A 115,343-nucleotide genomic window follows, 5' to 3' on the forward strand; every position below is an offset into this window, starting at 1 on the left:
GCCTCCAGCAGACTGGCCTGCGCCTGGGTGCGGTGGGTCTCCAGTTGTCGCTGCTGATCTTGCAGCGAAGCCTGCTGTTGCTGATGCTGAAGAATCTGTTCCGCCAGCGGGTTGAGCTGGGCGTTCAACGTGACCCGACGCGCGAAACGGTGGCGTTGCGGGCCCAGGCGTTCCAGTTGCCCAAGGGTCTGACGTGCACCGCTCTGGTCGTCCCAGGCCTGTTGAGCACGGGTGATCGCCTCCTGCGCGGCAAGCTGTTCATCGCGCAGGCGGTGTAGCTCGATCAGCCACTGCTGTTTGATTTCCAGTTGCCTTTGCTGTGCCTGGTGCGCCTTGAGCTGCTGCTGTGCGTCGTTGAGGCGTTGCTCCAGTTCGGCCAGCAGCTCCGGAGCCAGCGGGACGATGTTGCTGGCTTGAGCAGTGAGGGTTTTAAGCGCTTCCTCGGCCTCTTTGCTCTTGCTGTAGGCGCGCCGCCCGAGCTGGCTGTAGATGGCGGTATTGGTCAGCTTCTCCAGCAGTTCGCTGCGTTCCTTGTCGTCGGCCTTGAGGAAGGCACTGAACTCGCTCTGAGCGAGCATCACGGCGCGGGTAAATTGTTCGAAATTCAGCCCCAGACGCTGCTCGATCAGTTGCTCGAATTCACGCTTGCTCTGGTTGCTGAGCACCTGTTCGCTGTCCAGGTCGGTCAGGATCTGGCGACTGGCCTGCAGCTTTTTGGTCGCGTTGTCGCGTGCGCGGTTGGTTTCCCAGCGGGCGCGATAACGGCGCTGATCGATGCCGATAAAGTCCACTTCTGCGTAACCGCTGCCCGTGCCACGCCGCAGCAGGGTGCGCGGGTCGCTGGTGGTGATGTCGCCGTCGATGTCCGGGACCTTGGACTGCCCGATATTACTCAGCCGCGGAATCGCTCCAAACAGCGCCAGGCACAAGGCGTCGAGCAGGGTGCTTTTACCTGCGCCGGTCGGGCCGGTAATGGCGAACAGACCGGCGCTGGCCAGCGGCTCGGCAGTGAAATCGATTTCAAACGGCCCGGCCAGCGAGGCAAGGTTTTTCAGGCGAATGGCAAGGATTTTCATGGCTGTTCGCTCTCCTGCTGGACTTCACGCAGCAGCGTGGCGAAATCGGTCAGGGTCTGTTCGTCGACCTCGCTGCCGAAGTTGTCCTGCCAGGCACGGCTGAACAATTCCTGAGGCGTGAGCTGGTCCAGCTCGATCAGGGCGGCTTCACCCTCGTTGCCGTCAGCACTGCCTTTACCGGCGTATTCAGCACCGATGCGCACCAACCGCACGGCTTTGCCTTGCAGCGCGGTTTCGATCTGGTTGCGCAGGTCCGGTTGCGGTTCATCAAGACGCACGCGCACTTCCAGCCACGGCTGGCGGTCCGGGTCGGCGAGCAGATCGATGTCCGGCAGCGCCTTGAGCTGTACCAGCAAATCGGCCAAGGGCGCAGGCCCCAGGCGTTGCAGGTTGACGGCGCGAGGGATGAGCAACGGCTCGACACTGGTCAGCGTCTCACCGTCGCAATTGATCTCAAGAATCTGGTGCTGATAGCTGATTTCCGAAAAGGACAGCGGGATCGGCGAGCCGCTGTAGCGAATGCGCTCTTCGCCGTTGACCCGCTGCGGTTTGTGCAGGTGGCCCAGCGCAACATAGGTGATGCTCGGTCCGAACAGACTGGCGGGCAGGGCTTCGGCGTTGCCGATGATCAGGCTGCGCTCGGAATCTTCCGAGACCGAACCGCCTGCCATGTGCGCGTGGCTGATGGCGATCAGTGCCTGACCTGGCTGGCGCTTGAGGTTGGCTGCTTCGATCAGCAACTCATGAACCCGACCGATACCGCGCAGGTAGTCGTCACCCAGCGTCGGGCCGGTGACCTCGGCAGGACGCAGGAAGGGCAGCGCCAGGCACCAGGCTTTGACGTTGCCTTCGGCGTCCGGCAACGGTAGCAGCAGGCGTTCGGCGTCCAACACACCGTCGTCCAGCCACATCACCCTGCCCAGTGCGTGTGTGCGCAAACGGCGCATCAGGGGTGCAGGGAGTTCGATACGCGAGCCGGAGTCATGGTTGCCTGCGATCATCACGATGGTCAGCAGCGGCTGCCGTTCATGAGCGTTGACGATGAAGTCATACAGGCGTTCCTGCGCTTTGACCGGCGGGTTGACAGTGTCGAAGATGTCGCCCGCGATCAACAGTACATCAGGTTTTCGTTCGGCCAGACGGGCCAGCAGCCAGGTCAGAAAGCAGGCGTGTTCGAAATCCCGCTCCTGACCGTGCAGGTTCTGACCCAGATGCCAGTCAGAGGTGTGAAACAGACGCATTGGTTTACCTTGTCGTGTAGAGGTGTTGCCTGAGCTGCATCCTCACTTGGGATACAGCGGTGGCAACCCGGCATCGCCTGCCGGGTCCTTGATATGTTCGGCGGCAGGCAGCTTGCGCACGGCGCGCCAGAGGTCTTCACCCAGCCACAGCTTGCCGGTTTCGCTATAAAGCGCGCCGTTCAGACCGTCCAGTGCATCGGACAGCGGCACGAAACGCGCGGCCATTTCGGCCAGGGTTTCCGGCTGCTGGCGTGCCCACGCGTCGAGTGCCTGACGGGTGCCTTGAGGGTCGTTGGCCAGGCAGGCGCGTTTGAGGTCATCCAGGACGGTACGCGGGCTGGGCCCGGTCTGCACGGCCCGGGCGATTGCCGGCTGCCCGCGGGCCCGCCACCACAGGGCGAAACCGTAAAAGGTGGTGCAGGCCAGCAATAGCGTGCTCAGTTGCCACGGCCAGACCGGCGGGCCGATCACCGTCACGCCGCTCATGTCGTTGTTCACCGGCGTGTCCACTGCCAGGCCGGGGTTGCTGCTGATCTGCAGGGTACGTGCGGCCAGGCTGGTGTGTTCCAGGTGATCTTCACGGGTATTCCACCAGGTCACTTCAACCGCAGGCAGGTCAATTGCCCCGGCCCGGCCGGGCACCAGTGCCTCGCGTTCTTCGCGGGTGCCGATCAGGCCACGTTCACTGGGCAGGTTGCGCAGCTGTGGCTGATCCGGATAACGCCGCAGGCCGGGCACTTCGGTGGGCGGCAAGGGTGGCAGTTGCGCACCGGCCAGGCCTTCGGCCTTGAGTATGAGGGTGCGGGTCAGTGAATCGCCGACCTGAGTGGTGCCGGGCTCCGGGCTCCAGTTTTCTTCAAGGCTGATACTGCGCGCCGGCAACCAGGCGACATCAGCCGGGTAGTCGGCGGGTTTGGGTTTGACGGTCAACGGCACTTCGGCGGACTTGACCCGTACCGATCGGCCTGGCTGCGGGCCGAACGGGTTGGCCTCCTGGCCTTGCGAGCCTTCGGCAGGCGTCTGCACCAGCGTAGCGCTGAACACTTGTGCCGGTATCTTCAGCACGCCGCTTTGCTGCGGATAGATCGCGTAGCGTGTTTCGATCACGCCATGACGCACACCATTGATCAGCTTTTCGTAGGTGCGCGAATCACCCAGTTTTTCAACCCGAGCGTCCGGTACTTGCAAAGGGCTCAGGCTGCTGTCATCGAACAGCGACACCGAGTGGTAGACGCGCAGGGTCAGCACGGCCTGGGCCTGAACATACACGCTGTCCTGATCGAGGCTCGCTTCGATGAAGATCGACGCCAGATGGCTGCCTGGGTCCTGGGGCTCGCTTTGCAGAACCTGTAGCGTCAGTGGCTGGCTTTTCAGCTCACCCAGTTGCAACGACGGGATCAACACGCTGCCGGTCTCGCGAGGCAGCAGGGTAACAATCCAGCGAGTGGTGGCCTGACTGCTGCCGTCCAGGGTTTTCAGGCTGTTGAGCTGACGCGTATCGCGCACCTCGAAGCTGCTCTCCAAAGCGCTCATGTCCGGCTTGCCAAACTGGGTGACATCGTCGGTTTCCAGCGTCAACTCGACAGTTTCCCCGGCGTTCAGGCGCGTGCGGTCGACGCTGGCGGTCAGTTGCGCAGCCTGCAATGACAAGCTGATCAGGCTCAGCAGCAGGCCGATCAATAAGGTGTACACGCGACTCATCGGGTCTTTTCCTGATGTTGCTGTTCGTAGCGAAATTTGCGCCGCAGCAGTTCGCCCGGATCATCCGGAATCTGCCTCAGCCACTGTTCCAGTTCCTGACGCCGCTCGCCGGTAATAGGGGTGTCTGCGGCCTGGAGCGGTGGGCGGGTAGTTTGCTCGTCGTCCGCCGATTCGCCTGAGGTGGCCTGACCGCTGACGTCTGGCGGCAGGCTCTCGCTGGCACCGGGCTGATCCGAGCGGGACGGGTTCTGATCGGCTGGCGATGCACTGCTGTTGGGGTCCTGTGACGCTTGCTGGCCTTCTTCGCCCTGATCGGCCTTGTTCTGTTCATCCTCGGCAGGCTTCTGGACATCGGCCTTGTCCAGCAGGCTTTGTACCAGCGCCCGGTTGGTTTGTGCAGCGGGAAATTCCGGCTGGCGGTCCAGGGCCTGTTCGTAGGCATCCAGTGCTGCCGCCAGTTCGCCGCTGCGCGCCAGGGCATTGCCGCGATTGTAATGGTCGGCGGCGCTGTTGCCTTCGGCAAACTGCTGGGCGGCGCTGACGTAGTCTTCCGCCTGGTAAAAGGCCACGCCCTTCCAGCGTGAGTCCTCGAAGCGTTGTGCGGCCTCGGCTGGCCGATGCTGTTCCAGTAGCCGCTGGCCCTGTTGATCGGGACGCAGCCACAGGTCCTGAAACTCGAACGCCTGGCTGTTTTGCGGAAACATGAACAGTAGCGGCAGACAGAACAGCCAGCCGCGCCGACCAGCCAGGGCTGCGATCAACAATAGCGGGAGCAGGAACCAGTGGCCCTGATCGGCCCAGGTATCGAGTTGCACGACCTGCCCGTCGCTGCTCATGTGCTGGGGGCTGGCCAGCAGGCCAAGGCTGCGCAAATCTTCTTCATCGCCTCGTGCCTGACGATAGCTGCCGCCGACCTGATCGGCGAATTCGTTGAGACTGTTGCTGTCCAGGCGCGACACCAGAATGGCGCCCTGGTCGTCCTTGAGCAGGCTGCCGTTTTCCTGCATGACCGGCGCGCCGTCAGCCGTACCGATGCCAAGGATCAGCAACGGCGGCGATTGCCCGCGCAACGCCGCACGGATGCCCTGACGTTCCTGTTCGCTCAGTGACGAGGTGATCAGCAGAATTCGCCCTTGGCCCAGTGCGCCCTGTTTCAGCAGGTGCAGGGCTTTCTGGACCGCCAGATCGGCACGCTGGCCGGTCATGGGCATGATCGACGGCCTGATGGCTTCCAGCAGGTTATGGCTGGTGACCAGGTCATCGGAAAGCGGCACCAGCGTGTGCGCGCTGCCCGCATAGACGACGATGGCGGTCTGCGCATCGCTGCGCTTTTGCAACAGGTCCAGCAGTTTGCGTTTCGCCTGTTCCAGGCGAGTGGGCGCAGTGTCGGTGGCGAGCATCTGCGGGGTGAGTTCAAGTATCACCACCAGCGGATCGACCGGTTTCTGGCTGATCTGTTCGACGCGTTGCCAGCTGGGGCCCAGCAACGCGAAAAGCGCCAGCAGCCATGCCAGCCCGAGTGCGACCCACGGCAGTTTGCTGTTGCTGCCGCGCCCACCGTTGAGCAGGACGGCATGAAAATGGGTCGGCAGAAGCATTTGCCAGCGTCCGGCGCGTTTCTGCCGATGCCAGAGCCGCCAGATCAACAGCGCCAGCAACGGCAGGATCAGCAGCCACTCGGGGCGAAACCAGTGCGGCCACAGAGAGGCGATCATCGCGACCTCCAGAGGCTTTTGACGCGCTCACGCCAGTTGACGGAACGCACGACAGCCAGCAGGCGTTGCAGCGCATTGTTTGGCCACAGTTCACGCAGCACCAGCAGCACGCTCAACAGCAGGGCTGTTGCCAACGGCCATTGATAAAGCGTCTGCGCCGGACGTGCCTGGGTGGGCTGCTGGGCAACCGGTTCCAGGCTGTCCAGGGTGGCGCGAATCTTTTCCAATTGGTCGCCGTCGCGAGCACGGAAATACTGGCCGCCGCTGAGACTGGCGATTTCCTTGAGCGTCGGCTCGTCCAGATCAAGGCTCGGATTGAGGCCGAGGACGCTTTGCAGCGCGTCCTTGTCGGGGTCCGCGCCAATACCGATGGGGTAGATTTTTACGCCTTCTTCGGCAGCCAGCCGCGCGGCAGTGATCGGATCGATCTGACCGGCGTTATTGGCACCGTCGGTGACCAGCACCAGCACGCGGCTGGTGGCCGGGCGCAGGCGCAGGCGTTTCAGGCCCAGACCGATAGCATCGCCAAGCGCAGTGTTCTTGCCTGCAATACCGATTTTTGCCTCGTCAAGCCAGACCCTTACAGTGCGCCGGTCATAGGTGAGCGGTGCCTGGACAAAAGCCTGAGTGCCAAACAGGATCAAACCAACCCGGTCGCCCTTGCGGCCCTCGAGAAAGTCACCGAGCAACTGTTGCACCAGCACCAGTCGGCTGACTTCATCGCTTTTCCACTGCATGTCCGGGTAGTCCATGGAACCGGACACGTCGACCGCCACCAGCAGGTCGCGCCCGCTGGCAGCCACTGGCAGTGGCTCGCCCAGCCATTGCGGTCGCGCGGTGGCAATCAACAGCAACAGCCAGATGAGCAGAAAGGGCGCACGCTGTCTCCAGACCGGCAGATTGGCCTTGGCGCGGCGTCCACTCAGCCCTTCGAGTTCACTGAGAAAACTGACCTTTAGCGCCGGCTCGCCGCTGTCGGCCATGGGCAGCAGGGCACGCATCAGCCACGGCAGCGGCAGCAGGGCGAAAACCCAGGGCCAGACGAACTCAAACATGTTTGCGGATCCAGGTATCGACCGCCTGAGTCAGCCCGGTGATCGCCTTGTCGTCCAGCTTGCACTCGGGCTTGTAGGCACCTTCGACCAGAATCATCCAGCGCGTCAGGCCTGCCGCCGGGCAGCGATTGTCGAGGAATGCCAGCCATTTCCGGCCGTTCAGCGTGTGGCTCTGGCTATGCGGATAATGGTTGCGGCACAGGCGTTTGAGCAAGCCGTTGATCTGCTGCAGCCAGGCACCTGCCGGGGCGCCATCGTAGGGCTTGGGCAAGCTGGCGAGTTCCGCCAGGGCGGCGAGGCGAACCGGGTCCAGCGGTTGTTCGCTGCGAACCTTGCGCGCCTTGACTGGCAGCAGTACACGTAAACGCCACAGGCCCCAGCCTGCTGCCGGGATCAGCAACAGCAGCAGCCACCACCCTGGGGCAAGCGGCCAAAAGCCGACGGCCTCGGGAGCAATCAGCGGCTCGAGCTGATCAAGCGGATTCATTTGCGCTTCACCGGACGCTTTGCGTTGAGGTATTCGCGCAATTGTTCAACGAGTTCCGCCTGGGTGCTCAAGGGCATGAGCAATACCCGCAGTTTCTGCGCGAGCAATTCCCAGCGCGCAGAGCGGTCTTCGCCCTGCTGCCGGTAGGCGCGGCGCAGTTCGGGGTTGAGGGTATCGAGTTCCAGCTGCGCGCCGCGTTCGGCAAAGCGCAGCAGGCCCGCAGCGGGCAGCGCGCGGTCCAGTGGGTCGGACAATGGCAGCAACAGCAGGTCGCTGTGGCGTGACAGCAGGCTCAACTGTTGTTCGGCAGCATCGGAAAGGGCGCGTTCGTCGCACAAAACGATGACCAGGCTGCCAGGGCGCAGCACTTCCCGGGCGCGACGCAGCGCAGTGCCGAAGGCATCGCGGTCTGCCGGGATCTCGGTGTGCAGTGACTGATTGACCCGCACCAGTCGGTTGAGCAACTGCAACAGGCTTTGTTTGCTGCGTCGGGGCTTGATCTCGTAGTGCTCGTTATCGCCGAACACCAGCCCGCCGACCCTGTCGTTGTGTTCCAGCGCTGCCCAGCCGATCAGCGCGGCAGCCTGGGCCGCGAGTACCGACTTGAACATCAGGCCGGAGCCGAAGAACAGTCGACGACTTTGCTCCACCAGAATGAAAATCGGCCGCTCGCGTTCTTCGTGGAACAGCTTGGTGTGCGGCTCCTGAGTGCGTGCGGTCACGCGCCAGTCAATGCTGCGCACGTCGTCACCAGCCTGATAGACCCGCACCTGATCGAAATCCACGCCGCGCCCGCGCAGTTTGGAGTGGTGCAGGCCGATCAACGGGCTGCGTTGGCTGGGCGTAGAGAACAGCTGCACTTCCCGCACCCGATGACGCATTTCGATCAGCTCGCTGAGGCTGACGCGGATGCCCGGCTGGGGGATCAGGTAGGGTTGCATGGGCTCAGGCGACGGCCACGACGTCGAGGATGCGCTGAATCACGCGATCCTGATCGATACCGGCAGCTTCGGCTTCGAACGACAGGATGATCCGGTGGCGCAATACATCGAACAGCACTGCCTGAATGTCTTCGGGGCTGACGAAGTCACGTCCGGCCAGCCAGGCATGTGCGCGGGCGCAGCGGTCCAGCGAAATGGAACCACGCGGGCTGGCACCGTAGGCAATCCACTCGGCCAGCTCCGGGTCGAACTTGGCCGGGGTCCGGGTGGCCATGACCAGTTGCACCAGGTACTCCTCGACCGCATCGGCCATGTACAGGCCGAGAATTTCCTTGCGTGCGGCAAAGATCGCCTGCTGGCTGACACGGCGTTCCGGCTTGGTTTCGCCATTCAGGGCTTCGCCACGCGCCTGTTGCAGGATCTTGCGTTCGACGGCGGCATCCGGGAAACCGATCTTGACGTGCATCAGAAAGCGATCGAGCTGGGCTTCGGGCAACGGGTAGGTGCCTTCCTGCTCAATGGGGTTCTGGGTGGCCATGACCAGAAACAGCGGTGACAGGTCGTAGGTGCTGCGGCCCACGCTCACCTGGCGTTCGGCCATGGCTTCGAGCAACGCTGACTGAACCTTGGCCGGCGCACGGTTGATTTCGTCGGCCAGTACCAGGTTGTGGAAGATCGGCCCTTGCTGGAATACGAAACTGCCGGTTTCCGGGCGATAGATTTCCGTACCGGTGATGTCGGCAGGCAGCAGGTCGGGGGTGAACTGAATGCGGTGGAACTGTGCTTCGATGCCTTCTGCCAGTTCCTTGATGGCCTTGGTCTTGGCCAGGCCGGGTGCGCCTTCGACCAGCATGTGACCGTCGGCAAGCAGGGCGATGAGCAGGCGTTCGATCAGCTTTTCCTGGCCAAGGATCTGCGTTGAAAGAAAGGTTCGCAGCGCAATCAGCGCTTCACGATGTTCCATCGGTGACGGTTCCTGGCAGGGTAATCAGCTGTGTCTGGTGACTGCTGAGCTGGGGGCGATACTTTAATCCATCCAGGCAGGTATCGACTAACGACTACCGCGTTTTTTATTGTATTTAGAGACGCATACGTCATTTAACTGGGAATTGCCCTACATGTTCTGTGTGTTGGCGTGTAGGACGACAGGGTCAGGCCGTCGAATGCGGAAGGGTTAGAGCCGATAGAATTCAGCTGCGTTATCCCACAACGCCTGACGGGCGCCGCCTTCACCCAATGCGTCGATCAGCAATTCGATATCGTCAGGCTGGAAAGGGCGGGGCGCTCGCGTGGAGGGCAGGTCGGTGCCGAACATCAACGCATTCGGATTGGCGGCATGGATATCCCTGAGTGCTTCGCGCACCGGGAAGTCAACGCGTCCAAAACCACAGGCCTTGACCCGCACACCGCGCTCGGCAAGTCGCAGCACCACGGGCAATCCTTCGGCGCTCAATCCCAGGTGATCGATGCTGATCGCTGGCAATTTCAGCAGACGGGTTTCTATTTCTGCCAGTTCTCGGGAGTCGATGTACAGCTCCGAATGCCAGCCTGCGCGTTCATGCACTCGCACGGCCAGCGCTTCCAGCTGGTCGAGCTGCTCCGAGCCGCCACGCTTGAGGTTGAAACGCAGGGCGCGCACGCCTGCAGCATTGAGGGTGTCCAGTTCAGTATCGGTGACACTGGCGGGCAGTTGAGTGACACCGACGAAGCCCGGCCCCAGCACGCGCAGCGCCTGAAGTAAATAACCCTGATCAAAGCCCTGAAAGGACCCGGACACCACCGCGCCGCCCTGAACGCCCAGCGGCTGGACCGTCGCAAGGTAGTCTCCGACGCCGAACGGGTCCGGCAGGTAGCCGTTATTGGCGATCAGCGGGAAGTACGGGTCGATGATATGGCAGTGGGCGTCGAAAATGCGGTTCATGACGGGCTCCTGTACGGCGAAGTACTCACTCTAGCGGTTTTGCCCGTTAACTGATCGTGCTGGTGTACTCGCCCACGTTTTCAAGAATGATCTGTAGCGTGTGGTGAACATCCTGCAGCTCGGCTGCGTCGGTGCTGTGGAGAATTTCATACTGGTGGTGGCCATCGAGCTGCTTCGCGTCCTCCGAGGTGATTTCCACCAACAGGCGCTCGGCACTGAAGCTGACTTTCAGGCTGGACACATTAAGTGACTTTTCATCGCTGACAGTGATTTCCACTTCGTTCTCGTCCGGGAAGCGGGTCAGGGAAAACAGCACGCCGTTCTCTGCGTGGCAGCAAAGCAGCGCCATGTCGTCGTATTCGTCGTCGCACGGGTTGGCGATGAGGCTGGCGGTCTTGATTTGCATGGTGGGGCTCCGGGTCTTGGCAACTGAGGCGTGAGGGGGATTTTGCCAGTCCCGAGTAAATTTTGTCGGGGATGTTTGGCACCATCGTGCGGATTTTAACGCGACCTGATGACCGAATATGTCGCAGCCTCGTAAGCAGCACGCCGTCAGCTCTCGTTAAGCTGCATGGCAGACGAGTGGTGTACGGTGTCGGATGCGCGCAGCTTTTTTTATTCCCGCATTCAAATGTGACTACCCTGACACAGCGCGCGTTAGTACTTTAGCTTTACACTCGATCAGGTTATGCCCACGCAAGTGAATGTAAGGGCACACCGGTCGCAACACCTTCTTCAAGCCTCCCCAATAAAAGCCAAAGCGGAGTACCACAGATGGCGTTCTTCACCGCAGCCAGCAAGGCCGACTTCCAGCATCAACTGCAAGCGGCACTGGCTCAGCACATCAGCGAACAGGCACTGCCACAAGTGGCGCTGTTTGCCGAGCAATTCTTCGGCATCATTTCCCTCGACGAACTCACCCAGCGGCGTCTGTCCGACCTGGCAGGCTGCACCTTGTCCGCATGGCGCCTGCTGGAGCGTTTCGAACACGCTCACCCGCAGGTCCGGGTCTACAACCCTGATTACGAGCGCCACGGCTGGCAGTCGACTCATACTGCCGTTGAAGTGCTGCATCACGACCTGCCGTTTCTGGTCGACTCCGTGCGTACCGAGCTGAACCGTCGCGGTTACAGCATCCACACCCTGCAGACCACCGTACTGAGCGTGCGTCGCGGCGCTGCTGGCGAACTGTTGGAGCTGCTGCCCAAGGGCACAACCGGCGAGGACGTGCTGCAGGAATCGCTGATGTACCTGGAGATCGACCGCTGCGCCAACGTCAGCGAGTTGAATGTGCTGGCTCGCGAGCTGGAGCAGGTGCTGGGCGAGGTGCGTGCTGCCGTCGAAGACTTCGGGCCGATGAAAGCGCGTCTGCATGAGCTGCTGGCCAGTATCGATGCCAACGAATCCAATACCGACGTCGAAGAGAAGGCCGAGATCAAGGTCTTCCTGCAATGGCTGGTGGATAACCACTTCACCTTTCTGGGTTATGAAGAGTTTGAAGTACGCAACGACGCCGAAGGCGGCCAGTTGGTGTATGACGAGTCGTCTTTCCTGGGGCTGACCCGACTGTTACGCCCCGGTCTGACCCGCGAAGAGCTGCACATCGAAGACTACGCAGTGAAATACCTGCAAGAGCCGGTGCTGCTGTCGTTTGCCAAGGCGGCGCATCCAAGCCGCGTACACCGTCCGGCCTATCCGGATTACGTGTCGATCCGGCAGATAGACGCCTCGGGCAAGGTCATCAAGGAATGTCGCTTCATGGGCCTGTACACCTCGTCGGTGTATGGCGAGAGCGTACGGCAGATCCCGTACATCCGTCGCAAGGTCGCAGAAGTCGAGCGCCGTTCCGGTTTCGACGCCAAGGCGCACCTGGGCAAGGAGTTGGCGCAGGTCGTCGAAGTGCTGCCCCGCGACGACTTGTTCCAGACGCCGGTGGACGAGTTGTTCACTACGGTCATGTCCATCGTGCAGATTCAGGAGCGCAATAAGATTCGCGTGTTCCTGCGCAAGGACCCATACGGCCGTTTCTGCTACTGCCTGGCTTATGTGCCGCGCGACGTGTACTCCACCGAAGTGCGTCAGAAGATCCAGCAGGTATTGATGGATCGCCTGAAAGCCAGCGATTGCGAGTTCTGGACGTTCTTCTCTGAATCCGTGCTGGCGCGTGTGCAGTTGATCCTGCGGGTCGATCCGAAGGTCAATCTGGACATCGACGTTGCCCAGCTGGAAAACGAAGTCATTCAGGCCTGCCGCTCGTGGAAAGACGACTACGCCAGTCTGGTGGTCGAGAGCTTTGGCGAGGCCCACGGCACCAACGTGCTGGCCGATTTCCCGAAAGGTTTCCCGGCCGGCTACCGCGAGCGCTTTGCTGCGCATTCAGCGGTGGTCGACATGCAGCACGTGCTGAGCCTGAGCGAAACCAATCCGCTGGTGATGAGCTTCTATCAGCCACTGGCTGGTGGCCGCCAGCAATTGCATTGCAAGCTGTATCACGCCGACACGCCGCTGGCACTTTCCGATGTGTTGCCGATTCTTGAAAACCTCGGTCTGCGTGTACTGGGCGAGTTCCCGTATCGCCTGCACCACGCCAATGGTCGCGAATTCTGGATTCATGACTTCGCCTTCACCTATGGCGAAGGTCTGAACCTCGATATTCAGCAGCTCAATGACACCTTGCAGGATGCGTTCGTGCATATCGTGCGCGGCGACGCCGAAAACGATGCGTTCAACCGTCTGGTGCTGACTGCCGGTCTGCCTTGGCGCGACGTGGCGCTGCTGCGTGCCTATGCGCGCTATCTGAAGCAGATTCGTCTGGGCTTCGATCTGGGCTACATCGCCAGCACGCTGAACAACCACACCGACATTGCCCGCGAGCTGACGCGTCTGTTCAAGACCCGTTTCTACCTGGCGCGCAAGCTGGGTTCCGACGATCTGGATGACAAGCAGCTGCGTCTGGAACAGGCGATTCTGACTGCCCTGGACGACGTTCAGGTGCTCAACGAAGACCGCATCCTGCGTCGTTATCTGGACCTGATCAAGGCGACCCTGCGGACCAACTTCTATCAGGCTGATGCCAACGGGCAGAGCAAGGGCTATTTCAGCTTCAAGTTCAACCCGCGTCTGATCCCCGAATTGCCAAAGCCGGTGCCCAAGTTTGAAATCTTCGTCTACTCGCCGCGTGTCGAAGGCGTGCACCTGCGCTTCGGTAACGTGGCGCGTGGCGGCCTGCGCTGGTCTGATCGCGAAGAAGACTTCCGTACCGAAGTGCTGGGCCTGGTAAAAGCCCAGCAGGTGAAGAACTCGGTCATCGTGCCGGTCGGCGCGAAGGGCGGTTTTGTGCCGCGTCGTCTGCCGACCACTGGCAACCGTGATGAGGTGCAGGCTGAAGCGATTGCCTGCTACCGCATCTTCATCTCGGGGCTGCTGGACATCACCGACAACCTCAAGGAAGGCGTGCTGGTACCGCCGGTCAATGTGGTGCGTCATGACGATGATGACCCGTATCTGGTAGTCGCAGCCGACAAGGGCACCGCTACCTTTTCCGACATCGCCAACGGCATCGCCATCGACTACGGCTTCTGGCTGGGTGACGCGTTCGCGTCCGGTGGTTCGGCCGGTTATGACCACAAGAAGATGGGCATCACCGCCAAGGGCGCTTGGGTAGGCGTGCAGCGTCACTTCCGTGAGCGCGACATCAATGTCCAGCAGGACAGCATCAGTGTGATCGGGATCGGCGACATGGCCGGTGACGTGTTCGGCAACGGCTTGCTGATGTCCGACAAGCTGCAACTGGTTGCCGCATTCAACCACCTGCACATTTTCATCGATCCGAATCCGGACCCGGCCAGCAGCTTTGTCGAGCGCCAGCGCCTGTTCAATCTGCCGCGCTCGTCCTGGACCGACTACGACACCAGCATCATGTCCGCTGGCGGCGGGATCTTCCCGCGCAGCCTCAAGAGCATCGCCATTACCGAACAGATGAAGGCGCGCTTCGACATCAAGGCTGACAAGCTGACCCCGACCGAATTGCTCCACGCGCTGCTCAAGGCTCCGGTCGACCTGTTGTGGAACGGTGGTATTGGCACCTACGTCAAGTCCAGCGAAGAGTCGCACGCCGACGTGGGCGACAAGGCCAACGATGCGCTGCGCGTCGATGGCAACGAGCTGCGCTGCAAGGTGGTGGGCGAGGGTGGCAACCTGGGCATGACCCAGCTGGGCCGTGTCGAGTTCGGCCTCAATGGCGGCGCGACCAACACCGACTTCATCGACAACGCCGGTGGTGTGGACTGCTCCGACCACGAAGTGAACATCAAGATCCTGCTCAACGAGGTGGTGCAGGCCGGTGACATGACCGAGAAGCAGCGCAACCAGCTGCTCGAAAGCATGACCGACGAAGTGGGCCACCTGGTGCTGGGTAACAACTACAAGCAGACTCAGGCGCTGTCGCTGGCAGCACGCCGTGCTTACGAGCGGATTGCTGAATACAAGCGTCTGATGAATGACCTGGAGGCCCGTGGCAAGCTCGACCGCGCCATTGAGTTCCTGCCTGCTGAAGAGCAGATCGCCGAGCGGGTGGCGGCCAAACAGGGCTTGAGCCGTGCCGAACTGTCGGTATTGATCTCCTACAGCAAGATCGACCTCAAGGAAGCGTTGCTGGAATCCCGCGTGCCGGATGACGATTATCTGGCGCGCGATATGGAAACTGCATTCCCGCCGTCGCTGGGTGCCAGATTTTCAACGGCCATGCGCAGTCATCGTCTGAAGCGCGAAATCGTCAGCACCCAGATTGCCAACGATCTGGTCAACCACATGGGCATCACTTTCGTGCAGCGGCTCAAGGAGTCGACCGGCATGAGTGCTGCGGCTGTGGCTGGTGCTTACGTGATTGTGCGCGACATCTTCCACCTGCCGCACTGGTTCCGTCAGATCGAAGCGCTGGACTACAAGGTTTCCGCCGAGATCCAGCTGGCGCTGATGGATGAACTGATGCGTCTGGGGCGTCGTGCGACGCGCTGGTTCCTGCGCAGCCGTCGCAACGAGCTGGATGCCGGTCGTGACGTGGCGCACTTCGGTCCGCACCTTGCTGCACTGGGCCTCAAGCTTGACGAGTTGCTGGAAGACGGCCCTACCCGCGAGATCTGGCAGACGCGTTATCAGGCTTATGTCGAAGCCGGCGTGCCGGAACTGTTGGCGCGTATGGTGGCGGGTACGACGCATCTGTACACGCTGCTGCCGATCATCGAAGCCTCCGACGTTACCGGGCAGAACGCTGCCGACGTGGCCAAGGCGTACTTTGCCGTGGGCAGCGCGCTGGACATCACCTGGTACTTGCAACAGATCAGCAGCCTGCCGGTGGAAAACAACTGGCAGGCCCTGGCGCGTGAAGCGTTCCGTGACGATGTCGACTGGCAGCAACGGGCGATCACCGTGTCGGTCCTGCAAATGGCTGACGGCCCTTCGGAAATCGATGCGCGTCTGGCCCTGTGGCTGGAACAGCACTCGCTGATGGTCGAGCGCTGGCGTGCCATGCTGGTCGAGCTTCGTGCGGCAAGCGGCACGGATTACGCCATGTACGCCGTTGCCAACCGTGAGCTGCTGGACCTGGCCATGAGCGGGCAGAGCCTCACGATCTGATCCGCTTGTAACCGGTAGAGCCATGAAAAAACCGCATCGAGAGATGCGGTTTTTTTTGTGGTGCGACAAGCATGGCGCGTTGCGCCTAAGCGCAACCAGCTTGGATGTGGTGTTCCGTAAGGAGGTCGTCTCGGTCTGCATGATGGCCGTGCTGATTGTCTTTTTTGTATTGCTGGCAGGGCTCTTTAGGGCAGAAAGGGGTCAGATTCACCCACACATTGTTTCAGCCGGGCAATAACCTTAGGAGATGTTTTTTCGATATCGACCCTACCAGCCTATCAAGGTAGATGTCTATCGTTGCCCAGCGCTTAGGTGTGATGTCGATGCATTTTCGTAAACCTCTGTCGGTCCACCAAAAGAACACCATGAAGAAGTTCTTATCAGGGAATACATGACCAAACTCCGATGTCGCCTCCCCCGGTAGCATTCGCTGTCGTGTAATCTGGTCGTGAGTGTTCCAAATTAAGCGCAGTTCGTCCGGGGTTTCTTTAGGGTAGTGGACAATTACGCCGGGAGCAGCAAAATACCAAGCCACCAGCGGAGCTATCAATAGGAAAAGGAACAAGTAACGGACCTTGATTTTTTTGCATTTGTGCTCAATAACACGTGTTCCCCATTCTTGGGCGGCTGGTTGGGCACCTTAAGGCCGGAAAGGATCAGCGTCACCCTCACATCTCTTCAAGCGAGCAATAACGTCAGGGCCAGTTTTAGCAGTTTCGATGCGGCCTCTGCCATCGAGGTAGATGTCGATCACGCCGCCCCATTTTGGCGTAATTGCTATACACCTCCGCAGACTCTTTTCATTCCACCAATCAAAGTTCATAAAGAATTTCTCATTGGGGAAAATATGCCCGGTATCGTATGTGCCCTGACCCGGTAGCATTCCTTCTTTATGGATGTTGTGCTGGGTGTTCCAAATCACACGAAGCTCGTCTGTAGCTTCTTTAGAATAATGGACACGAACGACTGGGGTCGCCACGTACCAGAACAGCGCTGGAATAACTATGAATGCCCCAATAAGATACCGGGCCTTAATATTTTTCACAGACATGGACACTGGCGCCATCTCCCCATTCTGACGGTGTGACAGCGAGTACTTTGTCCATGATCATTCTTGCCGTGACGCCTCCGTTTGGATTCTCATAGAAGAGTTTAACGCCAATGCTAATAGAAATCCGATCCGGGACGTCATCCCATGCGCGCATCCCTTCTACGCCCTCAGTGGCATGAGGTCCTTTGAGTCTCTGATCTTCTTTGGCTTCGAATATCTGCTCTCCCCACCGTCGTAATTGATCAGAAACAATCTGCTCGACACCCGCGCCGTCTAAAAGGACGCTCTCACTGAGTCCTCCGGCCATGCCCACATAGCCGTAATGAATGTTGGACCAAATATCGTAGTAGTAGTCGTACTTGCCTTGCCTATGGCGATACCTGCCAAACTTCGCGTGGATCTTTGGTTTGTGGTCCCAATCACGACCCTGGCCTACTCGCTCAGTCCAAAGGATCATGGCTGCCGCCACGTTTGAAGCGCCGATAGCTTGAGGGCTGGTGTTCCCTATTTGGGCGTACCAAGGCAGGTCCATTTTTTTACGAGTCTCTTCCGCAACGTCATAGTTGAGCAGCTTATTCATCTTCAAGACGGAGGAGTGGTGGATATTGTTGTTCATCTCGTCTGCGATGTAGGTCGCCAGCTTTTCCATCATGTTCGGATGCGTACAGCCTTCAGGTCCATCATTTGGTACAGCTTCCTCTTCAGGTTTCTCACGGGCCGCATTTGGATTTACCAAAGCGTTCGCCGCCAAGGCTTTCTCCGTGAGCTTCGGGTCAGCCAACAAGGTCGCCATCTTCTCGTCGTCCACGGAACCGTCTGGTCGTAAGGCCCCCAGCGCCATGAAGTTAATAATGGTCGCGCCACCCGCGTCACCCATGACGAAGCCGCCACCAACATTATTGGAGCCCGTGATGATTGTCCCGCCGTGACTGGTTGGGCTTCCCAGGTGCGCCATAGGACGGCCATTCACTTGAATAGAGGGGAAACCCGAAGTGATGACCGCCCCGCACCCACAGGTATCACCCACACGTGCCGCGCCCATGCCGTTGATGTTGACGTCACCGGATGCAGAAGTGATTGGCGTTGTACCGTGACCCGGCAATGGGCAGGCGTGCTTGTCACCCAATCGAGCTGAAAAAATCATTGCAGGCCGTCCTTATGTCTTTGATCCGTAAACAATAACCAGCGTTTAGTTGACGCATGGGAGGCTATCGGAAACGTGAAAGGTGGTCTGTAGGAGAAGTCTTAATTTTCGCGTAGTGCCTTGAGAATCTGATCGGGATGTCATCTATATTTCTGGCTGTGCTGGGTGACATCGTTGTAGTGGTAACAAATCTTAGTGCCTGAAAGGTTCTGGCTGGTCGGCGGGGGGGGGTGTGAGAGGACGGCGGGTGTGAACCCGCCTCCTACTCGATTCTGCATTTATAGGTCTCGGGCCCTCAATCAGGCCGCCGCAGACAAGTGCTCATAAAGAATCGTTGCGCCAACCACGATCAGCACGATGCCGCCAACGATTTCAGCGCGCTTGCCGACCATGGTGCCGAGCACGCGACCGAGCATCACGCCAATGGTAACCATCACGGTGGTGGCCAGGCCGATAGCCAGCGCTGCGGCCATGATATTGACGTCGACAAACGCCAGGCCTACGCCGACCGCCAGTGCATCGATGCTGGTGGCGAATGCGGTGACTGCCAGTATCCAGAAGGAGTGTGAGCCGGGTTTTTCCTGCTCTTCATCGTCATCGTGCTTGATGCCGTTGTAGATCATGTGCAGGCCCAGCACCAGCAACAAGGTGAAGGCGATCCAGTGGTCCCAGCTTTCAGCAAAGCGGGCAGCGACCTGGCCGATGCCCCAACCGATCACCGGAGTGATGGTCTCGATAGCGCCGAATATCAAACCGGTACGCAACGCTTCGATAAAGCGCGGTTTATGCAGGCTTGCCCCTTTACCAAGGGCCGCAGCAAAGGCGTCCGTGGACATGGCAAGCGCGAGAAAGAGGAGGGAAATCGGGTTCACGGTTATATCCAGTCGGGCTATGAGTCAACGACGCAACCACACGCCCGACTTTAGGCATGGATGCATCGTTGGTCTCGCCAACCAGAAGGTGTCCGCACCACGGCATGCAGCCGAGAATGTTGATGCGAACGCTCAGTGACCGGAGTCAAGAGCAGGCTACTCCCCAACAAGGGCCGCTACTATAGCCATCCGGATGTGAAAAATATATGTACGGGGATGATTCAAACCAAAAAAACCCCATCACAAGGATGGGGTTCTTTTAACGCCTGCTTTCGTGCTTACACTTGAACGGCCGGGATGTTGGCGTTCGCAGCGGCTTCACGGAACTCGGCGATCTGATCGAAGCTCAGGTAGCGGTACACGTCCGCTGCCATGGTGTCGATCTGGTTGGCATAGCCCATGTACTCTTCGACGGTCGGCAGGCGACCCAGAATCGAAGCAACGGACGCCAGCTCGGCGGAGGCCAGGTAGACGTTCGCGCCGTCACCCAGACGGTTCGGGAAGTTACGGGTCGACGTCGACACTACAGTCGAGTTCGGTTCCACGCGTGCCTGGTTACCCATGCACAGCGAGCAGCCCGGCATTTCCATACGCGCGCCAGCCTTACCGTAGATGCCGTAGTAGCCTTCTTCGGTCAGTTGGTGAGCGTCCATCTTGGTCGGCGGCGACAGCCACAGACGCGTTGGCAGCTGGCCCTTGACCTGATCCAGCAACTTGCCCGCAGCGCGGAAGTGGCCGATGTTGGTCATGCAGGAGCCGATGAACACTTCGTCGATCTTCTCGCCCTGTACCGAAGACAGCAGGCGGGCATCGTCCGGGTCGTTCGGCGCGCAGAGCACAGGCTCTTTGACGTCGGCCAGATCGATTTCGATGATTTCGGCGTACTCGGCGTCCTTGTCGGCTTCCAGCAGCTCCGGGTTGGCAACCCAGGCTTCCATCGCCTGAGCACGACGCTCCAGGGTGCGCGGATCACCGTAACCCTGTTCGATCATCCAGCGCAGCAGGGTGATGTTCGAATTCAGGTATTCAATGATCGGCTCTTTGGCCAGCTTGATGGTGCAACCGGCAGCCGAACGCTCGGCAGAGGCGTCGGACAGCTCGAAAGCCTGCTCGATGCTCAGGTTGTCGAGGCCTTCGATTTCCAGGATGCGGCCGGAGAATGCGTTCTTCTTGCCTTTCTTCTCTACGGTCAGCAGGCCAGCCTGAATGGCGTAGTAAGGAATGGCGTGAACCAGGTCGCGCAGGGTGATGCCGGGTTGCATCTTGCCCTTGAAGCGAACCAGGATCGACTCAGGCATGTCCAGCGGCATGACGCCGGTGGCAGCGGCAAACGCCACCAGACCGGAACCGGCCGGGAAGGAGATACCGATCGGGAAGCGGGTGTGCGAGTCGCCACCGGTGCCGACGGTGTCCGGCAGCAGCATGCGGTTCAGCCAGCTGTGGATGATGCCGTCGCCCGGACGCAGGGAAACGCCGCCGCGGGTCATGATGAAGTCAGGCAGCGTGTGGTGCGTCTTGACGTCGATAGGCTTTGGATAGGCTGCAGTGTGGCAGAACGACTGCATGACCAGGTCGGTCGAGAAGCCCAGGCATGCCAGGTCTTTCAGCTCGTCGCGGGTCATCGGGCCAGTGGTGTCCTGGGAACCGACGGTGGTCATCTTCGGCTCGCAGTAGGTGCCAGGACGAACGCCTGCAACGCCGCACGCCTTGCCGACCATCTTCTGCGCCAGGGTGTAACCCTTGGTGCTTTCGGCTGGCTGGTCAGGGGTCTTGAACAGGTCGAACTCAGGCAGGCCCAGTTCGGCGCGCGCCTTGCTGGTCAGGCCGCGACCGATGATCAGCGGAATACGGCCGCCTGCGCGAACTTCGTCGAGCAGCACCGGGGTCTTCATTTCGAAGGTGGTGATGACTTCGTCGCTGTCGTGCTTGCACACCTTGCCGGCGTACGGGTAGACGTCGATCACGTCACCCATGTTGATGTTCGAGACATCGAATTCGATTGGCAGGGCGCCAGCATCTTCCATGGTGTTGTAGAAGATCGGGGCAATCTTGCTGCCGAAGCAGAAACCACCGGCACGCTTGTTCGGCACGTAAGGAACGTCGTCGCCGAAGAACCACAGTACCGAGTTGGTTGCCGATTTACGCGAGGAACCGGTACCGACCACGTCGCCGACGTAGGCAATAGGGAAACCCTGACCGCGCATTTCTTCGATCTGTTTCATCGGGCCGATAGAGCCCTGAACGTCTGGAACGATGCCGTCACGGGCCATTTTCAGCATGGCAAGGGCGTGCAGCGGGATATCCGGACGGGACCAGGCATCAGGTGCCGGGGACAGGTCATCGGTGTTGGTTTCGCCGGTGACCTTGAAGACGCGCAGGCTGATCTTGTCGGCCAGCGTCGGACGCTTCTTGAACCACTCGCCGTCAGCCCAGGACTGCAGGACAGCCTTGGCGTGAACGTTGCCGTTTTTGGCTTTTTCGGCCACGTCGTGGAAGGCATCGAACATCAGCAGGGTGTGCTTGAGCTGTTCGGCGGCGACCGGCGCGAGGGTGGCGTCATCGAGCAGTTCAACCAGGGTGACGATGTTGTAGCCGCCCTGCATGGTGCCCAACAGTTCGGTTGCACGTTTTTTGTCGATCAGGGGAGAAGTGGCTTCGCCCTTGGCCAGGGCAGACAGGAAACCGGCCTTGACGTAAGCGGCTTCGTCAACGCCTGGCGGAACGCGGTTGGTGATCAGATCGACAAGGAAAGCTTCTTCGCCAGCCGGGGGATTCTTCAGCAGCTCGACCAGGCCTGCAGTTTGTTCGGCGTTAAGCGGCTGGGGCACGATGCCCTGGGCGGCACGCTCTTCGATGTGTTTACGGTAGGCTTCAAGCACAGTATTAACCCTCATCAGTGGTCCCAAATGGGTGTCCGGGACGCTCATCCAGAAATCGTCCGTACCCACGCAAGGCTTATTGAGCCTTGTTGGCAGGGTGTCGGCGATTCCTAACAGAAGCTGTTTTCAAAGTTTTACGCCTGCAGAACGGGGGGAGTGACGGTCGACACGGCCATTCTTGATGAGGGAATGGCCTGTCGACGCCGCAATGCGGGGTTAACCTGACTGTGCTCGTGACGCTTTGAAAACAGCTTCCAACGGACATTGGCGCCTTAAAAGGCTCGCTGATTCTACGCCAAAACTTCGCTAAAGGTAAGTTAGCCCCTACATCTTCGGGGGTGAACTTGCTTAGACAAAGGGCTAACATGAGCCCCTGTTTCGCCTTCCCCAGTCCTGCCTGACATGCCTGATTACATTATCAAAACCCCCTGCGTCGGCCTTTGCTCCACTGTTTACGGGGACCTGGTGTGCCGTGGCTGCAAGCGGTTCCACCACGAGGTCATCCACTGGAACGGCTATAACGAGGATGAAAAAAGAGCGGTATGGCTGCGTCTGGAACAATTGCTGGTCCAGGTGATGACTGCCAAGCTTGAAGTCTTCGATGCCGACAAGCTGCGCGCGCAGCTCACCCAGCGCAAGATCCGTTTCGTGCCGCACCAGTCCGAGTATTGCTGGGCCTACCAGTTGATCGCGCGCGGCGCACGGGTCATCAGTCAGGTTGAGGCCTACGGCTTTGTGCTGCTGCCGGAGTTTCGTGACTGGACGCTGCCGGAATTGCGCGATGCGATCGATCGCGAGTTTTTCCTGCTGTCCGAGGCGCATTATCAGCGTTACATCGCACCGGGCTTTCTGCGCGATGCGTTCGGGGCCTGATCAGGCAGCCGTCCTTCACTGCATGCATTTGTATCGCGAGGCATCGTCGCTCCTCGTATAATGCCGGGCTTTGTCTCTCTGTCATTCTGTGAGCTTATGTACCCGATCCCCGAAATCGAAGCCTTTCTGCTTTGCCGCACCCCCGACAGCTGGGTTCAGGCCGCGTTGCGCAACCTGGATATCTTGCTGATCGACCATGCGAACAATGAGAAGAAGGCGGCCGGGGCTGCGTTTCAGTTCATGTTTCAGTACAACGACAAGTTCGACCTGTTGAGCAAGATGTCGCGTCTGGCTCGGGAAGAGCTGCGCCATTTCGAGCAAGTGATCAGCATCATCAGAAAGCGCCAGATCCCTATGGCCAACATCAGCTCGGCGCGTTATGCCGGAGCGCTGCGCAAACTTGTGCGCAATCACAATCCTTACCGACTGACCGACGCGCTGATCGTCGGTGCCATTGTCGAGGCCCGTTCCTGTGAGCGCTTCGCTGCGCTGGTGCCTCACCTGGACGAAGAACTGGCCAAATTCTACGGCGGCCTGCTGAAATCCGAAGCGCGGCATTTTCAGGATTATCTCAAGCTGGCTTACAGCTACGGCGACAAGGCTGATGTCGATGCCAAGATCGAGGAAATCCGTCTGGCCGAGCGTGAGCTGATCGAAAGCCCTGACGAAGAGTTTCGCTTTCACAGTGGTGTGCCCGTCGCCGCCTGATTCCCCGCGCGCACCTTCAAAAACGACCGCCTTGCCAGCGGTCGTTTTTTTATGGGTATTTAGTAAGCAAGCTAATAAATGCTTTGACAACGGCTGCCTAGGCAGTAATATTTTGCAATCACTGCCTAGGCAGCTATCTGGATGACTTCTTGAAACATTTCAGCCCCGACAATTTCGATTCCAGCCTGATCGGGCTGCTGGTCGGTCGTACCAATGCGCTCAAAGACCGCATGCTCGACAAGTACCTGCTGCCTTATGACGTGACGTTCGCGCAGTTCAAGGTGCTGATCATCATTGCCCAGTTCTCGACCGACACCCCTGTGGAATTGTGTCGTCACCTGTCGCTGGACAGCGGTTCGATGACCCGCATGCTCGATCGTCTGGAGCAGAAAGGGCTGGTCGTGCGCCAGCGGTCAGCGACTGATCGTCGCCAGGTGCGCCTGGCGCTGACGGAGCAGGGGCAGGCGCTCTCGGACCTGCTGCCGCAGATTGGTGCGGACGCCATGAATGACACCTTTGCAGCGCTCGACAGTGATGAGGTCGAGACCCTGACAAGGATTCTCACCAAGGTACTGGTGGCCGCCGATGACCACATCACCCTGACTCGTCTGAGCTTCAACCCCAAAGCTAAAAGCTGAGCGGCAGACCTGTCGGCAGGCGTGCGCCTGCCGCTCGTTCCTGTCTCGCCGCTTCGCTGATAAAAAGGTAACTGCCATGGCCACTGCCGCCACTGAAAACACATCTGCCCCGTCCTCGCAGCAAACGCCGAAGCCCGGCAAGCGCAAGTTCCTGCTGATCGGGCTCGCCGTCATCGTCGTGATTCTTGGTTTGGCCATCTGGGCCTGGTACGAGTTTTACGGCCAATGGAGCGAAGAGACCGACGACGCCTACGTGAATGGCAATGTCGTCGAAATCACCCCGTTGGTTACCGGAACCGTTATCAGCATTGGTGCCGACGACGGCGATCTGGTGCACGAAGGGCAGGTGTTGCTCAAATTCGACCCGAGCGATGCCGAAGTTTCGCTGCAAAGCGCCGAGGCCAATCTGGGTAAGGTTGTGCGTCAGGTGCGTGGTTTGTACAGCAATGTCGATGGCATGAAGGCACAACTGGCTGCGCAGCGCACCGCCGTGCAGACCGCTCAGGAGAACTACAACCGTCGGCGCAGTCTGGCTGCGGGCGGGGCGATTTCCCAGGAAGAGCTGTCGCATTCCAGAGACAGCCTGACCAGCGCGCAAAGTGAGTTGAACAACATTCAGCAGCAGTTGAGCACCAGCGTGGCGCTGGTCGATGACACGGTTGTTTCTTCACATCCCGACGTCAAGGCTGCTGCCTCCCAGTTGCGTCAGGCCTTTCTGGCCAATGCACGCAGTACGCTGGTAGCGCCGGTCACCGGTTATGTGGCCAAGCGCAGCGTGCAACTGGGCCAGCGCATCCAGCCGGGCACCGCGACCATGGCTGTGATCCCGCTGGATCAGTTGTGGATCGATGCCAACTTCAAGGAAACCCAACTGGGCAAGATGCGCATCGGTCAACCAGTGGAGATCAGCTCCGACCTGTATGGCAGCGATGTGAAGTACAGCGGCACCATCGACAGCCTGGGCGCAGGCACCGGCAGTGCCTTTGCGCTGTTGCCGGCACAGAACGCGACGGGTAACTGGATCAAGATCGTCCAGCGTGTGCCGGTCCGTGTACATATCAACCCTGAAGAGCTGGCGAAGCATCCGTTGCGCATCGGTCTGTCGACCACCGTCGAGGTCAATCTGCATGACCAGAGCGGTCCGGTGCTGGCGCAACAGCCGCGCAAGCAGGCCGCTTTCAGCACTCAGGTTTACGCCGCGCAGCTGGCCGACGCTGATGCGTTGATCGCCCGTCTGATTCACGAGAACAGTGCTTCCAGTGGCAAGACTGCCGTTCAGCGCTGAACCGCCAATCCGTGAACCCCGGCCACTTGGCCGGGGTGTCGCACTCGTCTTCAGGGATTTGCGATGAGCAACAACGCCCCCGCTTCTTTTACCCCGCCAAGCCTGTTGCTGTGCACCATCGGTCTGTCGCTGGCGACCTTCATGCAGGTGCTCGATACCACGATTGCCAACGTGGCGTTGCCGACCATCGCCGGCAACCTGGGGGTCAGCTCCGAGCAGAGCACCTGGGTGATTACCTCGTTCGCAGTCAGCAACGCGATTGCCTTGCCGCTGACCGGCTGGCTCAGTCGTCGCTTTGGTGAGGTGAAGCTGTTTCTGTGGGCAACCATTCTGTTCGTGATGGCGTCGTTTTTGTGTGGCATTTCCCAATCCATGCCGGAACTGGTGGGGTTCCGGGCGTTGCAGGGCATGGTGGCCGGTCCTCTGTATCCGATGAGCCAGACATTGCTGATCGCCGTATATCCTCCGGCGAAAAGGGGCATGGCGCTGGCATTGCTGGCGATGGTGACGGTGGTTGCGCCTATCGCCGGGCCGATCCTCGGTGGCTGGATCACTGACAGTTACAGTTGGCCGTGGATTTTCTTTATCAACATCCCCATCGGCCTGTTTGCGGTGCTGGTGGTGCGTTCGCAGATGGCTAAAAGGCCGGTCAGCACTGCTCATCAACCGCTGGATTACATCGGCTTGCTGGCCCTGATTGTCGGTGTCGGCGCGCTGCAGATAGTGCTCGACAAGGGCAATGATCTGGACTGGTTCGAGTCGAACTTCATCATCTTCGGTTCGCTGATTTCGCTGGTCGCTCTGGTCTTCTTCGTGATCTGGGAAATGACCGACAAGCACCCGATCGTTAACCTGCGGCTGTTTGCCTACCGTAATTTCCGTATCGGTACGCTGGTCATGATCGGCGGCTATTCAGGCTTCTTCGGCATCAACCTGATTCTGCCGCAGTGGTTGCAGACCCAGATGGGCTACACCGCGACCTGGGCGGGGCTGGCCGTTGCGCCGATTGGCATCCTGCCGGTGCTGATGTCGCCCTTTGTCGGCAAGTACGCGCACAAGTTCGACTTGCGTCTGCTGGCAGGGCTGGCGTTTCTGGCGATGGGGCTGAGCTGTTTCATGCGTGCCGGCTTCAATACCGACGTGGACTTCGAGCACGTGGCGATGGTGCAGTTGTTCATGGGCATCGGTGTGGCGCTGTTCTTTATGCCCACCCTGAGCATTCTGTTGTCCGACCTGCCACCCAATCAGATCGCCGACGGCTCGGGGCTGGCGACCTTCCTGCGCACCCTGGGCGGCAGCTTTGCGGCGTCGCTGACCACCTGGATCTGGATCCGTCGCGCCAACCAGCATCATGCCTATCTGAGTGAAAACATCAGCACCTTCGACCCGACAACCCGGCATGCCCTCGACAGTCTGGGCGGCGCGAGCCCGCAGGCCTACGCCCAGCTGGAACGCACCCTCAACGCGCAGGCCTACATGATGTCCACGGTGGATTATTTCTACCTGCTGGGCTGGGTATTCGCGGGGCTGATACTGCTGGTCTGGCTGGCCAAACCGCCGTTTGGCGCCAAGGCGGGGCCAGCGGCGGGGGGCGGGCACTAGTTGCTATGCGCCTGGCTGAACCGAGCCTTGGCCAAACCTCCCCAGGGCGCTTTTCAACCGCGATGGCACTGACGACGCAGAGTGCGACTGCATTACCATGCGGAGCTTGGGAACGATAAATCAAATGCCGTCTTCGCGACTAAGCGAAGCGTCGCCCGGTCTGCTCCCGCGCCCAGCCAGACCTCAATGCCGCCAGAACGCCGGCACACACAGCACCAGCACGGTAATGATCTCCAGGCGGCCGAGCAGCATGCCGCCGGAGAGAATCCATTTGGCAGCATCGGGCAAGGTAGAGAAGTTGCCCGCAGGCCCAATCACCTCGCCCAACCCCGGCCCTACGCCGGATACGGTGCTGGCAGCCCCGGTCAGTGCGGTCATCCAGTCCAGCCCGAGCAGCGACAGCATCAATGCGATCAGGCAGATGGTGATGGTGAAGAAAAATGAAAAGGTCAGAATCGAGCGAACGATTTCGTCGTCCAGTCGATGGCCGTTGTATTTCTGCTTCATCACCGCGCGTGGGTGAATCAGTTGATTAAGGTTGGTCTTGAGCAGGATATAGGCGACCTGAAAGCGGAAGATCTTCACCCCGCCCGCCGTCGAGCCCGAGCAGCCGCCGATGAAACCCAGATAGAAGAACAGCATCAGCGAGAAGTTGCCCCACAGGCTGTAGTCGCCGAGTGCAAAACCGGTAGTCGTCACCACCGATGTCACGTTCAGGGCCACGTGACGCAGCGCCTCGGTCCACGGCAGGTCGGTGGTGTTGGCGTACCAGACAGTCATTACCAGCCAGGTGACCAACAGCAGCCCGATCAGCCCCTGCACCTGCTCATCCTTGATCAACGCCTTGCGATTACCGCGCAGGGTCGCGACATACAGGGTAAAGGGCAGGCTGCCGAGGATCATCACCACAATCGCGACCCAATGCACCGCAGGCTGCGGCCACTTGGCCAGCGACAGGTCGGAGGTGGAGAACCCGCCCGTGGAAATGGCCGACATCGCATGGTTGATCGCATCGAACAGGCTCATGCCCGCCGCCCAGAAGGCCAGGCTGCCCAGCGCGGTAAAACCGACGTAGGCCAGCACAATGAACTTGGCCACCATGTGCGAGCGGGGCATGACCTTTTCCGAGCGATCCGACGATTCGGTCTGGAACAGGCGCATGCCACCAATACGCAGCAACGGCAGAATCGCCACGGCCATACCGATAAAGCCGATACCGCCAAGCCAGTGCAGCATCGAACGCCAGATCAGAATACCCGGTGACATGCTGTCCAGATGGCTGAGCACGGTGGAGCCGGTGGCGGTGATGCCTGACATGCTTTCAAAGAACGAATCGGTGTAACTGATGTGCTGGGTCAGCAGAAAGGGCAGGGCGGCGAAAATGCACACCACGATCCAGCTGGAGACGGTCAGCATGTACATGTCCCGCGGGCGCAACTGGACGTTGTCGGGGCGTCCGGGCACCACCAGCGCCAGGCCGGCGATAAAGGTGATGGCGCTGGCCCACAGAAACTCGCGCAGGTCCTCGAAACGGTCGTAGATGACCAGCGTAGCCATAGGCACGATCATGGCGACAGCCAGGGTGATCAGGAAGATGCCGATAATGAAACCGATGATGCGAAAGGTCGGCAACGACATGACAGGCTCTGGCTGGTGTGAGGAAAGGCGCCATTCTACCTGCGCTTGAGGGCATGTAAACCGGCGCCGCCGAGGACCGGCTGCGAGCGCAGAGGTAACGAATTGTCCGTCGCACTCGTTATTGACGGTAAACAGGCTCTAGAATGCTCGATCACTTTTCAAGGAGACAGTCCATGCAGGCGCTCGACGTTTTGCTCAATCGCGTATCGGTTCCGCGACTGGTCGACCCGGCCCCGGATGCTGCGCAGCGGGAAATCATGTTCGGTGCGGCGCTGCGCTCACCGGATCATGGACAGCTCAAGCCTTATCGTTTCCTGACCGTCGAAGGCCCGGCCCGTGAGCGCATGGGCGAGCTGCTGGTGGAAGCGCTGCAGCAAAGTGGTGGTGAAGTTACTCCGCAGGCGCTGGAAAAGGCCCGTCTGGGACCGTTGCGCGCACCCTTGGTGGTGGTCGTGATCGCGCGCTTGCAAGACCATTTCAAGGTCCCACGTTCGGAACAACTGATCACCGCCGGGTGCGCCGCCCACGGCGTGTTGCTGGCGGCATATGCACTGGGTGTCGGCGCGGTCTGGAGGACGGGTGAGCTGTGCTATACGCCACACGTCGCCAAAGGGTTCGGGCTTGAGGCCGACGAAGAGGTGATTGGCTTTCTATACCTCGGCACCCCGCAGAACCCGCCGCGCGAAGCCCCGAAAGTCGACGTTGGCGGGTTTGTCAGCGAGTGGCAAGGCTAAACAGATGATGAGCTGAGCGGCTCTCTGGGCAGATCCAGCGTGGCAATGAAGCCGCCGTCCGGGTGATTGCCCAGTATCAGGCTGCCGCCATGCCGTTCCGCTGCACGTTTTGCAATCGCCAGGCCCAGACCGTGTCCCGGCGTCGTCTGGCCGGGCGCGCGATAAAACGGCTCGCCCAGTTGTGCCAGATGTTCGTCGGCAACCCCCGGGCCATGATCGCGGACGCTCAGACGGACGTAATCGCCGACCTGAGTTGCCTGCAGATCGATGCGCTGACCGGTGGAGTTGAAGCGCAGCGCGTTGCGCAGCAGGTTGTCCAGCGCACGTTCGATCATGTCCGGCCAGCCTTTGAACTGCAGGTTGTCCTGCACCTCGACGCGAATGTTCTGGTCGATACCGTCCAGTTGGGTGTCGTTCTTCAGGCGCTGCAGCAGTGCTTCGAGGTCGACAGGCTCAGGGCCGCGAAGCTCGGCGTCGAGGCGCGCCAGGGCCAGGATCTCGCTGATCAGCGCCTCCAGCCGGTCACACTCACGACCCAACCGTGGCCAGAGCTTTTCACGCTCGGCAGGCTCCGCACGTTCAGCCAGCGCCAGGGCGATGCGCAATCGGGCCAGCGGTGAGCGCAATTCATGAGACACATCGCGCAGCAACTGACGCTGACTGCCAATCAGGCTTTGCAGGCGCGCGCCCATGCGGTTGAAGTCCTTGGCCAGCACGCCGAACTCGTCACGCCGGTTGGCCAGTTGTCCGAGGCTATGCTGTTGATAGCTGGTTTGCCCCAGATCATGCACAGCGCCACGCAGACGGCTCAGCGGTCGGGTGATCGAGAGTGTCACGAACAGGCTGAAAAGGGTCAGCACCACCAGTGCAATGCCCAGCGCACTCAGCGGCCACATCAGGCTCTGGCGGTGCCACTCGTCGAGCTCCGGGTGTGGAACGCGGTAGATGAACAGGTACGTTTCACCGGTTTTCGGGCTGCTGTACTCGGTGGCCAGACGGCGCCAGGGCAGTTTGCGCCCCTGATCGTCGTCTTCCCGCTGCCGCGCTTCCAGAGCTGCGGCGCGCGGCGGGAAGGTGCCACGCACCATCGGCTCGCCGCTGTCGCTGAGCACTTGTGTGTCGATACGATTGCGACGTTTGATCTCCTGAAGAAATTCCTGAGCGTTATCCGCGCCCTTGTCCTCGAAGCGTTGCGTCCACTGCTCGGGCAACGAGTTGAGCACCGGGTGACGACTGAGGATCCACGCATCCTGATTGAGCATGTGCCCCATGAGCACCGACAGGCCGCCTACCAGAGCTATGGCCAGCCAGAAGCTGGCCAGGATTCGCCAGAACAATGAACGCACAGGATTCCCTCGATCTCAATAAAGAAGCCCGGCATGCGCGTGCATGCCGGGTTGTGTTCAGCTTATCGGGCCGCGAGGCCTGATGATTACAGCGTTTTTGCTGCTTTTGCCGCTTTCCAGGCCTTGAACTCGGCCCATTCGGCGCGACGCTCATCTTCTTTCTTCTTGATTTCGTCAAACAGCTTCTGCTGGTCAGGCCTCAGCAGTGCACGAACTTCGCTGTCGGTCTTGGAGCGTTTGGCTTCGATTTCGTCGTGCATTGCTTTCTGGTCGGCAGCAGGCATTTTTTCCAGGTAGCTTTGAGTGATTTCGCGGCGCTCGTGCCGTTGCTCGCGCATCAAGCGTTCGATCTGCTGACGCTGTTCACGTGTCAGGTCCAGCTCGGCCATCGGTCCCATCGGGCCAGGGCCGCGATCCATACGTGGGCCAGGGCCAGGGCCGCGGTCATCGCGATCCATGTGCATGGCAGGTGCGTCAGCATCCGGGCCACCGGCAGGTGGCGCTGGTGGCGCGGCCATGGCAATGGTCGGCAGGGCAGTGGCAAACATCAAAGCGATCAGGGTCTTGCGCATTGTGTATCTCCTTGTCTCTAGTGCGGCTCGATGCCGATGAGCCCAGTTTAGGGAGATCAAGGTCAAGCGCAGTCAGCGCTTGGTAAAGCTTGTGTAAGGGGGCAGTTGCTTACAAAGCATAATAATAGCCGCGGCTGCGCAGGGCGACGATGCGTGGACGACCGTCAGCGTGAGGGCCGATTTTCTTGCGCAGGTTGCTGACGTGCATGTCCAGGCTGCGGTCGTAGAGCGTCAGTTTGCGGCCCAGCGCCAGTTGCGCCAGCTCTTGCTTGTCCAGTGGTTCGCCGGGCTGGCGCATCAGTGCTTCAAGCAGACGGCTTTCGGAGACGGTGAGGGTCAGTTCCTTTTCGTCGACACTGACCACGCCACGCATCGGGCTGAAGGTCAGGTCACCCAGTTCCAGTTGCGTAGACGACGCCACCGGGTGACTGCGACGCAGCACGGCGCGCAGGCGGGCGGTGAGCTCACGCGGGTCGCAGGGTTTTGCCAGGTAGTCATCAGCGCCCAGTTCAAGGCCCAGAATGCGGTCCAGCGGTTCGCCGCGTGCCGAGAGCATGACCACCGGCAGGTCCGGGTGGTCATTGCGCAATTGCTTGAGCAGTTCCAGGCCGCTGCCGTCAGGCAGCATCACGTCCAGCACCACGGCCGCCGGAGCTGCATCGGCCAGAGCCTGACGCGCACTGGCCCCGTCGTGACAGGCGCGCACCTGAAAGCCTTCCTGGCTCAGCCAACTGCTCAGCAGTTCGCACAGCTCCTGATCATCATCAATTAGTAACAGCTCGCTCATGACTCACTCAATTTAGCCACTGCCGACGTTGCCTACGCCAACCGCTGACCAATATACCGCACAGAAGGGCGAACATCGCAACGCCACCGCCTGCGACGAACCATTGTTGTTGCTCGGTCAGCAAGCGAGGAGGCGCTGCCGACAGTGCTTCTTTGAGCTGCAACTTGAGCTTTTGGTTCTCCTGGTGCAAACGTGTCAACAAGGCGTTGTCGCGTTCCGGATCGACGTTTTGCAACTGCCGTGTCAGCTCGTCGCGCTGACGCTCGCTGTCCTTGAGCCGCAACTGAAGGTCGGCAATCTGATTGGCGGGGCTGGGCAGGTGCAAAGGCTGCACTGCGCCGCTCTCATTGACCGTCTCGGCGTTCACCTGAAACCCTGTCGCCATCAAAACTGCCAACAGACACCACGTACCTGAACGCATCTGAACTCCCTTTTACCGAGCCGTATAAATTCGCACATTGAGCAGGGTATCGGCAGGGTGTCAGGAAGGATGAGCAAGAGGCGGGGTTCAATACGGCTATGCCTCGGTTGAGGCAGAGCCGTAAGGGTGTCAGAGGAGGTGATCAGGGCAGGACGAGCTTGAATGGCTTGACCACGACATTGGCATAAACGCCTACCGCAACATATGGATCGGCTTCGGCCCACGCCTTTGCGGCGCTTTGCGATTCAAACTCGGCCACGATCAGGCTGCCGCTGAAACCGGCAGCACCCGGGTCGTTGCTGTCGACTGCCGGGTGTGGGCCGGCCAGCACCAGACGGCCTTCATCCTTGAGCGCGTTTAGGCGCTCAAGGTGTGCCGGGCGCACGCTGAGGCGTTTTTCCAGCGAGTTTTCGACGTCGGTGGCGATGATTGCGTAGAGCATGTCAGTCCTCGGATTTGGTCGTATTGGGTGCGGTGTCGTGCAGATGGCGTGACAGGTAGATCCCCTGGCCGACCAGGAAGATCAGGGTCATGCCCAGGCTGCCGAATACTTTGAAGTCGACCCAGAACTCCTGATAGGTGAAGGCCACGTACAGGTTGGCCGCGCCGCAGAACAGGAAGAATACGATCCAGGCGATGTTGAGCCGGGTCCAGATCGCCGCTGGCAGGGTCAATGCGTGGCCCATGATGCGCTGGATAAGCGGGCGGTCACCGATGAAATGACTGCCGGCGAAAGCCACGGCAAATAGCCAGTTGACCACCGGGGCTTTCCATTTCAGGAAGGTTTCGCTGTGGAAGGCCAGTGTCAGACTGCCAAACACCAGACAGGCGACCAGTGTGAGCCACTGGCTTTTTTCCAGCTTGCGCTGTTTGAGGTAAAGAATGCCGTAGACCACCACCGAACTGACGATCAGCATCGCCGTTGCGCTGAAAATGCCGCCTACCATATAGGTATTGCCGAGGATATCCACGGCACGCGGCTCGGTTTTGTAAACGATGAAAAACAGGAGCAGCGGGATGAAGTCGATGAATTGTTTCACAATGGCAGCCAGAAGCAGGATGTGGCGGCATAATAACAAACATCAATGAACACGAAAGCACCACTATGAATGTTGACCTGCACTGCCACAGCACCGCTTCCGACGGGGCGCTCTCGCCCACGGCACTGGTTGCCCGTGCTCATGAAAACGGCGTGCGCGTCCTGTCGCTGACCGACCACGATACCCTCGAAGGGCTTGAAGAGGCCCGCACGGCGGCGCATTCATTGGGCATGCAGCTGGTCAACGGGGTGGAGCTGTCCTGCACCTGGGGCGGTGCGACCATCCATATTCTGGGCTATGGATTCGATACCCAGGCCCCGGCGCTGACTGAAGCTATCAGCCGTTTGCATGAGGGACGCTGGCTGCGTGCTGAAGAAATCAGCCGCAAATTGGCGATCAAAGGTATGCCTGGCGCGCTGGAAGGCGCTCGCGCGATCCAGCAGGAGCTGGGTGACAGCGGTAATGCGCCTGCGCGTCCACACTTTGCTGACTTCATGGTGCGCGCAGGTTTCGTCAAGGACCGCGCCGAGGCGTTTCGCAAATGGCTGGGTGCTGGCAAACTGGGCGATGTGAAGCAGCACTGGCCAACGCTGGAAGAAACCGTCGCCACCTTGCGGGCATCGGGTGCATGGGTCAGCCTCGCGCATCCTTCACATTATGACTTTACTCGCAGTAAACGGCGTAAACTGGTCGGCGATTTCGTCCAGGCCGGTGGGCACGCCATAGAAGTGGTCAATGGCATGCAGCCTGCCGATCAGGTTGGGACCCTTGCCATCCTTGCACGCGAGTTCGGTCTGCTGGTTACTGCCGGCAGCGACTTCCACGGTCCTGGCAACTGGGGCGAGATCGGCACTTATCGTCCCGTGCCTGAAGATCTACCGCCTTTGTGGTGCAGATTCAAACATGAACAGCCTACTGCCGCCGTCTGAACAGGAAGTTACCGTGAGTCAATTTTTCCAGGTCCATCCGGAAAACCCGCAGCCGCGCCTGATCAAACAGGCCGCGGAAATCATAAAAGCCGGCGGGCTGGTGGTGTACCCGACAGATTCGTCCTATGCGCTGGGTTGCCAGATCGGTGACAAGAGCGCCATCGAGCGTATCCGCCGTCTGCGTCAGCTGGACGACAAGCACAACTTCACCCTGATGTGCTGCGACCTGTCGCAACTGGGGCTTTTTGCCAAGGTCGACACCGGCGCTTTCCGCGCACTCAAGGCGCACACGCCGGGGCCGTACACCTTTATTCTCAACGCCACTCGCGAGGTGCCGCGCCTGGTGCTGCACCCCAAGCGCCGCACCATCGGCCTGCGCGTGCCGAGCCACCCCATTGCCCAGGCCTTGCTCGAGCAATTGGGCGAGCCGCTGATGAGCGTCAGCCTGATCATGCCGGGCGACAGCGTGCCGCTCAGCGATCCCTACGAGATGCGCCAGATTCTCGAGCATCAGGTGGACCTGATCATTGATGGCGGGATCGGCGGTATTTCGGCGTCCACAGTCATCAACCTGGCTGGCGGAGAGCCAGAAGTGGTTCGGGTTGGCTGCGGTGATCCAACGCCGTTCGGTGAACGCGCTTAATGACCGTCGTCGAGTCCGTCGACAGTCAGGCAGATGCCCAGCAGGAGCTGCCGTTCGCGCTGGTCTACGGGCGTGCGGTCACGCAGATGCCGCTGGACCTGTACATCCCGCCCGATGCGCTTGAGGTCTTTCTTGAAGCGTTCGAGGGGCCGCTCGACCTGCTGCTGTACCTGATCCGCAAACAGAACATCGATATCCTCGATATTCCCGTGGCCGAGATCACCAAGCAGTACATGGGGTACGTCGAGTTGATGAAAACCGTGCGCCTGGAGCTGGCGGCCGAATACCTGGTCATGGCCGCCATGCTGGCTGAGATCAAGTCGCGCATGCTGCTGCCGCGCTCGGCGGAAGTCGAAGAGGAAGAAGGCGACCCGCGCGCCGAGCTGATTCGCCGCCTGCAGGAATACGAGCGCTTCAAAGCCGCTGCTGAAGGCATAGATGGCTTGAGCCGGGTCGGCCGCGATGTCATCGTGCCGAAACTGGACGCCCCCGAAGCCCGTGCGCGCAAGTTGCTGCCGGATGTCAGTCTTGAAGAAGTGCTGATGTCGATGGCCGAAGTGCTGCACCGCGGCGACATGTTCGAAAGCCATCAGGTCAGCCGCGAGGCGCTGTCGACGCGTGAGCGCATGAGCGACGTGCTGGAACGTCTCAAGGGCAGCGGTTTTGTACCGTTCGCCGAGCTGTTTACCGCAGAAGAAGGTCGTCTGGGCGTGGTCGTGACATTTATGGCGGTGCTGGAGCTGGTCAAGGAATCCCTTGTCGAGCTGGTCCAAAACGAGCCCTTTGCGGTGATCCATGTCCGGGCGCGAGCCGAGTAGAGCAAGAACACACCCATGAACCTCAACGAACCGCGTGAACTGGCCCCGTTGCTTGAAGCCTTTCTGCTGGCCTCCGGAAAGCCGCAGACACTGGAGCGGCTGTATGAGCTGTTCGAAGAGGGCGAGCGTCCCGAACCGCCGATTTTCAAAAAAGCGCTGGAGGTGCTGCGTAAGTCTTGCGAGGGGCGTGCTTTCGAACTCAAGGAAGTCGCTTCGGGGTATCGCCTGCAGATTCGTGACCGGTTCTCCCCTTGGGTCGGACGGTTGTGGGAAGAACGGCCGCAGCGTTACTCCCGCGCCATGCTGGAAACCCTGGCTTTGATCGCTTATCGCCAGCCGATCACGCGGGGCGAAATTGAAGACGTGCGCGGTGTTGCGGTGAACAGCCACATCGTCAAGACCCTGCTGGAACGCGAGTGGATTCGGGTGGTGGGCTATCGTGACGTGCCCGGTAAGCCGGCGATGTTTGCCACCACCAAGGGTTTTCTGGATCACTTCAACCTCAAAAGCCTGGACGAGCTGCCGCCGCTGGCCGACCTGCGCGAGATGGAAACCGAGCCGGTCCTGGATTTCGAAGACGCCCCCGTACCCGCGCACCTGCAGGCCCTGGCCGACGCCAGCCTCGATCCGGAAGCGGAACCCGAAGCACCTCGCGACGAAACCAGCTTCCGCAGCCTGCTGGTGGAACTGGATTCGATGGAGCAAGGCCTCAAGACCGACTTCGACGACCTGCTGCGGGCGGAGCCAGAGCCAGAGCCTGAAGACGACAAAGGCGACGATGAGGTCTGATTGACTATCGCTCCCACGCTGAAGCGTTCAGCGTGATACACAAGTCTCGTGGGAGCGAGCTTGCTCGCGAAGGCGATGGTGCAGGCTCGCTATTTTCGGATTCTGTAAGGGCCCTTTCGCGAGCAAGCTCGCTCCCACAAGACCTGTATGTAGCCATGAGCGCTCTGCGTCCTCTTGATACCTCGTCCTGGAGCGTGCAGAACGATAATCAAAACTGTCGTGCCAACGCCCAGCGCACTTCGGTCGAATTCATACGCCTGACCAGAGTCACATACGATATCCCTCGCCATGAGAACCGCTGCCCATGAGTTCGACCAAGAACCCCTGCATCAGCCTGTGCAAGTTCGATGATGATATCTGCCTGGGCTGTGGCCGCAGCAAGCGTGAAATCAAGGCCTGGAAGAAACTCGACAAGGATGACAAGCGCACGGTACTCGATGAGTCCGCCAAGCGGCTGGCGAAGCTCAAGACCGCCGGTCGTAAAAAGAAGAAGTGATTCGGGCATTTGCCACTGACGCTGGATGCGTAAACCGGCGCAGGGGCGTATGATGGCCGACCCTCGGCGATCAAGTGTCGCCCGGGCTTTCAAGTATTTCGCCCTGCCGCTATCCACAGCGTGCCGGGCACAGGTCTTGCCGGTTCTCGGCCAGCCCTGATTCGACACACCGGGAGGTGCCCAGATGAGTGAAAAAGACAAGCAGGACAGCCAGGAAATCGGACCCGCAGGCGAAAAGCTGCAGAAGGTTCTGGCGCGCATTGGCGTGGGTTCACGCCGTGACGTAGAAGCCTGGATTACCCAAGGCCGCATCAAGGTCAATGGCAAGGACGCGACCCTCGGTCAACGCGTCGACCTGCATGACGCCATCAGTGTCGATGGTCGCGTCATCAAGCGCGAAGAAGCAGCCGAAACGGTTCGCCGCGTGATCATGTACAACAAGCCCGATGGCGAAATCTGCACCCGTGACGACCCTGAAGGTCGTCCGACCGTGTTCGATCGTCTGCCGCGCCCGAAAGAGGGTCGCTGGATCAACATCGGCCGTCTCGACATCAACACCACCGGTCTGCTGATGTTCACCACTGACGGTGAGCTCGCCAACCGTCTGATGCACCCATCGTTTGAAATGGACCGCGAATATGCGGTTCGTGTACGTGGCGAAGTCGATGACGACATGCTGCTGCGCCTCAAGAATGGTGTGATTCTTGAAGACGGTCCGGCACGTTTCACCGATATCCAGCAGGCACCGGGCGGCGAAGGCTTTAATCACTGGTATCACTGCGTGGTAATGGAAGGTCGTAACCGTGAAGTGCGCCGTCTCTGGGAATCCCAGGGGCTGGTGGTCAGCCGTCTGAAGCGCGTGCGTTACGGGCCGGTGTTCCTCAACTCCGACCTGCCGATGGGCCGCTGGCGCGAAATGAGCCAATACGAAGTCGACATTCTGGCTGCCGAAGTCGGTCTGCAACCTGTGGCCCAGCCGCAGATGAATGCCAAGACCAAAGACAAGATGGAACGTCTGCAGCGTCAATCGTCGCGCCCTCTGGGCAAAGGCGAGCGCGTTCGCACCTTGCGTCCGGCTGCTGGCGCTCCGGCGACTGGCGACCGCGCACCGCGTCAGCCGCAAATTACCGGCAGCGAACGTGATCGTCCGCGTGGCGGCGACTCCACGCAGCGTCCTTCGCCGCGCAAGGACTCGGGCAAGCCAGGTTCGCGTGCACCGCGTCCGGCAGACAACAGCCGTGGCACACCGGTCGCCGAGCGTCCGAGCGAGATGAATAAGCGCCCGGCCAAGCCTGGGCCAAAGCGTGTCGGCATCAAGCTGGTCAACGATGATGCGCCGTCAGGCAAACGTCGTGGCCCACCGGCAGGTTCGGGTCAGCGTCCTGGCTTCGGTCGTCGCAAGCCTGAGTGATCCTGTGGTGTGAATGAATGGCATCGCCAGCCCCCAGGGCTGGCGTTGTCGTTTTTGGCGATGTGAAAAACCTTGTCATACAGCCCCGCTGCATTCATTTCCCTGTTTCAAACCTCAACCTGGATGCAGGTGTACAATGCCGCGCTTTTTTCTGTGAATCATTGCTGCTCAATACTTCGGATCACCCGTCCGGGGTGCTGCAATTCTGTTGCGTCACGAGCGCGGCAGGTCCTTTTCGGTCACAGAACAAGAACAATCAGGTAGCTATCGAATGAGTGAAACAACTGCACCCTCGGGTGAATTGAAGCGCGGTCTGAAGAATCGGCACATTCAGCTGATTGCTCTGGGCGGCGCTATCGGCACTGGCTTGTTTCTCGGGTCGGCGGGCGTGCTGAAATCGGCCGGGCCTTCGATGATTCTCGGTTATGCGATTTGTGGCTTCATCGCTTTCATGATCATGCGCCAGCTTGGCGAGATGATCGTCGAAGAACCCGTCGCCGGGTCGTTCAGCCATTTTGCCCACAATTATTGGGGCGGTTTCGCCGGGTTCCTGTCCGGCTGGAATTGCTGGCTGCTGTACATCCTGGTCGGTATGTCGGAGCTGACTGCTGTCGGCAAGTACATTCATTACTGGCTGCCGGACATCCCGAGCTGGGTTTCAGCGGCTGCGTTCTTCATTCTCATCAATGCCATCAACCTGACCAACGTCAAGGTGTTCGGCGAGACCGAGTTCTGGTTCGCGATCATCAAAGTGGTGGCGATTATCGGCATGATCGCGCTGGGCAGTTACATGCTGGTCAGTGGCAGTGGCGGCCCGCAGGCGTCGGTCAGCAACCTTTGGGAACACGGCGGATTCTTTCCCAATGGTGTCGGCGGGCTGGTCATGGCGCTGGCCATCATCATGTTCTCGTTTGGCGGTCTGGAAATGCTCGGCTTCACTGCTGCCGAGGCCGAACAGCCGAAGACCGTGATCCCCAAGGCGATCAATCAGGTCATCTACCGCATCCTGATTTTCTACATCGGCGCACTGGTGGTGCTGTTGTCGCTGACACCCTGGGACAGCCTGCTGGCCAGCCTCAATGCCTCGGGTGACTCCTATAGCGGCAGCCCGTTCGTGCAGGTGTTCTCTATGCTGGGTAGCGATGCGGCGGCGCATATCCTGAACTTCGTGGTACTGACTGCAGCGCTGTCGGTCTATAACAGCGGCACTTATTGCAACAGCCGCATGTTGGTAGGCATGGCTGAGCAGGGCGATGCGCCCAGGGCGCTGGCGCAGGTCGACAGGCGCGGGGTGCCGGTCAAGGCTATCTTTGCGTCTGCCGCGGTGACCGTGGTGGCGGTTCTGCTCAATTACTTCGTGCCGCAGCAGGCGCTGGAGCTGTTGATGTCGCTGGTAGTGGCCACGCTGGTCATCAACTGGGCGATGATCAGCTATTCGCATCTGAAATTCCGCCAGCACATGAACCGTACCGGCCAAGTGCCGCTGTTCAAGGCGCTGTGGTATCCCTACGGTAACTACGTGTGTCTGGCGTTTGTGCTGTTTATCCTTGGCATCATGCTGATGATTCCCGGCATCCAGATATCGGTTTACGCGATACCGGTCTGGCTGGCGGTCATGTGGGTGTGTTATCGAGCCAAGAACAGGCGTAGCGTTGTCATGAATGCCGAGACTGGCAAATAACCGTGCCTGTTGCAGAAAAGAAGATGCCCCGATGCTGGTGATTTCCAACAATGTTCATTTGCCGGACGCCGAGATCGAGTTGACGGCCATTCGCGCCCAGGGCGCGGGCGGGCAGAACGTCAACAAGGTCTCCAGCGCCGTGCATTTGCGTTTCGACATCAACGCCTCGTCGCTGCCGCCGTTCTACAAGGAGCGGCTGCTGGCGTTGAGTGACAGTCGCATCACCAGCGATGGTGTGATCGTGCTCAAGGCCCAGCAATACCGCACTCAGGAACAGAACCGCGCCGACGCGTTATTGCGCTTGAGCGAACTGATCGTCAACGCCGCCAAAGTCGAAAAGAAACGCCGCCCGACACGGCCGACCCTGGGTTCCAAGACCCGCCGCCTGGAGTCCAAGAGCAAACGCGGCTCGATCAAGGCCGGACGCGGGAAAGTGGATTTCTGAGTACGGCTGGCCCTTCAAGATCGGACGCAGAGCGTCCAGAACGGCGTTACCACGCGGGAGCGTGGGAACGATCAGCCCGAATATCGTGCGACGCTCTGCGTCGCATGCCTTTCCGGACGCTCTGCGTCCTCTCGGCGACGCAGAGCGTCGAGCCCTGCATTCCCACGCTGGAGCGTGCGGAACGATAATCCCAACTATCGTGCGACGCTCCGCGTCGCATGCCGTTTTGGATCGTGGGAGCGATGACCGGAACCGATCATCACTGGCGTACCACCTGCGTCTGCTTGTACAGATAGACGCTTAACGCCAGCCCGGTAAGTGACGCCAGCGCCGCAAACAGGAAGATCGAGACAAAGCCGAAGCCTGCGGCAATCGCGCCTGCCAGTGGGCCGGTGATGCCCAGGGACAGGTCGATGAACAGCGAGTAAGCGCCGACCGCAGCGCCTCGGCTGGAGGCAGGGACGAGGTTCACAGCTTCCACGCCCAGTGCGGGAAACACCAGCGAGAACCCGAAACCGGTCAACGCCGCGCCAGCCAGTGCCAGCTCCGGAGTGGGGGCCATCCACAGCAGCAACAACCCCAGGCTTTCCACTGACAGGCAGACAATCGCTACCCGAAAGCCGCCCAGACGATTGATCAGGTTGCCGAACAGCAGGCGCGCCGCGATGAAGCTGCCACCGAACAGAGTCAGACACAGCGCCGCATTCGGCCAGTGGTTGCTCGCGTAATACAGGGTGATAAAGGTGGCGATGGTGCCGAAGCCGATGCCGCCCAGCGCCAGGCCCATGCCGTGTGGAAACACTCGCCCCAGTACGTGCATGAAGGGCAGCCGTTCACCTGGCACAATCGGTGCGGCCTGCTTGTGCCAGGTCAGATACAGGCCCAGTGCGCAGAGCAGCATGATGCTGACACCTACTGTCCACAACCCGAGTGAGTCAACCATCCAGACACCCAGCGGTGCGCCGATGGCCAGAGCGCCGTAGCTGGCGATACCGTTCCAGGAGATCACTTTGGCAGTGTTCTGCGCGCCGACCCGGCCGATGCCCCAGCCAATCGAGCCCGAACCTACCAGACTTTCCGCGCTGCCGAGAATCACCCGGCCAATCAGCAGAATCACCAGGCTCGCCATCGGCCAGCTGTCCAGCCAGACCGGCACCAGCATGAACACACCGCTCAGTCCGCAGCCGGTCAGGCCGATCTGCACGGCTTTCTTGCTGCCTAGATTGTCGATGATACGGCTCGCCCATGGTCGACTGATCAATGTCGCCAGGTACTGCACGCTGATCACCAAGCCTGCGATAACCGCGCCGAAGCCCAAATCGCTGTGGACGTAGCCTGGCAGTACGGCAAGCGGAATACCGATATTCAGGTAGCCGATAAACGTGAACATCACAATGGAAATGACGGTTTGGGTAACAGCCATAGGGGTTTGCGGCGTGGTTTGCTGTGTCTCGGGCATGGGGCAGGCTTTCATTCTGTGCGGGTATGGCGTTCGAGCGGGCAGGGGAAAACCCTTAGCAAGCTCTCGAAGTGCTTATCATACCGACGCATCGCGTCATGCAGGTGCAACGAAGTGAAATAAACGGCGAATGGAGGATTATTTGTTTGCCGGGGCTACAAGCTGTGTGGTCACGAGGGCGGCCAACGCGTTTTCCTGAGTACCGAAACGGGCGAGCAGGGCGCTCTGTTTTTCCGGGCTGAGGCGTGACCAGATTTCGATCATTTTCTCGGCGGTGCCAATCAGGGCATTGGCTTGCGTTTCAGTGAAGTCGCTCATAAAAATCTGCTGTTTGCCCGTTGCTGGTTTTCCAGGCGTATTGAAAATCGGCAGAACCGTTTTTCGATACGCCTGAAAACAATCGCCTTCAGTCTTTGCTTCCGGCTTTCTGGCTGTCTTGAGCCGAGGGTGCTGCTTTCATTGCGACAGGTTGACCAAGCTCCTGTTGAGCCAGGGTCGACTGTTGTGGTTCCTGTTGGCCTGGTGGGAAGTTAGGGATTTCATGCATCGTCGTCGCTCCTCGCAAGGGGTTGCAGATAGAACCGTGCTTTAAAAAAGCCTGCGCAGGATACCCCACTGAAAATGACAATCAGGATATTTTTTTATCCTCATTGGCCCATCAGCGAAACAAAATCGCATTTTCACTGTCCTGGCCCATGCCATGCGAGTCGCTGCACGCTTTGGTTTTACTGCGTTATGACTGCATCAGGGCGTATTAACCCTGTGGACTTTCTCGCCAAAATTATTTGCGGCCCTCGGCGCCACTGGCTACCCCATCGGTGCGCGCGGCCATGATGAAGTCGTTGCGGTGCAGCCCTTTGATCGAGTGGCTCCACCAGGTCACGGTCACTTTGCCCCACTCAGTCAGCAAACCAGGATGGTGGCCTTCGGCTTCGGCAATCTCGCCGACTGCATTGGTGAATGCCAGAGCGAATTTGAAGTTTTTGAACAGAAATACTTTTTCCAGCTGCATCACGCCGTCGCGCACTTCAATGTTCCAGTCGGGGATCTGCTTGAGCAGTTCCGGCAGCTCGGCTTCGCTGACTTGTGGGGCGTCTGCTCGGCAGGCTTCGCAATGGGCTTGATTCAAGGTGCTCATAAACAGGGTTTCCTTTTCAGATACCTGGCCGCATTTCAGGCCGCGTGGCTTTTGGTTTTAGGTGGAAATTTCGGGGCGTGCAAGCCCAACTGCATGCCCTGTTCTACCAGCGCCATGATGTCTTCCTGCGCCAGGTCGAACAGGCGCTTGAGGCTTGGCAGAACAAAATACAGCGGTTGCAGAATGTCGATGCGGTACGGCGTGCGCATCGCTTCAAGCGGGTCGAATAGCTGGTGTTCGGGAGCCGGTGACAGGCTGTACACAGCTTCCTTGGGCGAGGAAAGAATACCGCCGCCGTAGATTTTGCGCCCTTTTGGTGTATCGACCAGACCAAATTCGATGGTCATCCAGTACAGCCGGGCCAGATACACCCGTTGTTCCTTGCTCGCGCTCAGGCCAAGTTTGCCGTAAGTGTGGGTAAATTCGGCAAACCACGGATTGGTCAGCAGCGGGCAGTGACCAAAGATTTCGTGAAAGATGTCCGGTTCCTGAAGATAGTCCAGTTCTTCCTCAGTGCGAATGAAGGTCGCCACCGGGAAGCGCTTGCTGGCCAGCAGTTCAAAGAACGTCTGGAAAGGAATCAGCGCCGGCACTCGCTCAACCTGCCAGCCGGTGGTCGCACCCAGCACCTTGTTGATTTCACCCAGCTGCGGAATACGCTCGTGGGGCAGGCCCAGTTGCTCGATACCGTCCAGATACTCCTGACAGGCCCGGCCTTCAATGATCGTCATCTGCCGGGTAATCAGGGTGTTCCATACCGCATGTTCGGCTGCTGTGTAATCAATGAAGCCCGAAGCGTCCGGCTCGCGTGCCACGTAAAGCGTCTGGGCCATGCTGATGTCCTCGAAAAGGCTGCGCTTGTAGACGTATTTTTATAAAAGCCTGATCGCAGGAATAACCCGCTTTCGACGATTGGTCTGCCTGCGAAAGCAGTCGCGTTCCCGTCTTGTCGCTCAAGTTCGTAACGAAAACTTTACGAATGATTTCTGAGGACCAGGAATTCAGCAGATTGGTCTCTCGCGAAGTGTGTTTCTGTAACGTATTGTTGACGAAAAACTTTGCCACTCCCAAAAAAACACACGCTCACAGGGGCGAATGAATCATGCGCATCAAGGTGCACTGCCAGAACCGGATTGGCATTCTTCGCGACATTCTCGATCTGTTGGTGGCCTACGGCGTCAACGTGGCGCGTGGTGAAGTAGGGGGTGAGCATGGCGACGCTATCTATCTGCATTGCCCGAACCTGATCAACCTGCAGTTTCAGGCCCTGCGCCCGAAGTTCGAGGCGATCACCGGTGTATTCGGCGTCAAGCGAGTCGGGCTGATGCCCAGCGAGCGTCGGCACATGGAGCTCAACGCCTTGCTCGGTGCGCTGGAGTTTCCTGTGTTGTCCATCGACATGGCCGGTGCAATTGTTGCGGCCAATCGTGCAGCTGCACAGTTACTGGGCGTGCGGGTCGATGAAGTGCCGGGAATGCCGTTGTCGCGCTATGCCGAGGATTTCGACTTGCCTGAGCTGGTGCGGGCCAGCCAGTCGCGGATCAATGGCCTGCGGGTCAAGGTGCGCGGCGATGTGTTTCTCGCCGACATCGCCCCGTTGCAATCGGAGCACGATGACAGCGAGGCCATGGCCGGGGCCGTGCTGACGCTGCACCGCGCTGATCGGGTCGGTGAGCGCATCTACCATGTGCGCAAACAGGAGTTACGCGGCTTTGACAGCATCTTTCAGAGTTCGAAGGTCATGGCTGCGGTGGTCCGCGAGGCGCGGCGCATGGCACCACTGGATGCGCCGCTGCTGATCGAGGGCGAAACCGGCACCGGCAAGGAACTGCTCGCCCGTGCCTGCCACCTTGCCAGCCCTCGTGGCCAGTCACCGCTAATGGCGCTCAACTGTGCCGGACTGTCGGAGTCCATGGCCGAGATTGAGCTGTTTGGCTACGATCCTGGTGCTTTCGAAGGCGCGCGAGCGGAAGGCCGGCTCGGGCTGCTGGAGCTGACAGCAGGCGGCACGCTGTTCCTTGATGGCGTGGGTGAGCTGAGTGCGCGCATGCAGGCCAAGCTATTGCGTTTCATTCAGGACGGCAGCTTTCGCCGGGTCGGCAGCGACGAGGACATGTTTCTCGATGTGCGTGTGATGTGTTCGACCCAGGTCGACCTGTCGGAGCTATGCGCCCAAGGGGTCTTCAGGCAGGACCTTTATCATCGCCTCAATGTGCTTTCGCTGCACATACCGCCGTTGCGCGATTGTCTGGACGGTCTTGAGCCGCTGGTGGAGCACTTTCTGGATCACGCCAGCCGCCAGATCGGCTGCCCGTTGCCAGGCATTGCGCCGGGTGCCATCAAGCGCCTGAGTCAGTACCACTGGCCCGGCAATGTCCGGCAATTGGAAAATGTATTGTTTCAGGCTGTATCGCTGTGTGACGGCAGCAAGGTGCAGGCCGAGCATATTCGTTTGCCGGATTACGGTGTGCGGCCAGGGCTGAGCGACGTGTCTCTGGAAGGGGGGCTGGACGCTATTATCGGGCGTTTCGAAAAATCGGTGCTGGAACATTTATATGCGCAATATCCCAGCAGTCGCCAATTGGGCAAACGCCTGGGGGTGTCACATACAACCATTGCCAACAAGTTGCGTGGCTATGAGTTGGGGCGTGAGTCAGGCCGGCACGCAGCCGATCAACAATCCGCTGATTGACCGCCCGGCAATCAACGCTCGTGTATACGCCCCGCAATCAATATCTGCGAGGCGTCGAGCACGGGTCGCAACAGCGAAAAGCATCAACCGTTACTGCAGCCGTTGCCCATCACCTGGTAGCTCATGGTGTGTCGTGCGCCTTGCGAGTCTTCATAGACCATGCGCGCCGGGACCACTTCGCAGACGTTGGGGATCTGGCTGATGGAAATAACCCGGGCGATATCCAGATGAGTGCCATACGTGTATTGCTCGACACGGGCTTGCTGGGCAGCAACTTTGGTCTGCGATTCTTCGGCCATGGCGAAGCTGCTGACACCGCACAGTGCCAATGTCACTAATAAAGCTTTCATTGTGTTTTACCTTTTTGAAAGTGAGCGCGTCTGCATCACGCTTTTAGCGTCATGTGCGAACTCTGTTTGATATCTAGAAGCGGGCTGCGTGGGGGCAGCTGATAGTTGCCGTGTTGGCGAGATGAATTCTAGGCCTGTTGCAAGACGACATATATAAAGACTTTGGATAAGCGCTTTCATCAAAACGGTAATAATCCGGAGGCCGCCTGAGGCTCCGGCCTTGCCCGGTAATACCAACGTCGAATGGCCCCACCGGGTGGGGCGGGATACAACGGGTGCATAAAACAACAACTATCCACCGAGGTAACCAAGATGAGTGCAGCTTCCCTGTACCCCGTCCGCCCAGAAGTCGCAGCGACTACGCTGACGGATGAAGCGACCTACAAGGCCATGTACCAGCAGTCGGTGGTCAACCCTGATGGTTTCTGGCGTGAACAGGCTCAGCGCCTCGACTGGATCAAACCTTTCAGTGTGGTCAAGCAAACCTCGTTCGACGACCATCGGGTCGATATCAAATGGTTCGCCGACGGTACGCTGAACGTTGCCTATAACTGCCTGGATCGCCATCTGGCAGAGCGCGGCGACACGATTGCGATCATCTGGGAAGGCGATGACCCTTCCGAGCACCGCGAAATCACCTACCGCGAGCTACACGCCGAAGTCTGCAAGTTTGCCAACGCACTGCGCGGCCAGGACGTGCACCGTGGTGACGTCGTCACTATCTATATGCCGATGATCCCCGAGGCTGTGGTCGCCATGCTGGCGTGCGCCCGGATCGGTGCGATTCACTCGGTGGTATTCGGCGGTTTCTCGCCGGAAGCACTGGCTGGCCGGATCATCGATTGCAGCTCCAAAGTGGTCATTACTGCGGATGAAGGCCTGCGCGGTGGCAAGAAGACTGCGCTCAAGGCGAATGTCGACCGTGCACTGACCAATCCGGAAACCAGCAGCGTGCAGAAGGTCATCGTCTGCAAACGCACCGGTGGCGAAATCGAGTGGAACCGTCATCGTGACATCTGGTACCACTCGCTTCTGGAAGTAGCCTCCAGCACCTGCGCGCCAAAAGAGATGGGGGCCGAAGAGTCGCTGTTCATCCTCTACACCTCGGGCTCGACCGGCAAACCCAAAGGTGTGTTGCACACCACTGCGGGTTATCTGCTTTACGCGGCGCTGACCCATGAGCGTGTGTTCGACTACAAGCCGGGCGAAATCTACTGGTGCACCGCGGACGTCGGCTGGGTCACCGGGCACAGCTACATTGTCTATGGCCCCTTGGCCAATGGTGCAACCACACTGCTGTTTGAAGGTGTGCCGAACTACCCGGACATCACGCGTGTGTCGAAAATCATCGACAAGCACAAGGTCAATATCCTCTACACCGCGCCGACCGCGATCCGCGCCATGATGGCCGAGGGCACCAAGTCCGTTGAAGGTGCCGACGGGTCCAGTCTGCGTCTGTTGGGTTCGGTGGGCGAGCCGATCAACCCTGAAGCCTGGGGCTGGTACTACAACACCGTTGGCAAACAGAACTGCCCGATTGTCGATACCTGGTGGCAGACCGAAACCGGTGGCATTCTGATCAGCCCGCTGCCAGGCGCAACAGCGCTGAAACCGGGCTCGGCAACACGTCCGTTCTTCGGCGTGATTCCGGCGCTGGTGGACAACCTGGGCAACCTCATCGAGGGCGCGGCCGAAGGCAATCTGGTGATTCTCGATTCCTGGCCGGGTCAGTCACGCTCGCTGTATGGCGATCACGACCGTTTCGTCGACACCTACTTCAAGACCTTCCGTGGCATGTACTTCACCGGTGACGGTGCCCGTCGCGATGAGGACGGCTATTACTGGATCACCGGGCGCGTAGATGATGTGCTCAACGTTTCCGGCCATCGCATGGGCACCGCAGAGATTGAAAGCGCGATGGTTGCGCACCCGAAAGTCGCCGAAGCCGCAGTGGTCGGTGTGCCGCATGACTTGAAAGGGCAGGGCATCTACGTCTACGTCACCCTCAACGGTGGCGAAGAACCGAGCGACGCGCTGCGCACTGAGTTGCGCAACTGGGTGCGCAAGGAGATCGGCCCGATTGCTTCGCCTGATTTCATCCAGTGGGCGCCTGGATTGCCGAAGACCCGTTCGGGGAAGATCATGCGCCGTATCCTGCGCAAGATTGCCACCGCTGAGTACGATGCGCTGGGTGACATCTCGACGCTGGCCGATCCGGGTGTGGTGCAGCACCTGATTGACACGCACAAGACCATGAACGCTGCCTGACCTCTCATTGACTGAGCGCGCCTCGTCCGGTGAACGCCGGGCGGGGCGCTTTTGTTTGTGCGGCCCGGTATCGGAAACGAGATATATATCGGTTTGTTACGGGTTTACACGGCGTTGTCGGACGGTGCTTCATTGTGGGACGTTCTCTGGCTTTCTTGTAGGAAGCTGCGACGCATCAGGGCGTTTCATCCGTCATATGGAACGCTGGGCTTGCCGGATTAGAAGGGTTTGCCAATAATGGGCGCGCTTTTTGCTGTTATGACAGGTTTAGCTGGCTCTGCTGGATCAGCATAAATATGCTTCGTCAATAGCTGGTAGTGGGTTTTTCGGTGCATCTGTAACTAGTTGTCGCATTGAAGAAATATCGACTTCGAGCCTGTCGTTAAAATGCCCGTCATTCGCCGAAGGTCCGTGAGCCACCAATGCGGTGTCACGCCCCCGGCGTCGCTCTCCCCCGAGATGTCCTTTCGCACATTGGGCGCTTGCTCACTTTGCCACTTGTCGTGCTTTACCGATGGAGTCCTGGAAATGAAGAAGCTCATGCTTATTGGCGCGATGGCGTTGTCCGTGCTCGCCCAGCCGATCTTTGCTGATGAAAAACCGCTGAAAATCGGCATCGAAGCGGCTTACCCTCCGTTCGCTTCCAAGGCTCCGGATGGCAGCATCGTCGGTTTTGACTACGACATCGGCAATGCGCTGTGTGAAGAAATGAAGGTCAAGTGCACCTGGGTCGAGCAGGAATTCGACGGCCTTATCCCGGCACTGAAAGTGCGCAAGATCGACGCGATCCTTTCGTCCATGTCGATCACCGACGACCGCAAGAAGTCTGTGGATTTCACCGGCAAGTACTACAATTCCCCGGCCCGTCTGGTCATGAAAGACGGCACCGTGATCAGCGACAGCCTGGCGGAACTCAAGGGCAAGAAAATCGGCGTGCAGCGCGGTTCGATCCATGAGCGTTTCGCCCGTGAAGTTCTTGCTCCCAAGGGTGTGGAAGTGACGCCGTACGGTTCGCAGAACGAAATCTACCTGGACATCGGTGCGGGTCGTCTGGACGGCACCATCGCCGACGCCACCCTGCTGCAGGACGGTTTCCTGAAGACCGACGCAGGCAAGGGTTACGCGTTCACAGGTCCATCGTTTACCGACCCGAAATACTTCGGTGACGGCATCGGCATCGCCGTGCGCAAGGGTGACAAGGCCAACCTTGAGCGCCTGAATGCCGCCATTGCAGCCATCCGTGCCAACGGCAAGTACAAAGCGATTCAGGACAAATATTTCGACTTCGATATCTACGGCAAGTAAGTCGTCATACCGATCCTGATCAATGGCGCAAACAGAATTGCCTGGCTTGCGCCATTTTTATTCCACGCTTGAGGACCGCACATCATGTTGAAAGGTTACGGAGCTGTCATCCTCGAAGGTGCCTGGCTGACGTTGCAGCTGGCCCTGTCGTCGATGGCTCTGGCGATCGTTCTCGGTCTGATCGGCGTGGCGCTTCGTCTGTCGCCGGTACGCTGGATTGCCTGGCTGGGCGATCTGTACAGCACGGTCATTCGCGGCATTCCCGATCTGGTCCTGATATTGCTGATTTTCTACGGCGGTCAGGACCTGCTCAACCGGGTTGCGCCGCTGCTGGGTTTTGATGACTACATTGATCTTGACCCCTTGCTGGCCGGGATCTGCACTCTGGGCTTCATCTTCGGTGCCTATCTCTCGGAAACCTTTCGCGGTGCGTTCATGGCCATCCCCAAGGGGCAGGCCGAAGCCGGCATGGCGTATGGCCTGAGCAGTGGCAAGGTGTTCTTCCGCATTCTGGTGCCGCAGATGATTCGTCTGGCGATCCCCGGTTTCACCAATAACTGGCTGGTCCTGACCAAGGCCACTGCACTGATTTCCGTCGTCGGACTGCAGGACATGATGTTCAAGGCCAAGCAGGCGGCCGATGCCACCCGCGAGCCTTTCACCTTCTTTCTGGCGGTTGCGGCGATGTACCTGGTGATTACCAGTGTTTCGCTGCTCGCCTTGCGTTACCTCGAAAAACGCTACTCGGTAGGCGTGAGGGCGGCTGACCTATGATCTTTGACTACAACGTGATCTGGGACAGCCTGCCGCTGTACTTCGGCGGTTTGCTGACCACCCTGAAACTGCTGGCGATTTCGCTCGCATTCGGGCTGCTCGCGGCGTTGCCGCTGGGCCTGATGCGGGTCTCGAAAAACCCTTGGGTCAATATGCCGGCCTGGCTGTACACCTATGTGATCCGCGGCACGCCGATGCTGGTCCAGCTGTTCCTGATCTATTACGGGCTGGCCCAGTTCGACGCGGTGCGCGAAAGCTTTTTATGGCCTTGGCTGTCCAGTGCTACGTTCTGTGCCTGTCTGGCGTTCACTATCAATACCAGCGCCTATACGGCCGAGATCATTGCCGGCAGCCTCAAGGCCACGCCGGCCGGTGAAATCGAGGCTGCGCGGGCCATGGGCATGTCGAAGGCCAAAATGTATCGGCGCATTCTGCTGCCCTCGGCCTTGCGCCGGGCGCTGCCGCAGTACAGCAACGAGGTCATCATGATGCTGCAGACGACCAGTCTGGCCTCCATCGTGACCCTGATCGACATCACCGGCGCTGCCCGCACGGTCAACGCGCAGTTCTACCTGCCGTTCGAGGCTTACGTTACCGCAGGCGTTTTCTATCTGTGCCTGACATTCATTCTGGTGCGGCTGTTCAAAATTGCCGAACGCCGCTGGCTGGGCTATCTGGCCCCACGGAAGGTCTGAAATGCAAAGAATCGATCATGTATTGCCGTGGAGCACCCTCGGCACCGAACGCACGCTGAGTGTCTTTCGCTTCGGCACTGGCGAGCGAAAAGCCTACATTCAGGCCAGTCTGCACGCAGACGAACTGCCCGGCATGCGCACCGCCTGGGAGTTGAAGAAACGCCTGACCGAGCTGGAACAGCAAGGCGCGCTCAAGGGCGTCGTCGAGCTGGTGCCGGTGGCCAACCCGCTGGGGCTGGGGCAGTTACTGCAAGGTGCGCACCAGGGGCGTTTCGAGTTCGGCAGCGGCAAGAATTTCAACCGTGACTTCACCGAGCTGAGCGAGCCGGTCACCGAGTTGCTGGAAGGCCAGTTGGGCGATGACCCGCGCGCCAATACCCAATTGATTCGTCAGGCGATGATGACTGCACTTGAAGGCTTGCCTGCCGCGCAATCGGAGTTGCAAGGCATGCAGCGCATCCTGCTCAAGCATGCCTGCATCGCTGATGTGGTGCTGGATCTGCATTGCGATGCCGATGCCGCGCTGCACATGTATGCCTTGCCACAGCACTGGCCGCAATGGCGCTCGCTGTCGGCGCACCTGAATATTCAGGTGGCACTGCTGGCCGAGGATTCCGGTGGCAGTTCCTTCGATGAAGCCTGTTCGCTGCCGTGGTTGCGTCTGTCACGGACCTTCCCGCAGGCGCAGATCCCGCTGGCGTGTCTGGCGACCACCCTTGAGCTGGGTGGTCAGGCCGACACCGGCAAGCCTCAGGCGCAAGCGCACGCCGAAGGCATTCTGGCGTTTCTGGCCGAACAGGGTTTTATCAGCGGTGACTGGCCGCAGCCCGCACATCAAGCCTGTGAAGGTCTGCCATTCGAAGGTACCGAATTGCTCTATGCGCCGCATCCTGGCGTGGTGACATTCCTGCGTGCCGCAGGCGATAAAGTCGAAATCGGCGATGCGCTGTTCGAAGTCATCGACCCGCTGTCCGATCAGGTCAGTACCATTTGTGCGAATACTGCCGGGGTGCTGTTTGCCATCGAGCGGCTTCGTTACGCTCAACCAGGTTTCTGGCTGGCCAAAGTGGCGGGGCGCACCGCGCTGCGTCATGGACGTCTGCTCAGTGATTGACCGTTCTGTGGGAACCCAAAGCATGAACAAACTGGAAGTGCAGGACCTGCACAAGCGCTATGGCAGTCACGAAGTGATCAAGGGCGTGTCCCTGACCGCCAAAGCTGGCGATGTCATCAGCATCATCGGCTCCAGCGGCTCGGGCAAAAGCACCTTTCTGCGCTGCATCAACCTGCTCGAACAGCCCCATGCCGGCAAGATCCTGCTCAACAACGAAGAGTTGAAGCTGGTGCCGAACAAGGACGGCGGTCTGAAAGCTGCCGACGCCAGACAGTTGCAGCGCATGCGCTCACGTCTGTCGATGGTATTCCAGCACTTCAACCTGTGGTCGCACATGACGGCGCTGCAGAACATCATCGAAGCGCCGGTTCATGTTCTGGGCGTGTCGAAAAAGGAAGCGCTGGAAAAAGCCGAGCACTACCTGGCCAAGGTCGGCGTGTCCCATCGTAAGGACGCTTATCCAGGACACATGTCCGGTGGCGAGCAGCAGCGTGTGGCCATTGCCCGCGCGCTGGCGATGGAACCTGAAGTGATGCTGTTCGACGAGCCTACCTCGGCGCTCGACCCTGAACTGGTTGGTGATGTGCTCAAGGTCATGCAGGGGCTGGCTCAGGAAGGCCGGACCATGGTGGTGGTGACTCACGAAATGGGCTTTGCCCGGGAAGTCTCCAACCAGCTGGTTTTCCTGCACCAGGGTGTGGTTCTGGAGCGTGGTGACCCACGCGAGGTACTGGCCAACCCGCAGACCGAGCGTCTGCAGCAGTTCCTGTCAGGTAGCCTCAAGTGACGATCGGCATCGCATGGCGATGCCTTTTTACGGCAGAACAGGGCATGCTGCGCGACGCGCGACATGACCTGGATGTTCCAGATCGAGCCATCTTCTGAGGCTCGGCTTTTGCGGCAATACGTATCGGATGTCCCAATGACTGCCCATCGAATAGGTTTTCTCGTCTGGCCTGGCACCAAAGCCCTGACTCTGGCACTTGCCGAGGAAGCCTTGCGTGTCGCTCAGCGCGTTCATCCTGAAGTGGTCTACGAATTGTCGTTTCTACAGGCCGAGGCAGGGGAGCCGACAGCGGTTGCCGGCGCCTGGCAATTGCCGGGCGAGCCCTGGACCGGGCGACTGGACGGTTTTCAGAAGCTGTTTCTGCTCGCTGATGAGCCTCCGGCAGCCGTGGCTCCGGCGCTGGGCAGCGCGCTCAAGCAACTGGTGCGTGCCGGCTGTTCGATTGGCGGGCTGTCGGCGGGCGTTTACCCGCTCGCGCAACTGGGCCTGCTGGATGGCTATCGCGCTGCCGTGCACTGGCGCTGGCAGGACGACTTCGCCGAGCGCTTCCCCAAGGTCATCGCCACCAGCCATTTGTTCGATTGGGACCGGGATCGCCTGACTGCCTGTGGTGGCATGTCGGTGCTCGATCTGCTGCTCGCGGTGCTGTCCCGTGATCATGGGGCCGAGCTGGCCGGGGCGGTTTCCGAGGAACTGGTGGTCGAGCGCATTCGCGAAGGCGGCGAGCGTCAGCGCATTCCGTTGCAGAACCGTCTGGGCTCCAGCCATCCAAAGCTGACCCAGGCTGTACTGTTGATGGAAGCCAACATCGAAGAGCCGTTGACCACTGACGAAATCGCCCAGCACGTGTGTGTGTCGCGCCGTCAGCTGGAGCGAATCTTCAAGCAGTACCTCAACCGTGTACCCAGTCAGTATTACCTGGAGCTGCGCCTGAACAAGGCGCGTCAGATGTTGATGCAGACCAGCAAGTCGATCATTCAGATCGGTCTTTCGTGCGGTTTTTCCTCGGGTCCGCACTTCTCCAGTGCCTACCGCAACTTCTTCGGCGCCACGCCGCGTGAAGACCGTAACCAGCGACGCAGCAGCAGCCCGTTCGAACTTTCGCCGGTGCCTGCCGAGCGCGGTTGATTGTCTTGTCGCGATAGAAGTGCTGCCGCGACAGCTCTGGTCCAGACAGGCCGGCCTCAATCCGTTTAAACTGCGCCTTTGTGACGCAATATGTCGCATTGCCGAAAACCTTGAAAAAACCCGGTTTTGCGCTGTAACAAGTTGTCGCCTGGCGGCAAGGCCGAACACAATTCAGTCCTTACAATCTTTCCATCGCTCGCCAGTTTCAGGCAGGCGTTCCTCATCAGGAGACTCCGATGTCCGTTGAGCATGCTGCGGTGCAACGCGCCGATTTCGACCAGGTAATGGTCCCCAATTACGCCCCGGCCGGGTTCATTCCCGTGCGCGGTGCGGGCTCCCGGGTCTGGGATCAGGCGGGACGCGAACTGGTGGATTTCTCGGGCGGGATCGCCGTCAACGTATTGGGCCACTGCCATCCGGCGCTGGTCGGTGCCTTGACCGAGCAGGCCAACAACCTCTGGCATGTGTCCAACGTTTTCACCAACGAGCCGACCCTGCGTCTGGCCAAAAAGCTGGTGGATGCGACGTTCGCCGAGCGCGTGTTCTTCTGTAACTCGGGCGCTGAAGCCAACGAGGCGGCCTTCAAGCTGGCGCGCCGAGTGGCGCACGACCTGCACGGTCCTGAAAAATACGAAATAATTTCGGCCGTAAATAGTTTTCATGGACGCACCCTGTTTACCGTCAGCGTCGGTGGCCAGCCGAAATACTCCGATGGTTTCGGGCCGAAAATCACCGGCATCAGCCACGTGCCGTATAACGACCTTGAAGCGTTGAAAGCGGCTGTTACCGACAAGACCTGCGCTGTGGTGCTGGAGCCGATTCAAGGCGAAGGCGGCGTGTTGCCGGGCCAGCTGGAATACCTGCAAGGCGCGCGCAAGCTGTGTGACGAGCACAACGCGTTGCTGGTATTCGATGAAGTGCAGAGCGGCATGGGCCGTAGCGGTCATCTGTTCGCCTACATGCATTACGGCGTGACCCCGGACATCCTTTCCAGCGCTAAAAGCATCGGTGGCGGCTTCCCCCTGGCGGCCATGCTGACCACTGAAAAACTTGCCAAACACTTTGCGGTCGGCGTTCACGGCACCACGTATGGCGGCAACCCGCTGGCCTGCGCGGTCGGTGAAGCGGTGATTGATGCCGTCAATACGCCTGAAGTGCTGGCTGGCGTGCAGCGCAAGCATCAGCAATTCAAGACCCGCCTGGAGAGCATCGGCCAGCAATATGGCGTGTTCACCGAAGTGCGCGGCCTGGGCCTGTTGATCGGCTGCGTGCTGTCCGACGCCTGGAAAGGCAAGGCCAAGGACATTTTCAACGCCGCTGAAGCCCAGGATCTGATGATTCTGCAGGCCGGTCCCGACGTAATCCGTTTCGCGCCGAGCCTGGTGATTGAAGACGCAGACATCGAAGAAGGCCTGAACCGCTTCGAACGTGCCATCGCCAAGCTGACGTCCTGATTCATCCGCTTTATCCCGGTGTCTGCCTGATCGGCAAACACCGGACATTTTCCTGTGCTGTGCGGCATGATGCCGTGTGGTGCTTTTACCAGTGCCGGTCGTAAATGCCGGTCGATCTACAAGGAGTGGCACCATGCTGGTGATGCGCCCTGCGCAAATGGCTGATCTGGCCGAGGTTCAACGCCTCGCTGCCGACAGCCCTATCGGTGTCACGTCCTTGCCCGACGATGCTGGCCGCCTGACCGACAAGATCGGCTCGTCGGAGGCATCATTCGCCGCCGAGGTCAGCTTCAACGGCGAAGAAACCTACTTCTTCGTGCTCGAAGACAGCGAAAGCGGCAAGCTGGTGGGCTGCTCGGGCATTGTTGCTTCGGCGGGCTACTCCGAGCCGTTTTACAGTTTTCGCAACGAAACCTTCGTGCATGCTTCCCGCGAACTGAAGATCCATAACAAGATCCATGTTCTGTCCCAGTGTCACGACCTGACCGGTAACAGCCTGCTGACCAGTTTCTACGTGGTCCCGGAACTGGTTGGCACTGCTTGGTCGGAGCTCAACTCTCGCGGCCGCCTGCTGTTTGTTGCCAGTCACCCCGAGCGCTTTGCCGATTCGGTGGTCACCGAGATCGTCGGTTACAGCGACGAACAGGGAGATTCGCCGTTCTGGGATGCCATCGGGCGCAACTTCTTCGATCTCAACTACGCCGCTGCCGAGCGCCTGTGCGGGCTGAAAAGCCGGACCTTCCTCGCCGAGCTGATGCCGCATTACCCGATCTACGTGCCATTGCTGCCTGACGCTGCGCAGGAGGCCATGGGCCAGGTGCATCCGCGTGCGCAGATCACCTTCGACATCCTGATGCGCGAAGGCTTTGAAACCGACCATTACATCGACATCTTCGACGGTGGCCCGACCCTGCATGCCAAGGTATCCGGAATCCGGTCCATCGCGCAGAGCCGTCTGGTGCCGGTCAAGGTCGAAACCGCGCAAAGCAGCGATGTCGGCACAGGCGGGCGTCTTTATCTGGTTGCCAACGGCCTGTTGCAGGATTACCGCGCGGTGCTCCTGGAACTGGACTGGGCACCTGGTAGACCGGTGGTGCTGAGCCTGCAGGCCGCCGACGCACTGGGCGTTGGTGAAGGTGCCAGTGTGCGGATCGTCGCGGTCTGAGCCAGACGTTCGATAGCCGATTAGTGAGTTTCAAGGCTCTCGATGAGCCGCTGAGGAGATAACATGATCGTTCGTCCTGTACGCAGCAGTGACCTGCCTGCGCTGATCGAGCTGGCGCGCAGCACCGGTGCCGGTCTGACGACACTGCCCGCCAATGAGCAGCGTCTCGCGCACCGGGTAGGCTGGGCTGAAAAGACCTTTCGCGGAGAAGCCGAGCGCGGCGATGCCGACTATCTGTTCGTGCTTGAAGATGACGATGGTCGGGTGGTCGGCATTTCTGCCATCGCCGGGGCGGTCGGCTTGCGCGAGCCCTGGTACAACTACCGGGTCGGCCTTACGGTCAGTGCTTCGCAGGAACTGAACATCTACCGGGAAATCCCGACCCTGTTCCTGGCCAACGATCTGACCGGCAATTCCGAGCTGTGCTCGCTGTTCCTGCACAGCGATTCACGCAATGGCCTCAATGGCCGCCTGCTGTCCAAGGCGCGCATGCTGTTCATCGCCGAATTTCCGAAGCTGTTCGGTAACAAGATCATTGCCGAGATGCGTGGCATGTCCGACGAGAATGGCCGGTCGCCGTTCTGGGAAAGTCTGGGTCGGCATTTCTTCAAGATGGAATTCAGTCAGGCCGATTACCTGACCGGCGTTGGCAACAAGGCATTCATTGCCGAGCTGATGCCCAAATTTCCGCTTTATAGCTGCTTTCTTTCCGAAGACGCACGCAATGTGATCGGCCGCGTGCATGCCGACACCGAGCCTGCGCTGACCATGCTCAAGGGCGAAGGGTTCTCGTATCAGGGTTACGTCGACATCTTCGATGCTGGGCCTGCCATCGAGTGCGAGACCGGCAAGATTCGCGCAATCAAGGACAGCCAGGCGCTGGTACTGGCCATCGGTACGCCAGGTGACGATGCGCCGCAGTTTCTGATTTACAACCGCAAGCGTGAAGACTGCCGCATTACGGTAGGCGCTGCGCGTTTCGCCGCTGGCACGCTGGTGGTTGCGCCACAAACCGCCAAGCGGCTGCGCATGAGTGCAGGCGACAACGTGCGCGCCGTGCCTTTGTCAGCGGCGCGGGAGGGCGTTTGATGAGTACCCTCTACATTGCAGGTGCATGGCAGGCCGGGCAGGGCGAGCTGTTCCATTCTTTGAACCCGGTGAGCCAGCAAACTTTGTGGTCCGGGCAAAGCGCTACGGCAGAACAAGTCGATTACGCGGTGAAGGCTGCGCGTCAGGCATTTCCCGGCTGGGCGCTGCTGTCTCTGGATCAGCGTATTGCTGTGCTGGAGGCCTTTGCTGCCAGCCTCAAGGACCGCGCCGATGAACTGGCGCACTGCATCGGTGAAGAAACCGGCAAGCCTTTGTGGGAGTCGGCGACCGAAGTAACCAGCATGGTCAACAAGATTGCCATCTCGGTGCAGAGCTATCGCGAACGAACCGGCGAAAAGAGCGGGCCGCTGGGCGATGCCACCGCAGTATTGCGCCATAAGCCACATGGTGTGGTCGCGGTGTTCGGGCCGTACAACTTTCCTGGTCATTTGCCTAACGGGCACATCGTTCCGGCCTTGCTGGCGGGCAATACGGTAGTGTTCAAGCCCAGCGAACTGACGCCGAAAGTCGCCGAACTGACCGTCAACTGCTGGATCGAAGCCGGGTTGCCTGCCGGTGTTCTCAACCTGCTGCAAGGCGGTCGCGAAACCGGTATTGCACTGGCTGCCAACCCAGGCATCGACGGGCTGTTCTTTACCGGGTCAAGCCGCACCGGTGACGCGCTACACCAGCAGTTCGCCGGGCGCCCCGAGAAGATTCTCGCGTTGGAAATGGGCGGTAACAATCCACTGATCGTTGATCAGGTTCAGGACATCGACGCAGCGGTTTACACCATCATTCAGTCGGCGTTCATTTCCGCAGGCCAGCGCTGCACCTGTGCGCGTCGCCTGTTGGTGCCCGAGGGCGACTGGGGCGATGCCTTGCTGGCGCGACTGGTTGCCGTCAGCGCGACTATCGAGGTGGGGGCGTTCGATCAGCAGCCGTCTCCGTTCATGGGCTCGGTCATTTCGCTGGAGGCCGCACGCGCCTTGCTCGACGCGCAGTGCAACCTGCTCGCCAACGGCGCAGTGACCTTGCTGGAAATGCGTCAGCCGCAGGCCGGAGCAGCGCTGCTGACGCCGGGCATTATCGATGTCAGCGCGGTCGCCGAGCGGCCTGACGAAGAGCTGTTCGGCCCGCTGTTGCAGGTTATCCGCTACGCCGGTTTCGACGCCGCCATCGCCGAAGCCAACGCCACTCGCTATGGCCTCGCGGCAGGCTTGCTCTCGGACTCCGAAGCACGCTATCAGCAGTTCTGGCTGCACAGCCGCGCCGGGATCGTCAACTGGAACAAACAGCTGACCGGCGCCGCCAGCAGCGCACCGTTCGGCGGGGTCGGCGCCTCGGGCAACCACCGCGCCAGCGCCTATTACGCAGCCGACTATTGCGCCTATCCGGTGGCTTCGCTGGAGACGGGCAGCCTGACCCTGCCGTCGACACTGACCCCCGGCATCAGGCTGAGCTGACAGGGTGCGCACGATTGCTTATAAAAACAGATCCACGGAGCCTTGCCGATGAAGTCCTGTGAAGTGAATTTTGACGGTCTGGTCGGGCCAACCCACAACTACGGCGGGTTGTCCTACGGTAATGTCGCCTCCCAGAGTAACAGCCAGCAATGCGCGAACCCGCGTGAAGCGGCGCTGCAAGGCCTGGCGAAAATGAAGGCGCTGATGGACCTGGGTTTTACCCAGGGCGTGCTGGCACCGCAGGAACGCCCTGATGTGGCCGGTTTGCGGCAGCTGGGTTTCACCGGCAGCGATGAACAGGTGATTGAAAAAGCCGCCCGTCAGGATATGCCATTGCTGGTTGCCAGTTGCTCGGCATCGAGCATGTGGGTGGCCAACGCGGCGACGGTCAGCCCCAGTGCCGACACCGCAGATGGGCGCGTGCATTTCACGGCAGCCAACCTCAACTGCAAATACCATCGCAGCATCGAGCACCCGACCACCAGCCGCGTGCTGGGGGCGATGTTTGCCGATGCAAAGCACTTTGCCCATCATCCTGCGTTGCCACCAGTCGCGCAGTTCGGTGACGAAGGCGCGGCCAACCACACCCGTTTCTGTCAGGACTACGGCCAGCCCGGCGTGGAGTTTTTCGTTTTTGGCCGCAGTGCGTTCGATACCCGCTACCCGGCACCGCAGAAGTATCCGGCCCGCCAGACCCTGGAAGCGTCACGAGCTGTTGCGCGTTTGCATGGCTTGAGCGAGGGCGGTGTGGTTTATGCTCAGCAAAACCCGGCGGTCATCGATCAGGGTGTATTTCATAACGATGTGATCGCGGTCGGCAACGGTGAGGTGCTGTTCTATCACGAGGATGCATTCCTCAACACCGAGCCAATGCTTAATGAGCTGCGCGACAAACTCGGCCGTGTCGGCGGGCAGTTGCGGGCGATTTGTGTGCCGCGTGCCGAGGTCTCGGTGCAGGATGCGGTGCGCTCTTACCTGTTCAATAGCCAGTTGTTGTCACGCCCGGACGGCTCGATGCTGCTGATCGTGCCGCAGGAGTGTCAGGCCAATGCGAGCGTCTGGGCTTATCTGCAGCGGTTGATTGCCGATGACAGCCCGGTTGCCCAGGTCAATGTGTTCGATCTCAAGCAAAGCATGCAGAACGGCGGCGGCCCTGCCTGCCTGCGACTGCGTGTAGCGCTCAAGGAAACCGAGCTGGCTGCGGTGAACCCTGGCGTGATCATGACCGCGCCGCTGTACGACACGCTGACGCAATGGGTCGACAGGCACTACCGTGATCGCATGAGTGAAAACGATCTGGCCGATCCCCGATTGCTGAGCGAATGCCGTACGGCATTGGATGAACTGACGCAAATCCTTAAACTGGGTGCCGTCTATCCGTTTCAACTGAATTGAAACACCCTGCGCGCCGGGCAAATGTCTGGCGCATGATTTCTTTATCTAGAGCATTCCGACTATGAGCGACGCCCTGCAACTTATCCTTGAAGACACCGATGGCACCCAGCTGGAAACCTCTTGCACCCGCGTTGCCATTATCTGGCAGGGCAAGGAGCTGTGGATTCAGCAGGATGGCCGTGGCCAATTGCTGATCGGTGTTGATGTCGAAGAAGACGATGCCGAGTACGCCAACCTGCTGCTGCGCCCGTTGGCAACCAACCTGGTCAGCCTGCAACTGGAAATGGAACCGGCCGACGCAGGTGCCGACGAAGACGGTCACGTTCACGGTCCTGACTGCAACCACTAAGGAAGTTGCCCTATGCTCGCCCTCGGCAAATTGCTTGAACTGACCCTGGCTGGACGTGAGCCAGCGGAAAAGACTCAACTGACCGTCGAAGGCGTGCGAATGCGATGGATGGGCGAGGGGGCTCTGGAGGTCCGCCCGCCGGAAGTCCGTGACAATGGCACGGACCTGCTGCTCTCTGCCGGTATTCATGGCAACGAGACTGCACCCATCGAGCTGCTGGATGAACTGATCCGCAGCATCGCGCGCGGCGACCTTAAACCGCGCGCACGTATTCTGTTTCTGTTTGGCAATCCCGACGCCATGCGGCGCGGTACCCGGTTTGTCGAGCAGGACGTCAATCGGCTGTTCAACGGTCGTCACGAGCAAAGTGGCGGTGCAGAAGCCCTGCGTGCCTGCGAGCTGGAGCACTTGGCCGCCAGCTTTTTCAGCCTGCCGGATCGCTACCGCCTGCATTACGACCTGCACACTGCCATTCGCGGTTCGAAGATCGAGCAGTTCGCGCTTTACCCGTGGAAAGAAGGTCGTCAGCACTCGCGTCTCGAACTGGCCCGGCTGCGTGCTGCGGGGATGAGTGCGGTGTTGCTGCAGAACAAACCGTCCATTGTGTTCAGCGCCTATACCTACGATCAGCTGGGTGCCGAGGCCTTCACTCTGGAACTGGGCAAGGCCCGGCCGTTCGGCCAGAACCAGCAGGTCAATCTTGCGCCGCTGCGTCTGCGTCTGGAGCAGATCATCGAAGGCCGCGAGCCCGAGCTGGATGAAAATCTTGAGGGGTTGCAACTGTTCAGCGTGGCACGCGAAGTCATCAAGCGCACCGATGCATTCACGTTCAACCTCGCCGATGCTGTAGAAAACTTCTCACCGCTGGAAAAGGGCTACGTGCTGGCCGAAGACGCGGGTGGTTCACGCTGGGTGGTAGAGGGGGATGGTGCGAGAATCATCTTCCCCAACCCGAAGGTCAAAAACGGCCTGCGGGCGGGGATTCTGATTGTGCCGACTGATGCGGGTAGCCTTGGCTGATCGCTGGGCACCCTCAAGACCGGACGCAGAGCGTCCAGAACGGCATTCCCACGCAGAGCGTGAGGAACGATAATCTCAACTATCGTGCGACGCTGCAGCGTGAGGAGCGATAATCTCGACTATCGTGCGACGCTCCGCGTCGGCATGCCGTTCTGGACGCTCTGCGTCCTCTTTGCGACATAGAACCTGCGCAACGAGAGTCGTCCTGACGAACGCCTCTCGTGCCGCTGCTACGCGTTTCAGCAGGCCGCTTTTTGCTGAGCGTCCAGGCGACGCAGGCTGCGTACCTTGTTCAAGGTGTCAGCGCAGGTCTTGGCCGCTTCTTCGCCTTTGTGGGAGAAGTGATCGAAGAAGAACTTCTGATGTTCTTCGCCCGCATGGAAGTGGTGCGGTGTCAGGACCACGGAAAACACCGGTACTTCGGTTTCCAGCTGGACCTGCATCAGCGCGCTGACCACTGACTGCGCAACGAATTCATGGCGATAGATGCCGCCGTCCACTACCAGTGCAGCGCCGACGATGCCAGCGTAACGGCCGGTATTGGCCAGCAGTTTTGCATGCAGCGGAATTTCGAAGGCACCGCCCACTTCAAAGATGTCGATGTCACTTTCCGCATAGCCATGATTGGCCATCTCGGCGATAAAACCTTTACGGCTTTGATCGACGATATCCTTGTGCCAGCAGGCCTGGATGAAGGCGACGCGTTCGTTCGGGTGGCTTTTGCTTTTGCTGTCGATTGCAGTAGGTTGCACGTGTTCTGACTCCTGTTTATGGAAAAAACAGGGCGTTTGGATCGAAAGGGATTCAAGTCGCGTAGGAAAGCCTCCTGAACGATGTCGTTCATGATGAGGTTTTGCAGACGTTCTTGCTGACACCAATCCCGCTCTCTCTTCATCCGGACTATGACCGTCGGCCCCGGAATCACACCGGGTCTGCTGACCTTGCCGATCGCCAACCAAAGCTGCGACCCCCAAGCGCTCGCGGGCTAGACGCATTGCGCGCCATTACCGCCGGTGGGGAATTGCACCCCGCCCTGAGAACGTTGCCGGCACTTTACGTGGCCGGCGCAGGATTTTTATCACAGTTCGCCGGATCATGCATGGACACTTTCGTACGGTGCACCTACCTTTTTCTTATAAGGGCACAGAGTATCGAGAGTGGCGGCGCTTGATTATCATGTGCTGTGGCCTCAGTAATGCCTTGTTGCAAGCCAAAGGTTGCATGCATTATCGATCTTCAACTTCAGGGAGTTTTTTCGTGACTGTCATCGATCTGCGCAGCGACACAGTGACTCTGCCTACGCCCGGTATGCGGGATGCCATGGCGCGTGCGCCCGTCGGCGATGACGTCTATGGTGAGGACCCCACCGTCAACCTGCTCGAAGCGACGCTCGCCGAGCGCCTCGGGTTTGATGCCGCGTTGTTTGTCCCGTCAGGCACCATGAGCAATCTGCTGGCGCTGATGGCGCACTGTGAGCGTGGCGATGAATACATCGTTGGCCAGCAGGCCCACACGTACAAGTACGAAGGCGGCGGTGCAGCCGTGCTGGGTTCCATCCAGCCGCAGCCACTGAAGGTGCAGGCCGATGGCTCCCTTGACCTGCAGCAGGTGCTCGACGCCATCAAACCCGATGACTTTCACTTCGCCCGCACACGCCTGCTGGCCCTGGAAAACACCATGCAGGGCAAGGTGCTACCGTTGGAATACCTGGCCGCCGCACGCACACTGACGCTGGAAAAAGGCCTCGCCCTTCATCTGGACGGCGCACGGCTGTACAACGCATCGGTCAGGCTGGGCGTCGATGTTCGCGAGATTACCCGGCACTTCGATTCGGTATCGGTGTGCCTTTCCAAGGGCCTGGGCGCACCGATCGGCTCGGTACTGTGCGGATCGCAGCCATTGATCGCCAGAGCGCGTCGCCTGCGCAAGATGCTCGGTGGCGGCATGCGTCAGGCCGGAGGGCTGGCTGCCGCAGGGCTCTACGCGCTGGATCATCAGGTCGAGCGGCTGGCGGATGACCATGCCAATGCTGCGTTTCTGGCCGAAGGCCTGAGCGGGCTCGGCTACGCTGTCGAGCCGGTGCAGACCAACATGGTCTACGTGCAGATTGGGGAGCGCGCTGCAGCACTCAAGGCGTTCTGTGCCGAGCGGGGCATCGTGCTCACAGCCGCGTCGCGACTGCGCATGGTGACCCATCTGAATGTGTCGCGTGCGCAGGTTGAACAGGTCATCGCTGCATTTGCAGCCTTTGAACACTCATGAGATCACGATAATCCAGTTACTTGTTTCTATCGCACAAACACACTGTACCGAGGGCGCAACGCCTATATAATGCGGCCCTTTGCCGTCGCTACGTCATTTGACGTTTTGCACTTGCCTCTGGCCGCAGTCTCCGTGGAAGAACCTATGAAAAGCGCAGAAATCCGTGAAGCCTTCCTTGGCTTCTTCGAAGAGCAAGGCCACACCCGTGTTGCTTCAAGCTCCTTGATTCCGGGCAATGACCCAACCCTGCTGTTCACTAACGCAGGCATGAACCAGTTCAAGGATTGCTTCCTGGGCCAGGAAAAACGCGCCTACACCCGCGCCGTTACCAGTCAGAAATGCGTGCGTGCCGGTGGCAAGCACAACGACCTGGAAAACGTCGGCTATACCGCTCGTCACCACACTTTTTTCGAAATGCTGGGCAACTTCAGCTTCGGTGACTATTTCAAGCGTGATGCCATTACCTACGCCTGGACCTTCCTGACCTCCGAGAAATGGCTGAACCTGCCCAAGGAAAAGCTTTGGGTCACGGTCTACGCGACCGACGACGAAGCCTACGACATCTGGACCAAAGAGATCGGCGTGCCTGCCGAGCGCATGGTTCGTATCGGCGACAACAAAGGCGCGCCTTACGCCTCCGATAACTTCTGGACGATGGGCGATACCGGGCCATGCGGTCCTTGCAGCGAGATTTTCTTCGATCACGGCCCGGAAATCTGGGGCGGCCCGCCAGGCTCGCCGGAAGAAGACGGCGACCGTTACATCGAAATCTGGAACAACGTATTCATGCAGTTCAACCGGACTGCAGATGGCGTGCTGCACCCGCTGCCAGCGCCGTCTGTCGATACCGGCATGGGCCTGGAGCGTGTCAGTGCGGTTCTGCAACACGTACATTCCAACTATGAAATCGACCTGTTCCAGAGCCTGCTGGCTGCGTCGGCCAAGGCCATTGGTTGCAGCAGTGACAACCAGGCTTCGCTGAAGGTCGTGGCGGACCACATCCGTTCTTGCGGTTTCCTGATCGCGGACGGCGTGCTGCCTTCCAACGAAGGTCGTGGCTATGTGCTGCGCCGCATCATTCGTCGCGCCTGCCGTCACGGCAACAAGCTGGGTGCCAAGGGCAGTTTCTTCTACCAGATCGTTGCCGCGCTGGTTGCCGAGATGGGGTCTGCGTTCCCTGAGCTGGTGCAACAGCAGTCGCATATCGAGCGCGTGCTGAAAGGTGAAGAGGAACAGTTCGCCAAGACCCTTGAACAGGGTCTGAAAATTCTTGAACAGGATCTGGCTGACCTCAAGGGCACCGTGGTGCCGGGTGAAGTCGTGTTCAAGCTGTATGACACCTACGGTTTCCCGATGGACCTGACGGGTGACATCGCCCGCGAGCGTAATCTGACCCTGGACGAAGCCGGCTTCGAGCGTGAAATGGACGCCCAGCGCGTGCGCGCCCGCTCGGCCAGCTCGTTTGGCATGGATTACAACAGCCTGGTCAAGGTTGACGTCGCCACGCAGTTCACCGGTTACTCTGCAACGACTGGCAGCGCCAGCGTTGTGGCGCTGTATAAAGAAGGTCAGTCGGTCACTCACCTGAATGAAGGCGAAGAGGGCGTGGTGATTCTCGACACTACCCCGTTCTATGCCGAATCGGGCGGTCAGATCGGCGACAGTGGTTTCCTGCATGCCGGTGATGTGCGTTTTGATGTCAGTGACACCACCAAGACTGGCGGTGCGTTCCTGCACCACGGTGTTGTGGCCTCCGGCAGCCTGAGCGTTGGCGCCCAGGTTGAAACACAGGTGGCCGATGAAGTTCGCGATGCAACCAAATTGAACCATTCGGCCACTCACTTGCTGCACGCCGCATTGCGTCAGGTGCTGGGTGAGCATGTTCAGCAGAAAGGCTCGCTGGTCGACAGTCAGCGCCTGCGCTTTGACTTCAGCCATTTCGAGGCGATCAAGCCCGAGCAACTGCGTGCGCTGGAAGATATAGTCAACGCCGAGATTCGCAAGAATACCGAGGTAATGACCGAAGAAACCGATATCGACACGGCGAAGAAGAAGGGCGCCATGGCGCTGTTCGGCGAAAAGTACGGCGACAGCGTTCGCGTACTGAGCATGGGCGGCGAGTTTTCCGTCGAGCTGTGTGGTGGCATTCACGCCAGCCGCACCGGTGACATCGCGCTGTTCAAGATCGTCAGTGAAGGCGGTGTCGCTGCAGGTGTGCGGCGTATCGAGGCGGTTACCGGTGCTGCTGCGCTGGCCTGGCTGAATGCGGCCGAAGATCAACTCAAGGAAGCCGCGACGCTGGTCAAAGGCAATCGCGACAACCTGCTGGACAAGCTGACGGCTGTGCTTGAGCGCAACCGTCTGCTGGAAAAACAACTGGAACAACTGCAAGCCAAGGCAGCCAGTGCCGCCGGCGACGACCTGTCGTCTGCCGCGCTGGATGTCAAAGGGGTCAAGGTTCTGGCTACGCGCCTGGATGGCCAGGACGGCAAGGCGCTGCTGGCGCTTGTCGACCAGTTGAAGAACAAGCTCGGCCGCGCAGTGATCCTGCTCGGCAGTGTTCATGAGGACAAGGTTGTCTTGGTCGCAGGCGTGACCAAGGACCTGACTGGCCAACTCAAAGCCGGTGATTTGATGAAGCAGGCGGCTGCCGCTGTCGGTGGTAAAGGCGGTGGGCGTCCTGATATGGCTCAAGGCGGTGGTGTCGATGCAGGTGCGCTGGATTCAGCGCTGGCACTGGCCGTTCCTTTTGTAGAGCAGGGTATCTGAGTCGAGTCTGCAGGCCTGTCGATTGCCGGCAGGCCTTGCAAGGATTTGAATGGGTTAATAGGTGCTCTTAACGGGTTCTGAGGCGGCTTTGAGATGGCTTTAATCGTACAGAAATTTGGCGGCACCTCGGTGGGCTCTGTAGAGCGCATCGAGCAGGTGGCCGACAAGGTCAAGAAATTCCGTGAGGCTGGAGACGACCTTGTGGTCGTGCTGTCGGCCATGAGCGGCGAAACCAACCGTTTGATCGAGCTGGCCAGGCAGATCAGTGATCAGCCGGTTCCCCGTGAACTGGACGTGATCGTTTCCACTGGCGAGCAGGTCACCATCGCGCTGCTGGCGATGGCGCTGATGAAGCGTGGCGTGCCTGCGGTGTCCTACACCGGCAATCAGGTCCGTATCCTTACCGACAGCGCGCATAACAAGGCGCGCATCCTGCAGATCGACGACCAGAAGATCCGCTCCGACCTGAAAGCCGGTCGTGTGGTGGTGGTCGCCGGCTTCCAGGGCGTCGATGAGCACGGCAACATCACCACCCTCGGCCGTGGTGGCTCGGACACTACCGGTGTTGCGCTGGCCGCAGCGCTGAAAGCTGACGAGTGCCAGATCTACACTGACGTCGATGGTGTGTACACCACCGACCCGCGTGTCGTGTCGCAGGCTCAGCGCCTCGACAAGATCACCTTCGAAGAGATGCTGGAAATGGCCAGCCTCGGGTCCAAGGTGCTACAGATCCGTGCGGTCGAGTTCGCCGGCAAATACAACGTCCCGCTGCGCGTTTTGCACAGCTTCAAAGAGGGGCCGGGCACCCTCATTACAATCGATGAAGAGGAATCCATGGAACAGCCGATCATTTCCGGCATCGCCTTCAACCGCGATGAAGCCAAGCTGACCATCCGTGGTGTGCCAGACACCCCCGGCGTAGCGTTCAAGATTCTCGGCCCGATCAGCGCGGCCAATATCGAAGTCGACATGATCGTGCAGAATGTTTCGCACGATAACACCACCGATTTCACCTTCACGATCCATCGCAACGACTATCAGGCTGCCTTGCAGGTGCTTGAGTCCACCGCGCGTGAGATCAGCGCTCGTGAAGTGTCCGGCGATACCAAGATCGCCAAGGTGTCCATTGTCGGTGTCGGCATGCGCTCGCATGCAGGCGTTGCCAGCCGTATGTTTGAAGCATTGGCCAAGGAAAGTATCAATATACAGATGATCTCCACGTCGGAAATCAAGGTTTCCGTGGTCATCGAAGAGAAGTATCTGGAGTTGGCTGTGCGCGCGTTGCACACGGCTTTTGAGCTGGATGCTCCGCGGCAGGGTGAGTGATCCTGTCGTCGAAGGGCGCGGTCTGACCGCGTCTTTCGGGTGCTGCGCAGAAAGGCTGTGGTTTTCTTTGCGTTAGTCGATACACAGGTAAGGGTTGTGGCCTTGTGCTACAGGTCGATGCCTACTGGTTTGCAGACTGTTGTCCCTGAATAAAGGCGTAAGGAGAAAAGTATGCTGATTCTGACTCGTCGGTGCGCGGAAAGCCTGATCATTGGTGACGGTGAGATTACCGTGACCGTGCTCGGAGTGAAGGGTAATCAGGTGCGTATTGGTGTCAATGCGCCCAAGGAAGTCGCTGTCCACCGTGAAGAGATTTACCTTCGCATCAAGAAAGAGAAGGACGAAGAACCAAGCCATTAATTTTTATTGAATTTTTGGTTTGCAAACGGGGAAAAGGGTGGTTATTATACGCCCCGTGTTGCGGAGAGCTGGCCGAGTGGCCGAAGGCGCTCCCCTGCTAAGGGAGTACACCTCAAAAGGGTGTCGGGGGTTCGAATCCCCCGTTCTCCGCCATTATTTATGTAGTGCGTAAGATTGGGCTTGATCGGTAAGTTGTTGAATTTACTAGAAAAAGTGCTTGACTAAACAATTTTACGACCTATAATGCGCGGCACCAACACATGCACTCGTAGCTCAGCTGGATAGAGTACTCGGCTACGAACCGAGCGGTCACAGGTTCGAATCCTGTCGAGTGCACCATTTAAAGTTGTTTGAAGTGTTGTAAGCAATTACAAGGTTTCCGATAACTGGCTTCAACCAGAGGTGATCTGGTCTAAAAACACCAATGCACTCGTAGCTCAGCTGGATAGAGTACTCGGCTACGAACCGAGCGGTCACAGGTTCGAATCCTGTCGAGTGCACCATACAACGAAAAGCCCACATCGAAAGATGTGGGCTTTTTGCTTTCTAGCGTTTTCCTTTAACGCATCCGTTCCCGTCGAATGTCACATTGTTGCTGCGGCCCTTTTTCTGGTTGTACACGTAATGCAATTCGCCATTACGGTTGGTGATTTTGTCCGGACGCCCCAGCAGGCTCTCGACATCACGCATAGTCATGCCGGGAGGTGTGCGCTGGTTGATGATAGCTGCCCGACGCTGTTCAGCGCTCAGGCGGTTGCCGCAACCATCATCGCGCGTGCCGACCACGACCAGTTCCTGGCTCGCGGGCTTCCTGCGTGTTGGCGCTGAAAGGTTTGCGGGCGGGAGTAGATCGATGTTGGTTCCCGGTGGCACATTGAAGGTCCTTTGCATGCTGGTGCTGTGGCCTTCGGGACAGCCGAGAGTGGTGAACATGATTTTTCCGGAAGCGTCTTCGCAGCGATGAACAGTGCTGGCGGTCGCGGGTGCAGGAGCGCAGAGTAGAGCGCTCCACAGGGATAGATGAACGGCTGTGCGCATGCTCAAGTCCTCCATGACAGGGTGTCGTGCAAGCCTAGCCGCAGCCTCTGGAGGCGGCGAGCAGGTTTTCTTGGCTGAATGTGACGTTGAGGCCGGGCCAGCTCACAGAGTTTTACAGGTTTGTGCTGCAAACGGTTGTTATAGGCCGAATTTCTCGCATGCGCTTCTCTAAAAGCGGTGTATCATTGCGCCCGTCAGCTCCGCCGGGGCTTGTGGAACACCTCCATGGACTTACCCAGTCGTTACTCAATAATGTTTTTCAACAATCATGAATTAACTGATTGATCTCCCGGCGTGCTCCGCTGCTGGGAGTGGAGTTCGCCTATGACCGAAAGAGAAGTAAAAAAAACGCAGGAAAGCTTGCAGGATCGCCTGGCTCAGGTTGTCGATCTGCTGCAGCGCCAGCGTATTGTTGAAGATCTGACTCATCGTCAGGAAGGTCAGCATCAGGACCGTGTAGAAAACCTGGTTCACCGGCAGAACCTCGTCGAGTTGCAACGCAAGCTCGAAGACCTTCACTCTGCCGACGTCGCCTATATCCTCGAAGCCCTGCCTCTGGAAGATCGTCTGACCGTATGGCAGCTGGTCAAGGCTGAGCGTGACGGCGACATTCTTCTTGAAGTATCCGATTCCGTTCGTGAAACCCTGATCGCCGACATGGATGATCACGAGTTGCTCGCGGCGGCACGGGACATGGACGCCGACGAACTGGCCGACCTTGCTCCCGAGTTGCCCCGTGATGTCGTTCACGAGCTGATGGAGGCACTGGATTCACAACAGCGTGAGCGTGTCCGTTCGGCTTTGTCCTATGACGAGGATCAGGTCGGTGCGCTGATGGACTTCGAGATGGTGACGATCCGTGAGGATGTCAGCCTTGAAGTGGTGCTACGCTACCTGCGCAGGTTGAAAGAGCTGCCGGGCCACACCGACAAACTGTTTGTGGTCGACTCCGAAGGCGTGCTCAAGGGCGTGCTGCCGATCAAGCGCCTGCTGGTCAATGATCCGGAGAAGCAGGTTGGCGAAGTCATGGCCAACGATCCGGTCAGCTTTCACCCGGAAGACGATGCCTACGATGCGGCACAGGCCTTCGAGCGTTACGACCTTATCTCTACGCCGGTGGTGGACAAGAACGGCAAGCTGATCGGCCGTCTGACCATCGATGAAATGGTCGACCTGATTCGTGAAGAGAGCGAAAGCGAAGTTCTCAACATGGCGGGTCTGCGCGAAGAAGAAGATATTTTCGCTTCGGTATGGCGTTCCCTGCGCAACCGTTGGGCCTGGCTGGCAGTCAATCTGGTGACGGCCTTCCTGGCTTCGCGCGTGATCGGCCTGTTCGAAGGCTCCATCGAGAAGCTGGTGGCGCTCGCTGCACTGATGCCTATCGTGGCCGGGATTGGTGGCAACTCCGGTAATCAGACCATCACCATGATCGTGCGCGCGATGGCGCTGGATCAGGTCAATACCGGTAATACCGCCCGCTTGCTGCGCAAGGAGCTGGCTGTCGGCTTGATCAACGGTTTGCTCTGGGGCGGGGTGATCGGCGTGGTTGCCTACATGCTGTACGGCAGTTGGTCGCTAGGCGTGGTCATGACCGCAGCCATGACGCTCAATCTGCTGCTGGCGGCGCTGATGGGCGTTTCCATCCCTATGGCGCTGGCGCGCCTGGGGCGAGACCCTGCCATGGGGGCAAGCGTCATGATTACGGCGATGACCGACAGCGGCGGTTTCTTCATCTTCCTGGGGTTGGCGACGATCTTTCTGCTCTAAGCTTTCTGTTTCAAGATAGGCTCTTAAAATAAAAAAAACCGCCATGATCAGGCGGTTTTTTTATGCCCTGACGAAGTCTTCGGCTTGCCATGTACTGCCACTAGGCCTACGACTACTAACGAAAAAGGCTACAACGAAAAAGGCCAGCTTTCGCTGGCCTTTGTCTGTTACACCAAGTCTCAGGACTCTTCGGAAGCGAGTTCCGTGTCATGAGCAATCAGCGAAACAAGTGCATTCTGTTGACGATGTGAAAGCTGACGAAAACGTTGCAGCAGCTCGCGTTCGTGCAAGGACAGCTCAGGACTGTCAAGACGCAGGCTTGGTTCATCACCAAGTGCGCCTTCCTGAATCAGGCTTTGTTCGAGGCGAGCAATGATTTCCGAGTTCATGCTGCGGTGATGATTCTTGGCTACCTCTTGCACGCGATTACGCATGCCGTCTGGTAGGCGAACGACGAACTTGTCAGCCGTGCGGCTGGAATAAGTAGCCTGTTTCATAGGGCTCATATATTTAACCGGTTAGTTCAGGGGAAGCGGTTCTAGCAAGTGGCCGCAAGATTGTCATCGTGAGACAGTCATTTTGGCCAAATGTTCAACCGGGGTTCCAAGGGGCCGACATCATGCCGTAATACGTCGAATCCTTGGCGTCAATTCTGTGACAAATATTGACTCAGGTGGCGGCGTTTGGCCAGCACCAATTATCAGAAATGCGAGCAAATTTGCAAAGTCTTCGCATTTGCCCCTGAATAACCGGGCACGTCACCGAGCTTCTTTTTGCCATCATGGCCATTTGACTCTGAGAGTAGGTCGGAATTCAGCGCAAACGAAGCTACCCGACCAAGGGTTGCGAGGGCGGGGCGAAAGGAGGATTTGGAGGATATGGGCGCAGTGCTCGGCGCGATGAGCGGGTCGAGCGAGAGGGTTGTTAGCTTTTGGTGCTATGCCTTTTAGATTAGCGAAGCACAGGGTCGAATTTGATACGACGGCCGAGAAAAAGCGCTATTACGAAAAGACTGGCGAACACGCCTGCAGCGATGTTGGCAGCGATGCTCAGGGTGTGCGCTTGGACAGGAAGCAACAGGTCAACGATCACAGCCATAATCGCCAGGACCAGAAATGACAACGCGGATTTTGACATGGCTACTCTCTCTATAAATGGCTGGTTCAAGCGTTCTCAGAAAATCCAGCGCTGCTCGGCGCGTGGCATCTGGAGTGAATCATCATCGTCATTGGCCAATACCGCTGCACTGGCAATGCGGTCAGTCATGATAGCCAACTGAGGCGCATGGCTGATCTGGTGATGGACAGGAGCAGGTGCGGTGACCTGCGTGTCACTGGCGCCGGAGTCATGAAAATGAAATGCCACCAGAGCCACCAGAGCTGCCGCATTCAACACTGAGAGAGTCTTGTTCATTTTCCAGTACCTGTGCCCGACCGTTTGGGAGGAGATGTGTTCACTGATACTGATAATGCAGTCTGCATGCCAATCGGAAAATGATAAAAATTCCTTTTAAATCAATGACATATGAATTAAAAAAAAGTCTGGTGCAGTGCGTTTTGCAATGATGGCTTTTTGGGGGATTGCAAATTGCATGATCGGTTTATTCAGCCGCGTTTCCGGGCGACATCGGCTACAGCCCTGAAGGGCAATGACGACATGACAAAAGCGGCACATGTCGCTAAGATGCACGCCGTCCTCGCTGGCACCGATCGGTGTGCTGGCACGCAGTGTCTCAGTAGCTCAATTGGATAGAGCATCCCCCTCCTAAGGGGAAGGTTGGCAGTTCGAACCTGCCCTGGGACACCATTATAATCAGGTTATTAGCTAGATTTTCCGATAGCTCCTCGATTGAGTTTTCTCTCAAGTCCCCACTTTGGTCCCCACTTCTCTGAGCGTTCGGTATTGAGTCAACTTTTCAAGGGAATCGGATTCTTCTGGCCGATTTTCGAAATTGATGCCTTGGCCGTTCTCTCTACCTGTGTAATTGAATCCCAATTGAAAAGCCATTGTGCATTTCAACTGATCCCCTGCGTCGGATTCGGCCCGCGCGCTTCGTAAAAATGATGAATGTTGCCTATGGTGGCGACAGGCTGAAATCGGCCAAAAGCGGGCACGACAGTTCGGCAATCCTGCGCGGGGCTCGACTGGTTTTGTCCTTATGTCTAAGTGGTTAAGGTCATGGAAGCAATAGGGGGCGTGCTACCATATCGCCACCCTCTCCCCCAGAAGTCTTTTCTGCCTCTAGGTAATCGCCATGGACGATGTAGTCATAACGCATTTGGATGTGTACCAGAGCTGGCAAAACCATCTCTTCAATTTCAGTCTCGACGATCCCAAGACGAACGCACCTGGGCTGCGCAAACCGCAACTGGCGGCGCTTTATGCCACTCTGGGGCACCTGGTGGTTGATCCCTCTTCGACCGCCACAGTGGTCATGCCGACCGGTACAGGGAAGACCGACACCATGCTCGCGCTGATCATCGCTGCGAGGATGGCCAGAACCTTGATCCTGGTTCCCTCGGACGCCCTCAGGACGCAGTTGGTGGGCAAGTGCACGGAGATGAAGACGCTCCGCACCGTGGGGGCGGTATCGGACACGGCGCGTAACCCCATTGTTGCAGCCATCGATTCGAAGCTGTCTGAGGCGCAGGTTGCAGAATTAGCTACTGCCAACATCATTGTGGCCACTCCCCAGGCCCTGCTGCTATTCGAAGACGCCGTCTTGGGGGCGCTGGTGAACATGTGCAGCCACCTGATGATCGACGAGGCTCACCATGTCGTGGCAGTGAGTTGGAACCGAATCAAAACCGCCTTCATGGGCAAACCGTGTATTCAGTTCACAGCGACGCCATTCCGGGAGGATGGTCTGGCTCTGGCCGGCAAGATTATCTACAACTACCCGCTCCGGGATGCGCAGCTTGATGGCTATTTCAAAGGCATCGAGTTCCATCCGGTACGAGAATACAACCTCAAGCTGTCCGACCAGGCCATCGCAGACAAGGCTGTTGCGCTGCTCCGGGCTGACCTCAAGGCTGGGTACAACCATTTAATGATGGTGCGGGCCAAATCGCACAAGCGGGCGACAGACCTGTTTGAGATTTACAAGCAGCACGCCGACCTCACGCCAGTCCTGATTCACAGCAAGGTGCCGAACCAAGCCAGGGTGATGGAGGAGATCGTCAAGAAGAAGCACCGGATCATCGTCTGCGTCGACATGCTTGGGGAAGGCTTCGATCTGCCTGAGCTCAAAATCGCTGCAATTCATGACCAACACCAAAGCCCTGCGGTGACGCTCCAGTTCATTGGCCGGCTGACGCGGGTTGATGCCGCCCTGGGTGATGCCAAGTTCGTGGCGAACATCGCTAACCAGAAAACCGACCACCAGATGGCAGACCTCTACAAGGAGAGTGCTGACTGGGGGGCAGTCATTCGTAATGTGAGCGAGCAAAAGGTAGGCCGGGAAATTGAGAAGGCGGACTTCAACGAGCAGTTTGCTGACGGTGACGATGCCCAAGTGATTTTTGGGCTGAACCCGAACCCCAAAATCAGCGCCGTGGCATATCACGTCTCCCCCAAAGACTGGACACCACAGCGCGCACAGGGTCTGGATGGACGCAGAGAAACACTGAAGTACATCTCGATCAGTGATCAGGCCGATACCGTCATTGCCGTGACTCGGCGAGAGACGCTGGTTGGGTGGGCTCAGACCGAAGAAATCGTCGATACCAACTGGAATCTGTACATCGCTTTCTATAACAAGGCGCAGGAAACCCTGTTCATTCACACTTCAGGTGACGACACCCAGGCAACTCGCTTTCTCAACCTGGTAGCCAAAGACCCTCGTCGCATCAATGGTGAGCCGGCGTTCCGTACGCTCCACGACATCAAGCTGATGAAGCTACAGAACGTTGGCCTGTCCCGCGCCCGGAAAGACCTGCGGTTCACGATGCACGTGGGGCGCGATATCAACCAGGTGATCAGCGACATCGAGAAGGGCAATGCGACAAAGTCCAACATCTTCGCCACCGGTTTTGAGAATGGAGAACGAACCACCGTAGGCTGCTCGCACAAGGGCAAGATCTGGGAGATGAACTCCTCTCCAATCAACTACTGGGTCGAGTGGTGCAAGCGCATGTCGGTCAAACTCAACGACAACACCATCGACCCTGCTGACGTGCTTAAAAATGTCATGCGTGTTGACCAAATCAAGGACAGATGGCCAGAAGGCCTGTTCTACGCCGACTGGCCTGTGTCGATCGCGATCGAAAACGAGCAAAGGATCTCGCTATATTTTCAGGGAGAGACTTTCAACCTTCTCGACCTCGAGCTTGGTAAGCCTGAGTACAGTGGCGCGCGGACGCTGGAGATCCCCGTCCTTGTCGCGGGTAACGATGGCGAAGAGCGTCGCCTCACTACCATCGCCATCAAGTTGTTGGAGGACGGATACAAGACTTCCTGCCCAGGAGTGAAGATCCTTTACCCCCACGAAATGCCACTGGACTCCTACCTGGATGCAGAGCCGCTTGTATTGCTCAAGGTCGACGGTTCCATGGTGCAAGGCAACTACCGTCAGTACTCGCTCAACAGCATGGATGTAAAACTGCCTGCCGGTTTGCTCGAACCCTGGGATTGGGGGAGGACGAAAATCCATCAGGAGTCCATGCGTGCAGAGCGACGTAAGGACTCAGTACAAGGCTTCACCTTTGACAAGATCGCTGATGACTACTCCATCGTCTTCAATGATGACGGCAAAGGCGAAATTGCTGATCTGGTGGCAATTCGGGAAAACAAGGACGCCATCTACGTCGACCTTTACCATTGCAAATTCTGCCCTATGACGGATGGCGTGGCCGCCCCTGGGGCGCGCGTCGCCGACGTCTATGAAGTATGCGGTCAGGCGTCCAGGTCGGTGAAATGGCTGTACACAGGCGACAAGTTCTTCAACCGACTGATGGATCGTTACCAGCAATCACTGCTGAAGGACTTCGACAGAATCCTGAAAGGCACGCCTCAGCAGCTGGAGATACTGCGCAACAAATGCCACGACCATGAGCTGATCTTCAAATTTGTAATCGTTCAACCCGCGATATCAGCGAAGAAGGTGTCGAAGGAGCAGTTGGCCGTCTTGGGAACGAGCTACTCATACATCAAGAGTATCTCGGGCTCGGACATCAAGGTCATTGTCAGCCCTTAATTGGCTTGCACCAGCGGAATTGCAGCTGATTCCGCTGATGTCCTTTTCTGGGCAGCCTCAAACGCTACACGAGACGAATTTTCGAAAAGCGCCAAGGAAAGTTTCGTTTCAGGAACGGCAGAAATTGTTGGGGTTGCAGTCAGCATAAACAAAATTCCCCCCTTCCACTAAGCCCACGCAGCAATCCAGACTTCTTGCGCTTTATGACACGCAGCGGAATTACAAGTTGCCGCCGATACAATCACGGTATCAACGTCGTAGCCTTATCTACCAGGAGCCGGCGGCATCGCTTGCGGTCTGCCCACGCAATGCCTGATCTTAGGGTGTGCCGTTTGTTAATCGTCAAATCGCCTCCTAACGACTGATGTTCTCCAGGAAGCAGCCTTTAAGCTGACAATTGTGTTCAAAAGCGCTCTCTCCCCAACGCTGCAGTCAAAGCTATGGAACAGCATTCACCAATGATGGTAATGTGCCATGCAAGCCTAGCGCTGGATATAAAACCCAAAACTCCTATCGGATTAGGGATGAGCAAAGGAATGAAGATATTCATCGTTGAGTGTGTGGATCCAATGGACCTTATACAGGGTAGGTCCGAAGCTAGTGCGTTGGAAAAGGTATGCACATCCATTGGTCACGAAGCTATAACGCTTACCGCTTATTCTAAAGATGACTTTGAAAAATACTGTGGTTACATTTCATCCATCGATTCAAATCATGACAGAAATGAAAACTCAGATACTCCGCTATGCATTCATATTGCTACTCATGGAAATAAGCGTGGAATTGCATTTGGGCGTGACTTTATAAGGTGGAACAGTCTTTTTGAGTCCATGCTTCCTGTTTTTACTAAAATGAGTAGATATAGAGGAAAGGTCTTCTTGTCTATCTCTGCCTGCGAAGCAGGCTACCAAGAGCTGGCCAGCGAAATTGAATCGGAATGGACTAAGAACTCTCGAGTCAATCCTCCTGAGTACATATTTGTTACTGCTGAGGAGGGTGGTGTGGCGTGGGATGATGCACTTGTTGCATGGACGGTTTTTTATCACAAACTATCAAGGTCGAATAATATAACAAGAGTTAGAGTGAAGAAAATCATAAATCAGGTTAAAGATTTGATTGGTACCGATATAGAATATTTCAGGTGGAGCGTAGAGAGAGATAAATATTTACATTACTGTAGTGAGGGCGACTAGTTGGCGTGCGGCGTGGCGGGGTCATCTTTATTAAACGCTACTTGAAGATTGCGGATTAAATGGTTTTTTGATTTTAATTGAGAGGCTTAGGCACACCTCCTCCTTGGTTCGAATGCCGGCTGATGGCCGGTTTGGGTCGATAGTTGCCTATTTTTATCAGCGGCAACTTGGTATTTTTATTTTCAGGAACTACCACCGGTGAGTTACTGCCCGACAAGCTGTAAGCCATCACGCCTCCTAGTACAGGCGAACTCAAAGGGTAGTTAACGGACCCAACCAGTTCACCTTAGGCGATTTCAAAAGTTTTGTCGAAACCAAGCTTTTTGTCGCTTAACAAGATTGATGAGCTTTTCGTCGTTGCTCGAATATGATGACTTGATCAACGATCAGCTTACTATCCACCTTTATGCTGACTAAGCCGCTATCGTCAATAAATTGTATCGCGGAAGCTTGCGAATACTCAGTCACTCTTAGCTTTCTCAGAGCCACATCTGGGTAGTGGATTTCTATAATGTGATTGAAATGCTGCGGCGAGTATGTCGGGCGAAAATTATCGAGCTCCGCTTTGGTAACCTCACGTTCCAAAGGAGCGGCAAGAAAGTGACTGAATTGTTCTATAATCGCCCCATCCTTGGTAGGGCGAGTCTCGCTGATTGCTGTTATGGCGAATATATCTTCATGGTAGTAATACAAATTTACCGAATGAAGTAGGGGGGCGTCGGGTAATCCGTCTTCGCCAATCTCAATACTCCAAACAGCGGTGGCATGGTGATCGAGTTTTCTGAACTTTCCTTGTACTAAATATGCGATCTCATAGGCACCCCCAGCGTACCTGTAAAGCGGGCTTTTACTGGTGTGCTCTTCGTAAAGCATAGCGCTCGTAACTGTGAAAGCTTTGTCAACTGGATGGACAGGATTGATAGACTCTGGCGGAGCGCTCTGACTTCGCAACTGCTCAAAAAATACTTCTGCACCCGTGCCAGTCGCAGTCCAGTAACCAGATTGCTCTTCATATCGCAATGTTGTGTCATATTGGAAGTCGTGAAGTTTGGTGCGTCCATTAGAGGGTTCTAAATAACACCCTATAAGTTCTATATTATCCCCGACTTCGTTGGCAATTTTGTATAGAGCGGCCTTTAAAGTGGGGAAGTCGTTCTGTTTTTTTAGGGCTTCCCTTAGTTCATTTTCGGCAAAGCGTGCATAAATTTTAGTTCCTGCCCAACAGATGATTAAAGACTCGTTGATGATCGAGATTTTTTGCGTGTATCCAACAAGGGTGAACCCCGAGCCTTCGGGAAAAACTGTAGATGAGCACCCTAGAGTAGGCCAAGGAATTACTTTGTCAGATAAGCTAGATTCAGCAATATCACCGATAAACAGCCGTTGATTCAATGGGGAGAATCGCGCAATTACGGTCATTTAAACATTCCAGAGAAACATAGGGTGGTTTTAGGAGAAGCGTAACAAGTATAAACCGATGGGAGCTCAGTAAGCCCTCAAAAATAGGAAGAAAGTGGTTTTTAAAAGCTCATATTGAAGCTTGGCTGATAATTTCTATACAATAGTGTTTGATGTTCAAATGCTACATATTCTACCTTTAAGGCAGCAGAGGTCGCGACTGCGCGACTGCACGACTGGTCGCAATGGGTCGAGGCTGTGTAAAAACGTTCATCAGCGCGACAGGTACTCAAAACCGGACTGGAAATCGCGCTTCTACGCAAAATCCACATCTGCTGACGTGCCGATAAATTTCAGATTTAACGTAGACGCGCACGCCTCAATTTTGGCGAAGCGTTTTTACACACTCTGGATCGGTTGCTGCTCTTCGCGACAGGCAGCAACCATCCAATAGCTCTGACGTTCAGCCAGGGACTGCTTCCAGTCAGAAACAGTCGTAAGGTGACTACGAAACCCTAGGTGAATCACTGAGGGTAACAGCGCGTTAAATAAGAGATCCTGGCAAGCTCGTGTGCACACGCTCACCTGAAATGCTTTCTAGGAATTGCTGCGGGAGAATCCTCTCAAAAACGTCCAGTACGGCACGCATGACACTTAAATGCTGGTCCCAATCCCCGCCTTCCACACGCCGCCAGGCGCTTGGCATGTACCTCACTAGAATTGACAACGCATACAATATTGCAAGAGAGGTGACCCTGTACTCTGGTACGCCTCCCAATACCGGCAAGATCAATGTGGGGCTGCTTAGATAAGGACTGCGATGCAACAGCAACGCATCGTGCCAAGACTTCAACCCCTGATGATCAACTCGGGCCCGAAATACTTCACCGTCGTCCGTTGATTCAACCGTTGTTAATTCAGCGAGTGGCCAATCCTGCAATGCAATTCTTGCCTCGGATATCTTCTTAGACCGATCCATAAGCAGTATGTAACTACTCGAAGGATTGGCACCTCCTTGTGCGTGTCGAGACGCTATATCGATATACGGAATCACCCATGCGGGCTCATCGTCGTAGACCTGCGTGAAGAGATCCCCCAACTCGGGAACCGCCGACAGTAACACAGACATGCCGGCAAACGACTGTGATTGATACTTCACCGAATTATCCAAATCACCTACGGATTTCGCTTTGGCCTTAGGATAAAAGCCGGTGTCATACCCCAGAAAATTCACCCAATTAGGGTAGAATCCAGTGGCCAGAACACCGACCTTCAGATCTCCGAAATGACCGGTTACTGATGACAGAGCGAACAGCCCATGCCCCTGCTTGGTCATGCCTTCCAGCTCGTCAAGATCTGAGGGTCCATTGGGTGCGGCGAGCATCTCCGCAAAAGCAAGGCTCAAGGTTCCGTAGTACAAGCTAAGAACTCGCTTATTCAAGCTTTCGTACGGCGCGCCTTTGTAATAATCCGCAGCGTTGCCCAACGCAAATGCGATCCCGGACGCTTTAGAAAGGACCTGCTCATCTGCCAGCACAGCTCCATCTTTGTCGGCTCGTTTTAAAACCAGCTTTTTAGCTATCTCAGAGCTGGAGAACTGGTTCAGACGAGACCAAATACCGGCCAATGGATTTTCTGAAACAATTCTGAGTATCGCACCAGTAGAGTTCGCGTTTTTTTTCTTGGTTTCGCTGGTGCTAATTCGCTATTCCACTCGACGAGAAGCGGAAAAAAATCACCCACTGAAGAGACTGGAGTAGTGATTCCTCTTGCATAGTCTTCAACATGGTAAAGCTGGCCATTTGTGAAAATATGACTGACCCTGCTTTCCAAATGCCGATAGTGTCGATTATCTGTTGCCGACGTATACATGAGCGCGACGGAGTGCTTTTTCCCACTTTTTTCGGCGTCTATCACTAAGTATTCGCCATCTTCGGACTCGTCTACGACCGAAGCAATCCACCCATGGGACGAAAGGGGCCCCAGCACCTGTTGCCTGGCGGCATCATGCAAAATCCCCATGCGTAACTCTATACCTGCCCCTCCCATAATCACACTCCTTTTCGTTGAAAAACATTCACGACTGGATAATGGGCATATGAAATGACAGTAGTCAAAGCTCGCCAGCCCACCTGACTGCCAAAGATGCCAGTTAGCAATGCTACCGCGCTTTTAGAACTTTACTTGGCGCCTGCAATGGGGCGACGAACTGCGGTTCGTGACTAGAGGCTATTGCCGGCAACAGTCATGGTGAATCGCCCCGGATTCTCTAGACACCTTGCAAGCTCATTGCGTAACGTTTTTCAAACTCTACCGGTGACAGCTGATTGTTGAAACCATGGCGGCGTTTTGGGTTGTAGAACATCTCGATGTAATCGAACACATCACTACGAGCATCTTGCCGTGAGGTGTAGATTTTCCGCTTGATTCGTTCCCGTTTCAGAAGCTGGAAAAAGCTCTCAGCCACGGCGTTGTCATGACAATTGCCTCGGCGGCTCATGCTGGCAACCAAATTGTTTGCCTTCAAAAAACTGCGCCAATCGGAGCGGCTGTACTGGCTGCCCTGGTCGGAGTGAACCATCACCTCTTGTTTCGGTTTTCGCCTCCAAACCGCCATCAATAACGCATCAATGGCCAAATCACTGGTCATCTGCGACTTCATTGACCAGCCAACGACCTGACGAGAAAACAGATCCAGCACCACCGCCAAATACAGCCAGCCTTCATACGTACGAATGTAGGTGATGTCGGTGACCCAAACCTTGTTGGGTTCCACGACATCGAACTCGCGCTTCAGTAAATTGGGTGAGGCGACCGCTGGCTTACCGCCGTACTTTCCAGGGCGACGTCGATACCCTGTCTGAGAGCGCAGACCTTCAAGACGCATCAACCTCGCCATACGATGCCGACCACAATCTTCACCGACCTCGCGCAGGTCGTCATGGATTTTGCGATAGCCATAAACTCCGCCGCTCTCCAGCCACGAGTGCTTGATCAAACCCAGCAATCGCTGGTCGTCTTTAGCGCGTGCAGATTGCGGCTCAGACAACCAAGCGTAATAACCACTGGGATGGACTTTCAGCGTCAGGCAAAGCCGTCGAATGGAGTAGTCGCCCGCGCGCTGCTTGATAAAGGCGTACTTCAGCCGCACTCCTTGGCAAAGTACGCGGCGGCCTTTTTTAAGATGTCTCGCTCTTCAGTGACCCGCTTGAGTTCCGCTCGCAGACGACGCAGTTCAGCGTGCTGATCATCGTCTTGCTGCCGTTCTGCCTGAGGTTTGCTGTAGCGCTTTATCCAGGCATAGAGGCTATGCGTCGACACGCCAAGACGCGCCGCCACATCAGCGACAGGCAGCTTCTTTTCGGTCACTTGATTGACCGCTTGGATTTTGAATTCTTCGGGATAACGTGGGTTGCTCATGGCACCTCCTGATTGGCCTCAGTTTAAGGCATGGAGGTGTCTACGAAACCCGGGGCGATTCAGTAACTCCATGACAGGAATACCCAGGTCTGCGGTCTCAAGCACTCCATACTGGAAGAAAATACCTAGATACGACAGCGCGCGAAAGCCATGCGCGCGCCTTTGCCATCAGTCATACGGTTCACTTCAGCGACCAGATCCTGCTCCAGCGTTGTAATGACTTGCACAGCGCCGGTTTTCAGGAGTATGTGGCAGCCGCCTGAACCGAGTTGAGCACAGTTAGCTGCTTCATCCACTCCAGCCCAGCCCTGAACTATCACGGGTTCTCTTCCGTAGCCTCCTTCCCAGCCCCCTCATTGATCAACACCATGCTCTGCGGCGCAGACAGCGCTACACCCAGCTCCCTCAGACGCCCCAGGACCGTAAACAACAGATCACTCCGCGCACCTCCCACCGAACGCGGGCTGTTTACGTAGCCGCTGGCGCTGATGATCAAACCGGTATTGGTCAGGTCCTTGAAGGTGACTGAAGGCGCAGGCGTGTCGAGTATCGCTTCGTGCTCGGTAAAGGCCTGTAACAGCAGCTCGCGTATTTGCAGAACATCTGTTTCCAGTGGCAGGGTGAGGGTGATTCCTACTACCCCCAACGCGTTGCCCATGGTGACGTTGCGCACGTTTTGCGTGATGAACTGCGAGTTCGGCACGATCACTGTCGAGCGGTCGCCCATCTGGATTTCGGTCGCGCGGACGTTGATCCGGCGAATATCGCCTTCGACCCCTGCCAGGCTTACCCAGTCGCCGACTTTGACCGGGCGTTCGGTCAGCAGAATCAGGCCCGAGATAAAGTTCTGCACAATGGCTTGCAGGCCGAAACCTATTCCTACCGATAGCGCACTGACCACCCAGGTCAAATTGGTCAGGCTGATCTTGAGCGTGGACATCACCACGGCCACCACCAGCACAAAGCCGATGTAGCCGATCAAGGTCACCAGCGAGGCCTGCATGCCCGCGTCCATGTTGGTCTCGGGCAGAAGGCGTTCTCCAAACCACTCCTTGAGTACCCGCACGCCCAGCAGGCCGACAACCAGGCAAATCAGCGCCATCAGAATATCGCTGGGGACGATGTTCAGGTTGCCCAGGGATTTGGACGTGACGTCCATTTGAGTGAAACTTGCGAGCAGGTCGCCCGGGCTGGAACCCGAAGGCAGGAAAGCCAGCAGCAATGCGGTAAGCAACAGCAGGGTACGGCCTATGCCTGCCAGTACGGTGCTTGCCTGGGCTTGGTGACGGGCGGACAAGCCCAGCGCCGAACCCAACGCCATGCCGCCAGGTTGTTTGGGCGACAGAAGGGTCTCGCAGATGTCACCGAAGCAGGCGATCAATAGATACGCAGTGGACGCCACCACGCTCACCCAAAGCAGTTTCACTGCCAGAAAGTAAGCCAGCGTCAGGTAGCCGCTGAGCAACGCCAGCAAGCTCAGGCCGACCCATACCGCAACGATAAAGGGAAGCAGCCCGACGAAACCTGCTGGCCGCTCCAGCTCAAAGCGTCGGCGGGTTCGGCGGTAGCGCACCAGGGCGTAGAAAAACACCAGCGAAACCGCCAGCGCCGTCAGGCCATTGACCGCCACCGTCAGGGCCAGGCTGCTGGCTATGACACTGTTGATGCGCTCCTGCGTGCCGATGATCATGAGTGCCAGCGCCAGGGCAGGCGGGAATCGGCCCAGTGCCGTGGCGATCTGGTCAGGGATTTGCGGCAGGCGCCATGAGGCGTGTGCCCGCATCAACAACGCGCGGCCCAGGCCGACGATGAAAGCGCAGAAAGTGATCAGCGTCTGCACCTGATCGAGCAGGTTGACCACGTCGTTGCTGAGCACCGCATTGCGCACGATCCCCCAGCGCAACAAGGAAGTGGCAACGGTAATGGTGAGAATGGTCGATAGCCCTACAGCCAGTGCCAGGGCGCTGCGCCGCAGGCGGCCTTCGGGTAGCCAGCGAATCATCGACCAGATCAGCAAGCGCTCCAGCAGGCGGCGAACAACGACCCATACGAACAGCGCGGCGACTACGATGCTGATGAATTGCACACGGTTTTCCGGTGCCAGCGTGCTGCTGAGCACTTGGCGGACATCCACCAGAAGTCTGTTCAAGCGTCCCAGGTCGTCATCGGTAGGACGAATCAGCGTGGACCAGAACGCCGAGCTGAGCGGGCTCGCTGTCCGCGTGCTTATCTGCGAATCGAATAGGCTGCGGCGCAGATTGAATATCTGCGTAGCCAGATCACGGGCTGACTGGCTTAACGTGTTGGTTTGGCGTTCATCATTGACCAGCGCGTTTTTCTGAGCGGTCAATGTCTTGCGCTGACTGGTCAGACTTGGCGCCTCGTCCGGTTGCGCCGGCCCGAGAATGTTGAGCTGATCATTCAGGTGTTCGATGTCGACAGCTTGTCGGGCAGTCAGATTGTCGGCTTGTTTCTGGACCTGCAAAGCGGCCTGCCGCAGGCTTGAAAGCAGGTCATCGTTGGCACTGCCCGTCACTTTTTGACGGATCTGATCCAGTTGTTCGCTCAAGTCATCCAGGCTCGGTGCATCCACTGCGGGGGATGCGCTACTGGTGCTATCGGTTTGAGGCGCCGGGCTATTCTGGGCCAGGGCTGGCAAGGTCACGCACAGCAAAAGCAAGGCGAGCAGCCCAGTATGAAAACGGTTCAGCGAAGCGTGCTGCATTCTTTTCCCTTCTTTGCACTGTTCGGCCTGGCAAACCTGTGTATTTCAGGCGCGGGCCTTGTCTGTCTTGAGCTGCACTCACGAGTCTCTGGAGCGCAGCCAATAGAATATCAAGGACTTCGCGTTTGAGCGCTGAAAACACGGGCCAGCGAAAATAGGGCGCTACGGTCATCCACCTAACAAATGTTAGGTAGGGTATTGACTGGGCTCAGGAGTGTGCTACGGTCTATCCACCTAACAGTTGTTAGGTGGATGCCCACTCCATTTCACAGGCCCGACCATGACCTCCAGATTGCGACTTTTCACATCTCCTTCGGCTTTTCCGAATCCCCAGCGCCTGCGCCTGTTCATCCACGAAAAAGGCATTGCCGATCAGTTCGATGAGACTATTTACGACATGGCCCCCGGCGGAGAGCAGCGTGGCTGGCGTCATCTCAATATGAACCCTTGGGGAGAAACGCCCACCCTTGAACTGGCAGACGGCAGCTTCATTTCCGAGACCGCCGCTATCGCTCGTTATCTGGATCAGTCTTATCCGGGCCGCAAGATCATGGGGGAAGGCGCTCTGGAACAAGGCCTTGATAACATGTGGGATAACCGGATATGGGTGCATATTCTCTACCGGATCGTTACCGCGTTTCATGTATTGCACACCGGGCTCGGCTTCAAACTTGAACTGACGAAGAACGAAGCATGGGGCGAGCACTGCCGCAAAGAGGCGCTGACACACGCCGCATTGGTCAACCGTCATCTTTCCGATGGCCGCGAGTGGCTGTTGGGCGGCGAGGCGCCGACTTTCGCGGATATCACCCTTGCAACCGCCATTGCCTTCTCCAAGTTTCCGGTCAACGCCACGCCGCTGGATGAGCGTTTCGAGTTCCTGGACTTGTACTGGAAGCGCTGGCAGAAACGCCCGGGTTTCCAGGCCGCCTATGCTGATCGCAGCAGCGGTATACCCGAACTGGACTCGCCGGCCGAGTGACCGACCTGTTGCGCGCGCACATTATCGTCGGGACCGTCATTGCATGGCGTTCTCGACTTCCCCGTGCCTCGACAACCGTTCTACCTGACAACAGTCAGGTTTTTGAATTAGCATGCGCCCGTTTGCAGAAACCTGTCCGAAGCACAAGGCACCACGATGACCATCAACGCACGAGAGGCCATTCTGCTTGCCGCGAGAAACATCGCTCAGTCTCAGGGTTATAACGGCCTGAACTTTCGCGATCTGGCGGCTCAGGTTGGAATCAAACCAGCCAGTATTTACTACCACTTTCCAAGCAAGGCTGACCTGGGTGTGGCGGTTGCCAGGCGCTACTGGCAGGACGGTGCTGCTGCTCTTGAGGCTATTTCTGAAGAAACACCAGACCCTGTCGAGGCGCTGCACCGTTTCCCGGAAATTTTCCGCCGCTCGCTAGAGGCTGAAAACCGCCTTTGTCTGGGCAGTTTTATCGGCGCTGAAACCGATAAATTGCCGCCAGAGATGACTCAGGAAATTCAGCTTTTTGCCCAGGTCAATATTGCCTGGCTGAGCAAGCTTCTGGTGGCGGCGAATGTGTGTTTGCCAGCGGCCAGCGAGGTGCGGGCGCAGGCGATTTTTTCGGCTGTGGCGGGCGCTCAACTCATTGCGAGAAGCCGATCAGACATTGCCCTTTTTGATACGCTGATCGACACCTATCGTGCCTGCGGGCCGCTGCCGGCTTAAGTAGATGCTGATCAAACGGGATCAGGATTGCCAGCCAGTTGACCTGTTGCTGACGCCGCTGAACCTGTAAGCGCGCAGACACTATGGAACGCCAGACCTCGAATCACCCGACGGCAAGGGGTGCACTAATGTTTCTAAGCCTTGAAGTTCGCAGCTACAAGACGCAAAGCCCTCAGCACTGCCACGACCATACTCAATTGGTACTGCCGATTCGTGGCCGAATGGAAATTGACGTGGACGGTCGCGGTGGCTTTATCGATCAGTCACTGGCCGCGCTGGTAAAGCCTGGTTCGCGGCACTCGCAGGACACTCACGTCGACAGCCGTTTTTTGGTGCTGGACTGCGCACCGACGACGCTGGAGACAATCCAGATGGGACGTCTGGCCGAGAAAATATATGTGCCTGTTTCGCCCGCGACCCGTCGCCTTATCGAATTCGCCGAGCTGATCGGTAACCAGCAACTGGCCATTGCTGCCTCACAGCTGGGCCCTCTGCTTCTGTCGTCCCTTGGCTCGGACACCTGCCGTTTTTCGTCCCCGATAGAGCAGTTGATAGCCCGTCTGCGAGCAAATCCTGGGGCACACTGGAGCAATCAGGCCATGGCCCAAGTCGCAAACATGAGCATGAGCCAGTTGCACCAGCGATTCGGGCAATTATTCGCGATGAGTCCTCAAGCCTGGCTGACTGAACTACGCATACAGGAGGCTAAACGGTGGTTGCGTGGCACCTCGCTGCCGATAGCCGAGATTGCCTTGCGTGCGGGCTTTTCCGATCAGGCATCGCTGACGCGCACCATGCAGCGTTTGAGCGCTACGACCCCGGCGGTTTATCGTAAAGTGCAAAAACAGTCCGGGTAAAAAATTCCGCAGTTACTGACAAGACCCTCCAGGCCCGACGCTCCAGACTTCATGCTTTAGGCGTTGGAGCGCAGGTGAAATGTTTGCTGATCGATCATTGCCCAAGGGCATTGTTTATGGCGTTTGCGCCGGTCTGTGCTGGGGCGTGATTTTCCTGGGCCCGCAGCTGACTCCAGGTTTGAGCGGTGTGCAGTTCGCGGTCATAAGATTTCTCTGCTACGGCGCCATTTCTGCGGCCCTGCTGATGCTGCGTTGGCGGCGTGTTTGCGCCAGTCTCACCCTGGCCGACTGGAAGTCACTCTTCTGGCTTAGCCTGATCGGCAACCTCATCTACTATTCGCTAGTGGGCACAGGCGTGCAGTTGGTCGGCATCGCCACAACGTCGTTGATTGTCGGACTTATTCCGGTGCTCGTAACCCTGGCAGGTCGTCATGACGCAAATGCCGTTTCTCTGCGCAAGCTCTTCCCCTCACTGTGCTGCGCAGTGGGGGGCGTTGTGCTTATCAGTTGGCACGCGCTGATCAATGACCAAAGTCCCGATACAGCGGCAAATATTGTCGGGATTTTATGCGCGTCAGGTGCGTTGCTGACGTGGAGCTGGTTTGCGGTGAGCAATGCCCGGCGGCTGGTGCAGGTCACCAACGTCTCCGCGCATGACTGGGCGTTGCTTATGGGGGGCATGACGGGCGCTCAATCACTGCTTTTGGCAGCGCCGGTCCTGGGTTCTCAAGTGGGCACCCATGGTATTTCCGAATGGCTGCATTTTCTCGTGGTGGCCGGTGGCGTTGCGCTTTTGTCTTCGGTAGTGGGTGGTGCCTGCTGGAATCAGGCGAGCCGACTTCTGCCCTTGGCACTCAGCGGGCAAGTGCTCGTGATTGAAACGCTGGCGGCGCTCGTCTTCGGTTTTTTATGGGAGCGCCGGCTACCCGACGGCTATGAGCTGGCGGCCATTGCCTTGCTGGTCAGCGGTGTGGTCTGGTGTCTGAATTGTCATCGTACGCCCCTGCATTCCCCGGCTGTCCAGCTCAAGCACCGCCCCTGAAGTGACCGCCTCACCTGCATTTCAAACCGGCAAACGAAGCTCCTTGCGCAGGCTCTTGTCAAACACCCCGGCAGGTGCAAAGCGACGCAGCATGCTGATTTGTCGGGCTGTCTTGCCGGCAGTGTAGCGCCGCTTGGGGAGTACATCGCTCGCCGCTTTAAGCACTACAGCCGCCACCACTTCCGGCAAATCGGCTTTCGGCATTACATCGGCGAGCAACGCCTTGAATCCTGCTCGGGCCTGATCGTATTCCTTCAATAACCGGTCCGGCTCAAGGCCGTTTTGATCGAAGACGGTTCGTACAAATGCCGGCTCGATGACCGAGACACGAATATTGAAGGCGCGCACTTCGTGATCAAGGGATTCCGAGTAACCTTCCAGCGCATGCTTGACCGCCGAATAATGCGAAGAGTAGGGCGCGGGTATCAAGCCCAGAATCGAACCGATATTAATAATGCGCCCCTGGCCATGTTCGCGCATCGACGGTAATACTGCATTGGTCATGCGGATGACGCCGAACAGATTGACGTCGAACAACGCCTGCACCTGGGGTATCGAGAATTCCTCGGAGCCGCCTATCAGGCCAATACCTGCATTGTTGACCAGCAGGTCGATCCGCCCGGTCTGCGCAAGTACGCTGGAAACGAGCGCGCTGACCGAGTCATCGTTAGTTACGTCACAAGTACGCATGGATACCTGCGTTGCACTTTCGCCAATCTTGCGGCTGGTGCCGAATACGGTATAGCCCGAGCGCACCAGCGCCTCGGCCGTTGCGTGGCCGATACCGGATGATGCACCGGTGACAATGGCCGTTTTTCCGGAAGATGTGCTCATGTAATGCTCCAGTGTTCAAAAGGCTGGGGGCCGACAAGTTGCTTATGGGGGGAATTGAAAACGCGGGTCACCGACACTTACCTGATCTTCACAACTACTTTGCCTTTGGCACGCCCCCGGGCCAGGTACTCAAGTCCTTCTTTGGCCTGCTCAAGCGCAAAGACCCTGTCGATGACGGGTTTGATTTGCCCGCTTTCAAGTAACACGGCAATCTTCTCGAGTTGAGCCCCCTGCGGGCGTACGAACAGGAACGAGTAGGTCACGTGGTGTTTTTTCGCACGGCGCCTGATTGAGTGGCTCATCAGCCCGAAGAGTAAAGTGAAGAAGGCATTCATCCGGCGTGCCTTGGCGAACGCCTTATCCAGTGGCCCGACGAGGGATACGATCAAACCTCCTGACTTGAGGATGCCGACGGCTTTTTTAATCGTGTCTCCTCGCGTTGTACCCAGCACCAGGTCGTAGTCGCGCAATACTTGCTCGAATGCCTGCTTTTTATAGTCCACCACTTCATCTGCACCCAGGCTGCGCACCAGCTCTACATTGCCGGTACTGGTGGTCGTGGCGACGTTGGCCCCCAGGTGTTTAGCCAGTTGAATAGCGAAGGTGCCGATGCCTCCAGCCCCCGCAGGTATGAATACCTTCTGGCCGGGTTGAAGATTGGCGCGTTCTTTCAAGGCTTGCCAGGATGTAAGCCCGACCATTGGAATAGAGGCCGCTTGTACGAAATCCAGATTCGCCGGTTTAAGTGCAGCAGCGTGCTCAGGCACGGCTGCAAATTCGGCGATGCTACCTTTGCCGAGGTCAAAGAGGCTGGCGAAAATGGCGTCACCCGCCTTGAAGCGGGTGACGGCTTTGCCTACCGCGATGACCACGCCGGAAAGATCGCTGCCCATAATGGCGGGTAATTCGTACTTGAGGACGGCCTTGAACGTGCCCGTGGTAATCATGTTGTCGATCGGGTTCAACCCGGCCGCGTGAACTTCCACTAACAGTTCATCAGGCTTGATGGTCGGCAGAGGTACATGCGTTATCGCAATTTCAGGCGACTTGCCATAGCTTTCGAAGGTAAGTGCTTTCATGACGCTAGGTTTCCAGGGTCGTCTGACAGTGATGGATTGTTTTTAAAAACGATGTGCAGTTGAAGTTCGAACGCTTTATGCAAGGAACTCCAGAGCCGTTGAGACGAAGTCGGCGTGATACTGAAAGACGCAACCGTGGCCTGCGTCTTGATAAACCACCAGTTGTGCCTGCGGGAGACGTTGGCTCATATCGCGACTCAACTCGCTTGCAACCATGACGTCGCTGTCCCCGACGACGATAAGTACAGGCATCCGCAGGCGTGCAAGATCCTGCGCGGGTTGTTTTCCCCAGGCTTTGATTGCTTTGAGTTGGCGAAGCAGCAAGCGAGGCGTTGGCGGCTTGTCGCGGTCAACCGTACGTTCCTTCACCCTGCTCAGATAGTCTCTGGCAGCGCGTCGGCCATTGAGCGTGGAGGTGAAAAACATATCGACCTTGGGGTCTCGCAGCCTCAGCAAACCTTTGAGAGTAAGTGGCCAGGACAGCGCACCTATGCGCTCGATACCGTGTCCGCCTGCCGGTCCGGTGCCTGCCAGAATAACTTTGCGTACCAGATCGGGTGCTTTCAATGCCAGGTCCTGGGCCACGAAACCGCCCATTGAAAAGCCAATCAGATCCACTTGTCTGTAGCCCATTGCCCGCACAAGCTCGAGGGTGTCCCGAGCCATCTCGCCTATCGTCAGCGGCGCGGTGCCGGTCGATAAACCAGCCCCGCGATAGTCGATGGCGATAACGTGATGCCGGGTAGCAAGACCATCAACAATGCGCGGGTCGAAATCGTCCAGTACCGCGCCCCAGTAGTTGAGCAACAAGAGCGGCACGCCACCACGCAAACCTGACTCGCGATAGGCGAAGGCAATGCCTGCGACTGTTGCGATTTTATTAGGCGCCTGGACAAACGACTGCGCCGAATGAGTCTGCAGATTTGAGCTACTCATGATGGGTACCCTGGTTTCAGGCTTTGGTCAGATAGCGCTCTGCGGCGTTCGCCTGTCGAATGTCCGACAGCAACCCTTGCCGCGCGCCATCAAGCGCGTCCCAACGACCTGCAACGTGCAGTGGCGGAATGGTCACCAGTTCGCGACGATCGAAGCCCACCAGCGCTGCATCGACCAGTTCTTCAACGTCCATCACCTCGGGGAGGGTGTTGAGGTCGATCCCGGCGCGCTCCCAGATTTCGGTGCGGGTAGCTGCCGGCAGGACCGCCTGGATGTACACGCCCTTGGGTGCCAGTTCCAGGTTCAAGCCTTGAGACAGGAACAGCACATAAGCCTTGGTGGCACCGTAAACGGTCATGCCGAGCTCTGGCGCCAAGCCCACCACCGACCCGAGGTTGACGATTGAACCGGTACCGGACTGCGCGAAGCGAGGGGCCACTGCGGCAGCGAGTCGCGTCAGCGCAACAATGTTGAGGGCGACAAGCTTTTCAATAGCCTCAGCGCTCTGCTCAATGAATCCGCCGGACTGAGCAATACCTGCGTTATTGATAAGGACGCCGATCCGGGCATCGTCGCGCAGGCGAGTTTCAAGCGCTGTGAGGTCGGCAGAGTTGGTCAGGTCGGCCTGAAGCACTTCGACAGCTACGTCGTTTTCTTTACCCAGCCTTGCTGCCAGAGCATCGAGGCGTGGTTTGTCACGTGCGACAAGCACCAGATTGTGGCCGCGACGGGCAAATCGCTCGGCATAAATGGCACCAATACCGCTGGAAGCGCCAGTGATGAGAACAGTGGGGAGAGTAGTCATTGGTGATGTCCTGACAAGTAATGCGATGAGGGCAGCCAGGCGTTTGCGCCTGCGATTGTCGGTCACCCGGCAGGGCCTTCGACGCTGACGCTGAAGGGCCCTGCCAATTGATCCTTGGAGTTATGATTACGATCTAAATCTAAAATGTCAACGTATTGATGTTGATCGACATCAAAATGCGGCGAGGTCGTGTGCGTCTGCATTCATAGGCGAGAGGGGCGAAGAGAAATCTCGCGCGCAGGCGCTTGGCCGCTCGGGAGATGCGGCGCAGAGGGCGTTTCAGAGGGCGAAGTGGGCATATAGGCCCGGGCGCTTTTTGCGGGGCGCGGGGCGCTATGGTGTAAGCAAAAAAGACGCCATCGGTTTGAGTATCGATTCGGCCGAGACCACAGAGAGTTCATCCGGCTTTCTGTCGATCGCCAACGAGGCATACCCATGCGCAGTGCTCCAGGCGAGGAAGGTGCGTTGCTCAAGCACTGTCGAGTCTGGTTCGGCACCGTTTTTTGCGACCCATGCTGTACGTATCGACTGACGAAGCAGTTGCAGCGTGGCTTCGCCTGAAGTGAGCAATCTGGGTAATGTGCGGTTGACCCCGCCCATTCCGAACATCAACCGGAAATGCTGTGGGTAGTTTTTAGCGAAATTGACATAGCCTATCCCACAGCCCAGCACACAGTCGCCAAGGTCCCGCTGCGCGGCTCGGATAGCGTCGACCATCCGTTCATAACCATCGGCCACCACCTCTGCCATCAGGTTTTCCAGAGAGCCGAAATGGTGCGCAGGTGCGGCGTGTGAAACGTTCGCCCGCCTTGCGCATTCACGCAGTGAGAGTCCTCGCATGCCTGCTTCCCCCACGATGTCCCAGGCCGCCTGCCGCAAGACGGTCGGCAAGTTGCCATGGTGGTAAGTACGCGGGGTATCTGAGGTCGACATACGAAGCTCCCTGTCATGAAATAAAAGTTATATAGCCATCGTACAGCTTATCTTGTCAGTGACAAGATAGGCTGCTCTAATTGCTCCAGGTCTTATGGCTGGTGCGGAGAATACCGATGAGCAAACTTACCAACAGGCTTCGATTATTGACGCTGCGGGGCACCTTCATGCTTGCCAGCCGTATTCTACCTGGCCCCACCGGAAGATACCTTGCCCGACGTTTCGTGACACCCCAGGCCGCAGGACGTGCCGAGGCTGCGGCTGCGCTGAGCGCATCGGCGGATGTGCAAACGGGTACTCTGGAACTGAACGGGATCAAGATCTGCACCTACGTGTGGGGAGATCCTTCCAGTCAACCTTATGTGTTGTTCTCCCATGGGTGGTCAAGCTACGCGATGCGTTTTGTCGGCTGGGTGCCGTTGTTACGATCGATGGGCTATGCGGTGGTTGGTTTTGATCAGCCTGCCCATGGATTAAGCTCTGGCGATGTCAGCCACATGCCGCAGTTTGTGGAAGTGCTTCAGCAGGTAGGACGCCATTTCGGAAAGCCTGCGGCCGTGATCGCTCATTCGTTGGGCGCTTCGTCAATCATATTCGCTCAGGAAGAGCAGTGGCGTCCCGACCGGTTTGTGTTGATTGCGCCGTTCCTGGCCCCGGCTGACAACGCGCTTCATCAGTTTGAAACTTTTGGTATCGCGCACAAGGTTTTCGCACCTTTTGAAGGATACTTGCATGCGCTGAGCGGCCGCCGCTTCGCGGATTACGACGCTTCTGCGCGACTGCAGTTGCTTGATCGTCCAGCGCTTGTTATTCATGACCGCCGAGATCGCGAAACCCCGTGGGAAAAGGGTGCCCGGTTCGCAAAGCTATGGCCCGGAGCGCGTCTCTTTACCACGGAAGGGCTGGGCCATAACCGGCTGATTGATCACCCCTCCGTTACTGCTGAAGTGATGGAGTTTCTGAAGCCGGATAGTCACTTGCCAACGCCGATTGAACCCTGACCTGGCTGGAGACGCGGGTCGTGGTTCCTGAGGCTGGAGGTCACTGTGAGCAATCATCATTTTTCCGATGAGCTGGCCGTGCTGGAGATCGTTGACAGCGCCCATTTTTTCCGCCCTGGAAAGATGACGTCTGGTCAGCTGTACCTGAGTTTGATTCGTCTCCAGCCAGCGGTTCCGGCAATAGGGGAATTCATGGAGATGATCGATACTCTTGTGAAAGAAGGCCTGTTGATTTCAGGTGCCGTATTGCCCTGTGACGCTTCGTTTCCCTATGTGCAGCATATTATTTTCGGTCTTACCGAGGTGGGCGAGGCTGTAGTGCAAGCAACAAAGTCTGAGATCGAAAGCGTCAACAGTTGAGCGTCCGCACTCAGCCCGAATCCCTTCCGCATACATGCTTCTTAAACCCGTAGTGCAAACGTTCCGTGCGCAATGCTTGCAGATTGTCGACCTTCAAAACTACATTAGCGGGGTTGAGGGCATTACGACATCAGTCGATAAAAACAGGAAGCCCAGACTTCCGCGCCCTTGAGAATGACAACTTCTTTCCCTCTGTTTTTTGCACGACGATTGTGCGATGGCTGCCGCCTACGGTAACTCATTGAAGCAGAAAGAAAATGATCGAACCCGAACGAATTGTGACTCTGTCCCGTGAAGTGGAATCTCTGGCAACTCGTGGCGTCAGCGATATACAACTGATCACCCGCCAGACTCGATTGCTGGCAATAAACGCGCTGATCGAAGCGGCGCATGCAGGTAAAGCCGGTCGGGGTTTTGCGGTGGTGGCCGAGGAGGTGAAGAATATCTCTGAGCAGATTTCGAAGATTGCCAGCGGTCTGACTCAAGACCTGCAAGCATCGGTCAATGAACTGACCGAGCTTGGTAAGGGCATGTGTTTTGATGTGCGAGGTCAACGGCTGGCAGACCTCGCACTGAACCTGATCGAAATAATTGATCGCAATCTATATGAGCGCACGTGCGATGTTCGCTGGTGGGCGACCGATGCATCGCTGGTTGATGTACTGATGACCCCAACTGCGCAGAGTCGCGCACACTCCAGTGAGCGCCTCGGCGTCATTCTGGACAGTTATACGGTGTATCTGGACATCTGGGTTGCCGATACAACCGGCTGCGTGATTGCGTCCGGTCGGCCCGATACCTTCGACAAGGTTATCGGTGCGAATGTAAATGAGGCGACCTGGTTCAAGCAGGCGGTGCGGCACTCGTCTGGCGATCAATACTTTGCCGGTGAAGTCGCTGTGGAGCCCTTGCTCAACGGCTCGCAAACCTGTGCGTTCAGTGCAGCCGTGCGCAGTAACGCTGGCAAACACTCACCTGTGATCGGCGTCATCGGGATTTTCTTTGACTGGAAGAATCAGTCGGACTCGGTGATCAATGGCGTGCGTCTGAGTGATGAAGAGCGCACCCGCACCCGAGTGATGATGGTCGATGCCAGCCACAGGATAATTGCCAGTTCCGACCCCCAAAGCCCGTTGGGCCACAGTATCGACTTGCAGACCAGGGCAGGGCAGGCCACCGGTTACAGCACACTGCCCAACAACAGCATTCAAGGGTATTCAATGACCCCGGGCTTTGAGACTTATCCCGGCATGGGGTGGCTGGGGGTGATTGAACAGCAGTTGCCTTAGTTGCGCGTGCTTCCTGGCAGCCGGGATGTAGAGCCGCTGCCAGAAATTCTCTGGCAGCGGCTTGAGCGTTATATACGGAAGCTACCCACCAGCTGCGTCAAGCGGGTGGATTGCTGTTCAAGGTCAGTGCAGGCGCGCAGGGTAGCGTTCAAGTTCTCCACACCTTGCTGGTTCAGGGTATTGATCTCTGTGATATCCACATTGATCGCTTCCACAACGGCAGTTTGTTCTTCGGTCGCCGTGGCAACCGAATGGTTCATGCCGTCGATTTCGCCAATGCGTTCGGTAACGTGTTCAAGGCTTGCAACGGCCTTGTTGGCAATGCCGACCGTTTCAACACTTTCACGCTGGCTTTCGTTCATGAGCGCAACAGCCTCGCGAGCGCCCGATTGCAGCTGCTCGATCATCTCTTGCACCTGGCTCGCCGATTCTTGCGTTCGGTGGGCCAGGCTGCGTACTTCGTCGGCCACCACGGCAAAACCTCGGCCGGCTTCACCCGCGCGTGCCGCCTCGATGGCTGCGTTAAGGGCCAGCAGGTTGGTCTGTTGAGAGATGCCGGTAATCACTTCCAGTATCTGGCCGATGTTGGCGGTTTTTGTATTGAGCGTTTCAATCTGTTCACTTGCGTTGCTGATGCGCTTTGACAGGCGGCTCATGGCCGCGATGTTCTGCCCGACCACGTCCTGACCGTCCGAGGCCAGCGTGCGTGCATCGCTTGAATGGCCAGAGGCGCGCGCGGCGTTCTGGGCAATCTCCTGGGTTGCAGCGCCCAGCTCATTGATGGCTGCGGCCACGCTGTTGGTACGGTTGGACTGCTGATCGGAATTGAGCATCGACGAGTTGGAGGCATTCACTACCCGCTGGGCAACTTCATTGAGCTGTACCGTGGAGGAGGCTACTTCACGCATCGAGTCGTGGATTCGTTCTACAAAGAGGTTGAAGCCGTTGCCCAGATACCCGAACTCGTCTTCGCTCTGAATCGTCAAGCGTTTGGTCAGATCACCTTCGCCGGCAGCGATATCGTGCATGGCGCGGCCCATCAGGTTGAGCGGCCGCATCAGTACGCTCAGAAGCATTCCCAGCAGAAGGATGATCAGCACCACCGCAATGACAGTCGCCACGATGGCCGAGTTTCTGAACTCGCCCAGTGATGCATAGGCGATCTCTTTGTCCATCGCCACGCCCACATACCAGTTGACGGAAGGCAGCCCGTCTACATGGGCAAACGTAAGAATCTGAGCTTTTCCGGCATGCTCGCTTTCGCTCAGGTCCTGGGACAATTTCGGCGTATTCGCCGGGTAGACTTCTGCCAGCGTTTTCATTACCAGCGAAGTGTCCGGGTGGACCAGAATGCGGCCATTCGCATCGACCAGAAACGCGTAGCCGTGGCCATGAAGGCGCAGCGAGCTGATCATTTTCACCAGTATTTCCAGGCTCAGATCACCGCCAATGACCCCGGATACACCCGATGCACTTTTGACCGGTGTGGCAAGGGTCACGATCAACCCTTTGGTCACAGCATCCAGATACGGTTCGGTGAGGATCGTCTTGCCTGCGCGCACGGCATCGACATACCACGGCCGGGTCCTGGGGTCATAGTCGGCCGGCATGTCATCAGGCGGCTGAGTGACGAAAGAACCATCGCTCTTACCCTGGTAAATACTCATGAAGGTGGCGATAAGCGTGGGTTGGCCGAGGGCAAGATTCTGCGCGTCGGTTGATTGCGGCGAAGACGCATTTTCCGCCAGGTTCTCTACCAGAAGAATTCGCCCTGAAAGCCAGTTGCGGATGTTGCCTGCGGTGCTGTCACCCGTCTGATTCAGGTTCTCCTTCAATTGCAGACGCAGGGCGTTGCGTTGCAGATAGTCGTTGTAAAACGTGAACAGGGTGAATGCGGCGATCACCACGAGAGACGCCGCCAACAGGATTTTATGGCTGAATTTTAGCGATTTTGTCATGCCGATAAGGGCCTTTAGAGGGGGAGTGCCGAGAGGTGAAGTACAGCGAAAGCAATAGCGGTTTATCGGCGGGCGCGCCGATTAATGAATGCTGGTTATCATATAAATGCTTCGCGGAGCGTCTATCACAGCGCCTCAGGGGCAAGGCGAAGCCTAATCCGATGATCAAGCGGGGCGGTGAATAGTAATGAATGAGGTTTGCCGCTGTATCGAAGGCGTTTACTTAGTCGATCGTTGTGCTTCTGACCCTACATACCACTGCGCATATGGCGTGTTTTCCACCTTGCACCGATTGAAATCCCTCGCCCCGTCAGTCCACCAGACGTCGCCGCGCTCCCCAAGTGCAACCTTGGCCTGGTGAACCCCGGCCCGGGCGGCTTTCAGTGCATCTGAATCCGCGCTTGCCTTGGCTGCCTTGACCTCGCGCCGGGCAGCCATCAACTCATTCACTAATCGCTGACGAACCTCTTCGTTCAGGGACGGATTGGAACATCGCCAGAGTTGTCCCTTGACCACAAAATACCGGCCATCGGGTGTCGTAGGGTGCACGCTATCAATAGCAGCGAGTGGCTGCATCCGCGCCGATCAGGCCTGTCACTCGCCCGGCGAGCGCATCCAGCCCGAACGGCTTGGTCAAAACTTGTGTGCAGGGCCGCAGGTGGCAGTCGTCCAGCACTGAAGTCTTGGCGTAGCCAGTGATGAACAGGGTCGGCAGCCCCGGTCGGCAGTCGCCCGCAGCGTCAGCCATTTCCCGGCCGTTCATGCCGCCCGGCAAACCGATGTCACTGATGAGCAGGTCGATGCGGGTATCTGACTGCAGGATCTGCAAACCTGACTGAGCGTCGCCTGCTTCCAGGCAGTTGTAGCCCAGGCCGGTGATCACCTCGGCGACAAGCATTCTGACCGACGGCTCGTCATCAACGATCAGAACGGTTTCGCCGGTGTGCTGCGCTGGCTCTTCGGTTATTTCGGGCTCGGCAGCGCGTGGAGCATTTTCAGCAATATGGCGTGGCAGGTGCATGACCACGCTGGTGCCCTGACCTTCAACCGACTCGACGCGGATCTGACCGCCGGACTGGCGCACAAAACCGTAGACCATCGACAGGCCCAGGCCGGTCCCGGCGCCAATCGGTTTGGTGGTGAAGAACGGTTCAAACGCCTTGGCGACGATGTCCGGGCTCATCCCCATGCCAGTATCTGTGACGCGGATGCTCAGGTGCTCGCCGGCAGGAATGCCGTGATCAGGGTCGGTACATTCTTCAATGGACGCATTGGCTGTTTCGATGACGATGCGCCCGCCACTGGGCATTGCGTCACGGGCGTTCAGGCACAGGTTCAGTAACGAACTTTCCAACTGGGCATGATCGATCAGTGCAGGCCACAAGTCATCGTGGGCGACGACTTTTATATCTATCTCCGGGCCGACCGTGCGTGCAATAAGTTCTTCCATGTCCTGAATCAACACGTTGACGTTGGTGACTCTCGGGGACAGGTTCTGACGCCGCGAAAACGCCAGCAGCCGGTGAGTCAGCGAAGCCGCGCGTCGTACTGCGCCCTGAGCGACCGACACGTACCGGTCTACATCACCGACACGGCCTTGAGCCAGTCGTTTGGTGATCAGTTCAAGGCTGCCGGAAATGCCGGCGAGCAGGTTGTTGAAGTCATGTGCGATGCCGCCTGTCAGTTGTCCGACGGCGTCCATCTTCTGGGAATGGCGCAGGGCGTCTTCGATCTGCTCACGTTCGAAAACGGCTTGTTCGATGCGCTGTTCGAGTGTCTGATTGAGTTCTCTGACCGCTTCTTCGGCTTTTTTTCTGGCGGTGACATCAACAGACGAGCCGATCAGACCGATCACCTCGCCGTTTTCATCGAGCAAGGGCGCTTTGGTCGAGAGCCACGTCGCTGCAGAGCCGTCAGGCAGGTTGACCTGTTCTTCGATCTGTTCGCTGACATTGTTCTGCATGATCCGGCGGTCGGTTTCCATGAGCACCCGTGCCTGTTGCTGATCATCCAGAAACTCCAGGTCCGTCTTGCCGATGAAAAATTCGGGCGGCTTGCCGATCAGTTCAGCGGTGCCACGATTGGCGACCAGCATGCGACCTTCGAGATCCTTGGCGTAGACAACGCCCGGAACGGCAGCCGTGAATATCCTCAGCAACTCGTTGAGCCGGTCGCGCTCGTCTTCAGCCATGCGACGGCTGTCTATATCGAGCAATACGCCCGGACTGCGAACAGGCTTGCCGCGACTATCACGCTCGATTTTTCCGCTGGCTTCAACCCAGCGATAAAGGCCGTCTTCATGCAGAACCCGGTATTCGCATCGGTAGGTTTCGCTGTTCTGAAGCGCGTCCTCGATTGACTTGTCGACTCTGGCCGAATCGTCGGGATGAATGGAGGCTATCACCAGCTCCAGTGGCAAGCCTTTGGCGCACAGCTTCGGGCACAAGCCGAAGGTCCGGGCAAAACGCTCATCGCCGGTCAACTGATCGGCAATGATGTCCCACACCCAAGTGCCGACAACTGCCCCTGAATCAAGGGCGAGTTGTAGCTGCTCGGCCGCTTCCTGCTCTGAAGGCAGGAGTGGCTGGGGGGCGAATGGCATGCCGCCGGAAACATCATTGCTCATCACTATCGACCCACTTGAACGCCTGGTTCACAAAGACTCAGTCATAGGGCAGCGCAGCGGCCTGAAAGTTGTACAAATTTTATTCTATTTTGTGCCCCAGGCCTTACAGGCGATCAGTGACACTTCATCATTCCATGGGTTTGGCCTGAGAGTGATATTAAATTAATATCACCTGATAAGTGCAGTATTTTCTACGGAGGCAGTCTGGGCAGTGCTTTCAGGTCATATCGGGCTTGCCGAGCCAGCTGAAAGCGCTGATTTCGCGAGGCGACCGGTGTTTGTGTAACGTGCAGGCGCTGGTCCCGGTCAGGTGCCAGCGCCTCTACAGTAGCTCTTAGTTCTGGCCGACAGGCGCAGGCAGGTTGGCAGTCTGCACGGGCGACCATCGGGTCATCACATAAAAGAGCGCGCCACCCAGGATGCACCCGGTGAACCACGCAAAGTTGGCAATGGGCTTGAACCACTCGACAAAGGTAAAGCACAGACCCACCAGCGCTGTCAGCACTAGCGCTTTGACCGCGATCCAGTTCACGCCATTGGTGTACCAGTAGCGACCGCTTGGCGTGTCATTGAACAGGGCGTCGACATCAATCTGCTGCTTCTTGATCAGGTAGTAATCCACCAGCAGGATGCCGAACAGTGGGCCGATGCAGGCCGCGAGCACGTCCAGGGTGTAATGGATCACTTCAGGGTTGTTGAACAGGTTCCAGGGCGTGATGAAGATCGAAGCTACGGCAGCAATCATACCGCCTGCACGCCAGCTGATGCGGCTGGGGGCCACGTTGGCAAAGTCGAAGGCCGGGGAAACGAAGTTGGCGACGATGTTGATGCCGACAGTGGCGGTCACGAAAGTAAATGCGCCGAGCAGCACGGCGGTGGTGTTATCGATACGCGCTACGGTGGCAATAGGGTCGTGGATCATTTCACCGAAAATCGGCAGCGTGCCCGAGACAATCACCACCGTCACCAGCGAGAACGCCAGAAAGTTCACCGGCAAGCCCCAGAAATTGCCGCGACGCACGTCAGCCATGCTGCGGCAATAGCGGCTGAAATCACCGAAGTTCAGGGTCGGGCCGGAGAAGTATGAGACCACCAGCGCGATGGCCATGACCACTTGCCCGAACGCCGCCCAGCCGGATAACTCTTTTTCAGCCAGGGTGAAACTGATGTTATCCCAACCGGCGCGCCAGACAATCCAGCCTGCCAGCGCGAACATCACCGCGTAAACGGCAGGACCGGCCCAGTCGATGAAGCGTCTGATCGATTCCATGCCGGTCCAGAACACAGCAGCCTGGACCACCCACAACGCCAGAAAACCGAACCAGCCAAGCCACGACAGCCCGAGAAAGGTCAGGTTCTGATACGCAGCCAGTTCCGGGAAAAAGCGTAGAACCACGATCACCAGTGCGCTGGACGCCAGATAGGTTTGAATGCCGTACCACGCCACTGCAATAAGCCCGCGGATGATTGCAGGAATGTTGGCACCGAATACCCCGAAGGCCAGGCGACAGATGACCGGGTAGGGCACGGCGGCTTGCTGGCTGGGTTTGGCGACCAGATTGGCAATCACCTGAATGATGCAGATGCCCACCAGCAGCGCAATCAACACTTGCCAGCTGGCCAGACCGAGCGCGAAGAGGCTGGCGGCGAAAACGTAACCGCCGACGCTGTGCACGTCGCTCATCCAGAACGCCAGAATGTTGTACCAGGTCCACTTCTGCGGCACCGGCCCCAGATCATGGTTGTGCAGGCGCGGGCTGTATCCGGCCGGGCGTTGGTCTGTCATAGCGTTACTCCCTCGATGGATCGTGGCGGGATCGGGGTACGATCGATGATATTTTTGTATACGATCGTGTACGCAAAAGATGTGCCATACGTTTTTTCATAGACAAAAAGTCAATGCGCGCTATGCCAGCTGGCGTTTCAGTCCAGAAAAGTCAGCACAGTGGGCACGTCCGTCATAGCGTTTAAAGCGCACACTAACGGAGCGCAATGGCCCATTTTCGGTGCGATTTTGTAGGCTGCCCAGCCCATAGGCGTTGCTTGGCGGCTTAGATAGCGCTATTTATCAAGTGGTACATCGGGCACTATTCCTGTATACGATCTGTACCGAAAAAGTGATCTGAAACCATGACTCGACCTGCCAGCGCTCCCTTGTTCCTGACGCCCGCTGCCGATGAAAAAGGCCGCGACGAGCAAATTTATCAGCACGTACTGGAAGCAATCGTCGAGCACCGGCTTGCGCCAGGCACGCGTTTGCCCGAGGACGCATTGGCTGAAGTGTTCGAGATCAGCCGGACCGGCATTCGCAAGGTCTTGCAGCGCCTGGCCCTGGAACGGCTGGTGACCTTGCGTCCCAAGCGCGGCGCAGAGGTCGCGCAACCGTCGGCGCAGGAAGCGCAGGATGTGCTGGGTGCCAGGCAGTTGATCGAACCCGCGCTGATGGCCGATATCGCCGCACGGGCAGGCGGTCAGCGTCTGGAATCACTGCGTGCGCTCTGTGAACAGGAACATGAGGCGCAACACGCCGGGCGTCACAGCGAAGCTATTCAGTTGTCGGCCAGATTTCATGTGCAATTGAGCGCGTTGGCGGGCAATCAGGTATTGACCGAGCAAGTCGCGCAGCTCACTACGCGTTCTTCGCTGATCGTGGCGGTGTACGGTTCGCGGCGCAGCGTCGGCTGTGATTGTGGTCAGCACGTTGACTTGCTGACCTTGCTCGAAGCCGGGCAGGGCGAACAGGCCCGCGAGTGGATGGCCGAGCATCTGCGCCGTATCCGCGCCAGCCTGAATGTAGATGCACCGGTGAGCGAGACAGTAGATTTTCATAGCATTTTCAAACGGCGCTGAAGGAGTTCCGGTGCGTATTCAAGTGATCAACCCCAACACCAGCGAAGCCATGACCCACAAGATTGGCCTCGCGGCGCAAGCCATTGCACGCCCCGGTACGCAGATTCTTGCGTGCAGTCCCGATGATGGCCCGGTGTCTATCGAAGGCCATTTTGACGAAGCGATAGCGACCCTTGGCGTGCTGGAAGAGATACGCAAAGGCCGTGAGCAACAGGTCGACGCGCACATCATCGCCTGTTTCGGCGATCCTGGCCTGCTGGCAGCCCGCGAGTACGCCAGCGCACCCGTGATCGGCATTGCCGAAGCGGCTTTCCACATGGCCAGTCTGATTTCCACCCGCTTCGCAGTGGTCACCACGCTGACCCGAACTCGGATCATCGCCGAGCACCTGTTGCAGCGCTATGGCTTCAGCGAACTGTGCACCTCGGTACGTTGTATCGATCTACCGGTGCTGGCGCTGGAAGAGAGCGGGCCCGAACTGATCGAGTGCATGGCCGAACAGGCTCGCCGGGCACGTGATGAAGAGGGGGCAGGTGCCATTGTGCTGGGCTGCGGCGGGATGGCGGATTTGGGCAGGCAATTGAGTGAAGCGATTGGTCTGCCGGTGATCGACGGCGTGGCGGCGGCGGTGAAACTGGCAGAGTCGCTGGTGGACCTTGGGCTGAGTACCAGCAAACACGGCGACCTGGCCGACCCCATCGGCAAACCGTTCAAAGGGCGATTTGCCTACCTGAGCCGATAAAATGTGCGTCCGCAAATGCACTGACACACGCTTTGGGTGATGCTCCGCGGCACAAAGATCGGACGCAGAGCGTCCAGAACGGCATCCCCACGCTGGAACGTAGGGAACGATAGTCTCAACGACCACTATCTTCTGGACGCTCCGCGTTCTCTAGCGACGGAGCGTGTGGCGATCACTCCCACGCTCCGCTTACTAGCACTTCTGGACGCTCTGCGTCCGATCTTGAGCACCAAGGGTGCGCCTCACATGGCTGGCACGCCACCCGCAACCAGCGCTTCTGTCGTGGCGTCTGGCACCACAATGGTGTTGTTGCCCGGAGTCAGAATTACCTTGCGGCAATCCTCTTCCTTCTTGTCGAACAGCTTGTAACCTTTCGCAGCATCTTCCAGCGACATGCGGTGGGTGATGATGGCTTCCGGTTCGAGTCGTCCCGCTTCGATGTGCTCGAGCAGTTCAGGCATGAAGCGATGGACATGGGTCTGGCCCATCTTGAACGTCAGGCCCTTGTCGAACGCATCGCCGAACATGAAACCGTGGATAAACCCTGCGTAAACGCCCGGTACGCTCACTACGCCGCCACGCCTTACCGCTGCGATGCACTGACGCAATGCCTTGCCACTGCTGCCTTCCAGTTTCAGCGTGGCCAGAATGGTTTCGGTGGTGCTGCCCTTGGCTTCGAAACCGACTGCATCGACCACACCGTCCACGCCGCGCATGCCAGCTGTTTGACGGATGATGGTATCGGCCGGGTCATCGTCGTCATCGAAATTGATCGGGGTCACACCATAGGTTTTCTGCGCATAAGCCAGGCGATACGGGTGGTGATCGACCATGAATATCTTCTCGGCGCCGAGCATTCTCGCGCATGCGGCGCTCATCAGACCCACTGGACCAGCGCCATAGATGGCAACGCTGGAACCCTGGCCGATGCCCGCATTGGTTACCGCCTGCCAGGCAGTGGGCAAGATGTCGGAAAGGAATAGAACCTTCTCGTCAGCCAGTGTGCCCGGCACTTTGAACGGGCCGACATTGGCCTTTGGCACGCGCACGTACTCAGCCTGACCGCCGGGAATGCCGCCATACAGATGACTGAAACCGAACAGTGCTGCCCCTGGCGGAATGGACTTTTTGTTGATGATCGCGCCGCGCCCGGTGTTGGTGGTTTCACAGGCTGCGAACAGGTCGATGTTGCAGAAAAAGCAGCTGCCGCAAGCAATCACAAAAGGGATCACTACACGATCACCTTTCTGCACAGCGGTGACCGCCGGGCCAGTCTCTTCGACAATGCCCATGAACTCATGGCCGAATATGTCGCCGTGTTCCACCGTGGGTATCTTGCCGCGATACAAGTGCAGATCAGAGCCGCAGATTGCGGTTGCGGTGACTTTCAAAATGATGTCGTCAGCTTCTTGTATTTCCGGGTCCGGCACTGTGTCGACCTTCACACTGTTCGCGCCGTGGTAAGTCAAAGCTCTCATGTTTAATCCTCGATGGCAGCAGAAGTTCTGATCCGTACTGAAGATGAACCATGAGGATTTTGTTGGTTCAGCGCGATTGGTCGAAGCGGGACTAACGGTAGGTCAATTGCGAAACGCCGTCATGTCCTGCAACAGCATGCCCATCAGGCGGTTGGCACCGACGCTGAGCTGCCGACCCAGACGGCTGATCAAATGCGTCTGCGGGCTGCTGAACACCTCATGCTGCAAGGGCAGGGCGCGCAGTTTTCCGGCCTTTATCTCCTCCTCCACAACAAAGGTCGGCAACAGCGTGACGCCACCCTGCATGGCGAAATGCTTGAGCATGGCGAAGGTGCTGCAGGTCAGTGTCGGCTGCACTGTAATACCCAGTTGATGTTCGGCCTGCAGAAGAATCTGGCGAATGCCGTAAGACACAGCAGGCAGCGCGACACGGTAGTGTTCCAGTGCCCGCAGCTCTATCGGAGCCTGCTCTTGCGTCAGCGGATGATCGGGTGCGGTGATCACGCACACCGGCTTGCGTTGATGGGCGTGAGAGCGGATTTTCGGGTCGGCAGCGGGGTTGAAGACCAGGCCGATATGCGCTTCGTCCTCCACCACCTGGCGAATCACCTCGTTGCTGCCACAAACGTTCACGAGCAGTTCGATGCGCGGGTACAGCTCGGAAAACCGGGCCAGCGGCTGGGCGAGGCTTTCAAGAAAACCTTCTCCGGATACCAATGTCACCGAGCCGCTGTGCAGGCCCTTCAGCGCCTGGATCGAATCCAGCAGGACCTCCTGCTGCGTCAGTCGCTGGCGGTAGTAGGCCAGCACCTTGTCGCCTGCTTCAGTGGGTTTGACCCCTCGGCGATGGCGCTCGAGCAATGGCGAGCCGAGCTCCTGTTCCAGTTGCGCGATCTGGCGGCTGACCGCCGAGGGCGCGACGTTGAGGAAGTCGGCGGCAGCCCTGACGCTGCCCAGCCGCACGGCTTCGAAGAAATACAGGATGCGTCGATCTTGCACCAGGCTCATAAGGCTCCTGTAGAGGCTCTGTGTTGCGCTAAAGGCAACATAAATTCGATTTGAGGATTATTGCTGAGAGGTGAGAGCGCTGTCCATACTCGGATCATCAGCACATTGCTCGCCGACAAGGCTCGCAGCGTCGTTCTCGAATTCGTACAAAACCTTTGACCGGGATGCAGACATGACTTTGAAAGCAGGTGTGATCGGATTGGGCAACATGGGCGGCGGCATGGCTGCCACGCTGGCGGGCAAGGGCTTTGATGTCAGCGGCTTCGACCTGTCGCAGGCTGCGCTGGCCCAGGCTGAAAGCAAAGGCGTCAAGCCGGTTGCCGACCGCAAACAACTGATTCAAGGCGTGGATATTCTGATCCTGTCGCTGCCCAAGGCCGAGCATGTGGAGTCGGTGTGTCTCGGTGCGGGCGGTATCAGCGAGTTCGGTCGCAAGGGCTTGATCGTGGTCGATACCACCACATCAACACCGGAAATGAGCCGTAAGGTCGCCGCCGAACTGGCCAAAACCGGCATTGCCTTTATCGATGCACCTGTCTCGGGCGGCCCGAAAGGCGCAGCTACCGGCACCATGTCGATGGTCGTCGGCGCTGAAGATGCCGATCTTGCGCGCGCCATGCCGATTTTGGAAGGAATGAGCGGCACACGCGTGCACGTCGGCCAGTGCGGCGCAGGGAATGTGGCCAAGATCGCCAACAACATGCTCGCCGCCTGCCACCTGATCAGCACTGCCGAAGCCGTGGCGATGGCCGCGCGTGCAGGTGTCGATCCGGAAAAGCTTCTGCAGGGCCTGAATGCCGGTTCCGGACGCAGCGGTGCCACGCAAGTGATGTTCCCGACCTGGGTACTCAACAAGGCCTATGACTCAGGTTTCACCATGGGCCTGATGCGCAAAGACGTCGGCCTGGCCAGCGATCTGGCGGACAGCCTCGACATGGACCTGCCGCTGTCGCGCGTCGTCGCGCAATTGTGGCAGGCCAGCAGTGAAACCCTGGCGGACAACGAAGACTTCTGCGCCATCGTGCAACGCACCGATGGCAAACTTTACGGTCATGGAGAATAAGCGATGAGCACTGCAAAAATTCTTGAACTGATGCGTCCTTACTGGGGCGATCGCAGCGTCATTGCCAGCTACGTCGGCGGCCAGTTCATTGAAGGCCATGGCGCGCCGGTTGAAGTGCGCAATGCCCATGACGACAGCCTGTTGCTGAGCTTTCCGGACGCTGACGAGTCGTTGGTCGACATCGCCGACAAGGCGGCCAAGGCTGCGCAGCAGCAATGGTGGGCGCTGACCGCTCAGGCGCGGGGTCGCGCCATGTATCAGGTAGGCAATCTGATTCGTGAAGAACTGGAAAACCTCGCGCAGATCGAATCCCTGACCGCCAACAAGCCGATCCGCGATGCCCGCGTTGAAGTGCTCAAGGTAGCCGAGATGTTCGAGTATTACGCCGGCTGGGCAGACAAGCTGCATGGCGAAATCATCCCGGTGCCGACCACCCACCTCAACTACGTGACCTACGAACCGCTGGGCACGGTGTTGCAGATCACCCCGTGGAACGCGCCGATCTTCACCTGCGGCTGGCAGATCGCCCCGGCGATTGCGGCGGGTAACGCAGTCATCCTCAAACCGTCGGAACTGACCCCGCTGAGCTCTTTGATGGTCGGTGTGCTGATTGAGCGCGCGGGCGTACCGAAAGGGCTGGTCAACGTGATTGCCGGTTTCGGACATTCCATCGGCCAGGCGTTCATTGCCAAGGCTGACATCCGCAAAGTGGTGTTCGTCGGCTCGCCAGCGACCGGTCGGCATATCGCCGTGGCTGCGGCGCAGCGCTGTATTCCCGCGGTGCTGGAGCTGGGTGGCAAGTCAGCCAACATCGTATTCGACGATGCGGATCTGGAAGTGGCCTTGCGTGGCGCTCAGGCGGCGATTTTCTCCGGTGCCGGGCAAAGTTGTGTCTCCGGCTCACGGCTGTTGGTGCAGGAATCGATTTTCGAGAAGTTCACCAACGCTCTGGCGGTGGCGGCGACGCAGTTCAAGGTCGGTGACCCGAGCGATCCGGAAACCCAGATCGGCCCGATCAACAATGCCAAGCAGTACAACCATGTGAAGAGCATGGTCGAGCGCGCATTGAAAGACGGCGCAAGACTGGTTGGCGAGCAGGCTGATCCGATCCCGAACAAGCCGGGTTATTACGTCAACCCGACGGTGTTGGCGGGCACCAACGAGCTGCATTGTGCGCAGGAAGAAATCTTCGGCCCGGTGGTGGTAGCGATTCCGTTCAAGGATGAAGAAGACGCGATCCGCATCGCCAACGACAGCCGTTTTGGCCTGGCCGGTGGCGTCTGGACCCGTGATGTCGGGCGTGCCCATCGCGTTGCCAGACAGGTGCGTGCCGGGACGTTCTGGGTCAATGGCTACAAGACTATCCACGTCAGCTCGCCGTTTGGCGGCTATGGTGAAAGTGGTTATGGCCGTTCTTCCGGCCTGGATGCACTGCGCGAGTACAGCGAAGTGAAAAGCGTCTGGGTCGAAACCGCCGCCAAGCCTGCCGCCAGTTTTGGCTACGGCGCGAGTCTGGAGTAAGTACATGCCCATTTCAAAGACACTGATCGACGAAGCAACTGTCTGGCGCCGCACGATCCACGCTGCGCCGGAGCTGGGGTTTCAGGAGCTGAAAACCTCGGACAAGGTGGCTGATCTGCTGAGTAGCTTCGGCATTCAGGTGCACCGCGGTCTGGGCGGTACTGGCGTGGTCGGCACCCTGCGCAATGGCGACGGCCCAACCATCGGCATTCGCGCCGACATGGACGCCCTGCCTATTCAGGAGCTGGGCGACAGCGTGCACAAGTCGGCCCATAAGGGCTGCATGCACGCCTGCGGACACGATGGCCATACGGCAATTCTGCTGGCCACCGCCCGGCACCTGTCGGAAACCCGCCGGTTTGCCGGCACGGTGCATTTTGTCTTTCAGCCTGCCGAGGAAAACCTCGGCGGCGCGCAACGGATGATCGAAGACGGTCTGTTCGAGCGCTTTCCGATGGAAGCGATCTACGGTTTGCACAACTGGCCGGGCGTGCCTGCTGGCAAGGTGGTCATCAATCCAGGGCCGATGATGGCATCGCTGGACACCTTCGAAATCACCCTGACTGGCAAGGGCAGCCATGCGGCCATGCCGGACAAGGGCAATGACCCGATTGTGGCGGCTGCCGAACTGGTGCTCGGGCTGCAGACCATCGTTTCCCGCCGTCTGTCGCCACTGGATTCTGCGGTGGTCAGCATCACTCAGTTCAACGCCGGTGAAGCCATCAACGTCATTCCGGAAACCGCTGTTTTGCGCGGCACGGTGCGTTGTCTGCAAACGCCGGTGCGCGAGAAGGTTCAGCAACTGATTGGCGAGTTCGTCGAGCGTTTGCCGGCGGCCTTCGGGGTGCGTGGCGAACTGGTCTACAACGTGGGGTATCCGGTGACTGAAAACCACGTCGATGCTGCTGCTACGATCCGCCGCGCAGCGGCCGCTGCGGTGGGGGAGAACAACGTGCAGTGGGGCTGCAACCCGTCGATGGCCTCCGAAGACTTCGCCTTCATGCTGCATGCCTGCCCGGGTGCGTACATCTGGATGGGCGTCGATGGCGAGAAACCGTCGGCGGCGTTGCATAACCCGTATTACGACTTCAACGACCAGGTGATCGAACCGGGTGTGGCGGTCTGGACATCGCTGGTGGAGCAGTGTCTGCCGCTGAGTTGAATGGCTTGCATACTATGCCGTAGGAGTGAGCTTGCTCACGAAGGCAATGGTCCAGACGCCCTTTTTATGGGGTTGTCCGGCTTCTTCGTGAGCAAGCTCACTCCCACCGGGAACGGACTCCTTCAAGGTGCCGCGAGCAACTCCACTGCAATACCGGATATGTCCGGCAGGCAGGTCAGCAGGTGGTCGCGCAGTTCCAGTACTCGCTGGCGCTTGAAGCTGTCCTGCAGCCAGACCAGGTAATAGGCATCTCCGGTGCCAACCGCCGAGTTGAACGGCAGAAAGACCTGACCTTCGTTCAGGTCATCAGCGACCAGAAACAGATCGCCAATCGACACACCGTGCCCTCTGACTGCAGCGGTAATGCCCTGATCAAGGGTGTCGAACACCTTGCCTTTGCTCAACGTCACCTGACCAGAGAGGTCCATCCGGCTCAGCCAGCGCCGCCAGTCGCGGCGGTCGCTGGAAGGATGGATAAGTTCGGCGGCCTGCAGCCTCTCTGTTCCCCACGGCTGGTCGCCTAACGTGTCTGCCGAGCAGATCGGAATCAGCCACTCATCGAACAGCTTGCAGGTTTCCACCTCGGCACCAAAGCTGCCATTGCCCAGCAGAATCGCGCAGTCGAAAGGCTCCGAATAGAAGTCCACGCTATCAAAGTCCATCCATACGCTGGAGAGCTGCACCGGCAGGGCGGGTGCAGGCTTTTTAAAGGACTCCAGCGCATGCAGCAGCCAGCGCATGGTCAGGGTGGACGGTGATTTGAGGCGCAGATTCGCGCCCTGACCCCGGAATGGCTGGCAGGCGTCCTCGATAATCCGGAAGCCGATCTTGAGTTGACTGGACAGCCGCCGGCCCTCGTCACTGAGCGAAAGGCGCGGGCCATTGCGCTCGAACAATCGACAGCCAAGGGTTTCTTCCAGGGTACGAATATGACGACTGATGGCACTCTGGGTAAGGGAGAGTTCCTGCGCAGCACGCGTAAATGAACATGATCGAGCCGCGACTTCAAAGGCTCTCAGCGCGTAAAGAGGCGGTATACGTTCAGTCATGTGATAACTAACCATGATTATTTGTCATAGTAGGTTACACCTTTTTCCATTTTTCCGCGCACGTGTCTCCGGTCAGAATCGCCGGCTCGTCCACTGTCGTAAAAATCAAACAATAAGGCGGTGTTCTTATCTGCTGCGTGCGTGAGGGAATATGCTGCCCAAGTCCGAAAAGCTGTTACGCCAATCTGTTGTAAGACATTTGCTGGAAAGTGACACCGCCCTGGAAATGGGCTGGAGGGTTCAGGCTTACAGGCAGTTCGAGCAGGTGCTGAGTGACAAGGGCTTTCCTTGTCTGTTTGGCCGCCGTGCCAACAAGTCCGGAAGCTGTCTGCTGCTGTTCATCCCCTGTGAGAATGAGCAACAAGCGCTACGTGACGGCATGGAAGCGTACGTAAAGTTCGTTAATGACACGCCACTTGAAGATCGCCTGTTCAACCCGTTGATTGTCATTTTCGAGAAAACCGATTTCAACACCTTGGCCGAAGAGCAGGCCTATGCGTGGGCCACCTTGCAGCATTTACATGATGGTGACCGAACGCCCTGGCCGGCCAAAGCCTGCACAGACCCTGAAGTGTTCGAGTGGACCTATCACTTCGCCGGACTGCCGATGTTCATCAACATGAGCTTTCCCCGTCACAGCGCGATGAAAAGCCGTTCGCTGGGTGGGCACATTGTGTTTGTGGTCAACCCTCGAGAGAACTTTGACGAGGTGGCAAGCGCCGAGACGGAAAGTGGTCGCAAGGTCAGGGAAAAGATTCGCCAGCGAATCGCCGATTACAACAACGGCGTGGTACCCGACACGCTGGGTTTTTTCGGCGACCGTAGCAGCCTGGAATGGAAGCAATACCAACTGTATGAAGAAGGCGGGCTTTCACTGTCCCGTTGTCCTCTGCATATCAAAGTCGACAAGACTGACCATTTGAACGAGCGTTGAGTACCCATGGATATATCGTTGCTGCTGATCTACATGTTCAGCGTCTTCATGCTGATCATCACCCCTGGTCCGGTGGTGGCACTGATCGTCAATACCAGCCTGGCGTGCGGGCCGAAACGTGCGATGCTGACGGCGCTGGGCACCAACTGGGCATCACTGGTGTTGGTGTTGGTCGCGGCATTGATTCTGACGGGCACGCTGTCGGTGAGCGTAAGCATGCTCAACTGGATCAGCCTGGTGGGCTGTTTCTTCATCGCCTATCTGTCGATGCAGGCGCTGGAACAGGCGTTGCGTTACGCCCCGACGCCGCCTGAAGCAGCGCCAGCGCCGTTGCCTGCGCGTAGCAGGCACAGCGGGCTGGTGACCGGTTTTCTGGTGGGGATTTCCAATCCGAAGGACATCATCTTCTTCGTCTCGTTTTTCCCGCAGTTCATTCACGTCACCGAATCGTTCAAGGGCAGCATTGCCTTGTTGTCGTTGCTGTGGATCATCATTGACCTGTCGATCCTGTTTGCCTACATCTTCCTGATGCGTCAGAAGCTGGCCTTGAAGTACAAGCGCAAGATCGAAGTCGCCTCCAGCGTGACCTTGCTGCTGATCGCGCTGGGCGGAATCTTCTATTCGGGCTCGGCACTGTTGAATCAGTAAACGCCTGCGCCGATCAGCACTCGATCAGATTGACTGCCAGCCCGCCGCGTGAAGTTTCCTTGTATTTGTCGTGCATGTCCGCACCAGTGTCGCGCATGGTGCGGATGGCGTGGTCCAGCGAGATGAAGTGCTCGCCGTCGCCGCGCAGCGCCATTTGTGCAGCGTTGATTGCTTTCACGGCAGCAATCGCGTTGCGCTCGATGCAAGGGATTTGCACCAGCCCGCCAACCGGGTCGCAGGTCAGTCCCAGGTTGTGTTCCAGACCAATTTCCGCCGCGTTTTCCACCTGTTCGGGCGTGGCACCGAGAATTTCCGCCAGGCCAGCGGCGGCCATTGCGCAGGCCGATCCTACTTCGCCCTGACAACCCACTTCGGCACCGGAAATGGACGCGTTCTTCTTGCACAGAATGCCGACCGCAGCAGCGCTGAGGAAGAAACGCACCACGTCGTCATCATTGGCCGTAGGCTTGAACTTCATGAAGTAATGCAGCACCGCAGGCACGATACCCGCCGCGCCGTTGGTGGGCGCAGTCACCATGCGCCCGCCCGCGGCGTTTTCCTCGTTGACCGCCAGGGCGAACAGGTTGACCCACTCCATGGCGCTCAGGGTCGAGCCGATCACGTTCGGGTTATCGAGGTTCTGGAGGCTCTGATGCAGGCGGTAGGCGCGACGGCGCACGTTCAACCCGCCGGGCAGGATGCCGGTTTCAAGCAGGCCCTTGTCGACGCAGGCGCGCATCGCGGCCCAGATCACCATTATTTTCTCGCGAATTTCTTCCTCGCTGCGCCAGACCTTCTCGTTGGCCATCATCAGTTCGGAAATGCTCATGCCGTGGGTCTTGCACAGCTTCAGCAGCTGCGCGCCACTGAAAAAATCGTAGGGCAGAACAGTAGTGTCGTTGTCCAGCACGCCGCTGGCTGCCTGTTCGGCATCGATCACAAAGCCGCCACCCACCGAATAGTAGGTTTGCTCGTAAACTTCACCAGTTTTGCCGTAGGCGCACAGGGTCATGCCATTGGGGTGATAGGGCAGGTTTTCATTGAGCAGGCACATGTCCCGCTCCCAGACGAAGGTGATGGCCTGCTCACCCGCCAGCATCAGCTGGTTATCGGCACGCAGCGCGTCGATGCGCTGGTTGACCTGGCCAGGGTCGATCTGGTCCGGCCATTCGCCCATCAAGCCCATGACTGTTGCGCGATCGCTGCCGTGTCCGATGCCGGTGGCCGACAGAGAGCCGTACAATCGCACCTCGATCCGTTCTACGCTGTGCAACCGGTTCTGGTTGCGCAGCTCGGTCACGAACAGTGCCCCGGCGCGCATTGGCCCGACGGTGTGAGAACTGGACGGCCCGATGCCGATTTTGAACATGTCGAAGACGCTGATAGCCATCACGAAGGTCCTTCAGGTGAGATGATGCACGGGAATTTGGTATTTCCCTTTTTCTGTTACTCATCTTTGGCTTCGGCTGTCGAAACGACAAACGATTGTTGCTATGCAACGCTTTAGCGGAACTCTTCAATGAGCAGAATCTTCAACGCACAGATGCACGCCTGGTTACAGGTGTTCGCCTGCGCAGCCCGACATCTTTCCTTCACCCGGTGCGCCGAAGAGCTGCACGTCACTCCCGGCGCGATCAGCCAGCAGATGCGCCAGCTTGAAGAGCGCCTGGGCTTCGCGCTGTTTCACCGGGTCGGGCGCGGGCTGGAGCTGACCGCCGAAGGCCAGCGTCTGGCGGTGGTCGCCAACGAGGTGCAGAGCCGTATCAGTGAAGAGCTGCGTCTGCTGTATTCCG

General features: G+C 58.2%; 102 protein-coding genes, 4 tRNA genes, 1 pseudogene and 1 riboswitch (2 of these 108 running past the window's edge). Of the genes and pseudogenes, 57 read left to right on the forward strand and 50 right to left on the reverse strand.

The window, feature by feature from the left end; translation table 11 throughout:
• The 10 genes from RYB66_RS21060 to RYB66_RS21105 form a co-directional block, all read right to left on the reverse strand.
• Nucleotides 1-1,076: the 5' portion of an SbcC/MukB-like Walker B domain-containing protein gene (locus RYB66_RS21060; protein ID WP_005781811.1), read on the reverse strand. 2,569 nt of this gene lie to the left of the window's left edge; only the first 1,076 of its 3,645 coding nucleotides appear in the window; it begins with the start codon at nt 1,074-1,076; its stop codon lies off the left edge, out of view.
• Nucleotides 1,073-2,317 (reverse strand): exonuclease SbcCD subunit D C-terminal domain-containing protein, encoded by a 1,245-nt coding sequence (locus RYB66_RS21065; RefSeq protein ID WP_005781813.1) that lies wholly within the window; start codon nt 2,315-2,317, stop codon nt 1,073-1,075. The genes RYB66_RS21060 and RYB66_RS21065 overlap by 4 nt, the downstream gene beginning before the upstream one ends.
• 42 nt (nt 2,318-2,359) lie before the next feature.
• Nucleotides 2,360-4,018, reverse strand: coding sequence for a BatD family protein (locus RYB66_RS21070; RefSeq protein WP_316895345.1), 1,659 nt, complete (start codon nt 4,016-4,018; stop codon nt 2,360-2,362).
• Nucleotides 4,015-5,733, reverse strand: a complete 1,719-nt coding sequence (locus tag RYB66_RS21075) for a VWA domain-containing protein (RefSeq protein ID WP_057405019.1) — start codon at nt 5,731-5,733, stop codon at nt 4,015-4,017. Before RYB66_RS21075 ends, RYB66_RS21070 begins: the two co-directional genes overlap by 4 nt.
• Entirely contained in the window at nt 5,730-6,788 is a 1,059-nt protein-coding gene (locus RYB66_RS21080) for a vWA domain-containing protein (RefSeq protein WP_057405020.1), read from the reverse strand. The genes RYB66_RS21075 and RYB66_RS21080 overlap by 4 nt, the downstream gene beginning before the upstream one ends.
• Entirely contained in the window at nt 6,781-7,275 is a 495-nt protein-coding gene (locus RYB66_RS21085; RefSeq protein WP_004660770.1) for a DUF4381 domain-containing protein, read from the reverse strand. Before RYB66_RS21085 ends, RYB66_RS21080 begins: the two co-directional genes overlap by 8 nt.
• Nucleotides 7,272-8,216 carry a DUF58 domain-containing protein gene (locus tag RYB66_RS21090; RefSeq protein WP_002554477.1) on the reverse strand — a complete coding sequence of 315 codons (945 nt, stop codon included), beginning with the start codon at nt 8,214-8,216 and terminating at the stop codon, nt 7,272-7,274. Before RYB66_RS21090 ends, RYB66_RS21085 begins: the two co-directional genes overlap by 4 nt.
• A 4-nt stretch (nt 8,217-8,220) precedes the next feature.
• Entirely contained in the window at nt 8,221-9,180 is a 960-nt protein-coding gene (locus RYB66_RS21095) for an AAA family ATPase (protein ID WP_002554476.1), read from the reverse strand.
• A 210-nt stretch (nt 9,181-9,390) separates the two neighbouring features.
• Nucleotides 9,391-10,137 (reverse strand): amidohydrolase family protein, encoded by a 747-nt coding sequence (locus RYB66_RS21100; RefSeq protein WP_316895346.1) that lies wholly within the window; start codon nt 10,135-10,137, stop codon nt 9,391-9,393.
• Between the two features lie 46 nt (nt 10,138-10,183).
• Entirely contained in the window at nt 10,184-10,543 is a 360-nt protein-coding gene (locus tag RYB66_RS21105; protein WP_316895347.1) for a hypothetical protein, read from the reverse strand.
• A gap of 368 nt (nt 10,544-10,911) precedes the next feature.
• Between RYB66_RS21105 and RYB66_RS21110 the strand changes: the two genes are divergently transcribed.
• Both RYB66_RS21110 and RYB66_RS21115 read left to right on the forward strand, forming a co-directional pair.
• Nucleotides 10,912-15,771: an NAD-glutamate dehydrogenase gene (locus RYB66_RS21110; protein WP_117139673.1), complete on the forward strand. Its 4,860-nt coding sequence runs from the start codon at nt 10,912-10,914 to the stop codon at nt 15,769-15,771.
• Nucleotides 15,772-15,793: 22 nt separating this feature from the next.
• The gene (locus tag RYB66_RS21115; protein WP_225231445.1) at nt 15,794-16,009 is read left to right on the forward strand and encodes a hypothetical protein; all 216 of its coding nucleotides are present in this window, start codon (nt 15,794-15,796) and stop codon (nt 16,007-16,009) included.
• A gap of 402 nt (nt 16,010-16,411) precedes the next feature.
• Here RYB66_RS21115 and RYB66_RS21125 read toward each other — a convergent pair whose 3' ends face one another.
• From RYB66_RS21125 to acnB, 4 genes are all read right to left on the reverse strand, one after another.
• Complete coding sequence (locus RYB66_RS21125; protein WP_005746744.1) at nt 16,412-16,822, reverse strand: hypothetical protein; 411 nt, start codon at nt 16,820-16,822, stop codon at nt 16,412-16,414.
• A complete protein-coding gene (locus RYB66_RS21130; RefSeq protein ID WP_010194353.1) occupies nt 16,803-17,966 on the reverse strand; it encodes a polymorphic toxin type 44 domain-containing protein in 1,164 nt (387 codons plus the stop codon). Before RYB66_RS21130 ends, RYB66_RS21125 begins: the two co-directional genes overlap by 20 nt.
• A 299-nt stretch (nt 17,967-18,265) precedes the next feature.
• The gene (gene mntP, locus RYB66_RS21135; RefSeq protein WP_005746742.1) at nt 18,266-18,838 is read right to left on the reverse strand and encodes a manganese efflux pump MntP; all 573 of its coding nucleotides are present in this window, start codon (nt 18,836-18,838) and stop codon (nt 18,266-18,268) included.
• Nucleotides 18,839-19,116: 278 nt separating this feature from the next.
• Entirely contained in the window at nt 19,117-21,717 is a 2,601-nt protein-coding gene (gene acnB, locus RYB66_RS21140) for a bifunctional aconitate hydratase 2/2-methylisocitrate dehydratase (RefSeq protein ID WP_004665908.1), read from the reverse strand.
• 402 nt (nt 21,718-22,119) lie between these two features.
• Here acnB and RYB66_RS21145 point away from each other — a divergent pair, with 402 nt between their 5' ends.
• The 5 genes from RYB66_RS21145 (at nt 22,120) to RYB66_RS21165 (ending at nt 26,823) form a co-directional block, all read left to right on the forward strand.
• Nucleotides 22,120-22,590: a DUF1289 domain-containing protein gene (locus tag RYB66_RS21145; protein WP_002554470.1), complete on the forward strand. Its 471-nt coding sequence runs from the start codon at nt 22,120-22,122 to the stop codon at nt 22,588-22,590.
• A 96-nt stretch (nt 22,591-22,686) separates the two neighbouring features.
• Nucleotides 22,687-23,298, forward strand: a complete 612-nt coding sequence (locus tag RYB66_RS21150; protein WP_003368536.1) for a tRNA-(ms[2]io[6]A)-hydroxylase — start codon at nt 22,687-22,689, stop codon at nt 23,296-23,298.
• Between the two features lie 149 nt (nt 23,299-23,447).
• Complete coding sequence (locus RYB66_RS21155) at nt 23,448-23,936, forward strand: MarR family winged helix-turn-helix transcriptional regulator (protein ID WP_004659671.1); 489 nt, start codon at nt 23,448-23,450, stop codon at nt 23,934-23,936.
• Between the two features lie 76 nt (nt 23,937-24,012).
• Nucleotides 24,013-25,221, forward strand: a complete 1,209-nt coding sequence (locus RYB66_RS21160; RefSeq protein ID WP_005746740.1) for an HlyD family efflux transporter periplasmic adaptor subunit — start codon at nt 24,013-24,015, stop codon at nt 25,219-25,221.
• Between the two features lie 63 nt (nt 25,222-25,284).
• The gene (locus tag RYB66_RS21165) at nt 25,285-26,823 is read left to right on the forward strand and encodes a DHA2 family efflux MFS transporter permease subunit (RefSeq protein WP_005731352.1); all 1,539 of its coding nucleotides are present in this window, start codon (nt 25,285-25,287) and stop codon (nt 26,821-26,823) included.
• Between the two features lie 183 nt (nt 26,824-27,006).
• On the opposite strand, the gene RYB66_RS21170 is transcribed toward RYB66_RS21165, so the two are convergent.
• Nucleotides 27,007-28,461 (reverse strand): TrkH family potassium uptake protein, encoded by a 1,455-nt coding sequence (locus RYB66_RS21170; RefSeq protein WP_004665905.1) that lies wholly within the window; start codon nt 28,459-28,461, stop codon nt 27,007-27,009.
• A 173-nt stretch (nt 28,462-28,634) separates the two neighbouring features.
• Between RYB66_RS21170 and RYB66_RS21175 the strand changes: the two genes are divergently transcribed.
• Nucleotides 28,635-29,195 carry a nitroreductase family protein gene (locus RYB66_RS21175; RefSeq protein WP_057405023.1) on the forward strand — a complete coding sequence of 187 codons (561 nt, stop codon included), beginning with the start codon at nt 28,635-28,637 and terminating at the stop codon, nt 29,193-29,195.
• Here RYB66_RS21175 and RYB66_RS21180 read toward each other — a convergent pair.
• The 6 genes from RYB66_RS21180 to RYB66_RS21205 form a co-directional block, all read right to left on the reverse strand.
• Nucleotides 29,192-30,541 (reverse strand): sensor histidine kinase, encoded by a 1,350-nt coding sequence (locus RYB66_RS21180; protein WP_057405024.1) that lies wholly within the window; start codon nt 30,539-30,541, stop codon nt 29,192-29,194. The genes RYB66_RS21175 and RYB66_RS21180 overlap by 4 nt on opposite strands.
• A gap of 86 nt (nt 30,542-30,627) precedes the next feature.
• Complete coding sequence (locus RYB66_RS21185) at nt 30,628-31,113, reverse strand: Spy/CpxP family protein refolding chaperone (protein WP_003369834.1); 486 nt, start codon at nt 31,111-31,113, stop codon at nt 30,628-30,630.
• Nucleotides 31,114-31,222: 109 nt separating this feature from the next.
• Complete coding sequence (locus RYB66_RS21190; protein WP_002554461.1) at nt 31,223-31,900, reverse strand: response regulator transcription factor; 678 nt, start codon at nt 31,898-31,900, stop codon at nt 31,223-31,225.
• 7 nt (nt 31,901-31,907) lie between these two features.
• Nucleotides 31,908-32,321 carry a translation initiation factor 2 gene (locus RYB66_RS21195; protein WP_316895350.1) on the reverse strand — a complete coding sequence of 138 codons (414 nt, stop codon included), beginning with the start codon at nt 32,319-32,321 and terminating at the stop codon, nt 31,908-31,910.
• Between the two features lie 142 nt (nt 32,322-32,463).
• The gene (locus RYB66_RS21200) at nt 32,464-32,763 is read right to left on the reverse strand and encodes a YciI family protein (protein WP_316895352.1); all 300 of its coding nucleotides are present in this window, start codon (nt 32,761-32,763) and stop codon (nt 32,464-32,466) included.
• 1 nt (nt 32,764) lies between these two features.
• Complete coding sequence (locus RYB66_RS21205) at nt 32,765-33,361, reverse strand: septation protein A (protein ID WP_005746732.1); 597 nt, start codon at nt 33,359-33,361, stop codon at nt 32,765-32,767.
• 65 nt (nt 33,362-33,426) lie between these two features.
• Here RYB66_RS21205 and RYB66_RS21210 point away from each other — a divergent pair, with 65 nt between their 5' ends.
• The 8 genes from RYB66_RS21210 (at nt 33,427) to arfB (ending at nt 40,573) form a co-directional block, all read left to right on the forward strand.
• Nucleotides 33,427-34,290: a PHP domain-containing protein gene (locus RYB66_RS21210; protein WP_005781843.1), complete on the forward strand. Its 864-nt coding sequence runs from the start codon at nt 33,427-33,429 to the stop codon at nt 34,288-34,290.
• A 13-nt stretch (nt 34,291-34,303) separates the two neighbouring features.
• Nucleotides 34,304-34,933: an L-threonylcarbamoyladenylate synthase gene (locus RYB66_RS21215; RefSeq protein ID WP_005781845.1), complete on the forward strand. Its 630-nt coding sequence runs from the start codon at nt 34,304-34,306 to the stop codon at nt 34,931-34,933.
• A complete protein-coding gene (locus tag RYB66_RS21220) occupies nt 34,933-35,751 on the forward strand; it encodes a segregation and condensation protein A (RefSeq protein WP_002554455.1) in 819 nt (272 codons plus the stop codon). The genes RYB66_RS21215 and RYB66_RS21220 overlap by 1 nt, the downstream gene beginning before the upstream one ends.
• 15 nt (nt 35,752-35,766) lie before the next feature.
• Complete coding sequence (gene scpB, locus RYB66_RS21225) at nt 35,767-36,540, forward strand: SMC-Scp complex subunit ScpB (RefSeq protein WP_044321134.1); 774 nt, start codon at nt 35,767-35,769, stop codon at nt 36,538-36,540.
• Nucleotides 36,541-36,844: 304 nt separating this feature from the next.
• Nucleotides 36,845-37,036: a DUF1289 domain-containing protein gene (locus tag RYB66_RS21230; RefSeq protein WP_005767716.1), complete on the forward strand. Its 192-nt coding sequence runs from the start codon at nt 36,845-36,847 to the stop codon at nt 37,034-37,036.
• Nucleotides 37,037-37,220: 184 nt separating this feature from the next.
• A complete protein-coding gene (rluB, locus tag RYB66_RS21235; protein WP_005781848.1) occupies nt 37,221-38,447 on the forward strand; it encodes a 23S rRNA pseudouridine(2605) synthase RluB in 1,227 nt (408 codons plus the stop codon).
• A gap of 271 nt (nt 38,448-38,718) precedes the next feature.
• Nucleotides 38,719-40,128 carry an amino acid permease gene (locus RYB66_RS21240; RefSeq protein ID WP_005731361.1) on the forward strand — a complete coding sequence of 470 codons (1,410 nt, stop codon included), beginning with the start codon at nt 38,719-38,721 and terminating at the stop codon, nt 40,126-40,128.
• 31 nt (nt 40,129-40,159) lie between these two features.
• Nucleotides 40,160-40,573: an alternative ribosome rescue aminoacyl-tRNA hydrolase ArfB gene (gene arfB / locus RYB66_RS21245; protein ID WP_003314723.1), complete on the forward strand. Its 414-nt coding sequence runs from the start codon at nt 40,160-40,162 to the stop codon at nt 40,571-40,573.
• A 259-nt stretch (nt 40,574-40,832) separates the two neighbouring features.
• On the opposite strand, the gene RYB66_RS21250 is transcribed toward arfB, so the two are convergent.
• The 4 genes from RYB66_RS21250 to phhA form a co-directional block, all read right to left on the reverse strand.
• A complete protein-coding gene (locus RYB66_RS21250; RefSeq protein ID WP_054071201.1) occupies nt 40,833-42,032 on the reverse strand; it encodes an MFS transporter in 1,200 nt (399 codons plus the stop codon).
• Nucleotides 42,033-42,170: 138 nt separating this feature from the next.
• On the reverse strand, nt 42,171-42,350 hold the full coding sequence (locus RYB66_RS21255; RefSeq protein WP_002554448.1) for a hypothetical protein: 180 nt from the start codon (nt 42,348-42,350) through the stop codon (nt 42,171-42,173).
• Between the two features lie 463 nt (nt 42,351-42,813).
• Nucleotides 42,814-43,170: a 4a-hydroxytetrahydrobiopterin dehydratase gene (locus RYB66_RS21260; RefSeq protein WP_004659699.1), complete on the reverse strand. Its 357-nt coding sequence runs from the start codon at nt 43,168-43,170 to the stop codon at nt 42,814-42,816.
• A 35-nt stretch (nt 43,171-43,205) separates the two neighbouring features.
• Nucleotides 43,206-44,003, reverse strand: coding sequence for a phenylalanine 4-monooxygenase (gene phhA, locus RYB66_RS21265; protein ID WP_316895358.1), 798 nt, complete (start codon nt 44,001-44,003; stop codon nt 43,206-43,208).
• A gap of 269 nt (nt 44,004-44,272) precedes the next feature.
• On the opposite strand from phhA, the gene RYB66_RS21270 reads away from it, so the two are divergent.
• The gene (locus RYB66_RS21270; protein ID WP_044321136.1) at nt 44,273-45,862 is read left to right on the forward strand and encodes a sigma-54-dependent phenylalanine hydroxylase transcriptional regulator PhhR; all 1,590 of its coding nucleotides are present in this window, start codon (nt 44,273-44,275) and stop codon (nt 45,860-45,862) included.
• A gap of 83 nt (nt 45,863-45,945) precedes the next feature.
• Here the strand turns inward: RYB66_RS21270 and RYB66_RS21275 are convergent, their stop codons facing one another.
• Nucleotides 45,946-46,212, reverse strand: a complete 267-nt coding sequence (locus RYB66_RS21275) for a DUF2790 domain-containing protein (protein WP_002554445.1) — start codon at nt 46,210-46,212, stop codon at nt 45,946-45,948.
• 312 nt (nt 46,213-46,524) lie between these two features.
• Between RYB66_RS21275 and acs the strand changes: the two genes are divergently transcribed.
• The 14 genes from acs (at nt 46,525) to astE (ending at nt 62,221) form a co-directional block, all read left to right on the forward strand.
• On the forward strand, nt 46,525-48,480 hold the full coding sequence (gene acs, locus RYB66_RS21280; protein WP_002554444.1) for an acetate--CoA ligase: 1,956 nt from the start codon (nt 46,525-46,527) through the stop codon (nt 48,478-48,480).
• 528 nt (nt 48,481-49,008) lie between these two features.
• The gene (locus tag RYB66_RS21285; protein ID WP_002554443.1) at nt 49,009-49,785 is read left to right on the forward strand and encodes an ABC transporter substrate-binding protein; all 777 of its coding nucleotides are present in this window, start codon (nt 49,009-49,011) and stop codon (nt 49,783-49,785) included.
• A gap of 84 nt (nt 49,786-49,869) precedes the next feature.
• Complete coding sequence (locus RYB66_RS21290; protein ID WP_002554442.1) at nt 49,870-50,559, forward strand: ABC transporter permease; 690 nt, start codon at nt 49,870-49,872, stop codon at nt 50,557-50,559.
• Nucleotides 50,556-51,254 (forward strand): ABC transporter permease, encoded by a 699-nt coding sequence (locus RYB66_RS21295; protein WP_002554441.1) that lies wholly within the window; start codon nt 50,556-50,558, stop codon nt 51,252-51,254. The genes RYB66_RS21290 and RYB66_RS21295 overlap by 4 nt, the downstream gene beginning before the upstream one ends.
• A gap of 1 nt (nt 51,255) precedes the next feature.
• Nucleotides 51,256-52,368 (forward strand): M14 family metallopeptidase, encoded by a 1,113-nt coding sequence (locus RYB66_RS21300; protein ID WP_316895361.1) that lies wholly within the window; start codon nt 51,256-51,258, stop codon nt 52,366-52,368.
• A gap of 22 nt (nt 52,369-52,390) precedes the next feature.
• Nucleotides 52,391-53,155: an ABC transporter ATP-binding protein gene (locus RYB66_RS21305; protein WP_002554439.1), complete on the forward strand. Its 765-nt coding sequence runs from the start codon at nt 52,391-52,393 to the stop codon at nt 53,153-53,155.
• 135 nt (nt 53,156-53,290) lie between these two features.
• Nucleotides 53,291-54,283 (forward strand): transcriptional regulator ArgR, encoded by a 993-nt coding sequence (gene argR / locus RYB66_RS21310; RefSeq protein ID WP_004665895.1) that lies wholly within the window; start codon nt 53,291-53,293, stop codon nt 54,281-54,283.
• Between the two features lie 236 nt (nt 54,284-54,519).
• Entirely contained in the window at nt 54,520-55,737 is a 1,218-nt protein-coding gene (locus tag RYB66_RS21315) for an aspartate aminotransferase family protein (RefSeq protein WP_316895363.1), read from the forward strand.
• Nucleotides 55,738-55,870: 133 nt separating this feature from the next.
• Nucleotides 55,871-56,902 (forward strand): arginine/ornithine succinyltransferase subunit alpha, encoded by a 1,032-nt coding sequence (gene aruF, locus RYB66_RS21320; protein WP_005746295.1) that lies wholly within the window; start codon nt 55,871-55,873, stop codon nt 56,900-56,902.
• 63 nt (nt 56,903-56,965) lie between these two features.
• A complete protein-coding gene (gene astA / locus RYB66_RS21325; protein WP_004659722.1) occupies nt 56,966-57,991 on the forward strand; it encodes an arginine N-succinyltransferase in 1,026 nt (341 codons plus the stop codon).
• Nucleotides 57,988-59,457 (forward strand): succinylglutamate-semialdehyde dehydrogenase, encoded by a 1,470-nt coding sequence (gene astD / locus RYB66_RS21330; RefSeq protein ID WP_161798116.1) that lies wholly within the window; start codon nt 57,988-57,990, stop codon nt 59,455-59,457. Before astA ends, astD begins: the two co-directional genes overlap by 4 nt.
• 48 nt (nt 59,458-59,505) lie before the next feature.
• Nucleotides 59,506-60,852: an N-succinylarginine dihydrolase gene (astB, locus tag RYB66_RS21335; protein ID WP_005746298.1), complete on the forward strand. Its 1,347-nt coding sequence runs from the start codon at nt 59,506-59,508 to the stop codon at nt 60,850-60,852.
• 61 nt (nt 60,853-60,913) lie between these two features.
• On the forward strand, nt 60,914-61,201 hold the full coding sequence (locus RYB66_RS21340; RefSeq protein WP_005731381.1) for a hypothetical protein: 288 nt from the start codon (nt 60,914-60,916) through the stop codon (nt 61,199-61,201).
• Nucleotides 61,202-61,213: 12 nt separating this feature from the next.
• The gene (gene astE, locus RYB66_RS21345; RefSeq protein WP_005746299.1) at nt 61,214-62,221 is read left to right on the forward strand and encodes a succinylglutamate desuccinylase; all 1,008 of its coding nucleotides are present in this window, start codon (nt 61,214-61,216) and stop codon (nt 62,219-62,221) included.
• 239 nt (nt 62,222-62,460) lie between these two features.
• On the opposite strand, the gene RYB66_RS21350 is transcribed toward astE, so the two are convergent.
• Complete coding sequence (locus RYB66_RS21350) at nt 62,461-62,973, reverse strand: 6,7-dimethyl-8-ribityllumazine synthase (protein ID WP_005746300.1); 513 nt, start codon at nt 62,971-62,973, stop codon at nt 62,461-62,463.
• A gap of 126 nt (nt 62,974-63,099) precedes the next feature.
• A riboswitch (FMN riboswitch) is annotated at nt 63,100-63,266 on the reverse strand.
• A 212-nt stretch (nt 63,267-63,478) separates the two neighbouring features.
• Between RYB66_RS21350 and ltaE the strand changes: the two genes are divergently transcribed.
• From ltaE to RYB66_RS21385, 7 genes are all read left to right on the forward strand, one after another.
• Nucleotides 63,479-64,483, forward strand: a complete 1,005-nt coding sequence (gene ltaE, locus RYB66_RS21355; protein ID WP_316895367.1) for a low-specificity L-threonine aldolase — start codon at nt 63,479-63,481, stop codon at nt 64,481-64,483.
• Between the two features lie 144 nt (nt 64,484-64,627).
• Entirely contained in the window at nt 64,628-67,252 is a 2,625-nt protein-coding gene (gene alaS, locus RYB66_RS21360; RefSeq protein WP_005746302.1) for an alanine--tRNA ligase, read from the forward strand.
• Between the two features lie 93 nt (nt 67,253-67,345).
• The gene (locus RYB66_RS21365; RefSeq protein WP_002554427.1) at nt 67,346-68,578 is read left to right on the forward strand and encodes an aspartate kinase; all 1,233 of its coding nucleotides are present in this window, start codon (nt 67,346-67,348) and stop codon (nt 68,576-68,578) included.
• A 171-nt stretch (nt 68,579-68,749) separates the two neighbouring features.
• Nucleotides 68,750-68,938 carry a carbon storage regulator CsrA gene (gene csrA / locus RYB66_RS21370; RefSeq protein WP_002554426.1) on the forward strand — a complete coding sequence of 63 codons (189 nt, stop codon included), beginning with the start codon at nt 68,750-68,752 and terminating at the stop codon, nt 68,936-68,938.
• 62 nt (nt 68,939-69,000) lie between these two features.
• A tRNA-Ser gene (locus RYB66_RS21375) sits at nt 69,001-69,091 on the forward strand.
• A gap of 109 nt (nt 69,092-69,200) precedes the next feature.
• Nucleotides 69,201-69,277: transfer RNA gene (locus RYB66_RS21380), tRNA-Arg, on the forward strand.
• Between the two features lie 87 nt (nt 69,278-69,364).
• Nucleotides 69,365-69,441: transfer RNA gene (locus RYB66_RS21385), tRNA-Arg, on the forward strand.
• 43 nt (nt 69,442-69,484) lie between these two features.
• Here the strand turns inward: RYB66_RS21385 and bamE are convergent.
• Nucleotides 69,485-69,976 carry an outer membrane protein assembly factor BamE gene (gene bamE, locus RYB66_RS21390; RefSeq protein ID WP_016981506.1) on the reverse strand — a complete coding sequence of 164 codons (492 nt, stop codon included), beginning with the start codon at nt 69,974-69,976 and terminating at the stop codon, nt 69,485-69,487.
• Between the two features lie 324 nt (nt 69,977-70,300).
• Between bamE and mgtE the strand changes: the two genes are divergently transcribed.
• Nucleotides 70,301-71,743 (forward strand): magnesium transporter, encoded by a 1,443-nt coding sequence (gene mgtE, locus RYB66_RS21395; protein WP_002554424.1) that lies wholly within the window; start codon nt 70,301-70,303, stop codon nt 71,741-71,743.
• A gap of 179 nt (nt 71,744-71,922) precedes the next feature.
• Here the strand turns inward: mgtE and RYB66_RS21400 are convergent, their stop codons facing one another.
• The 3 genes from RYB66_RS21400 to RYB66_RS21410 all read right to left on the reverse strand — a co-directional run bounded on the left by RYB66_RS21400 (nt 71,923) and on the right by RYB66_RS21410 (nt 73,156).
• The gene (locus RYB66_RS21400; protein ID WP_002554423.1) at nt 71,923-72,249 is read right to left on the reverse strand and encodes an Arc family DNA-binding protein; all 327 of its coding nucleotides are present in this window, start codon (nt 72,247-72,249) and stop codon (nt 71,923-71,925) included.
• A gap of 445 nt (nt 72,250-72,694) precedes the next feature.
• Entirely contained in the window at nt 72,695-72,880 is a 186-nt protein-coding gene (locus RYB66_RS21405) for a PA3371 family protein (RefSeq protein ID WP_316895370.1), read from the reverse strand.
• Between the two features lie 36 nt (nt 72,881-72,916).
• Entirely contained in the window at nt 72,917-73,156 is a 240-nt protein-coding gene (locus tag RYB66_RS21410) for a hypothetical protein (RefSeq protein WP_002554421.1), read from the reverse strand.
• 316 nt (nt 73,157-73,472) lie between these two features.
• On the opposite strand from RYB66_RS21410, the gene RYB66_RS21415 reads away from it, so the two are divergent.
• From RYB66_RS21415 to RYB66_RS21425, 3 genes are all read left to right on the forward strand, one after another.
• Nucleotides 73,473-73,549 (forward strand) — tRNA-Arg (locus RYB66_RS21415).
• A 448-nt stretch (nt 73,550-73,997) separates the two neighbouring features.
• On the forward strand, nt 73,998-76,937 hold the full coding sequence (locus RYB66_RS21420) for a DEAD/DEAH box helicase (RefSeq protein ID WP_046835213.1): 2,940 nt from the start codon (nt 73,998-74,000) through the stop codon (nt 76,935-76,937).
• Nucleotides 76,938-77,377: 440 nt separating this feature from the next.
• Nucleotides 77,378-78,130 (forward strand): hypothetical protein, encoded by a 753-nt coding sequence (locus tag RYB66_RS21425; protein WP_147468583.1) that lies wholly within the window; start codon nt 77,378-77,380, stop codon nt 78,128-78,130.
• Between the two features lie 330 nt (nt 78,131-78,460).
• Here the strand turns inward: RYB66_RS21425 and RYB66_RS21430 are convergent, their stop codons facing one another.
• From RYB66_RS21430 to RYB66_RS21450, 5 genes are all read right to left on the reverse strand, one after another.
• Nucleotides 78,461-79,549 carry a hypothetical protein gene (locus RYB66_RS21430; protein ID WP_316895375.1) on the reverse strand — a complete coding sequence of 363 codons (1,089 nt, stop codon included), beginning with the start codon at nt 79,547-79,549 and terminating at the stop codon, nt 78,461-78,463.
• Nucleotides 79,550-80,072: 523 nt separating this feature from the next.
• Nucleotides 80,073-81,155 carry a YaaC family protein gene (locus RYB66_RS21435; protein ID WP_316895377.1) on the reverse strand — a complete coding sequence of 361 codons (1,083 nt, stop codon included), beginning with the start codon at nt 81,153-81,155 and terminating at the stop codon, nt 80,073-80,075.
• The gene (locus RYB66_RS21440; RefSeq protein WP_316895380.1) at nt 81,131-81,577 is read right to left on the reverse strand and encodes a hypothetical protein; all 447 of its coding nucleotides are present in this window, start codon (nt 81,575-81,577) and stop codon (nt 81,131-81,133) included. The genes RYB66_RS21435 and RYB66_RS21440 overlap by 25 nt, the downstream gene beginning before the upstream one ends.
• 220 nt (nt 81,578-81,797) lie before the next feature.
• A protein-coding gene (locus RYB66_RS21445) for an IS3-like element ISPsy29 family transposase (RefSeq protein ID WP_316895382.1) occupies nt 81,798-82,948 on the reverse strand; the annotation gives its coding sequence in 2 pieces (ribosomal slippage) (nt 81,798-82,714 and nt 82,714-82,948; 1,152 coding nt in all).
• 316 nt (nt 82,949-83,264) lie between these two features.
• Complete coding sequence (locus tag RYB66_RS21450; protein WP_005781893.1) at nt 83,265-85,673, reverse strand: DUF3772 domain-containing protein; 2,409 nt, start codon at nt 85,671-85,673, stop codon at nt 83,265-83,267.
• A 280-nt stretch (nt 85,674-85,953) separates the two neighbouring features.
• Here RYB66_RS21450 and RYB66_RS21455 point away from each other — a divergent pair, with 280 nt between their 5' ends.
• The 4 genes from RYB66_RS21455 to RYB66_RS21470 all read left to right on the forward strand — a co-directional run bounded on the left by RYB66_RS21455 (nt 85,954) and on the right by RYB66_RS21470 (nt 89,274).
• Nucleotides 85,954-86,655 carry a glutathione S-transferase family protein gene (locus RYB66_RS21455; RefSeq protein WP_010194446.1) on the forward strand — a complete coding sequence of 234 codons (702 nt, stop codon included), beginning with the start codon at nt 85,954-85,956 and terminating at the stop codon, nt 86,653-86,655.
• 156 nt (nt 86,656-86,811) lie between these two features.
• Complete coding sequence (locus tag RYB66_RS21460) at nt 86,812-87,375, forward strand: TetR/AcrR family transcriptional regulator (RefSeq protein WP_005733769.1); 564 nt, start codon at nt 86,812-86,814, stop codon at nt 87,373-87,375.
• A 128-nt stretch (nt 87,376-87,503) separates the two neighbouring features.
• Nucleotides 87,504-88,232 carry an AraC family transcriptional regulator gene (locus RYB66_RS21465; protein WP_005781897.1) on the forward strand — a complete coding sequence of 243 codons (729 nt, stop codon included), beginning with the start codon at nt 87,504-87,506 and terminating at the stop codon, nt 88,230-88,232.
• 79 nt (nt 88,233-88,311) lie between these two features.
• Nucleotides 88,312-89,274 (forward strand): DMT family transporter, encoded by a 963-nt coding sequence (locus RYB66_RS21470; protein WP_005781899.1) that lies wholly within the window; start codon nt 88,312-88,314, stop codon nt 89,272-89,274.
• Nucleotides 89,275-89,295: 21 nt separating this feature from the next.
• Here the strand turns inward: RYB66_RS21470 and RYB66_RS21475 are convergent, their stop codons facing one another.
• From RYB66_RS21475 to RYB66_RS21495, 5 genes are all read right to left on the reverse strand, one after another.
• Complete coding sequence (locus RYB66_RS21475) at nt 89,296-90,108, reverse strand: oxidoreductase (RefSeq protein ID WP_005781902.1); 813 nt, start codon at nt 90,106-90,108, stop codon at nt 89,296-89,298.
• 77 nt (nt 90,109-90,185) lie between these two features.
• The gene (locus RYB66_RS21480) at nt 90,186-91,187 is read right to left on the reverse strand and encodes an NADP-dependent oxidoreductase (protein ID WP_057423236.1); all 1,002 of its coding nucleotides are present in this window, start codon (nt 91,185-91,187) and stop codon (nt 90,186-90,188) included.
• Between the two features lie 75 nt (nt 91,188-91,262).
• A complete protein-coding gene (locus RYB66_RS21485) occupies nt 91,263-92,123 on the reverse strand; it encodes an alpha/beta fold hydrolase (protein WP_010194461.1) in 861 nt (286 codons plus the stop codon).
• A gap of 16 nt (nt 92,124-92,139) precedes the next feature.
• Nucleotides 92,140-92,928, reverse strand: coding sequence for an SDR family NAD(P)-dependent oxidoreductase (locus tag RYB66_RS21490; RefSeq protein WP_005781905.1), 789 nt, complete (start codon nt 92,926-92,928; stop codon nt 92,140-92,142).
• Between the two features lie 333 nt (nt 92,929-93,261).
• Nucleotides 93,262-93,861, reverse strand: a complete 600-nt coding sequence (locus tag RYB66_RS21495; protein WP_005781907.1) for a TetR/AcrR family transcriptional regulator — start codon at nt 93,859-93,861, stop codon at nt 93,262-93,264.
• 116 nt (nt 93,862-93,977) lie between these two features.
• Between RYB66_RS21495 and RYB66_RS21500 the strand changes: the two genes are divergently transcribed.
• The 3 genes from RYB66_RS21500 (at nt 93,978) to RYB66_RS21510 (ending at nt 96,511) form a co-directional block, all read left to right on the forward strand.
• Nucleotides 93,978-94,862 carry an alpha/beta hydrolase gene (locus RYB66_RS21500; protein ID WP_316895386.1) on the forward strand — a complete coding sequence of 295 codons (885 nt, stop codon included), beginning with the start codon at nt 93,978-93,980 and terminating at the stop codon, nt 94,860-94,862.
• 45 nt (nt 94,863-94,907) lie between these two features.
• Nucleotides 94,908-95,222, forward strand: coding sequence for a hypothetical protein (locus RYB66_RS21505; protein ID WP_002554386.1), 315 nt, complete (start codon nt 94,908-94,910; stop codon nt 95,220-95,222).
• A 257-nt stretch (nt 95,223-95,479) separates the two neighbouring features.
• Nucleotides 95,480-96,511: a methyl-accepting chemotaxis protein gene (locus RYB66_RS21510; RefSeq protein ID WP_004661284.1), complete on the forward strand. Its 1,032-nt coding sequence runs from the start codon at nt 95,480-95,482 to the stop codon at nt 96,509-96,511.
• A 68-nt stretch (nt 96,512-96,579) separates the two neighbouring features.
• Here RYB66_RS21510 and RYB66_RS26710 read toward each other — a convergent pair whose 3' ends face one another.
• The 5 genes and pseudogenes from RYB66_RS26710 to RYB66_RS21530 all read right to left on the reverse strand — a co-directional run bounded on the left by RYB66_RS26710 (nt 96,580) and on the right by RYB66_RS21530 (nt 102,881).
• Nucleotides 96,580-97,419: a methyl-accepting chemotaxis protein gene (locus tag RYB66_RS26710; RefSeq protein WP_371411888.1), complete on the reverse strand. Its 840-nt coding sequence runs from the start codon at nt 97,417-97,419 to the stop codon at nt 96,580-96,582.
• Nucleotides 97,420-97,434: 15 nt separating this feature from the next.
• Nucleotides 97,435-98,469, reverse strand: a pseudogene (locus RYB66_RS26715) (cache domain-containing protein); the annotation flags it as partial.
• Nucleotides 98,470-98,688: 219 nt separating this feature from the next.
• Nucleotides 98,689-99,018: a hypothetical protein gene (locus tag RYB66_RS21520; protein ID WP_029241085.1), complete on the reverse strand. Its 330-nt coding sequence runs from the start codon at nt 99,016-99,018 to the stop codon at nt 98,689-98,691.
• 4 nt (nt 99,019-99,022) lie between these two features.
• Complete coding sequence (locus tag RYB66_RS21525) at nt 99,023-101,095, reverse strand: PAS domain-containing sensor histidine kinase (RefSeq protein WP_005781913.1); 2,073 nt, start codon at nt 101,093-101,095, stop codon at nt 99,023-99,025.
• Nucleotides 101,096-101,429: 334 nt separating this feature from the next.
• Nucleotides 101,430-102,881 carry an NCS1 family nucleobase:cation symporter-1 gene (locus RYB66_RS21530; protein ID WP_004664387.1) on the reverse strand — a complete coding sequence of 484 codons (1,452 nt, stop codon included), beginning with the start codon at nt 102,879-102,881 and terminating at the stop codon, nt 101,430-101,432.
• Between the two features lie 344 nt (nt 102,882-103,225).
• Between RYB66_RS21530 and RYB66_RS21535 the strand changes: the two genes are divergently transcribed.
• Both RYB66_RS21535 and RYB66_RS21540 read left to right on the forward strand, forming a co-directional pair.
• Entirely contained in the window at nt 103,226-103,945 is a 720-nt protein-coding gene (locus tag RYB66_RS21535) for a GntR family transcriptional regulator (RefSeq protein ID WP_005754903.1), read from the forward strand.
• A gap of 10 nt (nt 103,946-103,955) precedes the next feature.
• Nucleotides 103,956-104,687, forward strand: coding sequence for an aspartate/glutamate racemase family protein (locus RYB66_RS21540; RefSeq protein ID WP_002554379.1), 732 nt, complete (start codon nt 103,956-103,958; stop codon nt 104,685-104,687).
• A 242-nt stretch (nt 104,688-104,929) separates the two neighbouring features.
• Here the strand turns inward: RYB66_RS21540 and RYB66_RS21545 are convergent, their stop codons facing one another.
• Together RYB66_RS21545 and RYB66_RS21550 are read right to left on the reverse strand one after the other, a co-directional pair.
• Nucleotides 104,930-106,165: a zinc-dependent alcohol dehydrogenase gene (locus RYB66_RS21545; protein WP_316895390.1), complete on the reverse strand. Its 1,236-nt coding sequence runs from the start codon at nt 106,163-106,165 to the stop codon at nt 104,930-104,932.
• 102 nt (nt 106,166-106,267) lie between these two features.
• A complete protein-coding gene (locus RYB66_RS21550) occupies nt 106,268-107,173 on the reverse strand; it encodes a LysR family transcriptional regulator (RefSeq protein WP_002554377.1) in 906 nt (301 codons plus the stop codon).
• A 172-nt stretch (nt 107,174-107,345) separates the two neighbouring features.
• On the opposite strand from RYB66_RS21550, the gene RYB66_RS21555 reads away from it, so the two are divergent.
• From RYB66_RS21555 to RYB66_RS21565, 3 genes are read left to right on the forward strand one after another with little or no spacing between them, the layout of a single operon-like run.
• Nucleotides 107,346-108,236 (forward strand): NAD(P)-dependent oxidoreductase, encoded by an 891-nt coding sequence (locus RYB66_RS21555; protein ID WP_005781918.1) that lies wholly within the window; start codon nt 107,346-107,348, stop codon nt 108,234-108,236.
• Between the two features lie 3 nt (nt 108,237-108,239).
• The gene (locus RYB66_RS21560; RefSeq protein ID WP_005781920.1) at nt 108,240-109,757 is read left to right on the forward strand and encodes an aldehyde dehydrogenase family protein; all 1,518 of its coding nucleotides are present in this window, start codon (nt 108,240-108,242) and stop codon (nt 109,755-109,757) included.
• A 4-nt stretch (nt 109,758-109,761) separates the two neighbouring features.
• Nucleotides 109,762-110,919 carry a M20 aminoacylase family protein gene (locus RYB66_RS21565; RefSeq protein ID WP_046832751.1) on the forward strand — a complete coding sequence of 386 codons (1,158 nt, stop codon included), beginning with the start codon at nt 109,762-109,764 and terminating at the stop codon, nt 110,917-110,919.
• Between the two features lie 122 nt (nt 110,920-111,041).
• Here RYB66_RS21565 and RYB66_RS21570 read toward each other — a convergent pair whose 3' ends face one another.
• The gene (locus RYB66_RS21570; RefSeq protein WP_032638651.1) at nt 111,042-111,968 is read right to left on the reverse strand and encodes a LysR family transcriptional regulator; all 927 of its coding nucleotides are present in this window, start codon (nt 111,966-111,968) and stop codon (nt 111,042-111,044) included.
• 151 nt (nt 111,969-112,119) lie between these two features.
• Between RYB66_RS21570 and RYB66_RS21575 the strand changes: the two genes are divergently transcribed.
• Entirely contained in the window at nt 112,120-112,902 is a 783-nt protein-coding gene (locus RYB66_RS21575) for a YqcI/YcgG family protein (RefSeq protein WP_005733792.1), read from the forward strand.
• 6 nt (nt 112,903-112,908) lie between these two features.
• Nucleotides 112,909-113,550: a LysE family translocator gene (locus RYB66_RS21580; protein WP_005781925.1), complete on the forward strand. Its 642-nt coding sequence runs from the start codon at nt 112,909-112,911 to the stop codon at nt 113,548-113,550.
• Nucleotides 113,551-113,563: 13 nt separating this feature from the next.
• On the opposite strand, the gene RYB66_RS21585 is transcribed toward RYB66_RS21580, so the two are convergent.
• Nucleotides 113,564-114,940 (reverse strand): L-serine ammonia-lyase, encoded by a 1,377-nt coding sequence (locus tag RYB66_RS21585; RefSeq protein WP_004664394.1) that lies wholly within the window; start codon nt 114,938-114,940, stop codon nt 113,564-113,566.
• Between the two features lie 129 nt (nt 114,941-115,069).
• Between RYB66_RS21585 and RYB66_RS21590 the strand changes: the two genes are divergently transcribed.
• Nucleotides 115,070-115,343, forward strand: the 5' end (the start) of a protein-coding gene (locus tag RYB66_RS21590) for a LysR substrate-binding domain-containing protein (protein ID WP_002554369.1). Its footprint extends 638 nt past the window's final position; only the first 274 of its 912 coding nucleotides appear in the window; it begins with the start codon at nt 115,070-115,072; its stop codon lies beyond the right edge, outside the window.

It is taken from the genome of Pseudomonas syringae group sp. 243L2, assembly GCF_032587875.1.
Lineage (GTDB): Bacteria > Pseudomonadota > Gammaproteobacteria > Pseudomonadales > Pseudomonadaceae > Aquipseudomonas > Aquipseudomonas amygdali.

Bases quoted from the DNA above. Each gene is read 5' to 3' on its own strand.
- RYB66_RS21175 (WP_057405023.1), top strand. From the start codon at position 28,635: ATGCAGGCGCTCGACGTTTTGCTCAATCGCGTATCGGTTCCGCGACTG.
- RYB66_RS21150 (WP_003368536.1), top strand. From the start codon at position 22,687: ATGTACCCGATCCCCGAAATCGAAGCCTTTCTGCTTTGCCGCACCCCC.
- RYB66_RS21405 (WP_316895370.1), bottom strand. From the start codon at position 72,880: ATGTCAAAATCCGCGTTGTCATTTCTGGTCCTGGCGATTATGGCTGTG.
- RYB66_RS21065 (WP_005781813.1), bottom strand. From the start codon at position 2,317: ATGCGTCTGTTTCACACCTCTGACTGGCATCTGGGTCAGAACCTGCAC.
- RYB66_RS21300 (WP_316895361.1), top strand. From the start codon at position 51,256: ATGCAAAGAATCGATCATGTATTGCCGTGGAGCACCCTCGGCACCGAA.
- RYB66_RS21425 (WP_147468583.1), top strand. From the start codon at position 77,378: ATGGAACAGCATTCACCAATGATGGTAATGTGCCATGCAAGCCTAGCG.
- RYB66_RS21580 (WP_005781925.1), top strand. From the start codon at position 112,909: ATGGATATATCGTTGCTGCTGATCTACATGTTCAGCGTCTTCATGCTG.
- RYB66_RS21105 (WP_316895347.1), bottom strand. From the start codon at position 10,543: ATGCAAATCAAGACCGCCAGCCTCATCGCCAACCCGTGCGACGACGAA.
- RYB66_RS21090 (WP_002554477.1), bottom strand. From the start codon at position 8,216: ATGCAACCCTACCTGATCCCCCAGCCGGGCATCCGCGTCAGCCTCAGC.
- RYB66_RS21575 (WP_005733792.1), top strand. From the start codon at position 112,120: ATGCTGCCCAAGTCCGAAAAGCTGTTACGCCAATCTGTTGTAAGACAT.
- phhA (WP_316895358.1), bottom strand. From the start codon at position 44,003: ATGGCCCAGACGCTTTACGTGGCACGCGAGCCGGACGCTTCGGGCTTC.
- RYB66_RS21430 (WP_316895375.1), bottom strand. From the start codon at position 79,549: ATGACCGTAATTGCGCGATTCTCCCCATTGAATCAACGGCTGTTTATC.
- RYB66_RS21230 (WP_005767716.1), top strand. From the start codon at position 36,845: ATGAGTTCGACCAAGAACCCCTGCATCAGCCTGTGCAAGTTCGATGAT.
- RYB66_RS21100 (WP_316895346.1), bottom strand. From the start codon at position 10,137: ATGAACCGCATTTTCGACGCCCACTGCCATATCATCGACCCGTACTTC.
- RYB66_RS21535 (WP_005754903.1), top strand. From the start codon at position 103,226: ATGACTCGACCTGCCAGCGCTCCCTTGTTCCTGACGCCCGCTGCCGAT.
- bamE (WP_016981506.1), bottom strand. From the start codon at position 69,976: ATGCGCACAGCCGTTCATCTATCCCTGTGGAGCGCTCTACTCTGCGCT.
- RYB66_RS21115 (WP_225231445.1), top strand. From the start codon at position 15,794: ATGAAAAAACCGCATCGAGAGATGCGGTTTTTTTTGTGGTGCGACAAG.
- RYB66_RS21220 (WP_002554455.1), top strand. From the start codon at position 34,933: ATGACCGTCGTCGAGTCCGTCGACAGTCAGGCAGATGCCCAGCAGGAG.
- RYB66_RS21160 (WP_005746740.1), top strand. From the start codon at position 24,013: ATGGCCACTGCCGCCACTGAAAACACATCTGCCCCGTCCTCGCAGCAA.
- RYB66_RS21555 (WP_005781918.1), top strand. From the start codon at position 107,346: ATGACTTTGAAAGCAGGTGTGATCGGATTGGGCAACATGGGCGGCGGC.
- RYB66_RS21110 (WP_117139673.1), top strand. From the start codon at position 10,912: ATGGCGTTCTTCACCGCAGCCAGCAAGGCCGACTTCCAGCATCAACTG.
- RYB66_RS21450 (WP_005781893.1), bottom strand. From the start codon at position 85,673: ATGCAGCACGCTTCGCTGAACCGTTTTCATACTGGGCTGCTCGCCTTG.
- RYB66_RS21200 (WP_316895352.1), bottom strand. From the start codon at position 32,763: ATGCTCTACGCAATCATCGCCACCGACGTCGAAAACTCGCTGGAAAAA.
- RYB66_RS21340 (WP_005731381.1), top strand. From the start codon at position 60,914: ATGAGCGACGCCCTGCAACTTATCCTTGAAGACACCGATGGCACCCAG.
- RYB66_RS21145 (WP_002554470.1), top strand. From the start codon at position 22,120: ATGCCTGATTACATTATCAAAACCCCCTGCGTCGGCCTTTGCTCCACT.
- RYB66_RS21210 (WP_005781843.1), top strand. From the start codon at position 33,427: ATGAATGTTGACCTGCACTGCCACAGCACCGCTTCCGACGGGGCGCTC.
- RYB66_RS21510 (WP_004661284.1), top strand. From the start codon at position 95,480: ATGATCGAACCCGAACGAATTGTGACTCTGTCCCGTGAAGTGGAATCT.
- astB (WP_005746298.1), top strand. From the start codon at position 59,506: ATGAAGTCCTGTGAAGTGAATTTTGACGGTCTGGTCGGGCCAACCCAC.
- RYB66_RS21490 (WP_005781905.1), bottom strand. From the start codon at position 92,928: ATGACTACTCTCCCCACTGTTCTCATCACTGGCGCTTCCAGCGGTATT.
- RYB66_RS21470 (WP_005781899.1), top strand. From the start codon at position 88,312: ATGTTTGCTGATCGATCATTGCCCAAGGGCATTGTTTATGGCGTTTGC.
- RYB66_RS21275 (WP_002554445.1), bottom strand. From the start codon at position 46,212: ATGAAAGCTTTATTAGTGACATTGGCACTGTGCGGTGTCAGCAGCTTC.
- RYB66_RS21585 (WP_004664394.1), bottom strand. From the start codon at position 114,940: ATGGCTATCAGCGTCTTCGACATGTTCAAAATCGGCATCGGGCCGTCC.
- RYB66_RS21070 (WP_316895345.1), bottom strand. From the start codon at position 4,018: ATGAGTCGCGTGTACACCTTATTGATCGGCCTGCTGCTGAGCCTGATC.
- RYB66_RS21315 (WP_316895363.1), top strand. From the start codon at position 54,520: ATGTCCGTTGAGCATGCTGCGGTGCAACGCGCCGATTTCGACCAGGTA.
- RYB66_RS21130 (WP_010194353.1), bottom strand. From the start codon at position 17,966: ATGATTTTTTCAGCTCGATTGGGTGACAAGCACGCCTGCCCATTGCCG.
- RYB66_RS21410 (WP_002554421.1), bottom strand. From the start codon at position 73,156: ATGAACAAGACTCTCTCAGTGTTGAATGCGGCAGCTCTGGTGGCTCTG.
- RYB66_RS21440 (WP_316895380.1), bottom strand. From the start codon at position 81,577: ATGGGAGGGGCAGGTATAGAGTTACGCATGGGGATTTTGCATGATGCC.
- RYB66_RS21170 (WP_004665905.1), bottom strand. From the start codon at position 28,461: ATGTCGTTGCCGACCTTTCGCATCATCGGTTTCATTATCGGCATCTTC.
- mgtE (WP_002554424.1), top strand. From the start codon at position 70,301: ATGACCGAAAGAGAAGTAAAAAAAACGCAGGAAAGCTTGCAGGATCGC.
- RYB66_RS21420 (WP_046835213.1), top strand. From the start codon at position 73,998: ATGGACGATGTAGTCATAACGCATTTGGATGTGTACCAGAGCTGGCAA.
- RYB66_RS21295 (WP_002554441.1), top strand. From the start codon at position 50,556: ATGATCTTTGACTACAACGTGATCTGGGACAGCCTGCCGCTGTACTTC.
- RYB66_RS21285 (WP_002554443.1), top strand. From the start codon at position 49,009: ATGAAGAAGCTCATGCTTATTGGCGCGATGGCGTTGTCCGTGCTCGCC.
- RYB66_RS21500 (WP_316895386.1), top strand. From the start codon at position 93,978: ATGAGCAAACTTACCAACAGGCTTCGATTATTGACGCTGCGGGGCACC.
- acs (WP_002554444.1), top strand. From the start codon at position 46,525: ATGAGTGCAGCTTCCCTGTACCCCGTCCGCCCAGAAGTCGCAGCGACT.
- aruF (WP_005746295.1), top strand. From the start codon at position 55,871: ATGCTGGTGATGCGCCCTGCGCAAATGGCTGATCTGGCCGAGGTTCAA.
- RYB66_RS21565 (WP_046832751.1), top strand. From the start codon at position 109,762: ATGCCCATTTCAAAGACACTGATCGACGAAGCAACTGTCTGGCGCCGC.
- RYB66_RS21475 (WP_005781902.1), bottom strand. From the start codon at position 90,108: ATGAGCACATCTTCCGGAAAAACGGCCATTGTCACCGGTGCATCATCC.
- RYB66_RS21125 (WP_005746744.1), bottom strand. From the start codon at position 16,822: ATGTCTGTGAAAAATATTAAGGCCCGGTATCTTATTGGGGCATTCATA.
- RYB66_RS21455 (WP_010194446.1), top strand. From the start codon at position 85,954: ATGACCTCCAGATTGCGACTTTTCACATCTCCTTCGGCTTTTCCGAAT.
- RYB66_RS21530 (WP_004664387.1), bottom strand. From the start codon at position 102,881: ATGACAGACCAACGCCCGGCCGGATACAGCCCGCGCCTGCACAACCAT.
- argR (WP_004665895.1), top strand. From the start codon at position 53,291: ATGACTGCCCATCGAATAGGTTTTCTCGTCTGGCCTGGCACCAAAGCC.
- RYB66_RS21305 (WP_002554439.1), top strand. From the start codon at position 52,391: ATGAACAAACTGGAAGTGCAGGACCTGCACAAGCGCTATGGCAGTCAC.
- RYB66_RS21460 (WP_005733769.1), top strand. From the start codon at position 86,812: ATGACCATCAACGCACGAGAGGCCATTCTGCTTGCCGCGAGAAACATC.
- RYB66_RS21465 (WP_005781897.1), top strand. From the start codon at position 87,504: ATGTTTCTAAGCCTTGAAGTTCGCAGCTACAAGACGCAAAGCCCTCAG.
- RYB66_RS21545 (WP_316895390.1), bottom strand. From the start codon at position 106,165: ATGAGAGCTTTGACTTACCACGGCGCGAACAGTGTGAAGGTCGACACA.
- RYB66_RS21240 (WP_005731361.1), top strand. From the start codon at position 38,719: ATGAGTGAAACAACTGCACCCTCGGGTGAATTGAAGCGCGGTCTGAAG.
- astE (WP_005746299.1), top strand. From the start codon at position 61,214: ATGCTCGCCCTCGGCAAATTGCTTGAACTGACCCTGGCTGGACGTGAG.
- RYB66_RS21495 (WP_005781907.1), bottom strand. From the start codon at position 93,861: ATGTCGACCTCAGATACCCCGCGTACTTACCACCATGGCAACTTGCCG.
- RYB66_RS21260 (WP_004659699.1), bottom strand. From the start codon at position 43,170: ATGAGCACCTTGAATCAAGCCCATTGCGAAGCCTGCCGAGCAGACGCC.
- RYB66_RS21365 (WP_002554427.1), top strand. From the start codon at position 67,346: ATGGCTTTAATCGTACAGAAATTTGGCGGCACCTCGGTGGGCTCTGTA.
- astA (WP_004659722.1), top strand. From the start codon at position 56,966: ATGATCGTTCGTCCTGTACGCAGCAGTGACCTGCCTGCGCTGATCGAG.
- RYB66_RS26710 (WP_371411888.1), bottom strand. From the start codon at position 97,419: ATGCGTGAAGTAGCCTCCTCCACGGTACAGCTCAATGAAGTTGCCCAG.
- scpB (WP_044321134.1), top strand. From the start codon at position 35,767: ATGAACCTCAACGAACCGCGTGAACTGGCCCCGTTGCTTGAAGCCTTT.
- RYB66_RS21485 (WP_010194461.1), bottom strand. From the start codon at position 92,123: ATGAGTAGCTCAAATCTGCAGACTCATTCGGCGCAGTCGTTTGTCCAG.
- RYB66_RS21560 (WP_005781920.1), top strand. From the start codon at position 108,240: ATGAGCACTGCAAAAATTCTTGAACTGATGCGTCCTTACTGGGGCGAT.
- RYB66_RS21290 (WP_002554442.1), top strand. From the start codon at position 49,870: ATGTTGAAAGGTTACGGAGCTGTCATCCTCGAAGGTGCCTGGCTGACG.
- RYB66_RS21400 (WP_002554423.1), bottom strand. From the start codon at position 72,249: ATGAGCCCTATGAAACAGGCTACTTATTCCAGCCGCACGGCTGACAAG.
- RYB66_RS21095 (WP_002554476.1), bottom strand. From the start codon at position 9,180: ATGGAACATCGTGAAGCGCTGATTGCGCTGCGAACCTTTCTTTCAACG.
- RYB66_RS21570 (WP_032638651.1), bottom strand. From the start codon at position 111,968: ATGACTGAACGTATACCGCCTCTTTACGCGCTGAGAGCCTTTGAAGTC.
- RYB66_RS21085 (WP_004660770.1), bottom strand. From the start codon at position 7,275: ATGAATCCGCTTGATCAGCTCGAGCCGCTGATTGCTCCCGAGGCCGTC.
- RYB66_RS21185 (WP_003369834.1), bottom strand. From the start codon at position 31,113: ATGCGCAAGACCCTGATCGCTTTGATGTTTGCCACTGCCCTGCCGACC.
- RYB66_RS21525 (WP_005781913.1), bottom strand. From the start codon at position 101,095: ATGAGCAATGATGTTTCCGGCGGCATGCCATTCGCCCCCCAGCCACTC.
- RYB66_RS21195 (WP_316895350.1), bottom strand. From the start codon at position 32,321: ATGCGTTCAGGTACGTGGTGTCTGTTGGCAGTTTTGATGGCGACAGGG.
- rluB (WP_005781848.1), top strand. From the start codon at position 37,221: ATGAGTGAAAAAGACAAGCAGGACAGCCAGGAAATCGGACCCGCAGGC.
- RYB66_RS21190 (WP_002554461.1), bottom strand. From the start codon at position 31,900: ATGAGCGAGCTGTTACTAATTGATGATGATCAGGAGCTGTGCGAACTG.
- RYB66_RS21080 (WP_057405020.1), bottom strand. From the start codon at position 6,788: ATGTTTGAGTTCGTCTGGCCCTGGGTTTTCGCCCTGCTGCCGCTGCCG.
- RYB66_RS21255 (WP_002554448.1), bottom strand. From the start codon at position 42,350: ATGAGCGACTTCACTGAAACGCAAGCCAATGCCCTGATTGGCACCGCC.
- arfB (WP_003314723.1), top strand. From the start codon at position 40,160: ATGCTGGTGATTTCCAACAATGTTCATTTGCCGGACGCCGAGATCGAG.
- RYB66_RS21480 (WP_057423236.1), bottom strand. From the start codon at position 91,187: ATGAAAGCACTTACCTTCGAAAGCTATGGCAAGTCGCCTGAAATTGCG.
- RYB66_RS21270 (WP_044321136.1), top strand. From the start codon at position 44,273: ATGCGCATCAAGGTGCACTGCCAGAACCGGATTGGCATTCTTCGCGAC.
- RYB66_RS21075 (WP_057405019.1), bottom strand. From the start codon at position 5,733: ATGATCGCCTCTCTGTGGCCGCACTGGTTTCGCCCCGAGTGGCTGCTG.
- alaS (WP_005746302.1), top strand. From the start codon at position 64,628: ATGAAAAGCGCAGAAATCCGTGAAGCCTTCCTTGGCTTCTTCGAAGAG.
- RYB66_RS21165 (WP_005731352.1), top strand. From the start codon at position 25,285: ATGAGCAACAACGCCCCCGCTTCTTTTACCCCGCCAAGCCTGTTGCTG.
- RYB66_RS21550 (WP_002554377.1), bottom strand. From the start codon at position 107,173: ATGAGCCTGGTGCAAGATCGACGCATCCTGTATTTCTTCGAAGCCGTG.
- csrA (WP_002554426.1), top strand. From the start codon at position 68,750: ATGCTGATTCTGACTCGTCGGTGCGCGGAAAGCCTGATCATTGGTGAC.
- RYB66_RS21250 (WP_054071201.1), bottom strand. From the start codon at position 42,032: ATGCCCGAGACACAGCAAACCACGCCGCAAACCCCTATGGCTGTTACC.